Below are 115,343 nucleotides of genomic sequence, written 5' to 3' on the forward strand. Positions count from 1 at the left end.
TCCCTTATCGACACCGGCATATGGCGCAACATCGGCGAGCGTCTATGGGCGGTGCGCGATCACCTGAAGAACGAGGAGATCTTCCTTGCGAATTATAGCGACGGCCTGACGGACGTCGACCTCGACGACATGGTCGAACGCTTCGAAAAGAGCGGCAAGATCGCATGCTTCCTCGCCGTCCGACCGCCCCTCACCTACCATCTTGCGGATGTGGATGAAGATGGCAACGTCCTGGAATTTCGATCCTCGGAAACCTCCAACATGCTGATCAACGGCGGCTTCTTCATCATGCGTCGGGAGATTTTCGACTATATGCGAGAAGGAGAGGAGCTGGTGCTCGAACCCTTTACCAGGTTGATCGCCGAGAACAAGCTGCTGGCCTACAAGCATGATGGCTTCTGGCGCTCCATGGACACGTTGCGGGACTGGCAGACCCTGGAGGCCATGGTCGAACGGGGTGACATGCCCTGGGTGAACCAACGCGCACCAGTACACCAAAATGCTCCTGCCGCGGCGCAGCTGCCATGAGAAAACTGTCCTTGGCCGCACCGGGCGATCGTCTTTCACTGCTTTGCCTCGGGGCGCATTCCGACGACATCGAAATCGGCCTGGGGGGGACCATCCTGAGATGGATCGGCGAAGGCAAACAGCTGGACGTCTATTGGTGCGTGGCGAGCGCCGGCAATGAGCGGGCCGCCGAAGCCCGTGCGTCCGCCGAGGCCTTCTTGGAAAAGGCAGCATCCTATTCAATCGAGATCGGAGCTTTCCAGGACAGTTATTTTCCTGTTCAAAGCCGGGAGATCAAGGCCTGGTTGCTGGCATTGCGCGACAAGGTCGATCCGGACGTTATCTTTACGCACAGCCGCGAAGATGCTCATCAGGACCATCGCGAGCTGAGCAAGCTGACGTCCAACGTCTTCCGAAATCATCTGATCATGGAATACGAGATCCCGAAATGGGACGGGGATCTCGGCACCCGCAACACCTATGTGCCGCTCAGCGAAGAGGCGCTGGCCGCCAAGGTGGCGCTTCTTCTCAAGCACTTCGGTACGCAGAGATCGAAGGATTGGTTCGACAAGGACACGTTTCAGGGCCTGGCCCGTCTGCGTGGAATGGAATGCCGCGCCCCGGCACGCTTTGCCGAGGCCTTCACAGTTCGAAAATTTCTTCTGGCGTGATTGGGAAGGAAAACTGCAAGTCGGAATATATGACGTTTAGCTGAACTTCGTGTGTCATAGTTGAGGAGTTGTGCCGATGGTTGACGGCAACAGTGCATATAATCTCCACGAGATCGGCCCCTCGCTCCACGCGGACGGCGGCTATGTGGCTCTTATCGATCGCCGAATGCTGGAGCGGGAGTGCCTCGCCCACAGCCTTAATTACCATAAGATCAACAGGCGCGTTCTGACGTTTTCCGACCTGCGTGACTGGCAGGACGCAAGGGACGTCATCGGCATTCCTTCGGCAGTGCTTTTCAACACCGGAAGCTACGCGCCGGGTGAGATCAACGGCGAAATCGAACGCCTGATCACAGCGGTAGCGCCCGCCGCCGTGGTGGTTCTGTCCGACAATCAGGACCTCAACTCCATCCTCGATACGATCGCACTCGGAGTGCGGGGGTATATACCGAGCTCCGTGAACATCGACATCTGCATCCAGGCAATCAGCCTTGCTATCGCGGGGGGCAGGTTCATTCCGGCCAGCAGCGTCCTGGGAATAAGCGAGCTTCTCGGCCTGTCGTCGCACAGGTCTGCTCCCGCCGCCAAATTGACAAATCGGCAGTCTGCCATCGCTGAAGCATTGCGCAGGGGGAAGGCCAACAAGGATATCGCTTCGGAGCTCAATCTCTGCGAGAGCACGATCAAAGTTCACATTCGCAACATCATGCGAAAGCTGGGCGCTACCAACCGAACCGAGGTCGCCTGCAGGATGGGTGGCGGGATGTTCGAGCACTAGAGCGTGTGGCGCAAAACCGTGCAGCGGCTTGCGCCACCGACATCCACCAAAACAAAGACCTGAAGCGCGGCAAGCGAATCCGATTTACCTCGACGCGCTTAAAGCAGCCTCACCCCTTCAAAGTATCGCTGGCAGCAGGGACACCAATGATCCATTCTTCGTCACTTTCAGGCGAGCATGACGGCGTGCCCCGCATGTTGTCCATCATGTACGAGCGCCGACATGCAATCTTCCTTTGCACGGTCGCAAGCTGCGTCATCGCCGCCATAGGCTATGCGCAGAGCCCGACGCAGTACAAGTCTGAGGCTATCCTTGCGCTCGATGTCAGAAAGCTTCAGGCCTTGCCGACCGAATCCGTCGTTTCGCCTCTGCCGCAGGAAAGCCCGGTATTGCGGACCGAACTGGACATCATCGGCTCCAGGTCCATGGCCGAACGGGTGCTGATGAACATCCAGAAGGCGGCAAGGGTCAGCGGCCAGCAAGCCAAGTTCGACCGCTTCTACAGTGATACGAGCCCCAATCGGGTTGCCGAAACGTCCAAACTCGTCAGCGATCTCATGAAGAATGTGCGCGTGATGAATGATGGAAGGTCCTATACGATATACATCTCGTATTACGCCAGCGACCCGATATACGCGGCGACCGTCGCGAACGCGTTCGGGGAAGCCTATCTCGACTACCAGATCGACCTCCAGACGACAGCGACGCGCCGGGTTGCCGAATGGCTGGGGGATCGGCTTGGCGACCTGCGCGCCAAGCTCGAGGAATCCGAAAGACAGGTCAGCGAATTCCGCGAGAAGTCCGGTCTTATCGACTCCGGTGGGATGCCCTTGCAGGCACAACGGCTGTCGGGGCTGAATGTGGAACTGACCGCACTGCAGGCCAAACTGGCAGGCGCGAAGGCAAGGCTCGCCACCGCACTTGAAGTGCAGCAGAACGGCGACGAACTGGGGCTGACGGAGGTTCTGTCATCGCCCGCAATCCAGCTGCTACGGGCCGAACAGTCCCGGGTTCTTCGCGGCATCCAGGAGATGGACGGGAACGGCGCCCGCATGAACCCGCAACTTCCGCAGCTGATGTCGCAACTCGATTCCTTGAAAGTGCAAATTAAGCAGGAGATTTCGCAGGTAATCGCGAGCCTGCGCAACGAGATTGGCGTGACCGAGAAGCAACGGCTGGAAGTCGAGGCTGATCTCCAGCGCGTACAACAGGCGATATCATCGGCAAACATGGCCGTGGTCCAGTCCGCCCAACTGGACCGGGAAGCGGCAGCCAATCGCTCCATCTACGAAACATATCTGGCCCGCTACAAACAAACGATCGAACAGGATGGCATCGCTACCGCCGAGGCCCGCATCATCTCGCGCGCAATGCCCAGTTCCAAACCCACCAGCCCGGATAAACTCGTGTGGAGCCTTCTTGCTCTCGTCTTAAGCTGCTGCACCGGCTTTGCAGCCGCACTGATCCTGCATTACACCGATACGTCGATCGGTTCGATCACGACACTCCAGCGAAAGACCGGCCTGCCCGTCATCGCCCGCATACCACGGACACCTGTTACAGCACTGCGGAGCGGCACCGGAATCTTCAGTGGCGGTGCGGCGGCCATGTACGGCGCATTTGCCGACCTTCAGACCTATATCCAGATTGCGGAAAGCAAGGTCAAAGTCATCGCGTTTACCTCCTCGACTGACCGGGAGGGCACGACTTTCGTAGTCGCCAACCTCGCGCGCTCGCTCGCCTTGAGCGGCGTGAAGCTGGTTGTCATAGACGCCAATTTGAGAAACCCTGGCATTGGTTCCGAATTCGAGGTGCAGCCCACCCATCACCTCGTCAAAGCGGTCAATCGGGAAATCTCTTTCGATGATGTCATTCAGCACGACCGCGCCTCATCCGTGGACGTGGTCATTGCTGAAACGGACGACTCCCCGCCGAACCTGATATTGGGAAGCAAGCGCTTTGCCGCCTTAGTGTCGGAACTCAGGAACCGCTACGAGATCGTGTTGATTGATGCTCCTTCGCTTGGCTACGATCTCGATCTCATGCGGATTGCCAGTCTTGCCGACACGGTCGCGCTTGTGGTCAGGCAGGAGGTCGCCAAGGGGGCCGAAATCCAGAATGCTCTCGTCAAGCTTCGGCTGGCCGGCACGCATATCACGGGCATCATTCTGAACGGAGTCCGCCGTCAAGACCGCCGTCGGAACTCTCGCTGGCTGCCGGTCCTCAAGCGTGAGGCAAAACACCGTTCCCCAAAACCGTCACTCCATCCGGTTCAATCGGTGGTGACACAGAAGGGGGTTTAAGAATGCGCTCCTTCAATCTCCTTTCCATCCTGTTGATCCGATCGGCAGGGATCGCGCTGCTGATTCAGACAATGCTTCCGTTGACCCTCTCTGCGGCGGAGACAACCGCCTACAAGGTCGCGGCCGGGGACGTTCTGTCGGTGTCCGTCTATGGCGATGCAGGTTTGACGGGGCTGTTCACAGTCAGCACCGACGGAACAATTGGCTATCCCTTGTTGGGCAATGTCATTGTCGTTGACAAAACCGTCAATCAGATCGGCAGCGAGATAAGCCGTGACCTGGCCAACTACGTCGTCAACCGTTCAGTAGCTGTTGCCGTCAAGGAATATGCACCGATCTACATCGTGGGCGACGTTCAAAAACCGGGAAAGTACGAATTTCGGCCGGGTATGATCGTCCTAGAACTGTTTGCGCTCGCCGGCGGGCTGCGCGAGACAACCGTTCGGACGGATACATCCGGCATTCAGCTTGTCGCGGCGCAGCAGGAATATGAGGACCTGTCGTTGCAGCTGCTGTCGCAGGATGTCAAGCGCGTGCGCTTGGAGGCGGAGTTGCGAGATACGGCTTTCAACTACAGCAACAACGAGCCTGCTCTGTTGCGGGACCCAGGGACGATAGACAAGATCGTCGGCGCGGAAAGCACGCTTTACCGGCTGCGGCTGTCGGCCATGCAGAACGAAAAGTCGAACCTTGAAGCCCAGCGCCAAAATTTCGTGGAAGAAATCGAGACGCTGGAAAAGGGTAATGCGCTTCGTACCCAGCAGTTTCAGCTGCTCGGGATGGACGTGGACGCCTCAGAAGAGCTCGTCACACGAGGCGCCGCATCACAATCGGCTCTTCGCGAGCGCAAGCGCGAACTCCTGGCTATGAACCAGCAACTCCTGGAATCAAGCTCCTTCCTGGCCCGTGCCGAGCAGAACAAAAACGAGGTCGAACGACGCATTCTGGAGCTTGCGACAAAGCGGCATAACGATGCGGCGACAGAGCTGAGGGACATTGGGTTCGAGATGGCGCGCATCCGGAAGAAGATGTCCTTCAGCCTGCAGACAATGGCCGAAATCGGTGCAAGTGCGCGGCGGGTGAAGAGCCTCGACCAGATGATCCAGACTCGGTTTTCGGTCGTGCGTCAGAGCGGCACCGCCTATGGTGAGACAGATGTCGAGGAGCAGTCCGCGATCGCGGCAGGCGATGTCATTCGCGTCAGCCTCCTTGCCGCCGGTACCCCGGCTCCTCCCCGGTCTCTTTCGGGAGTGAACTAAACGCAACAGCTCCCCACAACAATGCGGGTTGGTTCCTTTGCCTCTCCTGCCGCAAAGAGAATTCCCGGCAGGCCGGGCCAACGGAGGACGAGATGGGATCGGCATTCGCTCCCGTACGCTACACCATGGTGGAAGGTAATCTTATCATCATCGTTGGCGGCAACGACGGTACGCATCCGGTACAGGTGACGCAGGATGCTCTCAGCAGCGTGCTGCCCACCCCAAGCCACGATCCGAACAGCTACGCGGCGAGTATCGACATAATGGTCCGGATCGCGGAGAAGAAGATCACCAACAGGGAAACAGCCTTCGACGGACGAGTTTGGATCACGGCCAACGACGTCAGGGCGTGGCGGGCGTGTGCAGCGAAATAAGGGACGGGTCCTAACGTGGGCCTGTATTGCCGCTGGAAAAGCCGCTCCAAGTCGAACCCAGATCAAGCCATGTGTTTTCCGGGTGTACCGTCACGAAGCCCTTGCTGCCGTCGAAGCTGGCATTGCCGCGGTTGAAGCGGTTACGGTAAAGAACGGTGTTGAAGCGCCTGGACCGTGAAGGCGGTCCCGCCTTGAACGCGCCGTCATACGTCCACATCAAATGATAGGCATCGACAAAGCCGTAGCGAAGGTTATCGAAGCTATTGCGATCGAACACCGTGCCGTTGTAGTCGGCGCCGTTGTTATCCCACGTCTCGTATTCCACACCGATATAGTCGATGTTCGAAAAGACGTTCTTGCGGTAGATATTTCCAAGCCCGCCCCATATGCCTTCGACGCCGGCATCCGCGAATGTCGTGCCGACATAAAGGCCGCTATTGCTGTCGCTCACGCGGTTGTTCGAATATTGAAGAAAATAGGGGCTGAGGCCGGATGCAGATTCGAGCGCTACAGTCATCATACCGTGCCGCATTCGGGAAATGCGGTTACTATCGACCACGACGTCATAGACATTGCCGTAGAGAAGAACGCCGGTGGAGTCGGAGTCGTGACGGTTGTAGCTGTCTCTGCCCTCGAATGTATTGTCATAGATTGCCGCGCGCGACGCGATGGCAGCCAACGCAAAGCGGCTCGTCTTGTCGGGTATGACGTTCCATTTCGCCTCCAGCTTGGCTGTCGTTCCATTGGTCGAGACGATGTGCCGCTGCTGTCCTGCGCCTCGTCCCCCGACGATGACCAGGTCCAGGCCACCCGAGACGGGTTTCAGGAAGCCGGCCGCGGAACGGAATACCACGGCATCTTCGGAGGCGGCAACGAAGTCGTTCTTCAACTGGCTGCCGACGATCTCGAAGCAAATCTGCTCGCCTTTGTTGCAATCGACCTTCCCGCAGTCGTGCGGGGCGGCGCTGCGCGAGACGTTCTTCTCCCAGTACAGATTGCGCATGCTGCCGAAGTGGGACTGACCCACGAAGAACCGCCCGATCCCGTGGCCGTCTTCGCGGCTTTGGTCGGCATCTGCCAGCTCATTGCCGACCATGGCAAAATCCCGGCCTCCCCAAAGGGCAACAACGGATTCACCGTATCCGGTCATGCGGAACTTGTTACCAGTCAGGAAGACCTGGCGGCTTGAGCCATAGAACGAGCCGTTCTCGATGAGTTCAGAGTTTTCGATGAAGAGGCCCGATACGGCCTGAGCATCGAGCGCCGGTGCGCCCCAGGCATCGAGCCTCACATCATCGAGACGGACATTTTTTGCCGAAGACAGATTGAGAAGCGGGGCCAACCCGGTTTTCCTGTCTCCCATCAACGTCATTTTTCGAAACTGAACATCATTGTCTGGACTGATGATCATGCTTTGGCCGATGGGGTGGCCAAGCCGGAGCGTCGTCATGTCCCGCCCCTCTCCTAGCCAGGTCACTCCCCCAGGAGAGTGGAGGGGAGCGGTAATTACATAGGTCCCCGCAGGAAAAAAGACCGTGGCCGGGGCGGATGCCGTGGCCGCATGGAGAGCCTGCATCACGGCCGAGGTGTCGTCTGCCATGCCATTTCCGGTCGCGCCGAAACTCTTCACGTCCAGCACCTTCGCGTCCCGCCCCGCCCATGGCGAATGAGCGAGCACTTCCAGGCTCAGCGGTCCGCTCCAGCCGAACCGTCCGCCATGGCCATTGTGCATCCAGATTTCGTATGAAGCCGGCGGCAAATCCGGAACCTGGAAGCTGACCCTGAACGGATTAACCGAAGCCGGCGTGACATACCAACCCGGCTTGCCCGTCGGCTTGATGTAGATGTGGGACTGGCCGGTGCCACCGGAACGGGAGAGGTTGCGCCCATAGACGGATACGAGCGCGCCCGCCTCAGCCTTGTCGGGGCCGATCCACCAGGCCTCCGTCCGGTTGATCGCCATGGCACGGCCTTGCAAGCCGTTTCGCGCCGGCCATACGAGATACATGGACCAGGGCGGCAAATCTTCCGGAATGAGCATGGTCGCCGCCGTGCCATCCGCCAGGAGCGGTTCCACGCTGCGGACCGAACCTTTTGGCGCATCCCGGCCTTGCGAGAAGATCTCGATCTGAGATGGACGCGTCAGATTGACACCCGTCATGGAGATGACATCGCCTCGATCCGCATTTCTCGAAATCTCCGCAATGGCGGGCGCTTTCGAGCTGACCTTGTAGGACATCGGATGGAAGGCATCCGCGTCAGGCGGCAGGGCAGGCTCTGGAGACGGCACCGAGAATCCAAGAGCGGCAGGATCGAGCTCCACGGATGAGCTCGCCTGACCGGAAGCCGTCCCATCCGATCGAGAAATGCCCAGCGCGACTGACACGAGCAGGGCGCACGGGATGAGATAGGACGATACCTTCATGCCAACGCCTCAAGCCGCGAGGATCTTGAACCAGACCGACAGGGCGGCGAGCCTCGCTCGGTCTTTATTCTTGCTCCACGTCGCCTACGAAACGTTGGCTCTTGGGCAGATCGGCATGCCCTTCAGGCAAGTGCGGAGTCCCTGCGGGATGTGGCTCCGCTGTGCCCGTATGGTCGGAATGTTTTTCCGGAAACACCGATCGCGAGATCCATCCGACGTGTGACGGCGAAGCGATACGGCTTCCTCTTCTCATTTCCCGCCATTCGGTCTCAAGACGAACATATGTTTCCCATGGCATGGTCATGCCTTCGCTCCCTCCCAGGACTGCACGGCCGTCTTTCTTTCAGGTTACGTCAGATCGACCAGCAGAAAATCGCCTCCCGTCCTTGTCACGACATGAGAACGGGATCCTCTTGGCGCTGGCGAGCGGGAGCCTGCCAGCGCTCGTACAGATCGCTTATGCCGCTCTTCAGATGGACGGATGGTCTCCAGCCTTCCGAGGTCAGGCGGGACGTGTTCAAGAGCTTCCTGGGCGCGCCGTCAGGCTTGCTGCTGTCGAATACGATCTCGCCTGCGTAACCCACAATGTTCGCAACAAGGTAGGCAAGATCCCGAATCGAGATTTCGTCGCCGGAGCCTATGTTGGTGACCGGAAGATGATCGTGCCTCTTCATCAAGAAGCAGCATGCATCGGCGAGATCGTCCACATGAAGGAATTCGCGTCTTGGCGTGCCTGTGCCCCACATCTCCACCTTTTCACGGCGCGCGGCTTTGGCTTCGTGGATCTTCCTCAGCATGGCCGGGATGACGTGGGAATTGAATTCATCGAAATTATCGTTCTGCCCGTAAAGATTGGTGGGCATGACCAAAATAGACCGCACTCCGTACTGCTTCGCATAGGCTTCAGCCAGTTTGAGCGCTGCGATCTTTGCGATTGCATAGGCCTCGTTTGTCGGTTCCAGAGGTCCTGTCAGCAATGCGTCCTCATCGATGGGCTGAGTGGCGAATTTCGGATAGATGCAGCTCGAGCCCAGCCACAGGAGCTTTTCAACGCCGATCTCCGCCGCTGTTTTCATGACATTCGTGGCGATCTGAAGATTGGTATAGAGGAAGTCTGCCGGATAGGCGGCGTTCGCGCCAATGCCGCCGACTTTGGCTGCCGCGACACATATGACGTCGGGCCGGGCCGCCTTCATCCACTTCTCGGTATCGGATTGCCGGGTGAGATCGAGTTCGCGGCGCGAGACTTTCAGGATCGTGCAGTCCTCGCGCTCCAACCGGCGGACAAGGGCAGATCCGACCATGCCATTATGGCCGGCGACCCAAACCCGCTTGCCTTTGAATTGGAAAATGTCCTTGTCCGGCCTGCCGTTACGCCCGGTCGCCTCGATGATCAACGTCGTCTTGTCTACCATCATCTCGCTCCAGGCAACTTTGGATCGACCACTTGGCGATCCCCCATGTCTGGAGACTATGAGCAGTTGGCATGAATCGGCAGCTTGCCAAAAAGGAGGGTAAGGAGGTAGCGCCGGCTGCCCCTGCACCACCTTTCGGATGAAACCATTCCAGGATCAATCGGGAGGCTGGTCCGCTTCCACCAGCCGGTAGCCGACGCCGGTTTCCGTCAGGATATAACGTGGCTGGTCAGGTATTGCCTCGATCTTCTGGCGAAGCTGCCGCACATAGACCCGCAGATACTGCACGTCGGTCAGCCCATCCCAGACATGTTCCAACAGGTAGCGGTGGGTCAGCACCTTGCCGGCATGCTGCACGAGAATCCGCAGGATCTCGTATTCCTTCGGCGACAACTTGATTTCCTTGCCGGCCACCTTGACGATCCGCTTGACCAGATCGACGGAAAGCTCGCCCGCATGGAATATCGGCTTCTCTCCCTGCGTCTGCAGACGATGGCGGAGCGCCACCCTTATGCGTGCGACCAGTTCGTTCATGCCGAATGGCTTGGTCAGGTAGTCGTCGGCACCCAGTTCCAGCGCCTTGACGATTCCCGCTTCGTCGGTGCGGCTGGACAGGATCACGATCGGCAGGTCCACCCCTTCCCCGCGCCACTTGGCAAGGAGATCATGCCCGGACATATCGGGCAGGCCGAGGTCGAGAACGACGAGATCCGGGCTGTCCGCGACAAGAAGCTCGATAGCCGTTCGGGCGTTCATCGCCTCGCTCACAGCGAAATCCTGCGCCGCAAGCCCGACACGCAAGAGCTTGCGGATCGGCGGCTCGTCGTCCACGATGAGAACCCGCACGGCGTGATTGGTCATTCTTCCTCTCCCAGTACAGCGGGCTCCGCTGCCTGCGGCAGACGGATCGTGAACACGGCGCCCGAGCGGTCCGACCTGTTTGCGGCACGGATGGTGCCGCCCATGGATTCGACGAAACCGCGGCAGATGGCAAGGCCGAGGCCCGTTCCGGCACGGACATGGTCGCCCTTCTGCACCCGGTAGAAGCTGTCGAAAATGCGCTCCAGATCATCCGGCGGGATGCCCGGCCCCTCGTCCATCACCGAAATGAAGATCGACGTGCCGTGATGCCACCCGCGGATATCGATCACCGTATCGTCCGGCGCATATTTGGCCGCATTGTCGATCAGGTTGAAAAGTACCTGTTCGAACAGAACCGGATCCACCCTTAGCATCGGCAGGTCCGCCGGGATGCTGACACCGAGGCGATGCCCGGCCGTAATCTTGGAGGCCCGACTCAAGGCCGTCCCGAGTACGTCGCTTGCGTAGAGAAATGCGAAATTGGGCCGCATGGCGCCGGAACCGATGCGGGTCATGTCGAGCAGGTTGACGATGAAACGATTGAGCCGCTCCGACTCGTCCACGACCGTCGCAAGCAGATCCTTTCGGGCCTCCTCGGGAAGCTGCGGACCGAGATCCTTCAGCATATCCGCCGAACCCATGATGGCGGCCAGAGGTGTCTTCAGGTCGTGCGAGATCGAGGTGAGCAGCGCTGTCCGCAGCCGGTCCGTCTCTGCGGCAAGCTTGGCCTTGTCCACGTGGGAAACGAGTTCCACCCGCTCGATAGCAAGTGCCGCCTGGTCCGCCAGCGCATCGAATAGCCTCTGCTGTTCCGGCGTCAGCAGAGGCCCCTGCTTGTCGTTGTCGAGACCGATGACGCCAACTGCCTCGCGCCCGGTGCGCAATGGCAGATAGAGGCGCTTTGCCCCCGGCAGAGTATCTGCCGCCCGGCCGGCCGGCCGGTTGTGCTCCCAGGCCCATTTGGCTGCAGCAATATCGGCATCTGCGAGCGTGTCGTCAGGGGGATAGCCCGCCTTGACCACGATCGAGCCATCCTCCGGCAGCAGGATGACCACCCTCACCTTCAGCATCGAGGCGATCTGGAACGCTGTCACCCACAAGACGTCGTCCAGCGTGCCCGTACCCGCCAGCTTCTTGGAGAAGAGGTAGAGATCTTCGGTCGTCCGTGCCCGCTGTCGAGCCGCTGCCGCCTGGCGCTGCACGGCAGCTGTCAGGTTGGAAGCAACGACTGCCACGCCGAGATAGAAGAACAGTGCAACCAGGCTTTCCGGATCCTGGACGGTAAACGTGTAGCGTGGTTCCAGGAAGAAGAAGTTGAAGGAAAGCGCGCCGAGCACGGAGGCAAACAATGCAGGTCCGAGCCCGCCACGCACGGCGGCGGTCAGAACCGCCATCAGGAAGACCAGCGCCAGATTGCGCACGTCCAGCGTCCGGTCAAGCACGGAGCCGAGCAGGACTGCCAGTGCGACGAAAACGGTGCTCTTGAGATAGGGCTTGATCCGAAAGGGCTCCGACTCTGAGGCCGGCTTCAGTCCCCGCCTTGGCTCGTCCTCTGCCGCCGCACCGGAAATCACATGCACGCTGATATCGCCGGCATGGCGGATCAACTCATGGGTGACGGATCCGCGCCACAGTTGCAGCCATCGCGGTTTGCTGGGTCGTCCCACCACGATATGGGTGAAGTTGTTGGCATTCGCGTAGGCGAGTATCTCCCGCGAGGGACGCAGGGCCGGCAACGTCACCGTCTCTGCGCCAAGCTGCTCGGCAAGCCGCATATTGGCCGCCAGCCTGTCCTTGTCCTCGTCCGGCAGGTTTGCCGATTGCGGCGTCTCCAGATGGAGAGCTGCCCAGGGCGCCCTCAACCGATCGGCCTGACGGCGTGCATAGCGAACCAGGCTCGCCCCGTTGCGACCATGATCGAGGCAGACGAGAAGCCTCTCACCTGCCGCCCATGGCCCCGAAATGGCGTGAAGCTGCATGTGGCTTAGCAACTGCTCGTCCACGCGCTGGGCGGTGCGGCGCAGCGCCAGCTCGCGCAAGGCCGTCAGATTGCCGGGCGAGAAATAGTTCTCGATCGCCCGCCGGGCGGTCTGGGGCATGTAGACCTTGCCGTCCTTCAGCCGCTTGATGAGATCGTCCGGCGTAATATCGATGATCTCGACGTCATCGGCACGGTCGATGATGGGGTCCGGCACGGTTTCGCGAACCCGGACCCGCGTTATCTGCGCGACGACGTCGTTGAGGCTCTCCACATGCTGGATGTTCAGCGTGGAATAGACATCGATACCGCGAGCGAGGATTTCCTCCACATCCATGTACCGCTTGGGATGTCGGCTGCCGGCCGCGTTGGTATGCGCCAACTCATCGACCAGCACGAGGGAAGGACGACGCTCAAGGATGCCGTCGATATCCATTTCCTCCAGCACCTGCCCGCGGTAGTCGATCTTGCGTCTGGGGATGATCTCGAAGCCCGCCACCAGCGCTTCCGTCTCCAGGCGCCCATGCGTTTCGACGACGCCGATCACCACGTCCAGGCCGTCGGCCCTGCGGGCGCGACCGGACATCAGCATTTCGTAGGTCTTTCCGACGCCGGGGGCCGCACCGAGAAATATCTTCAGCCGCCCGCGGCCCTCCCGTTCGGCATGCTCCAGAAGTGCATCCGGCGAGGGCCTGTTGTCGGTATCGCGGCTGTCTTCGGGCATGCCTGCTCTTTCATAACCGTAAGTGTTCCGCCCGCCTCACTCGCCTCCGCTTCGCTTGGCCACCCTCTGATCGAGGGGAGAAGGTGGCCCGAAGCGTTGGGCAGAGGGGCCGCTCGGCACTTCACTGCTTGATAGAGGTATCCAGTGCCATGTTCAACGCAAGCACGTTGACGACCGGCTCTCCGAGAAAGCCCAATTCACGGCCTTCGACATGATCATCCACCAAAGCGCGCACAGCATTTTCGTCCATGTTGCGCGCCTTGGCGATGCGCGGCACCTGGAAGAGAGCAGCTTCCGGCGAGATGTGCGGGTCGAGCCCGCTGCCGGAAGCGGTGACCAGATCGGCGGGCACCTCGGCGCCGGGATTGGTCGCCTTGGCCGCTTCATAATCGGACTTTACCCGGTCGATCAGCTTGCCGCTGGTCGGACCGAGATTGGAGCCTGAGGAGGCGGTTGCGTCATAGCCGTTTGCTCCGGCGGCCGAAGGCCTGCCGTGGAAGTATTGCTCACCGGCAAAGGCCTGGCCGATCAGGGATGATCCGACGACCTGTCCGTTCTTCTCGATGAGGCTGCCGTTCGCTTTGGCCGGGAATATGGCCTGTGCCACGCCGGTCATGGCAAACGGGTAGATCAGGCCGGTGATGACGGTTGTTGCGACGATCATGACGATCGCGGGACGAAGTTCTTTCAGCATGACGGGGCTCCTTAAACAAGACCGACGGCAGTGATGGCCATATCGATGGCCTTGATGCCGACAAAGGGAACGATGATGCCGCCGAGGCCGTAGACGAGCAGGTTGCGGGACAGGAGCGCACCGGCTCCGACCGCACGATACTTTACGCCTCTCAGCGAGAGCGGGATGAGCGCGATGATGATCAACGCATTGAAGATGATCGCCGAAAGGATGGCGCTCTGCGGCGTGGCGAGCCCCATGATGTTGAGGACGCCGAGCTGCGGGTAGAAGGCCAGGAACATCGCCGGGATGATGGCGAAATACTTGGCGATATCGTTGGCGATCGAAAATGTTGTGAGCGCGCCGCGGGTCATCAGCAACTGCTTGCCGATTTCGACGATCTCGATGAGTTTGGTCGGGTCGCTGTCCAGATCGACCATGTTGCCGGCCTCGCGGGCGGCCACCGTGCCCGTGTTCATGGCAACGCCCACATCCGCCTGCGCAAGGGCCGGAGCGTCGTTTGTGCCGTCGCCGCACATGGCCACCAGCTTGCCCTTGGCCTGTTCCTCGCGGATCAGCGACAGCTTCATTTCCGGCGTTGCCTGGGCCAGGAAATCGTCGACCCCGGCTTCCGCCGCAATTGCCGCTGCGGTCATCGGGTTGTCGCCGGTGATCATCACCGTGCGGATGCCCATGCGGCGGAGTTCGGAGAACCGCTCGCTGATGCCGCCCTTGACGATGTCCTTGAGCTGGATGATGCCAAGCAGCTTGCCGTCGCGAGCAACGGCGAGCGGGGTTGCTCCGGCCTTGGCGATCTCTTCCGAGATCGCACGCAGTTCACGTACAGTGTCGCTCTCCACGCCAGCAGCGATGGCCACATTTCCCGATACCGGCAGCGAGCCCGAGCTTACATAGGCAAGAACGGCATCAACGGCGCCTTTGCGGATCGAGGAACCTTCCAAATCGACGCCACTCATGCGGGTCTGTGCGGTAAAGGGAATGAAGGTCGCCTGTAGGCTGGCCATGTCGCGGGCGCGGATCGCATATTTTTCCTTGGCCAGCACGGTGATCGATCGGCCTTCCGGCGTCTCGTCAGCGAGCGAAGCAAGCTGTGCCGCGTCTGCGAGTTCCTGTTCCGTGACGCCACGAACAGGCAGGAACGCCGTTGCCTGGCGGTTGCCGAGCGTGATCGTCCCCGTCTTGTCGAGAAGCAGCGTATCGACGTCGCCGGCCGCCTCGACAGCGCGGCCTGACATGGCGAGCACGTTGAACCGCACCAGGCGGTCCATGCCTGCGATACCGATAGCCGACAAAAGCGCGCCGATCGTGGTCGGGATCAACGTCACGAACAGGGCCACCAGCACGATGATCGGGATCGATCCGCCCGCATAGGCGGCGAAGCTCGGAATGGTTGCCGTGGCAAGCACAAAGATCAGCGTCATGCCTGCAAGCAGGATGTTGAGCGCGATCTCGTTCGGTGTCTTCTGGCGTTCCGCGCCTTCGACCAGGGCAATCATCCGATCGATGAAGGTGGAGCCGGCAGCGGCGGTAATGCGCACCCGGATCCAGTCGGACAGAACCTGGGTGCCGCCCGTCACCGCTGAACGGTCGCCGCCCGATTCCCGGATGACCGGTGCCGATTCGCCTGTGATCGCCGCTTCGTTGACCGAAGCGACCCCTTCGATCACCTCGCCATCCGAGGGGATGATATCGCCGGCTTCGACGATGACGACGTCGTTGACCTTGAGGCTGGTGCCGGACACCATCGTATATTTCGCCCGGTCCGAACCGGACAGGAGCTTGGCCTGGGTTTCGGTGCGCGTCTTACGCAACGAGTCGGCCTGCGCCTTGCCGCGGCCTTCGGCAACGGCTTCCGCGAAATTGGCGAACAGCACAGTGAACCAGAGCCAGACATTGATCTGGAACGAGAAGCCGAGATCGCCGCCGCCAGTCAGAAGATCGCGGAGGAAAAGGACGGTGGTGAGGACCGACACTGTCGCCACCACAAACATGACCGGGTTGCGCGCAAGGGCGCGTGGATCGAGTTTGGTAAATGCACCGCCGATGGCGGGAATGAGAATGCGACTATCGAGGATACTCGCGGATTTGGACTGGCTCATGAGAGGCTCCAGTGTTGCCAAGAGGCGACCGACATGCCCTGAAGTCAGGGACACCGGGTCAGCCGTGCAGGATTTCGACGGCGCAGATGATGGCGAAGAAACCCGCCATCATTGCGAGAATTACGTTTGAAGCGCAGCACCACCGGTCTGGCTGGCCGCCTCGCGATCGCGAGGCGGAGCTGGATTGGGGCTGGCGCAGTTCCGGGCTTTTCATGGTGCGGCCCTCAGAAGGTCTGTCCGGCGATCATCACTAGGTGCTCTACCACCGGTCCGAGCGCGAGCGCCGGGAAGAAGGTGAGGCCGCCGACGATCAGGATTGTTCCGACCAGCAGACCGACGAACAGCGGACCGTCCGTCGGGAAAGTGCCGGCTGACGCGGGAACCTTCTTCTTGGTGACCAGCGAACCAGCAATCGCAAGTGCCGGGATGATGACCAGGAAGCGGCCTGCCAGCATGCCGATGCCGAGCGTGATGTTGTACCAGGGGGTATTGCCGGTCAGCCCGCCGAACGCTGAACCGTTATTGGCAGCCGCCGACGTATAGGCATAGAGGATTTCCGAGAAACCATGCGGGCCTGCCGTGCCGATGGAGGCAACGGCGGAGGGCAGCACGGAGGCGACGGCCGCGAAGACGAGCATGGCGAGCGGCAGGCACAATACGGCCAGCACTGCCATCTTCATTTCCTTGGCTTCGATCTTCTTGCCCAGGTATTCGGGTGTACGGCCGACCATCAGGCCCGCCACGAAGACTGCGACTACGATGAACAACACGATGCCGTAGAAGCCCGCACCGACGCCGCCGACGATGACCTCGCCGAGTTGCATGTTGATGAGCGGGATCAAGCCGCCGAGCGCCGTGAACGAGCCGTGCATGGCGTTGACCGCTCCGCAGGAGGCAGCGGTCGTGATGACCGCAAAGAGGGACGACATGGCCGTGCCGAAGCGGACTTCCTTGCCTTCCATATTGCCGCCCTGCAGCCCGAAGGCATGCATCAGCGGATTGCCGGCAGCTTCCGCCCAATATGTGACGGCAACGCCTGCAATAAAGAGAACGCCCATCGCGCCGAGAATGGCCCAGCCCTGGCGCTGGTTTCCGACCATCCGTCCGAAGACGTTGGTAAGCGCAGCACCGATCGCGAAGATGGAAACCATCTGGATGAGGTTCGAGATGGCGTCGGGGTTCTCGAATGGATGAGCCGAGTTGGCGTTGAAGAAGCCGCCGCCGTTCGTGCCGAGCATTTTCACGGCGAGCTGGGAGGCGACCGGGCCGAGCGCGATTGTCTGCTTGGCGCCTTCGAGCGTCGTTGCATCGACGTAGGGCCCGAAGGTCTGCGGCACGCCAAGCCCCACATAGACGAGCGTCAGGACAATGCAGATCGGCAGGAGGATGTAGAGGGTCGAACGGATCATATCGACCCAGAAATTGCCGATCGCCTTGCCCGAGGCGCGCGAAAACGCACGTATCAGCGCAACGGCGATAGCCATGCCGGTCGCCGCAGAGATGAAGTTCTGCACGCTGAGACCCATCATCTGGGTCAGATAGGACATGGTGCTTTCACCGCCGTAGTTCTGCCAGTTGGTATTGGTGACGAAACTGACGGCGGTATTGAAGGAAAGCTCCGGCGGGACGGCAGCCATGCCGGCCGGATTGAGAGGAAGCACTGCCTGCAGGCGCAGGATCGCGTACAGCAGAAGAACGCCGAGCAGGTTGAACATCAGCATGGAGAACGCGTATGCGCTCCAGTGCTGTTCTTCACGTTCGCTGGTTCCGGCAAGCGCGTAAAGTCCTCGTTCCACAGGAGCGAGGACGAAGGAAAGAAAGGTGCGCTCGCCTGAGAAGACTTTCGTCATATAGGCGCCGAGCGGTTTGACGAGCGCAAGCACGATCCCGCAGAAAACAAGGATCTGTAGCCATCCGTTAAGGGTCATGGGAGGAAACTTTCGGGCATCCGGCGGCTTCTGTCAGAAGCGCTCGGGACGGATGAGAGCATAGGTGAGGTAGACGGTCAGGAAGAGGGTGACCGCGCCGCCGAGAATGTAATCGAAGGTCATTGGCCTCTCCCTCACAGCCTGTTGCAGGCGCTGGTATAGGCAAAGCAAAGGCCGAAGAAGGCGACGGCCGCGCCGAGTAAGATGATATCCATCATTGATCAGGACTCCTGAGTTCGTGGAGTCAGGGAAGACGAAGGCGCCGATCAAAATGCGGGCCTTCATGCTTTCTGGCTTCGAGATGCGGGATCTGCATCTAACCAGGCATATGCGCCCGAACGGCATAGGGGATCGAGATTGAGGAAAAAGGAAAGATATAGGAATCCTATAGGAATTTCCTAAAATCGGGTCTTTGAAAGCATTATCAGGGCGTTTTCAATGGCAGCACCCGATGCCGTGTTGTCAAAGACGCACCAGCTGCCTTCAGTGAGCCTTTCGGCAAAAAAGTTGATCTCCTCGTCATCGTAGTTCGAATAATAGATCTTCGGCTTGCCGTGCAGACGGACATAGAGAGGCGGCTCCTGGAATTCCTCCGCTGGCCAAACCGGCGCTGGATCCGCCAGAACCCGCCCGATGCAAAACCGGTCGAGCAAGCCGACCGCGGAATCCGACGCCCAGCTTTTATGCCGGGCTTCCATGACGATCGGGCCGGAATCCACACTCCGCATCACGTCCAACGCGATCGAAATGCCATCCGGATCGAAGGCAAGCGACGGAGGAAGCTGACAAAGCAGGGGACCGCGTTTTCCATCGAGCGGCGCGATGTCCTGAAGGAAACTCTCGAACACGTCCTTGATGTCCACCAGCTTTCGAACGTGGGTGATCTCCTTGGGGATTTTGACGGAGAACCGGAAATCTTCAGGCACGGAGGCCGCCCAGCGGGCGAATGTCGATTGTTTGTGGCGACGATAGAAGGTCGAGTTGATTTCCACACCGTTGAAAATCGAAGCGTAGCGAGAGAGCCCGCTTCCTTCTTCCGGAAAGCTGGCAGCCACTGTTTTGGCAATCGACCAGCCGGCTGTGGTGATGATCGGCAAGGTACAAACTCCTCCGGCTCCCTTACGAAAAGCTACATCACCCGACTGACGAACACGAGAGCATATCTGTTCGGGCGCTGGTTACAGCGGCGAAATGCACGACTGGCGGATATGCAGACGTGTTTCCGTGACGATCCGTTGCGCCGGACTTGACGGATTTGCCAGCCGGTCGAGCAGAAGTCGCCCCGCATTCTCGCCGATGATCACTGGCGCCGTGGACACCGAACTCAAGCGCGGGCGCATGGTTTCAGCATCGGTGACGTCGTCGAAGCCGAGCAGCGAGAAATCCTGGCCCACCTTCAATCCCATGTCGTGCAGTCCGGCGGAAAGACCGAGCGCAAGCACGTCGTTGAAACAGATGACCGCGGTCGGTTTATGCTGTGCCTCGAACAGAAGCGGAGCTGCGGAGGGAATAAGAGAGGTTGCATCAGGAACACGCACGATCATGTTGGCCGCCAAACCTCGCGCATCCATTGCTGTGCGGAACCCATCGACGCGCTCGTGGTAGGCTGAATGGACCGGTCCATGGACGGCGAAAGCTATGGCCCTATGGCCGAGCGAGGCGAGATAATCCACCGCCTGCCGCATACCTCCCTCATAGTCTGCGCCGGCATAATCGGTTTGTGCCGATATGTGCCGCAGCGCCTGCACCACGGGCAACTGCCATTCGAACGCCTGTACCAGAAGATCCGGCTCCGTATCGGCGGCGGGGCAGAGTATTACCCCATCGACGCCGTGTTCGCGCATGCGGCGCATCAGCATGTCCTGGCGGTCCGGCTGATCTCCGCTATTGGCAAGCAAAACCACCATGCCCGCCGAATCGACAATCGCCTCGATGCCGGAAAGAAGCTCTGCAAAGAAGGGATTGGTCAGGTTCGGCACGATGACGCCCACAGTGTGGCTCCGCTCCGCCCGCAGGCGTGCCGCTCCCATATTGTAGACATAGCCGAGGTCGCGCATGACCTGCTCGACCCGCGCACGGGTTTCAGCCCCCACCAGCGCACTCTTGCGGATAACAAGCGATGCGGTTGCCCGCGAGACATTGGCGCTGCGTGCAACGTCAAGAAGCGTAACACGGCTCTTCTTTTTTGCTTCTGGCGGCATGGATTTCACTTGAGCGAAGGCCCCATACCTTCAAGAAAGACCCTATACATCCTCTGTCGTGACGCCGAGGTCAATCCGCGGCAATCCTCTATGGGCGACTACGCCTATCTTTGCAGGGCGACGGTCTTGATGATGGCGAAGACCGGCATGCCGAGTTGCAGCGCGAGCCGCTCCACGGATAGCGCGGTAATGCGGGCGAGGATGACATCTTCGCCGCATTGAACCCGGATGCGGACCGCGCCCTCTGCCTCTGGCTCGATGGCGACAATCCGGCCCTCCAGGATGTTGAGCGCACTGATGCCCAACGGGCGCTGCGTCGCCAGCAGTACATCCCGCTCCGGTACGTGCAGCCGCACTTCGCGGCCAAGCTCGACATTTGCATTCGGCACGATGATGTCACCGCGAGACAGACCGACAGTGACCAAGCGATGAGCGACGTCGATATTTGTCACGCGTCCCATCAGCACGGCTCCGGCGTCGCGCCGGTCGCTTGTATGGGAGAAGATATCTGCCGGCGTGCCGATAGCCTCGACCCGACCGTTGGTCAGAACGACAACGCGGTCCGCAAGACGCGCCACTTCGGCAACCGAATGGCTGACATAGACGATGGGAACAAGGCTCTCGTCCCGTAGCCGCTCCAGATAGGGGAGGATCTCCGCCTTGCGCTCCTCGTCCAATGCGGCCAGCGGTTCATCCATCAAAAGCAGCCTCGGCGCCGACAGAAGCGCACGGCCGATCGCCACCCGCTGCTTTTCGCCGCCCGAAAGCTTCTCCGGACGCCGATCCAGCAGACTGCCGATCCCCAGCATCTCGACCACTCGCTCGAATTCGTCCGCTGGCGCTGCCTGTCTTGCAAACCATCGGCCGTAGCGGAGGTTCTGGCGCACGGAAAGATGGGGAAGCAGTCGTGCTTCCTGGAAGACATAGCCGAAGCGACGCTTGTGCTTCGGAATGAAGACGCCACACTCCGTGTCAAGAAGAACGTCATCACCGATCGAGACGCGGCCCGCGGAGGGGCGGGCAAGGCCGGCGATGACGCGGATCAGGGATGTCTTGCCGGAGCCGGAGCGCCCGAACAGGGCGGTCACCCCGCTTTCCGCCGTAAAGGCTGCATCGAGCACGAAACTGCCAAGTCTCTGCCTTACCTCCACGACCAGCGCAGTCTCCTTCATGCGGGATGAACCTTCCTGCCTACCCGATAGGCGAGAAACTCCGAGGCGAGCAGTGCCGCGAAAGAGATGACCACGGCAACGATGGTCAGCCGCATGGCGCCCGCGTCTCCGCCAGGAACCTGGGTGAACGTGTAGATGGCGGCGGAAAGCGTCTGCGTCTCGCCGGGAATGTTGGAGACGAAGGTAATGGTGGCGCCGAATTCGCCCATGGCCTTGGCAAACGAAAGAATCATTCCTGCAATCACACCCGGCAGGATGAGTGGCAGCGTGACGGTGATGAACACCCATGCGGGGTTAGCCCCAAGCGTGCCGGCGGCTTCTTCCAGCTTGCGATCGACATTTTCAATCGACAGGCGGATTGAGCGGACCATCAAAGGGAACCCCATGACCGCGCAGGCAAGCGCCGCGCCCGTCCAGCGGAAGGAGAGCACGATGCCGAGATAATGATCGAGAAGGCCGCCGACTGCACCGCGACGGCCAAACACCACGAGCAGCAGAAAACCCGTGACCACAGGCGGCAGGATCAGAGGCAGGTGCACGAGCCCGTTCAGGAGCGACTTGCCCCAGAACCTTCCCCGCGCAAGGACATAGGCCATCAGAATACCGAAGGGCAGGCTTGCCAGCATGGCAACGCTGGAGACGCGCAGGCTGAGCCGGATCGCCGTCCATTCCTCGTCGCTCAGTGCCAGCCAGTCTGTCATACGTCACCAAGCTCCGGAGCCCTACCGCGCGAGGACGAGCTTGCCTGAGGCTTACTTCAGAACCGTAAAGCCTTCCTTCTCGAAGAAGGGGGCGGCCTCGGCAGATTTCAGGAAATCGAGATAGGCGGCAGCCTCCGCCGACTTGCTTTCGGTGAGGATGGCCACCGGATAGATGATCGGCGGATGGCTGTCCTGCGGGAACGTGCCGACCACCATGACGCCAGGGTCGGCTGCCGCATCCGTCTGGTAGACGATCCCGAAGGGCGCCTCGCCACGCGAAACCAGAGCCAGTGCCGCGCGGACGCTTTCGGCGCTTGCCACGTTTTTTTCAACCGAGGACCAGACACCCAGCTTCTCCAGGGCAGCTTTCCCATATTTGCCGGCAGGCACCGAATTTGGTTCGCCCATCGCAAGTTTCCCGCCCTTGAGCAGGCCCGCAAGGTCGAAGCCGGGCTTTATATCGAGCGGCTTGCCGGTGTCCTTCGGCGCGACGAGAACGATCCGGTTGCCGAGAAGGTTCGCCCTATTGTCCTCTTTAACCAAGTGTCTGTCAGTGAGATATTTCATCCAGTCGAGATCGGCGGAGATGAAGATGTCGGCAGGCGCCCCGCCTTCGATCTGTTTGGCGAGCGCCGAGCTTGCCGCATAGGACACCGTCACCTCGTGGCCCCATGCCTTGTTGGCGTTGTCGAGAGCGTTCTTCATGCTGGCTGCAGCAAAGACCGTGACTTTCTCTTCGGCTGAGGCGGGCAAGATCGACGCCACAACAGAGAGGATCACGGCGACCGAGGCAGCAGCAAGGCGAAGGAGGTTTGAGCGATTGGGAAGCATGAATTCTCCGGGATTCGAGATATCCTACTGAATATATCGAAGTCTGGCAGCTTGGCTAGCGTTATATCCGAAAGGATATTTCGGCGCTTCAGTCTGCTAACCAGACTGCCGCGACACGAGAATAAGCCGGAGCAACCTCAATGAAGCCCGCCGACGCCAAGGAAGCGGTCGATTGCGGCGTGATCGGCGGTGAGTGCTGACGGCGTGCCCTGCCAGGCAATGCGTCCTCGCTCCAGGATTATCACGGAGTCGGCAAAATCGAGCGCATTCTGAATGCGCTGCTCCACGAGCAGGATCGTCATTTGGCCGCTCTGGGCAAGCTCTGAAAAGACTGCCATCAATTCCTCGCAGATCACGGGAGCAAGCCCTTCAAGCGGCTCGTCGAGCAGCAGCACGCTCGGCTGGCCAAGAATGGTCCGCGCGGTCGATAGCATCTGCTGCTCCCCGCCCGACAACTGACCGCCAAGGTTCCGGCGCCGTTCCTTGAGGCGGGGGAACATGTCGTAGGCTTCTTCGATGGCCGTCTTCGGCCGCCGTTTCAGGCCGACGAGCAAATTTTCTTCGACACTCAGTGTCGGAAATACGTCGCGCGTCTGCGGCACATATCCAAGGCCAGCCAGAGCTCGTGCAGCACTCGGCTCACGGGCCAGATCACGCCCGCCGAGCCGGATCTCCCCGCCGAACCGCCGCGTCTGACCGGCTAAAGTTGCAAAGAGACTCGTCTTGCCCATGCCATTGCGTCCGAGCACCGCCAGCCGATGGCCGGCAGCGACGGAAAAGGACATATCGTCGATGACCCGTGTCGGCCCGTAACCGGCCGAAAGGTTGCGGATCTCAAGCGGTGCTGCCGGCATCGGCATAACTCCCCAGATAGGCTTCCCTCACCCGGCTGTCCTTCGTTACATCCTCGGGCAGGCCGTCGAAGATCACCGTTCCCGCTGCCAGCACGACGACACGTTTGGCAAAGCGGAATACCAGATCCATGTCGTGATCGATCATCAGGATGGCGAGGTCGGAGGGCAGGCTGTCCAGCGCCGCTTCGACAAGCGCTGTCTCCGATTGCGGCACGCCTGCGGCAGGCTCATCGAGCAGGAGCACTTTTGGCTTCAGTGCCATGGCCATGGCAATTTCCAGAAGGCGCTGCTGACCATAAGCAATCTCGCGAACCTTCAGATGGCGCAGGTCGAACAGACCAAGCTGGTCGAGCAATGCCGCCGTCTCATCCATGACGCGAACACGCCCGGAATAGTGACCGAACATCTGTCCAGAGCGGCCCTCGCGCTGGAGGATGGCCAGCGCCAGATGCTCTTCGGGGGTCATGTCGTGGAAGAGGCGCGTCACCTGAAAGGAGCGGACCAGTCCGCGCCGCACCCGCTGCGCCGGCCTCATGCGCGTCACATCTTCACCCGAAAGCTGCACATGTCCTGCATCCGGGGCAAGATTGCCGGTGACGAGATTGATGAAGGTCGTCTTACCAGCACCGTTTGGTCCGATCAACGCCAGGCGGTCTCCCGGCGCCATCGACAGCGAGACGTCATTGGTGACGACGAGCCCGCCGAATTTCTTGTTGAGATTCTGCACCTCGAACACGGGGGTCATGCGGGCCTCCGCCTAAACCGATCAGCCAGCGCCACGGCCGTTCCATAGAGACCTTTCGGCGCAAAGAGCACCACCGCGATCAAAAGTGCGCCGACGACCGTCAGCCAGTGGAACGGGTTTGCAGCTGACAGCGTGTCCTCGAACAGCATGAACACCACCGTGCCGATCATTGCCCCGTAGAGCGAGCCGGTGCCGCCGAGTACGAGCATGACCAGCGCCTCGGCCGAAAGTGTGAACGACAGGCTGTCGAGCCCGACCACCTGCGTGGAAATGGCAGACAGCGCTCCTCCGATGCCGGCGACGGCGCCCGAGATGACATACATGCGCAGCAGAACCGCATGAGACGATGCCCCCATGGCGGCAATGCGGATCTGATCCTGCCTGACGCCCCGCGCCAGCATGCCGAAGGGCGAGCGAACAAGTATCTGAAGCAGAATAAACACCAGTCCAAGCAGAACGACACCGTAGACATAGGCTGTCCTGCCCCACAGGTCGAACTCGAACAAGCCGAAGAAGGCGTTCGGCATGATGGCCGAAAGACCGTCGCTGCCGCCGGTCCAACCGGACGCCTTGTTGGCGGCTTCGTGGAAGAGATGGATGACGGCGATGGAAAGGACCAGTTGGGCAAGCCCATGCGCGCGCAGTATGACGAGTCCGGAAACAAGGCCGGCAAGCGCTCCGGCGAGAAGGCCGACCGCGGTCATCGCGACCGGATCGGTGATGCCAAAATGCACAGCGGCAATGCCTGCACCATAGGCACCGGCGCCGAAGAGGGCCGCGTGACCGAGCGTTGCGACGCCGCAATAGCCGGTGACGAGATCAATGGAAAGAACCAGCAGCGCCACCGCGACGATCTGCGTCAGCAGCGCCAGATTGTTGGGCATGAGGAGGTAACCCATTGCGCCGGCGAGGACGATGGCGAATACGCCGATCAGGCCGCTATCGGCAAGGCGCTTGACCAATGACGGTGCGGTAAGACTTTGATCCATGGAAACAGCCATTATTTCATCCGCCCGACGAGACCGCGGGGAAAGAGCGTCACGATCAGGATGACGGCAAGGTAGAAGAAGAACTCGCCGTATTCGGGCGCTAGGTATCGGCCCGTGGTATCGATGGCTCCAAGGAGAAGGCAGGCGATCAGCGCGCCGGGTATGGAGCCGGCACCGCCGACCGAGACGACAACCAGGAAGGTCACCATGTAGCGCAGCGCGTAATAGGGTTCGAGCGGCAGAAGCTCAGCGCCGATCACACCGCCGAACGCCGCAAGCGCAATCGCGACTGCAAAACTCACCGCATAAACGAGTTCGGTGCGCACGCCCAGCGCTGCGGTCATCGCCGCATTGTCGATAGTCGCCCGCAGCTTGATGCCGAAATTCGTCCGCTCGATCAGGAACCAGAGCCCGGCCGCGACCGCAAACCCGCAGATGATCACGAAGATGCGGTGAGTGGCGATGGAGCGGAAGCCGAGATCGACCGAGCCCTGCAGCATTGCCGGAAGGGGCACCGTCTTCAGCGTGGGGCCGAATGTAAAGTTGGTGATGCCGATGACACAGAAGGTAATGCCGATCGTCATCAGCACCTGGGTAAGCTGCGGAGCGCCGTAGATGCGGCGATAAAGAAAACGCTCCACGGGAATGGCGATGATCACCGTCCCGACGATCGCGATCAGGATGCCGGCCGCATACCCGAGCCCCAGATCCCGCACCGCATAGGACGCAAAATAGCCTCCGATCATGGCGAAGGCCCCGTGCGCGAGGTTTACCACGCGCATTAGGCCCATGGTGACGGAAAGCCCGATCGAAATGACGAACAGCACCATTCCGTAAGCCAGGGCGTCAACGGCAATGCTGAGCACGGTCTGCATGCTGAGGTGCTGCCTCTCAAGGTTCAGGTGAAGCTGCTGCCGTGGCTAGCGGGGGAACAGGCAGGAGGACGAAGCCTCCCGCCATCACTTATTTCTTTACAAATCCCAGACCGGGATCGCCCTGCTTTTCGAAGGTGCGGACTTCTTTGTTGTAATATTTGCCGTTCGCGTCCTTGGACACTTCGCGCAGATAGATATTCTCCGTGATGTGACGGCTGTCGGGGTCGATGGAAACCGGCCCCCGCGGGCTCGTCCAGGACAAGCCCTTCACAGCCTCGACGGCCTTTTTGGCGTCTTGCTTGCCGCCGGTCGCCTCGATCATCTTGGAGATGACGTACATGCCGTCGAAGGCGCCGACCGCGGGGAAGGAGAGCTCCGTCGGATTGCCGATCGCCTTTTCCGCTGCGGCGACGAAAGTCTTGTTCTCCGGTGAGTCGTGGGACACGGCGTAATGATAGGTCGTCTGCAAACCAAGGGCCGCATCGCCCAGCGCCGGGAGGTCGGATTCCTGGGTCAGGTCGCCCGTGGCGTAGAACTTGACGCCACGGGTCTTAAGACCGTTGTCGTTATAGGCCTTGACGAAGGCGAGCGTCGGCGGACCGGACGGCAGGAAGGTGAACAGGCCTTCCGCGCCGGAATCCTTGACGCGCTGCATCAATGGCGCAAAGTCGTTGGTGGAAAGCGGCATGCGGATCGTCTCGACAACCTTCCCGCCTTCCTTTTCGAAAGCGGCCTTAAAGGCGTTCTCTGCATCGATACCTGGGCCATAATCGCTGACGAGGGTTATCGCCTTTGTCACACCCTGTTCCTTGGCAACCTTTGCGATCGGCGTGGTGGTCTGCCAAGTGGTGAATGATGTCCGCACGACCAGCGGGCTCGACGTTATGATTGCCGAAGTCGCGGCGTTCATCACCACCATAGGGACGTTCCCCTGCTGGAGAAGTGCAGTCGCCGCCATGGCATCCGGCGTGAAGTAGAAGCCGGCCAGATACTGCACGCCTTCGCGCACCACCAATTCCTGGGCGAGCGCCTTTGAGCGGGCCGGATCTGCCTGGGGCACGTCGCGATAGACGATCTGGATTTCGTCGCTGCCGACCTTGTTGCCGTTGAGCGCGAACCAGGCATCGATGCCAGCCTTGAAATTCTTGCCTTGAAGAGCGAACGGCCCGGAAAACGGCCCAATAACCCCGATCTTGATCGTATCGGCGTAGGCTGCGCCAGACAATGCAACCAAAGCGACTGCAGCCGCAAACAGCTTCTTCATGAACCCCTCCCTTAACCCAATCGCCCCGTTGGGCGCTCCATCACTCAACGTTCTCTACATGCTGCAAGGTAATGTAAAATGAAATCTCCGCCGCCAACAATTTCCGGGCGGTTATGTATTACGTGGATCGTCTGTCCCCCGCGCAGCATCCTCGCCGAGCGAAATGATGTTGGCGGCAAGCTCGACGCCAAGCCGCGACGAGGCTCCTGTGGCCTGCACCATGGGCGGCAGGATCAGCCATTCCAGCGTCCAGGCCGCACCAGAGCGCTCCTGTTCATGCACCACGGCCTGCTGCATGCCTGAGAGCTGGACTGCATTATATCGCGCCAGGGCCACCAGGACTTCAGCTGCTACAGGGTTCTGCTTATGCGCCATAGCCGAGGAACCGCCGCCGCCGGCGAGTTTGATCTCACTACCCGCCTGCGCGAGCAGGGCAATGTCTTGGCCGAACTTGCCCAGCGAACCGGTGATCAGGGAAAGAATGCCGGCGAATTCTGCAAGGCGATCCCGCTGGCTCTGCCATTGCGGCGCGTCGGAAAGGTCAAGCGCCCAGGCCAGCGCCGCGCGAACCGATGCCGCTTTGTCGCCCAACTTGTCGAGGGTCCCTGCTGCACCGCCGAACTGGAGAACGAAGCCATGCCGCTCGAAGGCTTCGAGCCGCTGCCGGTGGCGCGCAAGCGGCTCCTGCCATGCCCGGATGCGATCGGAAACGGTGACGGGAATCGCCGCCTGCATCCGTGTGTAACCCATCAGTCTCCGTGAGCCGAACAGCCGATCAAGCTCCGCCAGCCGCGATTCGAGTTGTGCCAACCGCCTTTGCAAGAGACTGCTCACCGTCTTCAGCCGAAGCATGAGGGCCGTATCGATAACATCTTGGCTGGTCACACCAAAATGCAGATGTAGAGCCGCTCCGCCACCGACAGCCGTTCGCAACTGCCTGACCAGGTCGGGAACGACGACACCATCGCGGCCGGTTGCCTCGCGCAGCGCCTCGATGTCCGGCGTGAACGAAGTGACCGAATTCACGATCTGGTCGGCGGCTTCCGCGGGAATCAGCCCTTCATCGGCCTGCGCCTTTGCAAGTGCAGCCTCGAAAGCGAGCATGGCATCGATCTCGGCTTGCGGCGACATCAGCTTTGTCACCTCCTCATCACCCAGAAGGCCGGACAGAAATGGATGTTCGAAAGCCGAAACGATCATGCTGGTTCTTTCGTCACGGTCTCAGACGTCGAAAAAGACCGTTTCTTTTTCGCCCTGAAGATGGATGTCGAAGGTTACCGTATCACCTTCCCGCTGCCCGACCAGCGTGGGCACGCGGACACGGTGCTCTATCCGCGACAGGATTGGATCTTCTGCATTCGCCTGTTCCTCGTCGGAGAAGTACATGCGCGTGTTGAGACCGATATTGATGCCGCGGGCGACGATCCAGAAGCTGATATGCGGCGCCATCAGCCGTCCGTCCTTAAACGGCACGCGGCCGGGCTTGATGGTCTCGAACACGAATTCACCCGTCGCCATGTCGCCCGGACAGCGAGCCCAGCCAAAGAAGTTCGGATCTGCTGTCCCCCGCGTTTCCGACGGACTGTTGTAGAAGCCATCCGCATCTGCCTGCCAGATCTCCACCAGCGCGTCCTTCAGCGGGTTCCCCGCCCCGTCATAGACGAAGCCGCGAATGGTGATCCGCTCGCCGCGGGTCTTGTCGTTCACCATCGAGCCCGAGCCGAGATCGGTCTCGTAGACGCCGTGAATGCCAACGAAATTCGGCGTACAGCCGATATGCACATAGGGGCCGGCGGTCTGAGACGGGGATTCCTTCAGGTAGTTGAGCAGTTGAACCATGATCAGTTCCCCTCCAGCCGATTTTCGAACAGCGTCGAGCGGCGACCGCGCAGGATGATGTCGAACTTGTAGGCGCGCAGATCATGCGGAATGGTGGCGTTCATGTCGAGCGCGGCGATCAGGCTCTTGATCGCCTCCTGATCCGGGACAGTCTTGACGATAGGGCAGATCCAGATCATCGGATCGCCCTCGAAATACATCTGGGTGATCAGACGCTGCGAAAAGCCGTGGCCGAAGACCGAAAAATGGATATGGGCGGGACGCCAGTCGTTGACGCCGTTCGGCCAGGGATAAGGTCCCGGCTTGACGGTGCGGAAGAAGTAGCCGCCTTCCTCATCGGTGATCGTGCGTCCGAATCCGCCAAAATTTGGGTCGAGTGGCGCAAGATAGGTTTCTTTCTTGTGGCGGTAGCGCCCGCCGGCATTAGCCTGCCAGAATTCCACCAGCGCGCCCGGCACGCCGCGCCCCCGTTCGTCCAGCACGCGGCCATAGACCATGATGCGTTCGCCGATCGCAGACTCGCCGGGCTGGGCGTAGTTGATGAGCAGATCGTTGTCGAACTCGCCGATGATATTATGTCCGAAGACGGGGCCAGTGATCTCGCTCTTGGTGCCCTCCAGGGAAATCAATGCACGCTGAGGCGATCGCAGTACGGAAGTCTTGTACCCAGGCGTGAAGGCCGGCGGATGCCAGGCCCGGTCCCGCGCAAAGAAGGGCGTCGTTTCAGGAAGGGTGTTCTTCATTGTCCTCTCCCGCGGCCTTTGCCGCCTCCATCTCCGCATAGGTCGCCTTGGCAATCTTGAAGGCGTGATTGGCTGCTGGAACGCCGGCATAGATAGCTACGTGCATGAGCGCTTCCCTAATGTCCTCCCGGGTTGCGCCGGTATTGACGGTAGCGCGAATGTGCATCGCCACCTCATCGTCATGACCGAGCGCGGCCAGAAGCGCGATGGTGACCATCGAGCGCTCGCGCTTGCTCCATTCCTGCCCGGCCCAGACCGTGCCCCAGGCACTCTCGGTAATCAATTGCTGAAAGGGCCGGTCGAAATCTGTCTGGCTTGCCTGGGCGCGATCCACATGAGCATCCCCCAGCACCGCGCGGCGGGTGTCTATTCCCTCGGTGTAGCGTGCCGAAGCGGGCGGCGTGTCTGCCATGGTCATTCCTTGTCCAGTTGTTCCACAAAGCCGCGGACCAGCGCGGCATGAACGGCGGGGGCCTCGACGCAAGGGATATGCGCCACATTCTCGATGATCTCATAGCGGGCGCCCGGTATGAGATCGGCCGTGGACTTTACCAATTCGGGCGGGGTCGAGCCGTCCTGCTCTCCTGCAATACAGAGAACCGGCACTGCGATCCGTGTCGCAGCCTGGGTGAAATCCGCGTCGCGAATGGCAGCACAGGTGCCCGTATACCCCGACGCCGACTGACGCACGAGCATGTTGCAGTAGCCTTGATAGGCGGCGTTCTCCGGCACCCGGAAGGGCGGCGTGAACCAACGTTCCATAACCGAATCGAGAATACTGGCGATCCCGCCTTGCTCTACAGCGGCAATACGCTTCTGCCATGACTCGGCCGTGCCGATCTTGTGGGCCGTGTTAGACAAAACCATTGCCTTCACCAGGTCGGGACGCGCGTCATAAAGCCCTTGCGCAATCAACCCGCCGACCGACAAACCGACAAGCACCACCTGCGACAATTCGAGGTGATCGATCAGTGCCGCCAGATCCTGCGCCAGAAGCTCTATGGAATAGGGTGGCTGCCCAAGATCGGAGAGGCCATGTCCGCGCTTGTCATAGGTTACCAACGTAAAGTCACCCGCAAGCTTTGGCAGAACATGATGCCAGATTCGCCTGTCCGTTCCGAGCGAATTGATGAAGACGATGGCCGGCCTGCCGCTCTCCGCATAGGAGGCATCATAATGAATGGCAACGCCGTTGATGTGTACAAACTGCATCTTCGCCTCCTCCTGACTACTAGATGCCACTGGCTTCCGGTTAGGTAAATTGATATTTTGTACGGATCACTTAACCAACAGGTTATAGATTTTGATCGACTCGCGCGTCAAGTTTCGACACCTGCATACATTTGTCGAAGTCGCCCGCCAGAAAAGCATTGGGCGAGCGGCCGAGGCGCTGCGAGTGAGCCAACCTGCCGTCACCAAGACGATCCGGGAACTTGAGGAGGCGCTTGGCGTCGCGGTATTCGAACGCGACGGGCGCGGTATTCGGATCACGCGCTATGGCGAAGTCTTCCTACGCCATGCGGGCGCTGCGCTCACCGCTTTGCGGCAAGGTATCGACTCCGTCTCGCAGGAACTGTTCGACGCCGGTCCGCCGATCAGGATCGGCGCACTTCCAACCGTCTCGACGCGGATCATGCCGAAGGCGATGACGGCCTTTCTCGCAGCCGGCACTGGCAGCCGTGTCAAGATCGTGACCGGCGAAAACGCCGTGCTGATGGAGCAATTGAGGCTGGGCGAACTCGATCTGGTGGTGGGTCGCCTGGCGGCGCCGGAAAAGATGACAGCCCTCTCCTTCGAGCATCTCTATTCGGAACAGGTGGTCTGCGTGGTGCGTTCAGGCCATCCGCTGACGACGCTTGGGCATTCTGTTTTCGAAAGCTTCGGCAGCTATCCTGTGCTGATGCCATCGCGCGGATCGATCATCCGTCCTACCGTAGAACAGTTCCTGATCACCAACGGCATTAGCAGCCTGCCCACGCAGATCGAAACCGTATCCGATGCTTTCGGACGTGCCTTCGTGCGCAGCAGTGACGCCATATGGATCATCTCGGCGGGCGTCGTCGCGGCGGATATCGAAGATGGCCTGCTGGCAACCCTGCCGATAGACACCAGCGAAACGCGAGGGCCGGTGGGCCTGACGATCCGCGCCGATGCTGTTTCGTCCAGGCCGTTGTCGATCCTGATGCACACGATCCGCGAGGCCGCTGCGGATATCATGCCGCCTAGATGACGCCGGAAAGCCTGCTGTTAAGCGACACGTTCCTCGCTCGAATCGAACAGGTGCAGATACTGCGACGGGAAGCGAACGCTGATCTGGCTGCCATAATTCAGCGCTCCGCGGTCCAGCGTGAACACTTTGAACGGTAAGCCGTGGAGCGACAGATGCAGGATGATACCGAACCCGGTCGGCTCCACCAATTCCACCGTCGCCTGCATTCCGCTGCCGTCGTTCACGACGACAACATGCTCGGGCCTGATGCCCAACGTCACGCTTTCCCCTGGCGCAAGGGCAGGAACCGTTTCCAGCGCGATCCGTGTCCCATTGGCCAGGATGACGGAGCCCGCGGAATAGGTTGCCGCCAGAAAGTTCATGCCGGGCGAACCGATGAAGCCCGCAACGAAGAGGTTGGCGGGGCGGTCATACAGCTCCAGTGGTGATCCCACCTGCTGAACCACCCCGCCATGCATGGCGACGATCCGGTCCGCCAGGGTCATAGCCTCGATCTGGTCATGGGTGACGTAGATTGAGGTTGCCTTGAGGTCGCCGTGCATTTTCTTGATTTCGGCACGCATCTGCTCGCGCAGGCGGGCGTCAAGGTTGGACAAGGGCTCGTCGAACAGAAATGCCTTCGGCTGGCGCACGATGGCCCGGCCCATTGCCACGCGCTGCCGCTGTCCACCCGAAAGCGCCTTCGGCCGCCTTTCCAAAAGCGGATCGAGCCCGAGCTTGGACGCCGCGGCCGAGACTGCCGCGGCGATCTTCTCCTTGGCGATCTTGCGTAGGCGCAGGCTGTAGCTCATGTTCTGCGCCACCGTCATATGCGGATAAAGCGCATAGGATTGGAACACCATTGCGATGTCGCGATCCTTCGGATGCAAGTCGTTGACCCGGTTTCCGGCGATGCGGATCTCGCCGCGGCTGACATCCTCGAGCCCGGCGATCATGCGCAGCAGGGTTGACTTGCCGCATCCGGAAGGCCCAACCAGCACGATGAATTCGCCGTCCTCGATATTGAGATCGACACCGTGAAGCACCGACACATGGCCATAGGATTTTTCGAGCTTTTCGATCTGGATGGAGGCCATGTGACTATCCCTTGACCGCGCCGGCCGTCAGGCCCTGCACGAGATAACGCTGGATGAGGAGGAAGAAGAGCGCCGCCGGAATGAGAGCCATGATGCCGGCTGCCATCATCTGCCCGAAATCGACGGAGAACTTCGACACGAAGGTGAGAAGCCCGACCGGGAAGGTAGCGGCAGCGTTACCGTTGATCAGCATCAGGGCAAACAGCAGCTCGCTCCAGGCGGCGGTAAAGACGAAACCGAGCGTCGCGGCAATCCCCGGCAGCGTCAGCGGCAGGATGATCTGCCGGAACGCGATGAATTTCGTTGCGCCGTCGATCATTGCCGCCTCTTCCAGGTCCTTCGGGATGCCATCGAAGAAGGACTGCATGAGGAAGGTCGCAAAGGGCACGTTGAAGGCGGTGTAGACGATCACCAGTCCCGTCAGGCTGTTGGTGAGCCCGAGCGGCGACAGGATCTTGAAGATCGGCGCGACCAGCATGACCAGCGGAAACATCTGGGTCAGCAGCATGAGCGCAATGATCACGTACTTGGCCCGGAAGCTGAAGCGCGAGAGGGCATAGCCGGACAGGGACGCGCAGACCGTGACGACCACGGCGGTCGATGTCGCGACGATGACGCTGTTCTTGAAGAAGGTCGGGAAGGCGCTGTGCTGCAGCACAAAGGCGTAGTGATCCCATGTGGTGCGGGAGGGCCAGAGCCTGACGCCCTCCGAGTAAAGCAGATCGTTCGGCGTGACGGAGACCTTCAGCAGCCAGAACAGCGGGAACAGCGCGAACGCAACATAGCAAAGGATAGCGAGACGATGCGCAATAGTGGGAAGGATAGATCGCTTCATGGCATCAGTCCTTGTTCAGCAGGGTCTGCCGCAGCAGGACGATAAGCATCGAATAGGCGAGCAACAGGACCAGCAGCACCAGGGCGATTGCGGAGGCATAGCCGAAGTCGAGCCGCTTGAAGGCCTGGGTGAAGATGTAGCTCGCCACGATCTGCGTGCGGTCAGCCGGACCGCCGCCGGTCATGACGACAATGAGGTCGGCGAAATTGGAGATCCAGACGGTGCGCAGCAGAACCGTAATGGCGATGGTCGGCGCAAGAAAAGGAAGCGTGATCGACCAGAACCGCTGGAACCAGTTGGCGCCATCGATGGAGGCAGCTTCATAAAGATCGCGCGGGATGGCCTGCAGTGCGGCGAGCAGGGTAATCGCGAAAAACGGGATGCCCCACCAGACATTGGCGACAATAGGTCCCCACATTGCATAATGAGGATCGGACAGGATGTTGTCCGGCTGGTCCATCAGCCCCAGCGCAAACAGCCAGTGCGGAATGGGGCCGATCACCGGATTGAACAGCCACGCCCAGTTGAGGCCGGCGAGGAAGGACGGAACTGCCCACGGAAGGAATACAAGCGCCTGCACGATGCCCCTGCCCCAGAACGGCTTGTCGAGCAGCAGCGCCAAGACCAGGCCGAAGAAGAATTGCAGCACCACCGACGCCCCGGTCCACCACAGCGTATTCTTCAGCGCCGTATAGAAGGCGGCGTCCTTGGCAAGGTCGCGAAAATGCTGCAGGCCGATAAAGCCGCCCGAGAACGGGTTGAGCAGCTGGATATCCCGGAAGGCGTAGGAGATCCCCACAACCAGCGGCACCAGCATGACCGCGACGATCAGGATCAACGATGGCGCGCTGTAGAGCCAGGGCTCCGAAGCACTCGCCAGGCGCTTGAGCCAGGGTTTCCTAGACTGGTGGCCCCTCATGGTGCCGACAGCATTGGTCATGGATCGATTATTCCCCACCTTTGCGGCTTTGCGCCGTCTTGGTCATCCGGAGCGGCAGCTCTCGAGTGCAGCCGCTCCGTCAGAGCTTACTTCTTCAAGTGCTTCTGCTGTGCTTTCGTCAGATAGTCCGCCCACTGATCCGCAAGTTCCTTGGGTGAAAGATCCCCGAGAAGCGCCTGCTGCGAGGTCTTGATGGCGAGCGAATCCTTGAAGAAGGCAAACTCTTCAAGATAGGTCGGCATCACGGTCGGCACGGTGTTCGGGTCCGCCAGCTCCTCGAACCAGCCCTTGAACTGGTCGCCAGCATAGAAGGGGTCCTTCTCGGCGGAGGTGTAGGCCGGCAGGGCGCCGATCTTCTTGTTCCATTCGAGATTGCCTTCCTTGCCTTCCAGGGTGGCAATCAGCTTCCAGGAGAGGTCCTTGCTCTTGCTGGTCGCAAACATCGACCAGCCGGCATAGCCGATCGTCGGATAAGACTTGCCATCCGGACCCTTCGGAAGCGGCATGACGCCGAAGTCTTCCTTCTTCATCCGCTCGGCAATGGCGATCAGGGCATCCGGGTCCTGGTCCAGAAAAGCGCAGGTGCCGGAGTAGAAGCCGGCCACGACTTCGTTGAAGCCCCAGTTGACGCTGTCCTTCGGCGCATAGCCCTTCTTGTAGAGATCGACCATCCACTCGATGCCCTTTTGCCAGCCGGGACTGTTCATGGTCGAGGTGCCGTCTTCCGTGAAGTATGTGTTGTTGCCGGCCATTGAGGCCGCAAAGATCATCCAGCCGTTCAAGCCGCCCGGGCCGCCGCGCATGCAGTAGCCATATTTGCCTGGAAGCTTGGAGACAGCCGCAGATGCCTTGGTGAATTCGTCCATGGTCTTGGGCGGCGCCGAAACGCCGGCCTCGGCCAAGAGCTTCTTGTTGTAGAACATGGCTCGCAAATAGAAGCCGTAGGGCAGCATATAAGCCGTCTTCTTGACGTCGCGCCCAAGTTCCAGCGCACGCGGCGTCAGTTCCTTGGTCTGGACCCATTTGGCCAGATAAGGTTCAAGGCTCTCCAGCATGTTGTTGTTGGCGTAGAGCGAGAGCCAGGTATCCGGCATTTCCATCACGTCGGGCGTATCGCCGGCCGACACCATTGTGGCGAACTTCTGGAAGGCCTCGTTCCAAGGCAGCGAGATGATCTCCACCTTGGTACCGGGATTGGCGGCTTCGAACGTGGCGACAATCGATTTCAGCGTTTCCGTCCGCTCCGGGCTGGTGATGACCTCTACCAACTTCAGTGTCGTATCGGCCAGCGCACTGCTGGCCATCAGCGCCGTAAACACGGCTGATGCGATTATTGTTTTCATGCCCTCTGTCTCCCAGTTGTTATTGGTTGCACCTAAATGGCGACGGCGATCGCCTCCTGAAGATCGCTCCACAGGGCCTCTGTTCCCTCAAGGCCGACGTGGAGACGTACTGACCGCGCATGAATGCCGAAGGTGTGCGCGGAATTGGGCTGCGCTTTTTGTTGCAGCACCACTTCGCCCGGTACGATCAGGCTTTCGTGGCCGCCCCAGCTGACGCCCAGCTTGAAAAGCTTGAGATGATCGGCAAAGGCGCGAATATCGACGCCCTCGCGGAAGATGAACGAGAACAGCCCGGACGTGCCGTTGAGGCCCGGCGGGAGCTGATTGGCAAGGCCGGGGTGGCAGACCTGCTCCACGATATCGAGTGCCTGCAAACGGCGGGCAATCGTCAGCGCGGCCGCCTCATGGGCCTTCATGCGCAGCGGCAGCGTGCGCAGGCCGCGGATCAACAGCCAGGCGTCGAAAGGCGACAGCTTGCCGCCGAGATAAGGGTACGCCTCCGCCTTCAACCGCGCGATCAGCTCTTTGGAACCGGCGACGACACCCGCCACCACATCGCTATGGCCGCCAAGATATTTCGACGCCGAGTGGATGACGAGATCGACGCCGAGCGTGATCGGCCGCTGAAAGAAGGGGCTCGCCCAGCTGTTGTCGATCATCGATACCGCGCCGTGTTTGCGTGCGAGTGCCGCAAGAGCCCCGACATCATGAGCTTCCATGACCCAGCTCGTCGGGCTTTCCATGTAGAACACCTTGGCACCCGGCAGTGCCCTGTCGATCGCCTCTTCGTCGCGCCCATCGACATAGGTGACTTCTACCTTCATGCGCTTCAGAATGGTGCCGAACAGACGGAAGGCATCCGGATAGACGTGGCGGACCGCGACGATGCGGTCGCCCGGCTCCACGAAGCTGAGAACGGCGGACGAGATGGCCGACATGCCGCTCGCAAAGCCGAGCGCGTCTTCTGCGCCTTCCAGTCTCGCCAGCATCTCCTCGAACATGCGCACGGTCGGGTTGAGGCCGCGGGTATAGATCGGCCGCACCTTCTCGCCGCGATAGGATGCGATCATGTCGTCGTAGTCGGCGAAGGTGAAAAGCGAGGTCTGGAAAATCGGTGGCACCACCGCGTCCGCGTAATTTCCCGCGTCGTGGGCGGTTATCAGCGAGGCGAAATCGAATGGATCGGCACCGTCGGTCATCGGGACATTTCCTTGATATCTTCCTCGACGATGGCGAGGATCTTCAGTGTTTCGAGCCGAGCGGCCTCCGCGTCCTGCGCCGCGATGGCGTCGAACAGCGTGCGGTGAAACGGAAAGGAGCGGCGGGCAAAGTCGAACCGCTCGAAGGGGTGACTCCAGAAGCGTTCGAAGGTCTCCCGCATCTGCTCCAGAAGCTGTCCGAACAGCGGATTGTGCGTCGCGTCGTAGACGGCAAGGTGAAACGCAAGATCTTCCGGACCGGACGCCCCCTTGGCGAGATGCACACGCTCCATCTCTTCCAGCCGTGCCTCGATGATCGCGAGATCCTCGGAGGTCCGCATTTGCGCCGCCACCATCCCGGCTTCGCATTCCAGTCCGCGCCGCACCTGCAGCGTCAGCAGAAGCGCATCGCGCAGGTTCGCTGTCTCCAGTGAAAGAGGCATATGCAGCGTCCGCTTGGAGATCGGCTTCAGCAGATAGGTGCCGCTTCCCTTGCGGGTCTCGATCACGCCGAGTGCCTGGAAATGCCGGATGGCTTCGCGGATCGTGGAACGCCCCACACCCAATGCCGTCGTCAGCTCACGCTCAGTCGGAAGCTGATCTCCCGCCTGCAGCCCCGCAGCCTCGACGTAATCGGCCATGGCATCAGTAACCTGACGTGCCCGGTTCATCGGCGGCAGGGGAGCAATGGCAACCATTGTCGAGGTAGAGAATTGGTCTGACATCTGATTAATACAGCGGTTAAAGACACGCCTGTCAATGCCAATTTACATGTTCGCCTCTGCAACAACCGCTGGTCGCGACCCGACAAAAAGGCGCGTACCGACTGCGGCGTAGCATGGTGATCAGTGGGGTACGACCATGGGACGGCCAGTCACCGGATCAGGCACCACCAGCGCTTTCAAACCAAAAGCGGACTGTAGATTGCTTTCCGTCATCACGTCGTCAGGTGTACCCTCGGAGACGAGGCCTGCCGGTCCCAGCAGAATAAGGTGATCGGAGAAGCGGGCAGCCAGATTGAGGTCGTGAAGAACGGTAACAACTGTAGTGCCGTGATCGCGATTGCGTTTCTGCAACAGCGACAGCACCTCCAACTGGTGGGAAAGATCGAGCCAGGTCGTCGGCTCGTCCAGAAGAAGATAGGGGGTGTCCTGCGCTAGCACGAGGGCAATCCAGGCCCTCTGCCGCTGCCCGCCGGAAAGCTCGTCGATCGAGCGACCCGCCATATCTCCGAGCCCGACCTGTTCCAGTGCCAGTTGGCAGACCCGCGCATCCTCGTCGCTCCATGGCGCCAGAAAGCCGCGCCAGGGTGTGCGGCCGCGCCGCACGAGATCGGCGACGGTGATGCCTTCCGGTCCCTTGGGCGATTGCGGCAGGATAGCCAGCCGGCGGGCCAGTGCACGCGTGTCTATGCGGCTCAGTTCCTCGCCCGCCAGGCGGACCTGGCCGCCGTTTGGAGGGATCAGCCGCGCCAGCGCCTTCAGAAGCGTCGATTTCCCGCAGCCGTTCGGACCCAGGATGGAGGTGACGCAGCGGTCAGGTATTCGGAGCGTAAGATCGCGGATGACGGTGCGGTCTCGATAGGCCAGAGTGAGGCTTTGCGTCTCCAGTCCGGTATGGGTCACAGTTCGCCCGCCTCCGCTTCCTTCATAAGCAGCCACAAGAGATAGGGCGCGCCCAGGATGCCGGTCATGACGCCGACGGGCAGTTGCAGGCCCGGCACGACGGATCGCGCCACGACATCGGCCAGAATGGTAACTATGGCGCCGGTCACAGCGGCAACCGCCAGCCGGGAGCCCGGTTGCGTGACGCCGGCAACACGCATGCCGAGAGGACCTGCCATCATCGCGACGAACGGGATAGGGCCGGCCACCGCCACGCCCGTCGCTGCGAGTAGAACGCCCGTGCCGATGAGGCCATAACGCGCCCGGCCGACCCTTGCGCCGAGGCCGGCCGCAAGTTCATCCCCCAGTTCAAGAAGCGCCATAGTCCGAACCTGCAGCGCCAGGACCAGGAAAAGCAGAGATCCGAGACCCCATACCTGTAGCACATGCCACCAGGAGCGGGCCGCCAGCGAGCCGGAAAGCCATCGCTGTGCATCGGCGGCCTCCTGCGGCGGCATGCGCGTGATCAGGAAACTGCTGGCGGCGACAGCGAAAAAGCCGACGCCGATCCCGACCAGGATCAAAGTCAGCGAGGACTGGACGCCTGCACCGCGAAAGGACAGGAGGGCAACAACGACAGCGGCAAGAAGTCCGCCGGCGGCAGCCAAAAGTGGTAACGGCAGCAGGATACCGAATGCGACGGCTGTCACGACGGCGAGCCCCGCGCCCGACATGAAGCCCATCACGTCAGGCGCTGCCAGCGGATTGCGAAGGAGGACCTGGAAAACCGTACCGGAGGCGCCAAGCACGGCCCCTGCCCCTGCCGCAGTAAAGGCAGCCGGCCCGCGCAGCACGCGCAGGGTCAATGCTCCGGAGCCCGTGCCCTTCCATAGCCCGGTCCACAGGTCTGCCGGCGTGACAAACACCTGGCCCACCATCAAGGACAGAAGAATGGCGGTGACCAGCATGACCGGCAGTAGAAGCCTACCCCTCATGTCAGGGCTCCGGGTTTCAGGCGTCGCACCACGAGAATGAAGGCGGGTGCTCCGATGAGCGCGGTCATGATCCCTACCCGGATTTCGGCGGGTGCAACGACCAGCCTGCCAACCGTATCCGCCAGCAGGATGATGGTGGCGCCGAGCACGGCGGAGACGAAGATCTCCCTGCGAAGATGGTGACGGGACAGGCGGCGCGACAACGGCGGCACGATCAGCCCGAGAAAGGCAATCGGGCCCGCAACGGCTACGGCGGAGCCGGTCATCAATGTGATGGCAGCAAGTGCCACCAGCTGCACCCGAGCAGGCCGGGTTCCGAGCCCGCGCGCCAGCGCCGAACCAAGTGCCAAGGCTTCGATGCGTGGCGCAGCCAGAAGCGCAAGGCCTGTACCAATGACCAGTGTGCCGGTCATGGCAAGGAGCGGCCGTGTATTGGCTTGCGCCAGTGATCCGGTCACCCAGAAACGGAACACCTCCAGGACCTCGCTGCGGGCCAGAATGACCGCCGAGATCAGCGACAGCAGAAGCGCGTTGAGCGCAACGCCAGCAAGCGTCAACCGCACTGGACCTGCCGCCCCGGTCCGCGCCCCGCCGAGGAGGAAGACAGCTACCGAGGCCAGCGCAGCGCCAGGAAACGTAAGGGCGGCTATCATGCCATTGTCCGGGGAACCCAACAAAAGCGCGCCGACGACGACCGCGAAGGCGGCGCCGGCATTTACGCCGAGCAGGCCGGGATCGGCCAGCGGATTGCGCGTCACCGCCTGCATGATCGTTCCGGCCATGCCGAGACCGGCGCCGGCAATACACCCGGCGACGAGGCGCGGCAGCCGTACCGAATGGATGACCACCTGGGCGGGATCTGCGGGATCGAACACAAACAGCGCGTTCCATAGATTACCGAGGCCCGCATCCTGCACTCCTACAAGCAGGGTCAGCGCCATGGCGAGAACCAGCGGCAGAACAAGGCCGAGGATGAGCTTCAAGGTGCCAGCCCCGCGGCAATGCTGGAGGGAACGGGGGTCGTGGGATCGCCGTCCATGGCGAGCGCGATCTCCTTTTCCAATCGCTGCAGGGTAAAGGGGAGCGACAGCACACTGCCGAAGGTCAGGGCTGCCGTCATGAGTTCTCCCGCTGCCACCTCCCGGCCTTCCCGGTGGGCGCGCAGCGTCTTGCGGAGCGGCAGGGCGACCACGTCCGGTACGGCATCGGAAGAGGAAAGCCAGATCAGCACGTCGGCATCCAGCGGCGATAGATCCTCCGGCGACAGCCGCGCGTAGAAGCCTTGCGTCACGCCAAGCTCCTTCACCTTCTCCGTCGGCTGCAATCCAAGCTCCGTCAGGAAGGTGGCGCGGGTGTCGGTGCCGATATAGGCGCCGGTTTCGCCGCCGAAATTATAGGCGCATATGGCGGTGCGTCCCGACCAGTCGGGATGACGCGCGCGGGCGGTGGCAAACACGCTCTTCACTTCGGCGACCCTTTGCTCGGCAAGCTCCGCTTTGCCGACGGCGCGGCCGATCATCCGGGTGAGTGAGTCCCAGCGCATGCCAAATGCAGTTTCTCCCGGCGGCTGCATCAAGACCGGCGCGATCTGCGACAGAACCTCATATTCTTCCCTGGAGATACCAGAGCCGACGCCGACAATAAGGTCGGGCTGGAGGCCGGCGACAATTTCCATCGACACCTCTCCAGAGATCATCTGCGGCTTGGCGTCGCCGAGGAGAGGCTGGCCCCAGGGCCACACGCCGTAAGTCTGATTGCCGAACCATTGCCGCACGGCGAGAGGGGCAACACCCAGTGCCAGCAGCGCATCCTGCGTCGTGTAGCCGAGAGACACGACGCGGCTAGCCGGTTGGCGCAGAACCGTCTCGCCATAGACATGCTCGAACCGCAGATCCCCTTCCGCCGCTTGCGCATCGGAGACGGTACTGAAGGGATTGGGCAGAAGACAACCAGCGAAAAAGCCGGACATCATCTGCCGTCGGCTCATACCCTGCCTGCCTTTCTTTACGCCCCCAACTTCGATACTCATGCGGCTCTCATTCCTGCGACACTTCTTGCAGCCGAATTTTTTCGACACTGAACATGACAAGCGTAATCAGGAATTAGCGAGCAGGTGAAGGCGAGTCAATCGCAAGTGGCGCTCCCCAAACGCACTTCACAACGAAGGACAAGTACGGCCAATAAATCCGCCCGATCGACCAAACCGTTTGCAGGCTGACGCGCAATGGACGATGGGTAAGCCAGTGCTGCCTGAGCAAAAGAGGGACAGAATGACCGACATCGACCCGAGCCAAATGGCGGAGCGCAGGCGCGGCTCAGGCGTCAAGCTGGTCTACGACCTCTTGCGCGACGAGATCCTGGACCTGAAGCTTGCACCGGGCAGTGCCATCGACGAGGTGCAACTGGCCAGCCGATTCGGCATGTCCCGGACACCGATCCGCGAAGCGCTGGTTCGGCTGGCGAGTGACGGCCTGATCGAGACGCTGCCCAATCGCTCGACCATGGTCTCGAACATCGATTTTCTCAACATGCCCGCCTATTTCGACGCGCTTGTGCTGATGTACCGCGTCACGACGCGGCTGGCGGCGCAGCATCACAAAACGGAGGATCTGGAGACCATTCGCCAGCTGCAGGTCGCATTCAGCGCAGCCGTGGAAAGCCAGGATGCGTTGGCGATGATTGCAACCAACGCTGCCTTCCATTCCGCCATCGCGGCGGCAGGGCGCAACTCCTATTACGGCGCCTTCTTCGAAAGGCTGCTGAACGATGGTCGCCGCATGCTTCGGCTTTACTACCAGTCCTACGAGGACCGCCTGCCTGCACGCTTCGTGGAAGAACACGAGGAGATCATTGCTGCCATCACGGCACGCGACGTGGCAGCGGCCGACCGGCTGGGCAAGGTTCACGGAGAGCAGATCGTGGAGCAGATCGGTCGCCTGCTGACCCGGCACGAAGACATCGACATCGACCTCTAGAGGTCTTGTATTTTTTTTGTCGACAAGAAATTCGAAAGCTGTATTGTCGTTGCAGAAGCGAACGGCAGCCGGGTGTTGCTGCCATCAAGGAGCATTGAGATGAAGGCGACAATTTTCTCCGGCGTGGTGCCAGCGCTGATGACCCCCTGCAAGCCGGACCGCAGCCCGGATTTTGATGGCCTTGTGCGCAAGGGCAAGGAACTGATCGCGGCTGGCATGTCGGCCGTCGTCTATTGCGGCTCGATGGGCGACTGGCCGCTGCTGACCGACGCACAGCGCATGGAAGGCGTGGAACGACTGGTCGCGGCCGGCGTGCCGGTGATCGTCGGCACAGGAGCCATCAACACGGCCTCCGCCGTCGCACTTGCCGCCCACGCCCAGAAGTTTGGTGCTCAAGGCCTGATGGTCATTCCGCGGGTTCTCTCGCGTGGTTCGGTGATTGCAGCCCAGAAGGCCCATTTCAAGGCCATTCTCTCGGCCGCGCCGGATCTTCCGGCTGTCATCTACAACAGTCCATATTATGGTTTTGCGACCCGCGCCGACCTCTTCTTCGCGCTGCGCGCTGAGCATGCGAACCTGGTCGGGTTCAAGGAATTCGGCGGCCCGGACGATCTCCGCTATGCGGCCGAAAACATCACCAGCCGTGACGACGACGTGACGCTGATGATCGGCGTCGATACCGCCGTCTATCATGGCTTTGTCAATTGCGGTGCGACCGGCGCCATCACCGGCATCGGCAATGTGCTTCCCAAGGAAGTGCTGCACCTGTGCAATCTCGCCCAGGCTGCCGCAACCGGCGATGCCGACGCGCGCGTCCGCGCCAAGGAACTGGAAGAGGCGCTCGGCGTCCTGTCGTCCTTCGACGAGGGGCCGGATCTGGTGCTCTATTTCAAGCACATGATGGTGCTGAAGGGTGATCAGGAATACGCACTGCACTTCAACAAAACCGATGCGCTTTCCGACAGCCAGCGCGGCTATGTGGAAGCGCAATTCAAGCTGTTCAACGGCTGGTATGCCGACTGGAGCAAGCTTCCAGGCGCCGTGCAGACCTGCAAGGCTTAGGACCATAACGAGGCGCTTCCTCGCGAGGGGCCTCCGTGCCAGGAGGTATGGCCAGATGAGCCGTCCGGATGTGATCGTGGTCGGCGCCGGCGTGATCGGTCTTTCTGCCGCCATCGTCGCGCAAATGCGCGGATTGAAGGTTCTGGTCCTTGACCGGGAAGGGCCGGCCGCAGGCGCTTCGGCCGGCAATGCAGGTGCCTTCGCCTTTACGGATATCCTGCCCCTTGCTTCGCCCGGCATCCTCAGGAAAGCGCCGAGATGGCTGCTCGACCCGCTGGGGCCTTTGTCAGTTCCTCCACGCTACGCCCTGCAGATCGCGCCCTGGATGTACCGGTTCTGGCGAGCCTGCTCGCCAGCGCGTGTCGCTCACTCCACTGCCGCTCAGACTTCCCTGATGGATCTGTCCCGCAAGGCACTCGAAACCTTCCTTGCCGAGACAGGCACGCTCAGCATGCTGCGCAGGGAGGGAAACCTGCAGGTTTACGAGAGCGACACTGAATTTGACGCATCTCTGCCCGGATGGCAGGCGCGCGATCGGCATGGCGTCGCTTTCCGCCACATGGACGCCGCCGAAATGGCAGAGATCCAGCCGGGACTGGCATCCCGCTTCATCCGCGGCACATTCACGCCCGGATGGTATTCGATTGCCGACCCAAAGCTCTACGTGCTGGCACTTGCGGAGCATTTCAAAGCACAGGGCGGAACGATCGGGATCGGCGAAGTCAAGGCGATACAGCCTGTGGCGGATGGCGTGGACGTGATCCTTGACAATGGCCAGTCTCATTATGCGGGCCAGGCGGTACTGGCGGCAGGTGCCTTCTCCCATCGGATCGCCCGCAGCCTTGGAGAGGCGATCCCTCTTGAGACCGAACGCGGCTACAACACGACGCTGCCGTCGGGCGCCTTCGATTTGCGGACGCAGGTGACCTTCGGCGGCCACGGTTTCGTCGTCACCCGTCTTTCCACCGGCATCCGCGTCGGCGGCGCCGTCGAACTGGGCGGGCTTGACCTGCCGCCGAATTATGCGCGATCCGACGCGATGCTGAAAAAGGCAAAAGCCTTCCTCCCTGGATTGCAAACGGAAGGCGGGCGCCAATGGATGGGCTTCCGCCCTTCCCTGCCGGACAGCCTGCCCGCGATCGGCCGAGCCCGTTCCAGCCCCAATGTCATCTACGCCTTCGGCCACGGACATCTGGGGCTGACCCAGTCGTTCGGAACCGCACAGCTGGTGGCAGACCTTCTGTGCCGCGCACAGCCGGCAATCGACATCACGCCATTTTCGCCGCAACGCTTCTAAAGCGCTTCAACCTACCGGCTGCGTTGGGCTCTTCGCAGGCTCGGTAAACCACTTCGGGCCGGTCTCGGTCATGTGGATATGGTCTTCAAGACGAATTCCGAAACGGCCTGGAAAGACGATCATCGGCTCATTGGAGAAGCACATGCCGGGTTCCAGCACAGTGGTGTTTCCGCGCACGATATAGGGCTCTTCGTGAATTTCGAGACCAAGGCCATGGCCGGCTCTGTGCGGCAGCCCTGGCAGGCGATAATCCGGCCCAAGCCCGTGCTTTTCAAGAACCCGCCGGGCCGCATCGTCGAGACCGCCGCAGGCGGTACCCAGCCGGGCCGCATCGAAGACGGCCTGCTGCGCTTCGCGCTCGATCGCCCAGGTAGCGGCAAACTCGGCGTCCGGCTCCTCCATCACATAGGTGCGGGTGAGATCCGAATGATAACCATCGAGACGGCAACCGGTATCCACCAGAACCACGTCGCCGGGCTGGTAGACCTGGTCTCCATCCGCGCCGTGCGGAAGCGATGTGGCCGCGCCGAAGGAGACGATGCAGAAGCTCGATCCTTCCGGTGCACCGAGCGCCCGATGCTGCTCGTCGATGAAGCGCACAACCTCGGAAGATCTGACGCCCGGCTTGATGATGCCATGCGCGCGCCGATGAACCTCAAGCGTCAGGCTCATGGCGTATTCTATCAGCGCGATCTCGGCCGGCGACTTGCGAAGCCGCAGGTCCCTGATCAGCCGGCCGCCATCGAAAAGGCGGTCGGGCCCGAAGACCTGAGCAAGTTCATGGTAAACAAACAGCGGAAGCGCGTCGTCAAGTGCGAGCTTGCCGACGGGACCAGCGAGAGACGCAATGAGAGCAGCGCTCGCCTCATCCTCCTGCCATACCGCAATCTCTCCCGTCAGATGCGGAAGGCTTTCGATGCGGCTCTCTTCGAAACCCGGCGCGATGTAATAAACTTGAGAAGGCGTTACCAGCGCGCCGATCAGCCGCTCGCTCTGGTGCCAGACCAACCCTGTGAAATAGCGCAGGCTTTCGGTCGAACCCAGCAACAGGCCCGCCAGTCCCCGCTCCTCAAGCCTGGCCTGCAACTGCGCAAGGCGCCCACGGCGCTCCTCGTCGGTGATCTGCGGTACGGGGTGAGACCAGGCCATCTGCCGCTCCATGAGTTTGCTTCGGCGCCAGCTTGTATAAAACTTGTCTACTGAAGGGAAGACTGGTCGGGCTGAAGCTGCGTACCTATGCCAGGTCCGGCAGTTCTATCCGCGCCTCGAACCCATCGTTCCGGCCCGCTGCCGGCGACAGAAGCACTAGCTTTCCGTTCATCTGTCCCATCAGACGATCGACGATCGAGAGGCCAAGGCCGGAACCGGTTGCCGTCGTCGCGCCGCGGCTGAACCTCTTGCGGATGGACGCCAATTCATCCGGTGCCAGGACCGGAGCACTATTGACGACACGCACCGCGCCATCGTCGTCGAAATGGACCTCCACCGGCTCCTGTTGAGAACCGTGGATCAGCGCATTCTCGATAAGGTTGCGCATGACGATGGCAAAAGCATCTTCGCTGAAGGGGCCGATCAATCGGGCATTCGGCGACCGGATCAACAAGAGCCTCCCGGGCTCGGCCATGCTGCGCCGGAAATCGGTGACCACCATGTCGAGGACCCGGCCGAGATCGGAGGGCTTGTCGTTGAAGCCGATACCCGCCTCGGCGCGCGACAACTGCAGAAGCTTCTCCGAAAGATGGCTAAGCCGCATCAGGGATGCTTCGATCTGCATCGCGCGGTGACGGTTGGAGCTCTCCTTAAGCTCGGCGATCAGCATCTGCGTCTGAGCCAGTGCTCCGGCGATCGGGGTGCGCAACTCGTGTGCGCTGTTGGAGGTAAATTCCCGTTCGGCTTCGAGCGCGGTCCGGAGCCGCATCATCAGCCGATTGACGGAAAAGGCGATCGGCTGGAGTTCGCGTGGGAACATGGCGGCGTCGATCGCTTCCATATTACCGCCATCCTTGGTTTCAATCTCGCCGCGCAGTTGATCCACGGGCCTCACCGCGCGACGAGCTATAACCCAGATGGCAACGCCGCTGGCAGGAACAAGCAGGATCAGCGGCAGGAAAAGCGCCATGGCGCCCTCGTGGAGAGCCTCCACTCGGTTTGCGAAAGCGTCCGCGACCTGCACGAAGACGGTGTGATCTTCGCTATCGGCCGTGTAGAACTGATAGGTATCGTTCTTCCAGAAGCCGGCCTTCAGAGGAGCTTGAAAAGCCTGTTCGGGCGCATCATGCGAGCGGATCAGCACCCTGCCTGAACTGTCGCGTACCTGGTAGATGAGGTATTCCGCATCGCCGATCGAACTGCCGGTCTCCAACTGTTGCGCCGAGGTGGCCGGTTGGTCCCGCTGCTGCAGATCGTCCACCACAAGCGGCACCAGCCGCTCTGCCGTATCCTGTAGCGAGCCATCGAAGATTTCGGCGAACTCTTCCTCCATCACCACAACGCCGAGGCCGACGGCAAGCAACCAGAAGACCGTCACGACAAAGGTCAGCGACAGGATCAGCCGACGCGTCATAGACGGACCATTTGCCGGACAGAGAGCCATTAGGACCAATCGACATTCAGGTTTCGGGCGTGGCGCGAGCGGATTTTGTTGCTGAACAGGAGGGAAGTCCGTAGTGGAGCCTTCCCTCCACAAGGCCTTTCCGACGTCTTCGGGGACAAAATCCGCCGCGTCCTAAAGGGATATGGTGAAAATCGCCCATTTCTACGTCGCGAACCCTCGATGGATATAAGATCCACCTTCGGTTTCACTCCTCGAACTGAACGATTTTCCCTCATACCACGCTCCAAATCCTGAATGTCGATTGGTCCTAGGCCTCACTAACCAGCTGGTAGCCTACCCCGCGCAGGGTAACGATCCTGTCGTGCCCGAGCTTCTTGCGCAGCCGGCTCACATAGACCTCCACCGTATTGCTTTCGATTTCGGAGCCGAAGGCATAAAGCGCTTCTTCGATCTGCGCCTTGGAGACGACCGCGCCGGGTCGGCCTGCCAGAACATCAAGCACAGCCCATTCGCGGCCCGACAGCGAAATCACTTCCCCATCGGCGGTCACGCGCCGCTCGGTGGCATTGATCTCCAACCCGCCGATCCTCACGATGGATACCGGCCGGCCGCTATAGCGGCGACTGACCGCCAGAATGCGGGCAGTCAGTTCGCCCAGATTGAAGGGCTTGACCAGGTAATCATCGGCACCGCAATTCAGTCCCTCGATGCGGTCCGAGATCTGGTCATGGGCAGTGAGGATGATCACCGGTGCTGTGATCCCCTTTGCCCGCAAATCCTTGAGCAACGTGATCCCGCTCCCGTCGGGCAGGCGCAGGTCGAGCAGGATCAGGCCGTAAACGGTGGTGGAGAGAGCGCTTGCGGCGCTATCGAGGTTCGTCATCCAGTCGACTGCGTTGCCGCCGCTGGTCACGTGGTCACGCACCGCCTCGCCCAGCGTCACGTCGTCCTCGATCAGAAGAACCCTCAAGCCGCCTGCTCCATGCCAGCTCATGTTCACCTTGTAGATCCCGTCAGGGCGAGAGCCCCGACGGGATGTGCTGTCGTTGCACAGGTGAGATCCAGCCGCAAGCGGCGTCATGGCTATCCGTGGAGCAAGGGGAATAGAACGAAAAGGGCGTGGAGTGCGTTTGCCGCCAGCATACAAAGCACCGCAAACGAGCCGAGATCCTTGGCATGGCGCCCCGTTTTCGACCATTCGGGGGAAACACGATCGACGATTTCCTCGATTGCCGTGTTGATGGCCTCGAAGGAGAAAAGCGCGAGGATCAGGACGATTTGCACCATGCAGGCAGCCATGGATGCACCGGCATAAGCGAACGATCCCAATACAACAAGCGCCAGCAGGAGCTCGTGGCGGAAAGCCGTTTCCTGCAGCAGTCGCATCGCACCAGCAAGCGAATAGCCGAAGGCGGCAAACAAGTGGCGGATACCCACCACCTTGGCAGGAGCTTCTTCAGCCACAGCGTGAACAGTGGGAACGGTCTCGACCGTAACGCGCTTCTCTTCCAGCGGAAGGACGCTGTTCATCGTCATGAGCCCGCTCCCTTTCGGCACGTCGCCAGCACGTCGAGCTTCGGTTGATATGCCGAGCTGCGAACCGCCATGAAACCAAGCGTCGTGTGGAAGAGATTGTCGTGCGAGGCCGGCTGCAAGGCGCGGCCCGACACGCAAGCAGGCTCGATGTCCGCCTTCATCTCGTAGCCCTGCCAGAGAACGAAGGGCACATGCGTCTGCTGGGATGGCGCCACGATATAGGGTGCGCCGTGCAAGTAAAGCCCATGCTCGCCGAGCGACTCGCCGTGGTCCGACATGTAGATCATCGCTGGCTCAAGACCGCTCTCATGCGCCTTCAGGATGTTGATCACCGAAGCCAGGATGTGATCCGTGTAGAGGATCGTGTTGTCATATGTGTTGACGATGTCGTTACGATTGCAGGACCCCAGTTCACTCGTGCTGCAAATCGGTGTGAACCGCTGGAACTCGGCAGGATAACGCTGGTAGTAGGCCGGGCCGTGGCTGCCCAGCTGGTGCAGAACCAGCACGCTGTCCTGCTTGACGTTGGAAAGCCAGTCGTCGAGCTGCGCGATCATGACATCGTCCAGGCATTCGTTCTGCTTGCAGTAGCGCGGATCGTTCTCATCGGAGAATGACTTGTAGACCGTGCGCTCTGCCACACCCTTACTGCCCGTATTGTTGTCCCACCACTCCGTCTTGATGCCTGCATGGCCGAGAACGTCAAGCAGGTTTTCGTTGGCAAGACCTGCTCGATGCGAATAGTTGCTGCGGGTGAGATTGGAGAACATGCAGGGCACGGAAACTGCTGTTGACGTGCCGCAGCTCGATGTCTGCGGGTAGTAGGTGATGTCCAGTTTTGCCAGCTCTGGATTGGTCTGTCTTTCATAGCCGCCGAGCGAGAAGTTTTCGGCCCGCGCCGTCTCGCCGGTGACGATCACCAGCACGCGCGGCTTGCCCGACCGACTTGTCGCCACCACACGGGCATCTGTTCCAAGTGGCTGCACCACGATGTTCTTGTCAGCTTCGCTCGCCAATGCGAACATCGCGGCGCTGCCGATCGGAAGAAGCGGATTGAGCGTCAGGATCAGGTCCTTGTGCATTCGCGTGACGGAGGCGATGCTACGGGAGGCGCTGACGCTGCTGGCGAGGCCGACCAGGAGCAGGAGCGCGATCGTCAGCAGGTTCCACCTCAGCTTTGCCCAGAACTTCCGGTGTTCGACGCGAAACCAGCACACCACGAGCGAAGGAACAAGCCCAAAGATAAACATGTGCAGAATGAACGGCGGCGTTACCAGATGCCCAGCTTCGGATGTCGTCGTCTGTGCTGCGTTGCGAATCATGTCCACGTCGAGGATCGTCCCGAACCCGTCCATGAACCACGAGGCCGCAGCCGCACTGAAGAACAGGAAGATAAGAAACGGCTTCAGCACGTACTTGACGGACAGGGTGACGGTCAGGGCGCAAAAAATGCAGGTGAGCCCCAGCCCAAAAGCCGCCAGCGCCAGATGACTGTCGAAATAAGTATAAGCACGCGTCCAAAAAGTGCGGTTGGTAAACGCGACGAGGAAGAGAGCGCCGAGGATGGCGAGCGTGACGCTGCCTATCTGCGGCCGATAAAGTTGCCGAGCCGACAGGCGAAGGCTTTCGATGGACAAAGGTGAGCTCCAGGCGTTTCCGTTTTTGGCGGGATGGCACTAGATGCTGACAATGACCTGAATGAGACCGTGAGCTTCTGTTCCGTCAGGCTCTTCAGCTGAGCGTCAGCTAGCCGCTGCACCCTCTGCGAATCGCACAAAGAGGCAGATGTCTATAATGAGATTGAAAAACCATCCGGGCCTTCTTTACGCTGCGACCCTCGTTGTGGTGGTGTGCTCGATCCCGCTGCTTCACGCGGCTAAGCGTACCCACAGCCTCGAACACTCGTTTTTCGGCCAGCAAGTCCGAAACTTGAAGGGCTGACATGTGCCTTTGCATCGTGGAAGTTTCAGATTCCGCGATCACCGGCTGAAAGCATTGCTGCCTTGCTTAGCCAACAGCCCAGTCACGACAGGAGACCGGAACACTTTGGTTATTTCGCCATTGTTCTGGTGCCGGTCGCCTCTGGCCGGCTCCCGCCCTTCAGGAATGCCTCATGAAAATTTCCGTACTGCCTGCCGATCGGATGAAGTTTCTTATTGCCGATCGTAACCGAAAAATGGCCGCTTCTGCACATGCCTATGTTCGTGGAAGCACCTCGCGCTTCTATCAATGGCTTGAAAATTCGGAACGCAGTTCTTTGCCTGAAGGCCCGGAGCTTTGGATCTGCGGCGATTGCCATGTCGGCAATCTAGGGCCGGTTGCGAGCAGATCCGGCGCGCTTGCGGTGCAGATCCGCGACCTTGACCAGACAGTAATCGGCAACCCCGCCCATGATCTGGTGCGGCTGGCGCTATCACTCGCGACCGCCGCCCGCAGTTCGGATCTGCCGGGCGTGACCACAGCGCTGATGCTGGAACGCATGATGGACGGCTATGGCGCCGCCTTTGCGCCGGAGGCCGAACACGAGACTGCGGACGAGGCGATGGCCGTCCCCAAGACCGTCAAGCTCGTCATGCGGCAGGCCTCCCGCCGCTCCTGGAAGCATCTGGCTGACGAGCGCATAGAAGGGATGGACCCTGTGATACCGTTAGGGTCGAGGTTCTGGCCGCTGACGAACGAGGAACATGAGGCGGTACGCGCCCTGTTCGACACCGACAGGCTGCGCGCTCTGGTGACCATCCTGCGTAATCCGGGCGAGGACGACCACGTCAAAGTGGTCGATGCAGCCTACTGGCGGAAGGGCTGCAGTTCGCTTGGGCGTCTGCGCATGGCAGCCTTGGTGAAGGTCGGCCGCGGCCGATCGGCGCGTCACTGCCTGATGGATATCAAGGAGGCCGTCCAGGCTTCGGCTCCGCATGCTCCCGATGCGAATATGCCGGCCGATCAGGGCGAGCGTGTGGTGATGGGCGCGCGGCACCTTTCACCGTTTCTCGGAACCCGGATGGCAAGCGCTCCGCTGCTGGGCAAGTCCGTCTTCGTCCGCGAACTTCTGCCGCAAGACCTGAAGCTTGAAATCGAGACCCTGACAAGGGACGAGGCGCTGAATGTTGCAGAATTCCTTGCGCATGTGGTCGGCATCGCGCATGCACGGCAGCTGAGCGTATCGGACAGGTCTGCATGGCTTGCCGAATTGCAGCGGAACCGGTCCCGCGCCCTGGATGCACCCTCCTGGCTCTGGAACAGCACAGTGGACCTGGTCGCCCTGCACGAGGCAGCCTATCTCCAGCATTGTCGGCGATATGCCTTCGAAGAAAAGGCTGCTTAAGCGCAGATGTGGACATTGGTAGGCGCCGGCGCCTAAAGCGGGCGTCCTAAACATTCGTTGAAGCAACTTTCAGCCCATTGCATTTCAGACCCCACACCTCCGTCCACAGGATGGTCGCTCGTCTGAAAGTAGCATTTTTTGCCGATTCTGAAGTTAGGAAAGCGGCATATGCTGCATCTTGCATCGGGCCTTACTCTTCGCTGGCAATCTTATCCAAACAATACCGGTTCCCATACTTTGTACATGTTACGTAAGGTGCGGCGTCTCCGACCGATCCTTGCGCAGCGTGCCTGATGGCGTGATTTCACCGTCGCCGGACACACTAGCATTAAGAAGGAGGGCCACGCAACCAGAGCGGTTATTTCATGACGTGATGTGCTTCAGGCAATGAGCAGCGATTTTCGTCCAGCCTTGCATTTGCAGGTTTTCTGGCATTCACTCTGCAGCTTGATTGGATTACAACCGGGAGAAAGATCCAAATGTCATCTCGCGTCCTCAACCTGCGCACAGCCGTTCTGTTTGGTGCCGTGCTGCTGGGAAGTGCTCCAGCCTTCGCAGAAGCAGTGCTTCACCGCGGTAATTCCGGCGAGCCCCAGACGCTCGATCAGGCTCATACATCCATCAATATCGAGGCGTTCATCCTCAAGGACCTGTATGAAGGCCTGACGATCTATGACGCCGCCGGCAAGATAGTGCCCGGGACGGCCGAGTCCTGGACCGTATCGGACGATAGCGCGAAGTACACGTTCAAGCTGCGCGAAAATGCCAAGTGGTCGGATGGTACGGCGGTGACGGCTGGAGATTTCGTCTTCTCCTTTGCTCGCGTGGAAGATCCCAAGATCGCAGCCGGTTACGCCAACATCCTCTACCCGATCAAGAACGCGGAAAAGGTCAACAAGGGCGAACTGCCACTGACCGATCTCGGTATCAAGGCCGTAGACGACCGGACACTGGAAATCACTCTCGAACGTCCGACGCCCTTCTTCCTCGAACTCCTGGCCCACCAGACCGCTCTGCCCATTTCCAAGGCGAGCTTCGAAAAGAACGGCGCCGACTTCGTCAAGCCCGGCGTGATGGTGTCCAACGGCGCCTTCAAGCTCGCAAGCCATGTTCCGAACGACCAGCTCGTCGTGACCAAGAACCCGAGCTATTGGGATGCAGCCAACGTCAAGCTGGACAAGGTCATCTTCTACCCGATCGACGACCAGGCCGCCTCGGTCCGTCGTTTCGAGGCCAAGGAAATGGACCTCGCCTACAATTTCTCGGCCGACCAGATCGAGCGCCTGCGCACCAGCTACAAGGATCAGGTGCACGTCTCCCCGACGCTTGCCACCTATTACTACGCCTTCGACTCCCGCCAGGAGCCCTATAGCGACGTGCGCGTCCGCCGCGCTCTCTCCATGGCCGTCGATCGCGACTTCCTGGCCAAGGAAATCTACAGAGGCTCGCAGATTCCGGCCTATTCCATGGTTCCGCCCGGTATGGCGAGCTATGGCGAGCCGTCCAAGGCCGATTTCGCCGGTCTCTCCCAGCTTGACAGGGAAGACAAGGCAATCGAGCTGATGAAGGAAGCGGGCTACGGCGAGGGCGGCAAGCCGCTCAACATCGAGATCCGCTACAACACGAACCCGAACCACGAGCGCGTTGCGACCGCGGTCGCCGATATGTGGAAGAACACGTTCGGCGCCAAGGTGTCGCTGGTAAACCTCGACGTCTCCTCGCACTACGCCTATCTCCAGGAAGGCGGCAAGTTCAACGTGGCGCGCGCCGGCTGGGTCGCCGACTACGCGGATGCGGAAAACTTCCTCGCGCTCAACGTGAGCACAAACAAGACCTTTAACTACGGCAAGTATTCGAGCCCGGAATTCGACGCGCTGATGCAGAAATCCTACGCGGAGACAAATCCCGAAGCCCGTTCCAAGCTGCTTCACGATGCAGAGACCCTGCTGATGCGCGATCAGCCGGTTGCTCCCTTCCTCACGCAGGCGGATCTCTGGCTGGTCTCCAACCGGGTTCAGGGCTGGCAGGACAATGCTGCCAACGAGCACCTCAGCCGCTTCCTGAGCGTCTCGCAGTAACTCAACGGAATAAGGCGGCGTGGGTCCTCCTGCGCCGTCTTCCAGGAGAACAGGCATGATCGCCTTCGTTTTGCGCCGCCTTGGCAGCGCCGTCCCGACGCTTTTCATCGTCGTGACCATTTCCTTCTTCTTGATGCGCTTCGCCCCGGGTGGGCCATTCAATCTCGAGCGGCCACTGCCACCCGCGACGATGGAAAATCTGATGCGGACCTACCAGCTCGATCAGCCGCTCTGGCGTCAGTACATCACCTACCTGTCCAATGCAGTGACCGGCGATTTCGGCCCCAGCTACATCTACAAGGACAACACGGTCGCCGAACTCATCGGCAAGGGCCTCCCCTACTCGATCGAGCTCGGCTTCTATGCGCTGCTGCTGGCGTTGGTCGGAGGCGTGACCATGGGAACGATTGCGGCGCTGCGCCAGAACAGCGTGCTCGACTTCTCGATCATGTCGCTTGCGACCGTCGGCACGACCATTCCCAATTTCGTCGTGGGGCCGGTGCTGACGCTGATTTTTGCGATCATGCTGTCGCTGCTTCCGGCCGGCGGCTGGGGTGACGGATCGCTGTCCTTCCTCATCCTGCCGATGATCGCGCTCGCCCTGCCCCAGCTTGCAGTGTTCGCCCGGCTGACGCGCGGCTCGATGATCGAGGCGCTTCACGCGGACCATATCCGCACCGCCCGCGCTTATGGCCTGCCCGCCCGCGTGGTCGTGGTAACCCATGCTATGCGCGGCGCCATGCTGCCGGTCGTATCCTATCTTGCGCCCTGCGCGGCCGCGCTGATGACCGGTTCGGCCGTGGTCGAGACCATCTTCACCATTCCCGGCGTCGGCAGATATTTCGTGCTCGGAGCGCTCAACCGCGATTACACGCTGGTAATGGGCACGGTCGTGCTGATCGCCATCTTCGTGATCGTCTTCAACCTTGTGGTCGATATCCTTTACGGCCTTCTCGATCCGAGGGTTCGCCATGACTGATCTTTCCAGCACATCCCTTCCAGACGAGAACATGACGACAGGCCGCAGCCTGTTCCAGCTCGCTTTCATCCGCTTCCGCCGCAACACGGCCGCCATGGCCGGCTGTGTCATGATGCTGTTGATCGCGCTGTTTTCCTACATCGGCCCGCTGTTTTCGCCACATGCCTATGATCAGGTCTTCTCCTCCTATGTGACCATTCCGCCGAGCCTCGAAGCGCGGCCGGACGAATCTGCGCTGAGAGGCGCCATCGAAGGCGTGGCCGGCCGGGCGAAGGTGAAGCTCGACAGCTTCGAGGTAAGCGGCCGGTCTTTTACCGCCACCATCAGCGCAGACGCCCCGATCGATCCGCGTGCGACACGCTATTTCGACCGCGCCAACGAGTTTCGCGACACCAAGGTGGTGACTGCCGAAAACGAGGGCCGCATCCTCAAGGTGGCAGGCCAGCTTAACCGGGAGTATTTCCCCTTCGGCACAGATCCGAATGGCCGCGACCTTCTGGCCCGCGTCATGCTCGGCGGTCAGATCTCGATTGCCGTCGGAGTGCTTGCAAGCCTCGTATCGCTTGGCATCGGCGTCGTCTATGGGGCGACCTCGGGCTATCTCGGCGGCCGCGTGGATAATATTATGATGCGGCTTGTCGAGATCCTCTATTCGCTGCCCTTCGTCTTCCTGGTCGTGGTGCTGGTCGTCTTCTTCGGGCGCAGCTTCATCCTGATCTTCCTGGTGATCGGCGCGGTGGAGTGGCTGGATATGGCGCGTATCGTTCGCGGTCAGACGCTTGCCCTGAAGCGGCGCGAATTCGTCGGCGCCGCCCAGGCGCTCGGCCTCAGCGACTGGCAGATCATCCGGCGGCACATCATTCCCAATACGATCGGCCCGGTCATCGTCTTCGTCACGGTCGTCGTGCCGAAGGTTATCCTGCTGGAAAGCTTCCTGTCCTTCCTCGGCCTCGGCGTCCAGGCGCCGCTGACGAGCTGGGGCGCGCTGATCTCCGAAGGGGCGAACAACATTCAGTCCGCACCCTGGCTCCTAATCTTCCCCTCCATCTTCTTCGTCGCGACCCTGTTTTCGCTGAATTTCATCGGCGACGGGCTGCGGGACGCTCTCGACCCGAGGGACCGATAAGCATGACAGACAACAAGCAGACCATTCTGGCCGTTCGAGATCTGAAGGTGGACTTCACGACGCCCGACGGAACGGTGAATGCCGTGAAGGGCATCGATCTCGACATCCGCACGGGTGAAACATTGGCTGTCGTCGGTGAATCCGGCTCTGGCAAGAGCCAGACCATGATGGCGATCATGGGCCTTCTCGCCAAAAATGGCGGGGTGCGCGGTTCTGCCACTTATCGCGGGCAGGAACTCGTCGGCTTGGCCCCGGACCAGCTCAACAAGGTGCGTGGCGCCAAGGTCACCATGATCTTTCAGGAGCCGATGACGTCGCTCGATCCGCTCTACAAGATCGGGCGGCAGATCGCCGAGCCCATCCTCTATCACCGCGGCGGCTCCCGGGCCGAGGCGAGGGCTCGGGTGCTGGAACTGCTGGAGCTGGTCGGCATCCCCGAACCGGAGCGGCGGATCGACAGCTATCCGCACGAACTGTCCGGCGGTCAGCGCCAGCGGGTGATGATCGCCATGGCGCTCGCCAACGAGCCTGACATCCTGATCGCGGACGAGCCTACCACGGCACTCGACGTCACCATCCAAGCGCAGATCCTGGCACTGCTGCGTTCGCTTCAGCGGCGGTTTGGCATGGCGATCGTGCTGATCACCCACGACCTTGGCATCGTGCGGCATTTTGCCGAACGTGTCGTCGTCATGCGGCGCGGCGAACTGGTGGAACAGGGCGCAACGCAGGAGATCTTCGAGCGCCCGCAATCCGACTATACCAAGATGTTACTGGCGGCCGAGCCGCACGGCCGCAAGGCGCCACCGCCGGAGACGGCCCCGGTCATCCTCGAAGGCCGAAATGTCGTCGTCGATTTCCAGATCGGCGGCGGGCTCTTTTCGGGCGGCAAGCGCTACTTCCGTGGGGTGGACGGCGTGACCTTGAGGCTGCACGAGGGCCAGACGATCGGCGTCGTCGGCGAATCCGGTTCCGGCAAGTCAACGCTCGGGCGGGCGCTGTTGCGGCTCATCCACAGCGAGGGCATCTACCGTTTTGGCAGCACCGACATATCCCGCCTCGACCGCAAGCAGATGCGGCCGCTGCGCAAGGAAATGCAGCTGGTCTTCCAGGACCCCTACGGCTCTCTGTCGCCGCGCCAGACAGTAGGAGAGGTCATCACGGAAGGCCTTATGGTGCACGAGCCGGGCCTCAGCCGAGCGGATCGCGATCGTCGGGCCATGGCGGCACTGGAGGAAGTCGGTCTCGACCCTGCCGCGCGCAACCGTTACCCGCACGAGTTCTCGGGCGGTCAGCGGCAGCGTATCGCCATTGCCCGTGCAATCATCCTGAAGCCTCGGGTGGTTATCCTCGACGAGCCTACATCGGCGCTCGACCGTTCGGTGCAGGGCCAGGTCATCGACCTCCTGCGCACGCTGCAGCAGAGCCACAAGCTCTCCTATATCTTCATCAGCCACGACCTTTCGGTGGTCAGGGCAATCTCCGATTATCTGGTGGTGATGAAGGACGGCAAGATCGTCGAACAGGGCGACACGCAGGATATCTTCGATGCCCCGCAGGACGCCTATACCAAGGCCCTGATCGGCGCCGCCTTCAGCATTTGAGCCACGCCTGCTCGATGCGGAACGCTCTCACGCCAGCGGGGGTGGGTCTTCGTGTGCCAGCAGATTGCGGAGCGACTCCATGTCCGCATGAAGCGGCCGGTCGTCGTCGTAACGGGCAATCCAACCCCGCACCAGATCGCGGATCTCCCTGGTGGCGGGAGCCGCGGTCGCGCCGGACGCCAGCAGATCCTGGGCCTGCACCGCGGCCATCAGCTCGATGGCGAGGATGTATTCGGCATTATCCAGGATGCCTAGAAGCTTGTTGGCCGCCGCTGTCGGATGCGCCAGAAAGTCCTCCTGCAGTCCAGAGGTGATGCCGCCATCGGTCGCTGCAGGCGTGGCAAGCCGTCGGTTGTCGTTGACGAGCGCTGCTGCCGTGTACTGGGCGATCATGAAGCCCGAATGGCTGCCGGCATCCGTTGCCAGGAAGGGCGGCAACCCGCTGACCAGAGGATTGACGAGCCGGTCGAGTCGGCGCTCGCTCATTGCCGAAATCTGTGCAATCGCAATCGCCAGACTGTCGGCCGCTTGCCCCAATGCCGGCGCCACCGCATGCGCCTCCGACCAGACAAGAGGATTGTCTGGCGTGCCGGCGACCGCCGGATTGTCCGTGACCGAGGCAAGCTCCTGATCCACGACGCGCCCGGTCTCCGCAAACACGTCCCAGGCTGCGCCATGGGCATGCGGTACCGAGCGCAGGCTCAGCGCGTCCTGCGTGCGCCGGCCCGCCGCAGCGGCAACAATGCCGCTGCCGGCCAGTCGTCCGCGCAGCCGGGCACCGACCTTGGCAATGCCCGCAGAAGGGCGAAGCGCGAGCACCCGTTCGTCGAAAGCTGGCATCTGGCAGCCGGCCGCTTCCAGCGTGACGGCCGCGATGGCATCCGCCCAATCGAGCAAGCGCTCTGCCCGGTGCAGCGCCACGGCGGAAAGCCCGGTCGCGCAGGCCGTGCCGTTGACGAGACTCAATCCCTCCTTGGCCGCCAGCACCAGCGGCTCCAGGCCGATTGCGGCCAAAGCCTCTCTCCCGCTCATCCGGACGCCCTTCAACCGGGCACTGCCCTCACCGATCAGCACGAGCGCGGTATGGGCATTGTGGGTGAGATAGCCGGCAGAGCCTTTGGACGGGACATCCGGAATGCAGTCCTGCTCCAGAAACCGTGTCAGGTGCTGGATGATCTGCGGCCGCACGCCCGAATGGCCATGCGCGAAATTGGCGATCTGCGCGGCGATCACCGCCCTCACCTCCCGCGCATCGAGCAGAGGCCCGACGCCGCAGGCATGGCTGAGCACGATGTTACGCGACAGCCGGCTCTGGGCGCTTCGATCCACCACCGTATCCGACAGGGCGCCGACGCCGGTGGTAATGCCGTAGGCGCGCGTACCGTTTTCGACCAGCGCCTCGACAATCTGCCGGGCCTGCTCCACGCGTTCCCAGGCGGCCGCAGACAGGCCGAGATCTTCTCCCATGGCGGCGCGCGCGACCTCGCGCCACCGCAATACGTCATCAATTGTGATTGTCACTGCTGATTTCCGAAATGGCCGATGAACTGGCGAAAGGCCGGAGAGGCGCCTACCCCGAACATATCATCCGGCGAACCGCTGCTATCGATGACGCCCTCCCGCATGAAGACGACGCGGTTGGAAACATTGCGGGCAAAGCTCATTTCGTGCGTGACGACCAGCATGGTCATGCCTTCTTCGGCCAGCGCCCGCATCACCCGCAGGACCTCGCCCACAAGTTCCGGATCGAGCGCGGAGGTCGGCTCGTCGAACAGCATGACCTTCGGCTTCATCGCCAGTGCCCGGGCGATCGCCGCCCTTTGCTGCTGCCCCCCGGACAGATGAGCGGGATAGGCGTGGCGCTTGTCGGCAATCCCCACTTTTGCCAGCAGTTCCTCCGCATCGGCAATGCAATCCGCCTTCGGCCGCTTCAGGACATGCAGCGGCCCCTCGATGACATTCTGCAGGATGGTCATATGAGACCATAGATTGAAGCCCTGGAACACCATGCCGAGTTCCGAGCGGATGTGATCGACCTGACGGCGGCTTGCCGGCTTGCTGCCTGTCTTCGAATGGATCATGCGAATCTGTTCGCTATCCACCCAGACCTCGCCATCGCTCGGCGTTTCCAGAAGGTTGATGCAGCGCAAGAAGGTAGATTTGCCCGATCCCGAAGCGCCGAGCAGGGAGATGACGTCGCCATCCTGCGCATCGAGCGAGATGCCTTTGAGGACTTCATGCGTACCGAAGCTCTTGCGCAGGTTGCGAACGGAAAGACGAGTGACGCCTGGCATGGTGGCAAGCTCCTGTCAGGCGCGCAAGGGCGCCGCATAGGGGCGCCGGTGTCGCGAAAGGGAATATTCGAGCAGGCTCATCGCCTGCAGGATGATGAAGTTCAGCACGAGATAGATCAGTGCCGCGCACAGGAAGACCTCCATGGTGCGGTAGGTCTGCGAAATCAGCCGCTGGGCGACACCCGTCACCTCCCAGACCGTCACGAGGCTCGCAAGGGCAGTCGATTTCATCATCAGCACGATCTCGGTGGAATAGGCCGGCAGCGCATGACGGAAGGCGATGGGCGCGATGATCCGGCGCACCAGCAGAAAGCCGGACATGCCGACGGAACGCGCCGCCTCGATCTCCTTGGTCGAAACGGCACGAATACCGCCGCGGAAGATCTCCGCCGAATATCCAGCCGTACAAAGCGCAAGCGACAGCACCGCGCAGACCATGGGCTCACGCAGGAAAGGCCAGAGGAACGAGTACCGGATCACCCCGAACTGTCCGAGACCGTAGAAGACCAGGAACATCTGGATGAGCAGCGGAGAGCCGCGAAAGACGAAGATATAGGCCTTGGCAAAGCCGGTGAGAAACCAGTTACCGCTGACCCGCATGGCGGTGATGACAAGAGCGAGCAGGGCGCCGGACAGGATCGACAACGAAAACAGGATGAGGGTCGTCGGGACGGCCTTGATCAGCGTTACCATGGTGGAGGATAGGAAGGCGAAATCCATGGTCGTCCTCAAGCCCGGCCGATAGTGGCGCCGGACATGCTGCGGTTTGCCCGCCGCTCCGCACCGTTGAAGACCCGGTCCGACAGGCTGGTCAGAACCAGGTAAAGCGCGCCGCCCACGATGTAGAACAGGAAATACTGGCGCGTGGAACCGGAGGCGATTTGGCTGGCACGCATCAGTTCCACGAGGCCGGTCACAGAGACGAGCGCCGAATCCTTGAGGCTGAGCTGCCAGACATTGCCGAGGCCGGGAATGGCGAAGCGCAGAACTTGCGGCATGATGATCCGGCGGAACCGTAAGCCGCGGTTCATGCCGATGGCAAGCGCCGCCTCGATCTCGCCGCGCGGGATGGCATGATAGGCGCCGCGGAAGACCTCTGCCTGATAGGCACCGGAAATGATTCCGACTGCCAACGCGCCGGCTGCAAAGGACGGCAGTCCCAGGAACCCGTCATAGCCCAGCCACTGGCCGATTGCCGTAATGCCGGAGGATCCGCCGAAATAGATGAGATAGATGATCAGCAGTTCCGGCACGCCCCGGAACACCGTGGTGTAGACATGCCCCACAAATCGCAGGCTGCGGCTGTGCGAAAGCTTGGCGGCAGCAATGGCCGTTCCAAGCACCGCGCCGATGGCGAGCGCGGTTGCCGTGACGGCAAGCGTCGTCACGGTTGCGAGGAGCAGATATGCCCCCCAGCCTTTCTGGCCCATGCCCAGCAGTTCCAGCAATGCCATTACAACTGTTCCAGTCCCGCCGACAGCATGCCGGCATTGGCCGCCTGAGGATCAGCCGGCGGAGCCGGCCTCCTCATCGGGGCGCCGCATCTCACTTGGGGCTGACGTCGACCTTGAACCACTTCATGGAGAGGTTCTTGACGGTGCCATCGGCAAGCGCAGACTTGATGGCGGCACTGAACTTGTCACGCAGATCCGTATCCGCCTTGCGAATGCCAAGGCCTTCGCCCTCGCCCCAGATGGAACCAACGACTTCCGGCCCGGTGAAGACAAGTGCGCCGCCGGCCGCCTCGAAGGCATTATTGAAATAGACGGCGTCGTCGAATCCGAGATCGATGCGCCCGTTCTGGAGATCGAGATCACGGTCGGCGCCGGTCTTGTATTCACGGACTTCGGCAATGCTGCCAAAATTGTCATAGACGAACTTGGCATAGACGGTGGCGGCCTGGATGCCGATCGTCTTGCCCTTGAAGGCCGCCTTCAGCGCCTCGATCTCCTTGACGCCCGTCTGCCCGGGCTTCATTTCCACGGTCGCCCCTGTGCCGGCTGCATCGGCAAGCGGGCTCCCCTTGGCCGTGGCGAAGGCGGCGGGCGTGGCGGCGTAGGGCACCGTGAAATCTATGACCTGCTTGCGTTCGTCCGTGATCGACAGGGCATCCATGATGACGTCGAACTTGCCGGCATTCAGCGCGGGGATCATGCCGTCCCAGTCAGAGGCGACCAGCTTGCACTCGATCTTGGCGCGTTCGCACAAGATCTTGGCCAGCTCCGGTTCGAAGCCGCCAAGTGTACCGTCGGCATTGGTGAGGTTCCAGGGCGCGTAGGCGCCTTCGAGCGTGATGGTGGCGCTCTTCCAGTCCTTGGCGGAGGCGGGTGCCACGGCCAGCACTGCGAGCAGGCCCGAGAACGCGATCTTCTTGAAATCCATGTCTGAAATCCCCTTTGAAACTGGCTGACCCGCCATTGCCGATCTTCGCTGGCTCGGTAGCGTCCCCTGCCCTGCGACAGGATTGGAGTGGCAACAATAGGAGACATTATGGGATATGCAAGCGCTCCTGTCACTTTTGAAGGCGTCTTGTCTTGGCGCAAAAAGAATAGGCAGATCGGGAAAAGCCGCATCAGGCGATCTGCGGGTAGCCAAACCTTTCAGCCTCGGTTTCAAACGAAAGCAGCACGTCGTAATCGCTATCAATAAGGTGCGCGAAACCTTCAAGCGCCAGGATGTCGCGCGTTGCCGCCAAGCTCGACTCGAGAATGGCGGCATCGAGGGCTGCGCGCAGCACATGTACGTCCTGATCGGACGCCGTGCCACGCGTGATGAACGGAAGACCGGGTCCTTCAGCCGTCTGCGCGATCACTACAATATTCCTTAGCCTCTCCGGCGCGAAGCGCTGCATGTGGCCATAGGTGATGCAGTCGATGGCGGCGCAGTCGGCGCGGCCGTCTGCCACTGCGGCAATGCTCTCGACGTGGCCGCCTGTCTGGACGACACGACCGAAGAAACGGGAGCCGCCGGCAATGGGGGCAATGGCGGCGCGGAACAGGTTCATACCGGAATTGCTGTCGGGGGTATTGACCGCTGCGGTCAGTCCACGCAGGTCTTCGAGGGAAGAGATGGCTGCCGCCTTCCTGGTTATGATGAAACTGCGCATAGAGGGACTGGCGCATCCGGGATAGCTGTAGCAGGGCGTCGCCACCAGCCGCACCCGGTTGCGCAGGCTCTTCACATAGGGAAAGCCGCAGGTCTGGGCGAGCAGGAGGTTCGGTTGCATCCAGGCGTCATTATAGCCGAACTGCCGGTCCAGTTCGTCCGGAACATCCCTGCTCCCCTCGCGGCGCAGGAAATCCCGCAGGAAGCACCAGAGCTTAGTCGTCGCCTCCGCAACCGGTTCCGGCGTCACATACATGGCAAGGTTTGCGATCTGCACCTGCGGCCCTTCATTCGCGTCGTATCCCTCCTTAAATCTTCTGCGCCATTCCGCAACCGGGACCTATCGTCCATATCTCCGGGCACCGACGACGCAGAGGATGACGGCCGCGGTCGCCGCCAGCATGATCGGCGTCACCGGCTCGTGCAACAGGGTCGCCGCCAGTGCAAGCCCGAAGAAAGGCTGCAGCAATTGCAGTTGGCCGACCGTGGCGATGCCACCAAGTGCAAGGCCGCGATACCAGAAGATGAAGCCGATCAGCATGCTGAAGACGGAGACATAGCCAAGGCCCAACCAGGCCGGAGCTTCCACGCCGGAAAAGCTGGCAGGCATAGTAAAAAGCGATGCGACAAGCGTCGCCGGCAGCGCCAGCACCAGCGCCCAGGAGATGACCTGCCAGCCGCCGAGCCTGCGTGACAGCTGGGCGCCTTCCGCATAGCCAAGGCCACAAACGACGACCGCTGCCAGCATCAGTCCGTCGCCGATCGGCGATGCCCGAAGGTCTTGAAGCGCCGCAAAGCCCACGACCAGCAGGCTGCCTAGCAAAGAGAACAGCCAGAACGCGCGTTTGGGCCGCTCGCCGCCGCGCAAGACGCCGAAAATGGCGGTCGCCAGCGGCAGGAGCCCGATGAAGACCATGGAGTGAGCGGAGCTTACCTGCTTCAGCGCCAAGGCAGTCAGCAGCGGAAAGCCGATGACCACGCCCATCGCGACCACGGCGAGCGAGATCATATCTTGCCAGGCTGGGCGCTTTTCTCTGAAAGCCAGGAGCAGGACAACAGCCAACAGCCCCGCAATGGCCGCCCGTGCCACTGTCAGGAATACCGGATCGAACTGCATGACGGCCACCCGCGTCGCCGGCAGCGATCCGCTGAAGATCAGAACTCCGATGAAACCGCTGATCCATCCCGCCGTCCGGTCCATGATGCAATTCCCTTGATGCTGTCTGCCTTATGAAGCCAGAGCCATGGCGTCGCCAGCCACGGTCTGGTACGGTTTCGATAAACTGTTATGATAGAGGGACCAGTACGGATGGACCAAGACATCGGGGCAAAGCCCTCCCGCGTCGCCACAGTGATGACAACCATCCGGCAGCGCATTGCCGCCCGCAATCTGACGCCGGGCGCCAAGCTGCCATCCGTTCGGGCGCTGGCGGCCAGCCTGAAAGTGTCCACCTCGACCGTGGTGGATGCCTATGAACGACTCGTCGCGGAGGGCATCATCCTCTCGCGGCCCGGTTCCGGTTTCTATGTCGCAAGTCAGGCTGCCCCGTTTACGCTTGCGGAAGTGGGGCCACGGCTCGACCGCGAAATCGATCCGTTCTGGATCTCCCGCCAATCTCTGGAAGCAGACGACGAAGGCTTGAAGCCAGGTTGCGGTTGGCTGCCGCCATCCTGGCTTCCGGAAGAGAGCCTGCGGCGCGGCATGCGGGCGCTGTCTCGTACGGACGGTGCGGTCCTGGCAGGCTATGGTTCGCCGCTCGGTTTTCCGCCGCTCCGGCAACTCGTGGCGCGACGGATGGCGGAACATGGCATAGAGGCCTTGCCCAACCAGATCGTGCTGACCGAATCCGGTATCCAGGCGATCGACCTTCTCTGCCGCTTCCTGCTGGAGCCGGGCGACACGGTGCTGGTCGACGATCCCTGCTACTTCAATTTTCACGCACTGCTGAAGGCCCATAGGGCAAAGGTGGTGGGCGTGCCCTATACGCCGTCAGGCCCGGACATGGCGGTATTTGCTCAAGTGCTGACCGAGCATCGACCCCGCCTCTATGTCACCAATTCCGGCATTCACAACCCGACCGGTGCAGTCCTCTCGCCCGTTGTGGCCCACAGGGTGCTGAAGCTCGCCGAGGCACACGACCTGACCATCATCGAAGACGATATCTTTGCGGACTTCGAACATGCAGCCGCCCCGCGTCTCGCCGCCTATGACGGGCTGGACAGGGTCATCCATATCGGCAGCTTCTCGAAGACGCTGTCTGCCTCGGCCCGTTGCGGCTTCATAGCCGTGCGGCCCGATTGGATCGGCGGCCTGACGGACCTGAAGATCGCGACCAGCTTTGGCGGCGGGCGCCTCGCAGCTCAATTGGTGTTCAACGTTCTGAGCGAGGGCAGTTACCGGAAATATCTGGAGGCGCTGCGCGCACGCCTCGCCCGCGCAATGGCGGAAGTCTCGGCCCAACTGAAGGATCTCGGGATCACGCCTTGGCTGGAGCCGCAGGCGGGCATGTTTCTCTGGTGCCAGCTGCCCGATGGGGTGGACGCAGCGGATATGGCCCGCTTCGCGCTGGAACGAGGGATCGTGCTCGCTCCTGGAAACGCGTTCAGCCTGTCACAAACGGCGACTGGCTTCATGCGCTTCAACGTGGCGCAAACGCTTGCGCCACCCATATTCGATGTGCTCCGCGAAGCGCTGAAACAAAGCGCCAGGCAGCCGTAAACCTCAAGGTTGGTCGGCCGGTTGCGCGAGGCAAACCCGCCAGCCTGCCCACAACTTAAGGATTGGCAACGAAGCGTTCCGGCCGGAACGGCGCCAGCATGGGATGCCGTTGGCCACTTGCGATTTCATAAGCCAGTAACTCCCCAGCGATGAGGCCGAGCGTTGCGCCGGAATGACTGAAAGCAACAAAATAGCCGGAAATCGCCTGCAATTCGCCGAAAACCGGATCGCCGTCGCCCGGGATTGGCTTTCGCCCGACACCATAGCTCGCCAGCTCCAGCTTCGGGTTTCCTTCCAGCACCTTGGACGCTTCGATCAACAGCCCTTCCACTGTTTCTGGCTTGACCCCATAACTGCCATCGGCTCGATGTTCGACTTCCTCCTCCGACCAGGCTGCATCCAATGCCAGCGTGTTTCCAGGGCCAGGCCGCACCGCAACACGCGGCGTATTCAGCACAGCCTTGAGCGGCAGCTCGATCGGCTTTGTCGTAACCAGCAGCGACACCGGCGTACCGTCGTCGATCGTTTGACCCGCCTCCGCAGCCATCTTTGGAACTGAGGGGCCGGTTGCAAGAAGAACCGCGTCGGCAAGCAAGCGGGAGCCATTTGCCGTTTCCGCGCCTGTGGCTCGCCCTGCCTCAACTATAACCCTTGCAGCGCCTGCGTCTGTCACCAGGACACCGCCAAGAGCCAGGAATTCACTCAGCAGAACCTTGATGAGGGAAGGAAGATCAACCCAACCTTCTCCCGGATTGAAGATCGCGCCCTGCGGCGTGATGGTGCTCGCGTCGATCCCGGGTGTTGCGGCGGGAACCTTGTCTGCCGGCAGATGAAGCGCGTCGTAGGCCAGGGAGACTTCATGCTCGTAGGCGGCCTCAATTTCGTTGGAAGCATCGTCCGCGTCCCAGGTCAGTCCGCCTTTGAAGGAAAGCCAATCTACCTGCCCAATCCGCGCGGCCAGGCTGCGATACCGATCGATCCCGGCCATGCGCAGACGATGGTAGGCGTCCGAGCGCATGCGGGAAGAATTGAGCCAGGAGAGAGAACGTCCAGAGGCGCCGTTTGCTACTGGTCCGTCGTTCAGGAGCGTCACCTTCACGCCTTTACGCGCCAGCTGGACGGCCGTAGAGACGCCAAAAATTCCGGCGCCGATGATGACGACGGTGTTCACCTTATTCTCGTTCATGTGACTTTCTTTCATGATCGTAATTTGCTGTCAGATAGTAGGAGGCAACGTTCGGCGGGGATGTGGTGAGTGGCTGCTTGGTAACAGAACCGTCCGCAGGCTAGGGAGATCTGCCAACCTGCCGCCTGGCGAACGTCCCTATTTCCTCGCTACAGCACCTCCGCAAGGAACCGCTTGAGCCGGGGACTCTGTGGCGCGTCGAAGATTGCGTCCGGCGGCCCGGCTTCCACCACCCTGCCCTCATCCATGAAAACCACCTGATCTGCGACCCGACGCGCAAACCCCATCTCATGGGTGACGATAACCATTGTCATGCCTCGGCGGCCCAAATCGGCCATGAGGTTCAGCACGCCCTTGACAAGCTCCGGATCGAGAGCGCTCGTCACTTCGTCGAACAGGATGACTTCCGGCTCCATTGCCAAGGCTCGGGCAATGGCCACCCGCTGCTGCTGTCCGCCTGAGAGCCGGCTGGGCCGATAATGCGCACGCGATGCAAGTCCGACATCGTCAAGACGCGCCGATGCGAGCTTTTCTGCCACGTCTCGAGCCAAGCCTTTGATCTTCGTGAGCGACAGCATGACGTTTTCAAGTGCGGTATGGTCGGGGAACAGATTGAAATGCTGGAAAACCATGCCGACACGGCGACGCAGCGTTTCCGGCTTCATTGCCAAAATGCTTGCTCCATCGAGCAGAATATCGCCGCCCTTCGGTTCAACCAGTCGGTTCAGGCACCGCAGCAGCGTGGACTTCCCGGAACCGGATGGCCCGATGATGCAAGTCACCGTGGCAGGCGCCACCCGAAGATCGATGCCTTTAAGGACATCCAGCGGACCGTAGGCCATGTTCAGGCCCGTGACCTCGATGCTACCGCCTTTGAAGCTTGCTTCATCTACCTTGGCGTTGGAGGCTTTTTCCAGTTCGCTGACTTCGGCAAGTCCGGATGTTACCGCAGCAGCAGAACCAGGCTTGCCCGTCCGCAGCCTGTTATCAATCGTATTGACCGCATGAGTCAGCGGCACCGTGATGAGGAGATAAAAAACCCCGGCAAGAAGAAGAGGCGAGAGGTTTCCGGTCACCACCGCCTGATCCTGACCGACCCGGAAAATCTCCCTCTCGGATGCAAGCAGGCCAAGAAAATAGACCAGGCTCGAATCCTTGACGTTGCCGATAAACTGGTTGACCAGGGCAGGCAGAACCCGGCGCACGCCCTGCGGCACCACGATAAGCCGCATACCTTGGCCGTAGCTCATGCTGAGCGCCCGGCAGGCTTCCATCTGCCCGCGCTCGACAGCCTGAATGCCAGCCCTGAAGATTTCGCCGATATAGGCACTCGCTATCAGGCTGAGCGCAAGGATACCCAGCGGATAGGGAGATGGGCCGAACAATTCGCGTCCGATTCGGGCAAATCCCTGTCCGATCAACAGGATCGTGACGATCGCCGGCAATCCGCGAAATATATCCGTATAGATCCGTGCCGGTATCCGGACCCAGGCCGACCTGGATATCCCCATGATCGCCAGGATCATGCCGATGACAACGCCGAGCACTGTCGAAGCGGCAGCGAGAACAAGGGTATTCTTCAGACCGACAGCTATCATAGTCGGCAGCACTTCCCGCATCGCTTCCCAGTCGAGGAAGCTGCGGCGCAGATTTTCAAGCCATTCCATACATCACCCTTCCCGGAATATCGACCGGCGGGCCGAACGAGGCTCCGCCGGTCTGTTCAGGACCGCGCCTTGAGTGTTGTGATCACTTCTTCGGAAGGTATGCCTCGGGCATTGGCGAGAAGGGGAACCACTTCTCGTAGAGAGTTTTCCAGGTTCCATCCTGCATCGCCTCATGCAACGCTTTGTTCAGCGCCTGCTTGAACGCGTCATTGCCCTTGCGGATGACAAAACCGGCAGGAGCATCGAAACTTGGGATGTTCACGGTGATCTTGAGCTTGGGATAGCGTGTGGAATAGTCCTTTGCCGCCTCGTAGTCGAGGAAGTGGGCATCGACCGTGCCATTGTTGACTGCTGCCACTGCCGAATTGTTGTCAGGAAATTTGACCAAGTCGGCACCGGTGAAATTTTTCGTCGCGTAGATCTCCTGCAGGGTCCCTTGCACGACGCCCAGACGTTTGCCCTTGAGCGAGGCAGCGTCAGTGATGGCTGCATCCGAAGTCAGGACCGAAAGGTATCCCGCCAGATAGCCATCCGAGAAATCGATCGTCTTCTTGCGGGCGTCCGTCGTGCCGATCGCGGCAACCGCTACGTCAAACCGGCCGTTGGCGACGGATGGCATGAGGGCGGAAAACTCCTGCCCCGTGAAGATCACATGCTCCTTGTCAAAACCGATGCGTCCAGCGACGTTCAGGAACAGTTCGATATCGAAGCCGGTGAACTGGCCGTCTGCAGTGGTGAAGGTATAGGGCTTGGCATCGCCCATCGTGCCGACACTGACTGTTGCCGGATCGATGAGATTGTAGGGATTATCCGCGGCGACCACGGCTCCGGCCGCAGAACCCGCTATTGTCAGAGCCAATGTCAGCGCCTGTGCGCGGACCCGGCTGAAGAGGAAGGAGGCGATTGCTGATGTCATTGTCCATGTTCTCCGCTCTGTTGATTTTTGGCAGTGCTGATCCCGCCTTCCATGTGGCAGCGAACAGTCAGGACACGATGCAACTTCCATCCAGCCGAGAACTGCAAGACCACAGCGAAGGTTCTTATTGAGACCGGTCTCTTTTGCAATGAGACCGGTCTCTTGTTGACAATTGTTAGCTAGTGGTAGAGTGGACGTCAATAGGCTTGCAGCTAAATGACACTGGCTTGTCATGCCATGCTTCCAGCCTTGACTGCTTGACGCTTCGTGGAATTGTCTCCAACGGTCCCTCATGGAACATATTCAGCCCAAAAAAGACTCTGTTACCGTGACGGATGTGGCGCGGGAGGCTGGCGTCGCCAAAGCAACAGCAGCGCGAGTCCTCGGCGGCTACGGCATTGTCAGCGATCGTATCCGCACGAAGGTATTGGCGGCCGCGGAAAAACTTGACTACCGGCCAAACGAACTGGCGCGCAGCATGACCACCGGACGCTCCGGAACCATCGGAGTGATCGTAGGCGACATCGAAAATCCTTTCTTCAGTTCGGCTGTCCGGGGCATTACCGATGCGGCGCGGGCCAGCGGCTTCACGGTCATCCTGATGAACTCCAGCGAGGATGTGGAGGCCGAGAAATCCGCCATCAAGACTCTGATGGCAAAGCGGGTCGATGGCCTGATCGTCACACCTGCCCAGGCGAGCGAATACCTGCACCTCGAAGAGGTGAGGCGCACCGGCCGGCCGATCGTGCTTCTTGATCGAGCCGTCCCCGAACTTAATGTGGACAGCGTCACTACCGACGATCGTGATGCTGCATGTGCTGCAACCAGGCTCCTGATCGACAATGGGCATAGGGCGCTCGCTTTCGTGACTGCCTGCGACACACCGGATCATCGGTTTCAAAGCCTTCAAGACATCCATACCAGCTCGGTCAAAGAACGAATTCAGGGGTTCTTCGACGCCTGCCGAGCAACGGATATCCAAGATCCGGAGCGGTTGATCCAAGTCGGCGCTCTTGGCGCTTCACGCACTCGCGCTCTTGCCCGCGAGCTTCTTTCGACAAGCGCCCACCCAAGCGCCATCCTGGCATCTGACAGCATGATTGCGCTGGAGATCTTCAAGGTCGCTCGTGAACTTGCCCTCCGTATCCCTGAGGATCTGTCGCTCATTACCTTCCACGATGCGGATTGGACAAGCGTGACAGCGCCTCCGCTGACCGTTATCGATCAGCCCGTCTACAAGCTTGGTGAGACGGTGACAAAGCTACTTCTTGAAAGATTGGGGGGCCTTGTTTCAGACCCGAGGCGCGTCATCCTGCCGACGTCGATAATCGAACGGCAATCGGTATATCAGCGAGAGCTATAACAGCTGCAACCACATAAACTGGCGGTGAAAATGCCCAAGACGGCAGAGCCGAACCCTCCAGCATCGTCACAGACTCATCAGAATCGGGGGAAGAGTGCAAGAATGTTCGCTAAACAAGGCAAACACCTGCATCCTTACGGTTGATAAAGATGCGCTGCCGCTATAGTTTCTCCTTCCCAACGACGACAAACGACATAGGGAAAAGGGATCTCATGCCTACCGGTACGGTTAAATTCTTCAACGACGACAAGGGCTTCGGCTTCATCACGCCAGAAAACGGCGGACAAGACGTTTTTGTTCACGTGTCTGCTTTGCAGCGCGGCGGTTCGCTCCGCGAAGGCGATAAGGTCAGCTTCGAAGTCGGGCAGGACCGCAAGACGGGGAAATCGAAGGCTGAGAACGTCTCGGTTCTCTAGTAACGATTGACGATTTCCCAGCCTGCTCTTGGGTGGGCTGGGATCGTAACCACAAATACGCGCCCGCTAAGGGCAACATTATCGAGTTTGTTGCAGCCGTTTGAGATCTGCCGCTGATTGTGTAGCTTTGACTCCGGCCGGCTGTATGCCAACACCGGGCCTCCTATGCGGAGCCGCCCCACCCAACTCCCCAATATGTGCTGCAGCTTTTCTGTCTTCGGCGGAACGCTTTAGCAAATTGTGCCGCGTTGCGACCCTTATTCGGAGCTTTGTTTCTTCTGCCCGGCGTTCCCCTGTGGCTCAATAGGGTCTTTGGGAGAAGCCACAATGAGCAGGGTCGTCCGTTTGGCAGGAAGCATCAAGCCGGTCGCAGCTTATTTGGCGACCGAAGACGAAGCGTTGAGTGCGGCCAAGGCGCTCTCGATGCAGATTGCCGAAGGCGCTAGCCTGCGTGACCGCGAGCGCATCCTGCCTCATCATGAGATGGAGCTAGTGGCGCAGTCAGGATTGCTTGGCATCACCGTGCCTTCCGACTATGGGGGCACGGATATTTCCAACCCCTTTCTCGCCGAAGTGATTGCCATCCTGTCCGAGGGGGACAGTTCGATCGGCCAGATCCCTCAGAACCACTTCTACATCCTCGAAGTCTTGCGGCTTGGAGGCACGGAAGAGCAGAAGCGGTATTTCTTTTCGCGAGCGCTTGCCGGCGAACACTTCGCCAATGCCCTTGCTGAAACCGGCACCAAGGCTGCAGGCGAAATCGAGACACGTCTCGTACCGGATGGCGCCGGCTACCGCATCACCGGCCGGAAATATTATTCGACCGGCGCATTGTTCTGCGACTGGGTCGCCATCTTCGCCCTCGACCCGCAGAACCGCATGGTCATGGCGATCGTGCCGCGCAACTCCCAGGGCATGACGATCGTCGACGACTGGGCGGGCTTCGGGCAGCGCACCACGGCCAGCGGCACCGTAACGATCGACAACATCTATGTGACTGCCGATTGCGTCATCGGTCATGACCAGGTTTTCGAACGGCCGGCCACCCTCGGCTCGCTCGGGCAGCTTCTGCACGCGGCCGTCGATCTCGGCATCGCACGCGCTGCCTTTGCCGACATGGTGCAATTCGTCCGCACTCGATCGCGTGGTCACCGCCACCTCGGCATAGAGAATGCCAGCGACGACCCCTTGACCATTGCCCGCACCGGGTCACTCGCCGTCAAGATCGAGGCCGCCAGCGCTATGCTGGAACGGGCAGGCCGCAAGATCGACATGGCCCAGGTAAGTCCGTCTATGGAAGCGGCTGCGGAAGCCTCGCTCGCCGTTGCTGCCACGAAGGTGCTGACGACGGAAGCAGCGATCGAGACAACCAACGCGCTATTCGAGCTTGCAGGAACCTCATCGACCGATGAAAAACTGAACCTTGACCGCCATTGGCGCAATGCCAGGACGCATACAGTCCATGATCCGGTCCGCTGGAAGCATTATGCGCTCGGCGACTTCTACCTCAACGGTAAGATGCCGCCGCCGAGCGGAATCTTCTAGAACGAGCGCATTTCCATGATCGTTCAGCGATCTTATTCCGCCGGCACGGAACCGACGATCTGCCCGCTCGGTTCGGTGCTGAGCCACCGGTAGGCCACCCCGCCGAGGATCCCGCCAGCGATGGGCGCCAGCCAGAAAAGCCAGAGCTGCTGTAAGGCCCATCCTCCAGCAAACACAGCCACGCCAGTGCTGCGTGCCGGGTTGACCGAGGTGTTCGTCACATCGATGCTGATCAGGTGGATGAGGGTCAGTCCAAGGCCGATGGCCAGCGGCGCGAAGCCTGCAGGCGCCTTGCCGTGTGTGGCGCCCATGATGATGAACAGGAAGATGGCTGTCAGCACGAATTCGGCCAACAGGCATGCAAACATCGAATACTGGCCCGGCGAATGTTCACCATAGCCGTTCGACGCAAAACCTCCGGCAACATCAAAACCTGCTTTGCCGCTGGCGATAGCGTACAGGACGGCTCCGCCGATTAATCCACCGACGACCTGCGCAACGACATAAGGAACGATCTGATTGCTTGGAAAACGTCCTCCCGCTGCCAGACCTACCGTAACGGCAGGATTGAGATGGCAGCCCGAAATATGACCGATAGCATAAGCCATGGTGACAACCGTCAAGCCGAAGGCAAGTGAAACACCAAGGTAGCCGATACCCACGTTCGGCAAACCAGCCGCGATGACTGCGCTGCCGCAGCCGCCGAAGGTAAGCCAAAATGTGCCTATCGCCTCTGCCGAATATTTCTTTATGCTCATAGATATAGCCCCTTTTAAAACGTCGGTCCCCAATGACGGACGTTCCGTTTCATACCTTCCAAAGATTGCCTGAAGCATATCGCAGGCGCTCGACTTGAGACGCTTGCGCTAATCCATTTTGCACATCGATAAAATGCGTGGGAAAAAATTCAACGCATGCTTAGTGCCGTACTTTTACCTCCTGCTGCGCCATCGAGGATCAATGCAGCATGCCTGACTTTTACACGCTCTATCTGGTTATCCTACTCTTCGGCCTTTCCAACTGCGTCATTTGGGGCGCCATCGTCCATCGCTACCGTGAGCTTTACGCAGCGCATTACTGGCTTGCCGGCAGCACGGCGGTCGTCATGGGTGGACTGATTCTTTCTATCCAAGGAAATTCCGGCCAGTTTCTGGCAACAGTTGGAGGGAATACGGTTACTACGCTCGGCTTCTGGCTGAACTACATGGGGGTTCGGCGCCTTCACGGAGAGGCTATCCACCCGCTTCGGACGGGTTTGCTACTATCTCTCAGCATGTTTGCGATGCTTGCGACTTTCCATATCTGGTACGGTCGCAACCCCGTCTACACATTAGCGCAGTCAGTACCGCTACTCGTCACCTCGGCTTATCTGCTGAGGAGGCGCGATCTGGAACTGGGGGCAGGTATCACCAGCGTGGCAATGGGATTTGCATGTCTTTCGCACGGGGTTATCGCGACAGGGAATATTCTGATCGTCGCTGACATCATGCCTGATCTGGATTTGAGGACTGCTGCGGCATTCGATCTCCTCGTTTTTCTGTTTTCGGCAATCACCTGGAATTTTGGCTTCCTGATTTCCGTCATCGGACATTTGCGCCGAGAAGTGGAACGGCTAGCCAACGAAGACGATTTGACCGGCCTGGCAAATCGCCGACAATTCATGAAGCAGCTCGATATCGCCTGCAGTCAAGAGCACCACGAATTGCTCTTCAGCGTGATTCTATTCGATCTCGACCGCTTCAAGACGATCAACGATACATATGGCCATGCGGCAGGAGACGCGGCCTTGAAGCATGCAGCACATGTCTTCCGCAGGCATTTGCGGCCGGGCGATCTGTTTGCGCGCCTGGGCGGGGATGAATTCTGCGTGCTGCTTCTTGATCTCGGCGAGAACGAAGCTTCAGCGATCGCCGAGCGTGCACTCGATGCCTTGAACGCATCTTCCTTCAAATGGCACGAGACCCGTCTCGATGTCACAGCAAGCATCGGCATAGCATCCTATGAAGCCACAATGTGGTCGCGACCGGACCTCCTCATGGAGGAGGCCGACCGTGCGCTGTACGAAACCAAGCGCCTTGGAAGGAATGGCATTACGGTCTCCAACAGGAGCAGGGAGCGCAAACTCTCTCCCAACGTGCTCAGCTTCGATATGAGCTCGAAAACCCGACATCGTTCCTAGGATCAAGACATATTGGGTAAGCCGGCGGCAGGCGACTTTGTCCGGTGTCACGGCTTGTGCTCCAATCGGTTCGGATTCGATCTCCTAACCAGATTCAAACGTTCTAATAGAACGGATGCCTCCAACAGGCTGTGACTGTTACGGAATGTTCGCGAAACTGTCGTCCGCCTGTCACACACAGCCCGCATACGCGCCGTCGAAAAGGAGCGCCGTATGCAGCCTCAATCACTCCAGCTTTCCGGCATCCGCAAGGGCTTCGGCGCTGACGATGTCCTGAAGGAAATCGATCTTTCCGTGCGACCGGGGGAGTTCCTGTCTCTGGTCGGCATGTCTGGATGCGGCAAGTCCACACTGCTCCGGATCATGGCCGGCCTCGAAACACCGGACAGCGGCACGGTCTCCATCGGCAGCCGGGACGTCACGAATGTCGATCCGAGCGACCGCGATCTCGCAATGGTGTTCCAGTCCTATGCGCTCTACCCGCATATGAGCGTGCGCCAGAACATCGCTACACCGCTTCGCATGCGCAACCTCTCCTTGGGCGCTAGGCTTCCGCTCATCGGCCGGATGACGGCCAAAGCTTCTGTGCTCAGCAAGATCGATGCTGCCGTCAACGAGGCGGCTGACGTCCTGCAGATCGGCCACCTGCTCGATCGCAAGCCGGCCCAGCTTTCCGGCGGTCAGCGTCAGCGCGTTGCCCTTGCCCGCGCTCTGGTCCGTTCGCCCGCAGCCTTCCTGATGGACGAGCCACTTTCCAATCTCGACGCCAAGCTGCGCGCCCACATGCGCGAGGAGTTGAGCGGTCTGCACCGTCGGCTGGGAGCTACCTTCATCTACGTCACGCATGATCAGATCGAGGCGATGACCATGTCGGACCGTATCGCCCTGATGTCGTCGGGCCGGATCGAGCAGCTCGGCACGCCGGATGAACTTTACCAGCAGCCGGCAACGGTTACCGTCGCGCGCTTCATCGGTACGCCGTCGATCAACCTTCTGCCGGTGGAAATCGATGCGTCCGGGAGGGTCATGGCTTTAGGCCGTCCGTTGGGCGTCAGTGTTCCGGCCCGGTACGCCGGACCCGCCATGCTGGGTATCCGCGCCGAAGATTTGCGGCCGGCGGCCGGCGGTTTTGCGGTCAAGGTTCTGCGCAGCGAAACATACGGCGCCGATCGCTATGTCACCGGCCACCTTGCTGACGACCAGGCTGTCTGTATCGTGATGCGCCAGGCGGCCGGCGACCCGATCGCTGTGAACGGCGAAGGGCTGTCGCATCTGGTGTTCCCAGAGCAGCGTGCGCATCTCTTCGGTGCCGACGGCAACAGGATCGAGACCACCGTCCCAGCGCGGATCGCCATATGAGCGCGATCGAACTCCCCCTCGCCCAGCCTGTCAAGGCAAGACCCAGGCGTTCGGCGGCAGACCGGCGCATGGCAAGGCTGGGCCTGATGTTTGCGGCACCCTCGGCCCTCCTGCTTCTCGGGTTCTACATCGTCCCGATGATCGTGCTCGCGGTCTTTTCGGTCACCGATTACCAGCTCGGGGCACTATCGACGCGCTTTACGGGCTTCGACAATTTCACCAAGGCATTTCACGATCCGGTCTTCCTGCGGGCGCTAAAGAACACGGTGATCTACGCAGCGATCGTCATCCCTTTGGGGGTGTGCCTGGCTCTTGGCATTGCGCTTCTCGTCTATGGCCGCAAGAAAAGCCGTGCTTTCTGGGAGGTCGCCTATTTCCTTCCGGTCACAGCGACCCTTGTCGCCATGGCAACCGTCTGGCAATTTTTGCTCCACCCCTCGCTTGGCCCGGTCAATGCCGCCATCAAGGCTATGGGTTACGAACCTGTCTCGTTTCTGTCGAATCCGACACTGCTGATCCCGACCATGGCGATGATCGGTGTCTGGCAGGTTCTGGGGTTCAACATGGTCCTGTTCCTTGCCGGGCTTACCGCAATTCCAAAGGATCTCTACGAAGCGGCGCGGCTTGACGGTGCGAAAAGCGCGGTGGACCGGTTCTTCATCGTGACGTGGCCCATGCTCGGGCCGACCACTGTATTCGTCGTCGTCACCACGTCGATCTCCGCCTTCAAGGTCTTCGAGACGGTGGCCGTGCTAACCCGAGGCCGGTTCGGATCAGAAACGCTGCTGTTCGACCTTTATCTGGAAGGATTCGAATATTCGAACACGGGTTACGCCGCGGCCCTGACCCTGCTTTTCCTCCTCATCGTGCTGGTGCTGTCGATCGGCCAGATGTGGCACATGGACCGGAAGGTGCATTACTGATGGTCCTGCTGCGCAAATACCTGCCGCATCTGGTTCTGGCGCTGGGCGCCATCCCCATGCTCCTGCCCTTCTACTGGATGCTGCTGACCTCTTTCCGGTCTCCGGCCGAAATCTTCGACGTCTCGCTCTGGCCGATCCCGAAGAACTTCGATGCCGTGGAGAACTACGCGCGCGCCGCCGGACAAGTGCCCATGGCGCGCTTCATGCTCAACGGCGTCATCGTCTGCCTGGGTATCCTGATCGCTCAGGTCCTGACCGCTGTTCCAGCCGCCTATGCGCTTGCAAAGCTCCGCTTCCCGGCCCGCAAGCTGATGCTGTCTCTGGTGATCGCTGCACTCTGCATTCCCATGCAGGCACTGGCGCTTCCGCTCTATGTCGGTCTGGCCAAGACGGATCTCCTCAACACCTATTTCGCGATGATGTCACCCTTCTTTCTGTCGGTCTTTGCGATCTTCCTGTTCCACCAGTCCTTCCGCAGCTACCCCGACGAGATCATCGAAGCGGCACGCATCGACGGTTTTTCCGAGATGGAAATCTGCTGGGGGTTGGTGCTGCGGGGTTCTCTCCCCTCGCTTGCCGCCTTTGCAGTCTTCTCGCTGGTTGCGCATTGGAACGATCTGTACTGGCCGATGATCGTCGTGACCGACACCAATCTGGCGCCGCCGCCGCTCGGCATGTTGTTCTTCTCGGATGTGGAATCCGGGGCCAACTACGGTGCCTTGATGGCCGGCGCCACGATCATCACGGCGCCCATGGTCGTCTGCTTCCTCTTCGCGCGCAAACACTTCATCGCCGGCCTCACTATGACCGGCGTGAAGTAAAGCCTGATCCCCACCCACGGTTACCACCTTCCCTCAACCTACGTCTGGAGACTTCCATGAACCTGACCCGACGCACCGCGCTCAGCGGTCTCGCCCTCAGCCTTGCCATGAGCAGCCTTGCCACGCCGAGCTTTGCGGCCGATGTGACGCTCAACGTGCTCTACAACCTGCCGGGATTCACCAAATTCCACCAGCCGCTCGCGGATCAGTTCATGAAGGACAATCCGGACATCAAAATCAACTTCCTTGCGCCGGCACCCGGCTACAACGAAGGTCAGCAGCAGGTTCTGCGCGCGGCCGTGACCGGCAATCTGCCAGACGTCTATTTCTCGGGCTACAACCTGACGGGCGAACTGGTGCACACGCTTCTGCCGCGCAAGCAGATTACCGAACTGACGCCGTTCATCGAAGCCGAAGGCGGCCAGGCCTTCCTCGACAAGAACTACAGCCCGAAAATGTCGGCGCTCGGCCAGGTCGATGGCAAGCAGTACGGCCTGCCGGTCAACGCCTCCTCGCCAATCATCTACATCAATGCCGACCTGGTGAAGAAGGCCGGCGGCGATCCCGACAACATGCCGAAGACCTTCGCCGGACTGATCGAACTCGCCAAGAAGATCCATGCTCTGGACGCCAAGACGGCCGGCATGGGCTATGACATCAATGGCTGGCCGGACGATTGGCTGTGGCAGTCGCTGATCTTCCAGCAGGGCGGCAAGCTCGTCGACACAGCCACCAAGAAGGTTGCCTTCGATAACGAGATCGGCCTGAACGCCTTGAAGCTCACCCGCCAGTTCGTGACGGAAGGCGGCCAGACCCTTCTCGATTGGGATCAGTCGCGCCAGCAGTTCGGTGCAGGCCTGACCGGCTTCATCTTCTCGACCCCCGCCCATGTGCAGACGATCGAAGGCCTGGTCGGAACGCGCTTCCAGCTGAAGACCGCGACCTTCCCGCTCGACAACCCCAAGGACGGTGGTGTGCCGACCGGCGGCAACTCGGCCGTCATCCTGACGCAGGACAAGACCAAGCAGGACGCAGCCTGGAAATACCTGAAGTGGATCACCGGTCCGGAAGCCCAGAACGTGATCGTTCGCATCACCGGCTACCTGCCGACCAACAAGCTCGCCACCGGCCCTGACTTCTTGGCGCCCTATTATGCCGAGCATCCGAACGTCAAGACCGCCTCGCTCCAGGCCGAGCGTTCGCTGCCCTGGGCTGGCTATCCGGGCGGCGATTCCGTTCGCATCTGGCGCACCCAGCGCGACATCATCGGCGCCGTCATGCGCGGTGACGTCACGCCGGAAGACGGTCTGAAGCAGATCGTCGAGCAGACCAATGCACTGATGTCGAAGTAAGAGACGACTCACATCGAGAAGGCTGCGGGGAATCTCTTCTCCGCAGCCGTTTTCGTTCTGGCAGGAAGAAAAAGATGAAGATCATCCAGATCACAGACACGCACCTCATGCCCTCTGGCGTCGTGGTGAACGGGGTCGATCCCGAAACCCAGCTGCGTGCCGCCGCGGCCGATATCATCGAGAAGCACGCCGACGCCGATCTTCTCGTGATGACCGGCGACCTCTGCAACTATGGCGATCCAGAAGCCTATGACATGCTGCGCGACATCCTGGCGCCTATGCCCTTCGAAGTCAGGTTGATGCTGGGCAACCATGACGACCGGGGCAATTTCATCCGCGCCTTTCCCGAGCAGCCGCAGGATGCAAACGGCTACATCCAGTCGTTCAAGGATACGGAGTTTGGCCGGCTGCTATTTCTGGACAGCCACGAACCGCACGTCATCGGCGGCATATATGGAGAAGACAGATTGGAATGGCTGCGCACCGCCTTGGCCGGCGCGGGCGACCTGCCGGTGACGGTATTCATCCATCATCCTCCGATGGATATCGGCATTGCCCATTTCGAACATATCGGTATGCACGACGATGGTGCCCTGATGCGGGCGCTCGCGGCTCATCCAGCCGGCATCCGACACATCGTTTTCGGGCATATCCATGTACCCATGGCAGGCACCAGCGCCGAAGGCATCGCCTTCAGCTCCGGTCAGGCCTGCGCCCACCGCTTCATTACCGATATAGACATTCCCGATCCGCTTTGGACCGGCGGTCTCCCTTGCTACCGGATCATCAAGCTCGATGCCCTGGGCTTGCGGGCTTATGATGTGGAAGTGGGTCAGGTGGCAACGGATCGCGCACCCGTCTGCGAAGGTCCGTGACACTTCGCGCTTATAATATGCGCAGTCTGTCAGCTACGAAGAGCCTTCGCTGGCGACTGGCGATAAGCCAGCACAGCGGGCACGGCCGACAGCAAGGCTGCGGTCGATAGCAACAGCAGGAGGGTGCGCAGATCCTCCTTGCCAAACCCGACCGGCAAAACGATTCCACTTTGGACGGTAAAGATATCGGCTATCCACCGCGCGGCCACCAGGCCGATCAGGAAGCCAAAGAGGACCCCGACCGCCACCATCAGGAAAAGCTCGAACCAGGCGATAGCGAAGACGGCAAACCTCGGCGCTCCGAAGGCACGTAGCGCGCCGATCTGGCGTCGCCGTTGGCCCACATGCGTTACCGTGACCAGAATGAGGGCTGCCGCGACGAGCGCCTGCGAACCGGCAGCGACGGCGCTCAGCACTAGCTTGGCGTCACCGAGCGTCGCGTAGAGATTGGTCAGCACTTCTGCTGGAAACACGGCAACGGTATTGCCGCCCCGATAAGCCTGCCGGAGCCGATAAGCATCGGCGATCGATTTGGGTTTGACCAGGATGGCCGGAATTCCCGGCGCGTTGGCAGCAAAATCTTCGACAATGGGTGCGTCGATGTCGATGCCGTGGTGCTCATGGTCTGAGTCTGTGTGGTGCTCGTCATGGTGATCTTCATCGTCATGGTCCTCGTGATGACCGAGGCCATGAATATGCCAGACAGCCTGGATCGGCACCAGGATAGCGCGGTCCCAGGGCGTTCCGGTCGGCTTCAGGCGGCCGGTAACACGGTAGACGACACCGGCATGGGTCTCTCCGCCCGTTTCGGCGGTGCCGTGCATGGGCTTGATTTCGGCCCCGAGCGGCAATCGTACCGCCGCTCCCAGCACCGCCTCGCCTTCCTTTTCAAATATGCGGCCTTCCGCAAAGCCGTCGACCATGCTCGCAATCAGGGTTCGCGTCGTGCCGACAAGTGGATATCCGGAGAAGGAATCACCGAATCCGATGGGCGCGGCCCAGGCGACGCGTGGGTCGGCGGACAGCTTTGCCAGCACATCACCAGAGGCAAGCGGCAGTGGTGCCGGCTGCAAAAACACAGAGGACAGGACGAGTTGGGTCTCGCTGCCGGCGGCTCCTACCACCAGATCGAACTTGTCTGCGGCGCGTGCGCTGCCGAGGCGAAGCGCACGCTCCTGCAGCGTTACCGTCACCCCGAGCGCAGTCGCAAGCGCGACCAGCAATATGACGACCGCCGCGCCGGCCCATAGGCGCCTCAGATCCGCCAGAATGAAGCCGATCATCGGGTCTGTTCCTTTGCGGCTGTGTCCGCCGTGATACGGCCGGCAGACAGCGTCAGGCGTCGGTCGAGCCTGCCGATCAAGCTGGGATCATGCGAGACGACGATGAGCGTACTTTTTGCTGCGGCTGCCATGTCGAGCAACAAGGTTGCTACCGCCTCGCCCGAGCTACTGTCTAGACTGGCCGTCGGTTCATCCGCGATGATCACGCCCGGCTGGCGCAGTAGCGCGCGGGCAATAGCAACACGCTGCATTTCGCCCCGCGACATGGTTTCGATTTTTTGTCCCGGCCGGACAAGTCCAACCGAGGAAAGCAGCTGATGCGCCCGGTCGATCATGGCGCTATCCGCAACACGCGCCAACCGGGCAGGCAGCAGTACGTTATCGACAGCCGAAAGGCCTGGAAAAAGGTGAAAATCCTGCATGACCAGTCCGACATGCCCGGCGCGCCAGCGGTCTCGCGCCGTTTCTGAAAGACGCGTGATATCGCTTCCGTTCCAGCGGATGCTGCCCGTACCGGCGCGATCGAGCCCCGTGATCATGTTGATAAAGGTGCTCTTGCCTGAGCCGGAACCGCCAGTGACGGCGACACGCTCTCCAGCGGCGATAGTCAGATGGCCGATCGCCAATACGGGCGATGTAAGCCCAGCAAATGAGACACTCAGGTCGCTGACTTCGAGCGACAGCATGGTCTCAGGCAGCGTCATATTCAGCCTGACGCAGCCGCAAACGGCTCAGGAAGCCGGTTTCGGGATCCGTCCACGAGCCAAACTCCAGAACGCCCCGAACTTTGATCTGTTCGTTTGGCTGGGTGAATGTCTGGCGGCTGTCGAGGTAAACGACGGCTATATTGTCCGGCCAGTCAGAATCGCTCGAGCAAAAGGGGCAGATGGACATGGGGATCTCGGTCAGTACGAAAAACTGTGCCTCGGCCTTCAGCGGCGGCGCCATAAAGCCGCGCATCTCCACCGGTTTGCCGGCCAAGGCTTTGACCTTGTCCGAAAATTCAAGTCCGAGCACGCTGACCTTGCCGTAGAGATCGTCGAACGACAGAGAGGAGTAGGACGCTGCGGCCACCAGCTTAGGCACGACCAGCGTAATGGCGCTTAGAGCGGCCAGAGCGGTCCGGCGCGTCATGACTAGGGAAGATCGTTTTTCCATCCGCTGCTCCAGATGTGCCCCCGGCCGTTGGCCGGAGGCGATTTTATACCAGACCGTATCGCACTATGGGTACGACGGCAGCTTCAATTTGCCTGCTTCACGCCAAGAGCGAAGGTATCGGCCAGCACCTTGTAAACATCGCTTTGCTCCATATAGCCACGGAAGCCATCGGAGCCCGGCCCGACCGACTGCAGGACGACGTCATCGACTGCATGCACGCCACTGTCGCCGCTCTTCGGGATATTGCCCTGCACGAACACGGCGCCGGGAACATCCTTATACTGCTCGTTGGCGACATATTCCTTCTTCTCGTTCTGAACGGCCGGAACGAAAGGTCCGTCAAGCTTCGGGCGGAAGGTCTCATAATGGTCAGGACCATTATTGGCGCTCAGGAAAAGCCGGCGGCTGACATCGACATTGTCCGGGAAGCCATCGCCGTTCTCGTCCTTGTAATTCGGGAAGCCGGCGTCTGCATAAGTACCGACCTTCTCGCGCATCTCGGTGCCCGGCTTGTCGTCATCGACGGTGCCTATGATGGATACACCATGCGTATGGTCGCCGGTTACGACTATCAGCGTGTCCGGGTGCGTCTTCTGGAACTCGCGAGCGACACCGATCGCCTGGTCGAACTCAATGGTTTCGAAGACCGCACGGTCCCAGTCGAGCGGGTGGGACATCTTGTCGATGGAGGAGCCTTCGACCATCAGGAAAAAGCCTTCCGGGTTTTTCGAGAGGCGGTCTAGAGCGACCTTGGTCATATCAACTAGGCCCGGCTGGTTCGGATATTTCGCGACAGTGCCCTTCTTCAGGAATTCGCGGTCAAGCGTAACGTCCATGTTTCCGGTATGGAACAGGCCGAGCAGCTTCCCATCGGCATTGGCGTCAGCGGCAAGCTCGTCCTTGCTGGTTGCAAGCTTGTAGCCGGCTTCCTGGAAGAGCTTTATGTAGTCCTGATTATCTTTGCGCTTGGAGCCTGCCACCTCCTTGCCCAGGAAGTAGGCAGAGCCGCCGCCGAGGAGAACTTCCGGCTTGATGTCGTAGAGCATGCCGACGATCTCGGCCTTGTCGCCGCGGTTGCGCGTGTGAGAAACGACGGCGGCTGGCGTTGCGTCTTCCACTTCGGCCGTAACCACGATGCCGATCGACTTCTTGGTCTGCCGACGAACGGCTTCCGCCATCGTCTCGACCTTCGGATCATCCAACGAGTCCGGCGTGCGGTCGGCATAGACGCCGATGGCGTTAACGGCAGTCTTATGGCCGGTCATATAAGCGGACATCGTGTTCGCGCTATCCGTGGAAACTGCATTGGTTGCAGAGGTGCCGATGAAGGCTGTAGGCGGAACGTCATCCATGTTGAGGCGACCATTGGCCTTGCCCTCGGTCATTCCCTTGGACATGATGCGAGCCGCGGTGCGGTGTGCGACCGAAAGCCCGTCGCCGAGCAGGAAGATGATGTTCTTCGCCTTCGGCGCCGTGCCGGTGCCATAGACGTTCCATGTCACGGACTTCGTCTCGGAACCAGCCGTGACTTCGACCTTGTAGTCGCCGGCATTGGCGATCGTCACGCCGCGTAGGATAATCGAAGAACCGAGGACCTTGTCCTTGTTCTTCTCTTCAGCGACAAACTGGGCTTCCTTGCCGAGCGCCCCCTTATAGTCCTGACCATTGACGGTCACCTTGATATCTTCGGGCTTTACGACGCTGCTGAACTCAACCTTGAAGTCGAAGGGAGAGCCGGCGAGAATCGTGGCACGATCCAGTGGGTAGACGGTGGCGGCCTGGGCGGCGCCGGCGAGAGCGGTCGATATAATCAGGGTGGCGAAAAGCTTGCGCATGAAAACCTCACGAAGTTCGAAGGGAAGCGGGCTTCGTATATCGAGAGCGCATGACACTCGCGTGACACGCGCTTACATCAATGAAGCAAGGTGAAGTGGTGCCGACCATGGCATGCCGTCAGCGCAAAATACTATCCATATTGCACCGAATACTAGCCAAGATTCCAGGCGCGTATAACTGGTTCCTCAAGGTTGTGCTCATAACCAAGGATGCTGATGCTGGCAGTGCCGAGAATGAAACTTTCCCCGTGCTCCGGCGGCAAGTCCAGCCATCTAGCGGCCAGCACTCGCAGGAAGTGCGAGCTTGAGAAGATCAATGCCGACGATCCGAGCAACCTAAGCTCCGCAATGACCCTGTCCGCTCTTGCACCCACATCGACTGCACTTTCACCGCCCGGTGCGCCGTCGTGGAATAGCTGCCAGCCTGGCCTTGATTGTAGGATCTCCTTCGTCGTGACGCCTTCGTAATCGCCATAGTCCCACTCGTGAAGATCCGGCTTGACGACGACACCCGAGGAAAAGCCCGCTAGCTCGCAAGTTCTGAGGGCACGGAGAGAAGGGCTTGACCAGACTATTGGAGGTTCTGTTCCCCGCAGACGATCTGCAAGACCCCGAGCCGCCTCCTCTCCCTTTGCCGTCAGGTCGATATCTGTCCTTCCGGTGTGGCGGCCTGAGACTGTCCATTCCGTTTCGCCATGGCGGACCAAATGGATCTCAGGGAACGAGTTCGTCATGAAAGGCTCTTCCTTCGTTGGTGCTGTTATTACGTCAGACAGATCTAATCTGCACTGCAAAAAGCGTGTCCAGTCATACAATTGCTGCACTACGCTCGAAACACATATATTTCTTTCGCGACATTCCTTCGAAGGAGCTACGCCAGATGGTATCCAAGCCTGCCCCACCCGTCACCCTTGTTATTTTCGGTGCCACCGGCGACCTGACGCGACGGCTTCTCATCCCGGCGATCATCAATCTGACGCGCAGTGGTCTTGTCGGTAAGGACCTTGAAATCCTTGGCGTAGGCATCGAAGAAGGGAATGACGAGTTTCTGCGCACGCGCCTCGATGAGTTCCTGAGCCATCTGAACTCGGGCGGAGAAGAAGAAACACCGAAAGATGAGGCATGGTTCAGCCTGCGGTCGCGCATATCCTACCTCAGTGGCGACTTCACAAAGAACCAGATATTCGAGGAGATTGGAAGGCGGATCGATCCAGCCGGAAATGCAGCCTTCTACCTTGCTGTCCCGCCAAGCTTCTTCGGCCCGATCGTGGAAAAGCTCGCAGAGCATGGCCTGATGACTGAGAGTGATAACTGCTTCCGACGCGTCGCGATCGAAAAGCCTTTCGGCACCGACCTCGCCTCGGCTCGCGCCCTGAACGCGCAGATCCTTGCTCGCATAGCGGAAAGCCAAGTCTACCGGCTGGACCACTTCCTTGGAAAGGAGACCGTGCAAAATCTGATGACGGCGCGCTTCGCCAACATGATGATAGAGGCGTTGTGGAACAGCAATTACATAGACCACGTGCAGATCACCGCAGCCGAGATCGTGGACGTCGGCAGTCGAGGGAAATTCTACGATGCCACAGGCGCGTTGCGTGACATGGTGCCCAACCACCTGTTCCAATTGCTCGCCATGATCGCAATGGAGCCGCCGAACAGCTTTGACGCGGAAGCAATCCGCAACGAGAAGAGCAAAGTTTTAAAGGCGCTCCGTATCTACACAGTCGAGGAGGCCGAGGCACACGGCGTGCGCGGTGCATATGGAGCCGGCACCTTGAACGGCAATCAACTGCCGGCCTATCGTGAAACCAAGGATATTTCATCCGAAAGCCGCACTGAAACCTTCGTTGCATTGAAGCTCTATGCCGACACTTGGCGCTGGGCAGGCGTGCCATTCTATCTGAGGACAGGAAAGGCTTTGACTGCCAGGGATACCGAGATCGTCATCACGTTCAAGAAGGTGCCGTTCGCGCAGTTCCGGGAAACCGACGTGACGCGCAGGCTGCCGCCGAACCGGTTGGTGATCCAGGTGCAGCCCGACGAAGGTATGAGCATGGAGATCTCAATCAAGACCCCTGGGCAGTCGGTCGAAACCGTGCCAGTCTCTCTCGATTTTCGATATGCGGACAAGTTCGATATCGGGCATACGACAGGTTATGAATCCCTCATTTACGACCTCTTCATAGGCGATCAGACGCTGTTTCAGCGCGCGGACAGCATCGAAGCCGGGTGGGCTGCGGTTCAACCTTTCCTCGACGCATGGGCTCAGAACATGTCGGTCCCGGACGTATATGCGCCCGGAAGCATGGGACCTGCCTCGGCTGACGAACTGATCAGGCGCGATGGGCGAGAATGGCATGAACTCGGTGTGCTGCTTCACGCGCAGCGAACCTGACCAAAGGCAATCCGCGAGCTTCTCCTGGCTTTGAAGAGCTGTCGCACCGAGCCGACGGCCAAACCAGTCTAGGGTTCGATTGCTCTAGATGCGCGGGGCCTGATCCCCGCGCATCCTTCGTCATTTGAGTCTCGCGAAATAGCGCCAAGGCCATCCATCACCCGGGAGTTAACGTCAACCGCGAAACGCCTCGACCGCCTTCCCGACCGAATGCACCGCAGGAACAGTATCCGGCATCGGGTACGTTCGTTGCAGCCCTATCGCTGGGTTAGCTCAATCCTTCTTCTGCGAGTGCCTGAATGACAGGAGGCCTCGCCTTCATGCGCTCCAGGCAGTTCAGCAGGTTATCCGGTAGACCGACGCCGCTTTTCGGCGCGACCATGAGGATCCAGGAAACGGGACTGACGTTCGGTCGATGGTGGCGGCGGCAGCTGCACCTGATCATCGCGCTGCGCGAACTGGCCAGTGGCGCGACGGTGCAACGGGTGTCCAGCGACTTTGGCTACGAGTCTGTCACCGCCTTCATCGTGATGTTCAAGAAGGCACTCGGGACAACGCCGAGGCGGTATTTCGCAAGCTGATCGGCATGTCGCGACCTGGACGAAGCACCTCGTCTTCTGCGAAGCTATCCAGCAATATTAGTTTCAGATGTTCGCGAAGATATCCGCGATATGGGCCGCCAGCTAAAATATTGCCCGTTGCAACCGCTAAGACAGTCATAATTAATTCTTCTTCAAATATTGATCATCAGTGTGCTGTCAAAGTGCAATGTCAGCACGTGATCGGTGCAGGATGCGCCTTCCCTAAAGCGATACAATCGTGCCCGGCTGCCTTTTGGAGGCCTCGCCTGCGTGAAAGCAAGTCAAAGATGAAGAACCTAAGAATTTCCCAGCAGCTTCTCTTGCTCATCAGCGCGATGATGATTGCTTTCGCAGGGGTCTCATATTACCAGATCCGCGCCTCGGTCACCGCGATCTATGACGAGCGCTTTGATATGCTGCGCACGCAGGTAGAAAGCGGCATCTCTGTTCTTGATTATTACTACAAGCGGGAACAGGCGGGCGAAATGACCCGCGAGGCAGCTCAGGCCGAGGCTTTCAAGCTTCTGTCGCGCGTGAGATTCGAGCCATCCGGTTATCTGTTCGGTTTCGACTATAACGTCGTGCAGCTATTTCATCCGAGCCCCACCAATATTGGCAAGGATATGTCCGGCCAGCTCGACAAAACCGGCAGCCGGTTCAGCCAAGAGATCGTAGACAAAGGCAAGGCAGGCGGTGGGCGCACCATCTACTACTGGACAAAACCCGGCCAACCCGAGACGGCAGTATTCGAAAAAGGCGGCTACTCCAAGGCCTTCGACCCGTGGAAAGTCGTCATCGGCACCGGCGTCTACATGGATGATCTGAATGCGACGATTGCGGCGACGGTCTGGAAGGTATTGACCTTGGGTCTCGCCGTCGCAGCCTTTGCAATCATTGGTTCCCTCTTCGTCATTCGCAGCATTGCCGGGCCGCTGAGCGCTGTTCACAAGTCGCTGGAGGCGGTTGCCAACGAGGATGTCTCGGCGACGATCCCGTACAGCGAAATGTCGAACGAGGTCGGCATGATGGCGAAGGCCACATATTCGCTGCAGGAAAAGATCCGAGAACGCCATGCCATGGCGGCCCGCGAAGAACTGCAGAAGCAGGAACTCGACCGTGAGCGCCAACAGAACCTCAGCATGCAGGAGCAAGATGCAGCCACCCAGGCGCGCGTCGTCTCCATCATCGGCAACGCTCTCGAGGCGCTCGCGAAGGGCGACCTTACCGTCCGCTGTGCCGATCTTGGCCCGCGCTACGAAGGCCTGCACTACAACTTCAATGAAGCCCTAACGCAGCTTGAAGCGGCCATGGCCGATGTCAATGCCAAAGGCATCGACATCGGCGCGTCCAAAGAAGAAATTCGCCGCGCCTCCAATGAACTATCGCAGCGCACCGAACGGCAGGCAGCTAACTTGGAGGAGACCTCGGCCGCACTCGACGAGCTCACAGTCGCAGTTCGCCAGACCGCCGAAGGTGCTCATGAAGCCGCCCACCGTGTCACCTCGGTCAGCACCGAAGCCAGCCGGTCCGACCAGATCGTGTCGCAGGCCATCGGCGCCATGGGCGGCATCTCGCAATCGTCGGAAGAGATCTCCAAGATCATCGGCGTGATTGATGAAATCGCTTTTCAGACCAATCTGTTGGCACTGAATGCCGGGGTGGAAGCAGCACGCGCCGGCGAATCCGGCAAGGGCTTTGCTGTTGTCGCTCAGGAAGTTCGCGAGCTTGCCCAGCGCTCCGCTGCAGCCGCCAAGGAGATCAAGGACCAGATCGCCCGGTCCGCAGGGCAGGTGCAGAATGGCGTCCGCCTCGTCGGCGAGGCCGGGGAAGCATTGAAGCGCATTTCCGACCAGATCAAATCTGCAAACGACATCGTCAGCAAGATCTCTCATTCCGCATCCGAACAGGACACGACGCTTCGGTCGATATCGTCTTCGCTCAACCAGCTCGATGCAGCTACTCAGCACAATGCTGCAATGGCGGAAGAGACGACCGCATCTGCCGAGGCACTGGCAGTCGATACGGAAGAATTGCTAGCCCTTATTGGCACCTTCCGCATCAGCAATAGCGGGTCGGAGGCATCCAGCCTCAACCGCATGGCGCAGAAGATGCGCAAGGCGAGCTGAGCCTGGCAAACGGTAGAATGGAACCCGGCGGGAGAGTCCGGCAGTTTTCACCTCCGTGATGTTGTGCCGCATCCGTGCCCAAGGTGAAGGCGTCGAGGGCGCGGGCGAACAGCATACAGCATACAGAGCAGGAAACCGCGATCGCTACGGGACCTGCCAGATAGACATTCGGCCAGCGCACGCCGGACAAGCTACCGATTAGCCAGGTCCGAAACTCTGCTCGATGATCCGCAGCTTTTGCTCCGCCGTCCACCGCCTTCGGAGGACATCGCACGTGATCACTTCAATGCGTCGATAGCCGTTAAAAATAAGCCTGGCCTCAAGCCTGTGCTTGAGCCTTCCTGCTTATGCCGGCTGTCCGGTCGAAATGGGGGGCAGTTCAAGGACGCAGGATTGCGACGTCAAGAATTCGTTTGTTTCATAATGTAATTCTTAAAAGGGCTTTGTCCGATCGGTGGCCGGTGGAAAAGGATAGCGGAATCGTGGCACAAACCGGTTTCCATGAGGAAGCTTTGACCCAGTGATACATGGATAAGGTTCTAAGATGCGAGACGATGCCAGAACTTCGGTCGGAGCTGCTTCAGATGAGGCAGCAAACCCAAGTGGACCATCGGAAATCCTTGCACCCGGTCTATCCGTGGTCTTTTGTGGGTTGAACCCTGCACTTTCCGCTGCGCGGGACGGCCACAATTTCTCAAACCGAAGTAATCGTTTCTGGCGTGTCCTTCATCTGGCTGGATTTACGCCCCGGCAACTTGAAGCCGAAGAAGAGCGGGAGATATTAGCGTATGGGCTCGGCCTGACCTCTGCCGTTGCGCGCCCGACGAAAAGCGCAAGCGAACTCAAACGCCACGATTATCTAACCGCCGCCCCTGTCCTTGAAAGCAATATAAGACACTTCGCGCCTGCCAACCTCGCCTTTTTGGGAAAGGCGGCCTACGCAGCTATAGGTCTCAACGCGCACATCGAATGGGGAAAGCAAGCTGACGATTTTGCTGGGGCTTCAGTTTGGGTGCTTCCAAATCCCAGCGGGCTGAACCGGGCTTTTAACCTGGAGAGGCTGACGAGGCACTATCGCGAGCTACATCTGACACTTGAATTGAAGCGTGAAGCCACTGCATTGAGCATGGGCGTGGAAAAACCAAAAACGCGAGTAGCGAGGAGAGGCGTATGATATGGAAGAGCAATCCGTAAGAAAGGCACTGGACCACCACTGGAAGGCGTCAGACGCAAGCGATTTCGTTGTTGAACATGAGATTTATGACGAAGATGCCATCCTCGATTATCCGCAATCGGGTGAGCGTATCCGTGGTCGATCAAACATCCTGTCCAGCCGAGCTGCCCAACCGAATACGAAACGTTTCATTGTTCGACGAGTAATAGGTGACGGTAACCTTTGGGTTACAGAACTCATTCTCACCTATGACGGAATACCGTCTTACGTCGTCAGCATCATGGAATTTAGGCGGGAACTTGTCGTTCACGAGACGCAATATTTCTCGGACGGTTTTGAGCCTTCTCCATCGCGCGCCCATCTCGTCGAGAAGCTACTTGCCGACTGACGATGGCACTACAGCGATATGATAATGTCGTTCCTGAGCATCATTTTTCATCGATTGTATAGCGGTAAGCTTCTTGCTGATTTTAAAGACAAAAAGAGACCCGGGCCTTAGCATCTTCCAGACTTAGAGTCTCGCACAGCGACATGGACGAGAACGGCAGTCGATAACAGGATGGTGGAAACAAGCACGGCAACCGACAACAGGCCACCATTGGTTATATCCGCTCGAGCTTTAAAATGGGCCGCGCCTCTGCCAAACCTAAGGGAAACTTCTGCATGATGCCTTTCGGCCAAGGATGATAATCTCGTCTCGAAAGCGGTAGCGCCTTCGGATACTATAACCGGGCGTGGCCACTCATCGTGGTTTTTTCGGTGGTGGCTCATCTGCGCTCCCCAAGATCTGCTTCAACCTTTTTGCGGCTGTTGCCGGCGCTCTTAATCGCCACTTTGACCACGTGCTTCGAGACACCCTTCTTGTCTGCCGGGTATCGAACTTCGACCTGGCCTACTGCAGGCTTCCAATCCTGAGCGCCACCCTTTCTGGTTGTGGCCATAGCGAAACCTCCTCTTGCATATCCGCCTAAACTACTGACAAGTCGCGAAGTTCCGATAAACAGATGCAGGTATTCTCTTTGAAATTAAGGCTTATTTCGCGGCTAAGCAACTCCTTGCCTTATCAGCATGCTTTGGGCCAGTAACGGCTTGAAAACAACTGTGGCGATCGTGCAGATTCGCTCAAAATGTGTTGGGTAAATCAGACTGCTTGACCGAGGCGCAAGTCTGCTAATATTGAGGCTCTACGTCACCCATAGCGGGCAAGCCTTTTATCTTTTAAGGCAAAGGAGGGGTATCATCCATGTCGGTCGTCCACCGCAATAACATAAAATCCACTGGCAAGGGTGGCCGGACGATGCTTTTCGCGCATGGTTTCGGTTGCGATCAGAATATGTGGCGTTATGTGGCACCGCAGTTCGAAGATGATTTCCGCGTCGTGACCTTCGACCATGTCGGGGCTGGCGGCTCCGATCTTGCTGCCTATGATTTTCAGAAGTATGCGACACTCGATGGATATGCGTCTGATATTGTCGAGATCGGACAGGAGCTTGGGATCGAGGGCGGCATCTTCGTCGGCCATTCCGTCAGCGCCATGATGGGCGTGCTGGCGTCGTTGAAGGCTCCGGGCATGTTCTCCAAGCTTGTGCTTGTCGGGCCATCTCCACGCTATATCAACGATGGCGACTATCAGGGCGGCTTCACCCAGGAGCAAGTGGATGAACTGCTAGAGTTCCTGGACAGCAATCATATGGGCTGGTCGCAGGCCATGGCGCCTGTGATCATGGGCAACCCTGAACAGCCCGAGCTTTCCGAGGAACTGACCAACAGTTTCTGCAAGACCGACCCGGAAATCGCCAAACATTTCGCGCGGGCGACGTTTACGGCCGACAATCGCGCCGACCTCGCCAAAGTAACGGTTCCGTCCCTGATCCTCCAATGCGCTGAGGATGTGATCGCGCCGGTTTGGGTCGGGCACTATCTGCATGCGAATATTCCAGACAGTAAGCTTGTCCTCATGAAGGCCACCGGTCACTGCCCGAACCTCAGCCATCCCCTGGAGACCACTGACGCAATCCGGTCGTTTGTGACTGCCTGATGAGATCAAGATCGGATATCGGCCAGGATGTAGACGATCTCGTGGATCTCTTCGAGAACGCACCTTGCGGCTATATCTCGGCGGCTCCTGACGGGCGCATCATGCTTGCCAACCGAACATTGTCTTCCTGGCTTGGCATAGCCAGCGAGAAGATTGTCGGCCGCAAGTTCATTGATTTTCTCACCATGCCCGGGAAGATTTACTTCGAGACGCATTTCGCGCCGTTGGTGACGATGCAGGGCGCATTCAACGAAGTCGCTCTTGATATGGTGAAGGCGGATGGGAGCCGCCTGCCCGTGCTGGTGAACGCCGTTGCACGAGTTGCCGAAGGGGGAGGTGTCAGGTTTATCCGCATCACCATCTTCAACGCGACCGATCGGCGGCGCTACGAGAAGGAACTGGTGGAAGCGCGAGCGGCTGCGGAGCGCTCGACTGCGGCTTTGAAAGAATTGAACTCTCACCTGGAAGAGCGCGTCTCAGCGGTCGTGCAGGAGAAACTGGCGGCCGAGAGCGCGCTTCACCAAGCGCAGAAAATCGAGGCGCTCGGCCACCTCACAGGTGGAGTTGCCCACGACTTCAATAACATGCTCGCAGTCGTGATCGGCGGCTTGAACATGGCACAGCGCCGGATCGAGAGAGGTACGCTTGACGACGTTCCCAAGTTGCTGGCTGCCGCCTTGGATGGAGCCAACCGCGCCGCTACACTGACTCAGCGGTTGTTGGCCTTTGCTCGACAGCAACCGCTGTCCCCCGGTTCGGTGGATGCCAACAAGCTGGTTGCAAACATGGCGGAGATCCTTGCCTCTACCCTCGGCGAGGTCATCCAGAAGGAAACGGTGCTGGCGTCGGGACTGTGGCGGACGAAGGCAGATGCCAATCAACTCGAAAATGTGGTGCTGAATCTTGCGGTTAATGCCCGAGATGCCATGCCTGAAGGAGGCAAGCTCACTATCGAAACAGCGAATACCCGTATCGATGAGGCTTACGCGGCAGATCATGACATCGCGCCCGGTCAATATGTGATGATTGCCGTTACCGACACAGGCTGCGGAATGCCGCCCGAGGTCATCGAGAAGGCAATCGATCCGTTCTTTACGACCAAGCCGGTTGGCAAAGGAACCGGCCTAGGCCTCAGCCAGGTTTTCGGTTTCGCCAAGCAATCCGGCGGACACCTGAAGATCTACTCCGAGGTCGGCACCGGCACGACTATGAAAATCTACCTTCCGCGCGACTATGATGGCGATGGTTCGGGAGACCTGTATAAGGATGAGGCTGTTCCGCGCGGCTCGCCTGATGAGGTCATCCTCTTGGTAGAAGATGATGCCAGCGTCCGAGAGGTTCATACCCGGATGCTGGAGGAACTCGGCTACTCTGTTGTTGCAGCAGACGGGCCGCTCGCTGCGCTACAGATCATTGCGGCAAGGTCAGACGTAGCGTTGCTGTTCACGGACGTCGTGATGGCGCCGATGAACGGACGCAAACTTGCCGACGAGGCCAGGATCAAGCGTCCCGGATTGCCCGTGGTATTTACGACCGGATATAGCCGCAACGCTGTCGTTCATAATGGTGTGCTGGATCCGGGCGTCATCTTTCTACAAAAACCGGCCACGCTCGGCGACCTGGCCCGGAAGGTCCGCGCGGCGTTAGACACATAGAACGCTAAAATCATTATACGCGTTCAGCTCGCAACCCGGGCGTCAACCGGCAAGGTCTGCAGCCTGCCGTCAAATTGAACCTGGGGTTGACCGCCTGCTCTGAAGAAGCTGACTAAGAAACAGAGTGGCACGATCGCTCAGGGAAGATGTGCCGTCCTGGTGAGCTCTGCTTTCAGCCTTGCCGTCTCCAAGCCGATCTCGATGAATTTGCGGGCGTGGCGAGCAAGCGCGACATTGTCGGTCCACAAGTCGCGCCAGATGCCTGTCTTGAGCGACAGGTCGCGATCGACGATTGCCGAGGAGAAGGATTCGAAGGTCACGTAATCCTGCCAGTCGATCGCGACCAGCGCATCGAATATGGCAGCAAAGTCGATATTACCGGTCCCGAGATAGCCGCGATGGCTCTCGCCTATATGGACATAGCCGATCTTTTCGGCGGCATGGCGGATGGCAAGGCCGATATCGGCTTCCTCGATATTCATATGGAAAGTGTCGAGATGCAGGAAGACATTGGACACGCCGACATCGGCGATATAGGCCAAGCCCTGAGCCGCCGTGTTGAGCATGTTGCTCTCGAAACGGTTGACCACTTCCAGGTTGAGCGTCACCCCTGCCGTCTTTGCCGTCTCGGCAACCTTGGTGAAGGCGGCCACACTCGTGTCCCATGCCTTGCGGGTAAGCGCGCTCTCGGCCTTGCCATGCGCCGCATTCAAAATGCCGCCGAGCTTCGTACCGCCGAGATCCCGGGTGAGTGCGACCGCCGTGTGGAGGATTTCGGTTCCCCGCGCTACGACGGAGGCGTCACTGCTGGAAATGTCGCCGCTCGCCGGGAGCCCCATGCTGATCGCCACATCCAGCTTGAGTTCGCGCAGCCGGCTAGCCAGCCAGCCGACATCCACCTGGCCCGGATCGATATAGGAGAACTCGATGAGGTCGAAGCCGAGCTCGTGCGTGTTGACGAGCGCTTTTTCAAGCTCGTCCTTGGACGAGCCGGCGCTCCAGACAAAGGAGTGAACACCAATTTTCGACATGTCTGCTACCGCCTGATGGGACAAAGTGTCCTGATAAAGAATGGCCCCGGGAAAAGAGGAGCAAGTCCCGGGGCCGAATGGACAGGATCAGCGTGCCGCTGTCCAGCCCTTGTAATCCTTGATGTTATCGGCCGTGATCAGCTGCGGATCGAGAAGCACGACGGGCTCGCTCGGCTTCTTCCCGTTCAGGACATCAACGCCGAGCTGCAGAGCCTGGCCCGCCATCGTGTAAGGGTCCTGCGATGCCGAAGCCTTGATCAGCGACTTGCCACCCGAGAGGGCTTTTTCGATATCCGGAGCGCCGTCCACCGCCGTGATGATGAACTCGTTGCGGTTCAGCTGCTTGGCCGCAAGCTCGGCGCCGATGCCGGTCGGATCGTTGATGGCAAATACGCCGTCGATCTTGGGGAAGCGAGTGAGCAAGCCCTGCATCACCGCAAGCCCGCCATCGCGCGATCCCTGGCCGTTCTGGTCGTCCGACAGGATCTTGATGCCCGAGGCCTTGCCAAGCACATCCTTGCAGCCCTTGACACGGTCGAGGATGGAGGACGAGGACGGCCCGTTAATGATGACGACATCGCCCTTGCCACCAAGCTTGTCGACCAGATACTGGCATGCTTCCGCGCCAGCCTTGACATTGTTGGTCATGACCGTGACGTCGGCACCGGGCGCAGACACATCGAATGCGGCCACGACGACGCCGGCTGCGGTCGCTTTCTTGACCGCCGGTGCAATCGCCTTGGCGTCCACGGCGTTAAGCATGATGATATCGACGCCGGCAGCGACGAAGCTGTCGATCTGCGAGACCTGCTTGTTGAGGTCATAGTCGGCCGAGACGGACGTCACCTGGACCTTCGGGTTGATCTTCTTTGCTGCGTCCTCGATCCCCTTGATGGTTGCCACGAAGAACGGATTGCCCAGAAGACCGACCGAAATGCCGATCTTGTTCAGGTCTTTGGCCGAGGCCGGCATGGCAAGGGCCGTTGCAAGGGCCGTGCCGAGCAAGAATTTCGAAAGCATGCGCATGTATTTTCCTCCTTGGTGATGACGCTCCCCGCGCCATTGTTGCTGAAATTCCAAAGCGAAGCTCCGGATTTGATCGCCGCTCACGTGCGGCTCAGCCCCTTCAGCCGGTAGCGGTCTAGCCCGACCGCTACGATGATGACGAGGCCTTTGATGATGTATTGCCAGATGTCCGAGACCCCGACCAGAATGAGGCCGTTGGAGAGAACCGCGATGATCAATGCTCCGATCAGCGTTCCCCAGATCGAGCCGACGCCGCCGACGAAGCTGGTGCCGCCCAGAATGACGGCCGCAATCGCGTCGAGTTCATAAGCCTGCCCAAGCTGCAGACCATTGGCGGCATAAAGCCGTGCGGCAGACATTGCACCGCCAAGCCCGGACAGAAGGCCCGACATGGCGTAGACGAACAGAAGCACGAATGGAACCTTGATGCCGGTCAGCCGTGCTGCTTCGATATTGCCCCCAACCGCATAGATCCAGGTGCCAAGCACAGTGCGCTTCAAGATGAACCAGGAAACGAAGATGGTGACGAGCGCTATGATTGCCAGCCAGGGAATGCCGAACAGCGTACCGTTGCCGAGGAAATCGAAGGGCAGATCGGGATTGAAAACGGTTGTATCATGACCGAGCAGGCGGGCAATGCCGCGCATGGCGGTCAAGGAGCCGAGCGTCACGATGAAAGGCGGCAGTTTTAGGAAAGCGATCACCACGCCGTTCGCCAATCCGCACAGCAGCCCGACGCCGATTGCCGCCGGCACGCCCAGCATGCCGATATCCGGATAAAGCGACACGATGACGCCGACCATGGCCGCGGCGGCAAGGATGGAGCCGACCGAAAGGTCAATGCCACCTGTGAGGATGACGAAGGTCATGCCGGCTGCCAGGACGGTGTTGATCGACGCCTGCTGCATGACGATCGACAGGTTGTTGACCGACAGGAAGCGCCCGCTGAGGAAATGGAAGCCGAGCGCCAGGATCACCAGCACAGGCAGCATGCCAAGCGCGGTGATCGTTGACCGCAGCCTTGCCCGGTCGGTCGCCGTGTTGTCCGTCTGGGTTGTCGCCATGATCTCAGACCTCCTGCTGCACTGGTTCGGTGACGGCGCCCGTCGATAGTGTCATGATTGCTTCCTGGGCGATCGGTGCGCCCGCAGATGCCTCGACCTCGCCGGCGATATGCCCTTCGCGCATGACAAGCACGCGATCCGCGATGCCGATGATCTCCGGCAAGTCGCTTGAGATCACCACGATGGCGATGCCGGCACGGGCAAGTTCATCGATGATTCTGTAGATTTCCGATTTTGCGCCGACATCGACCCCGCGAGTGGGTTCGTCCAGGATGATGACCTTGGGCGTAGTTTCCAAAAGCCGCGCGATCAGCGCCTTCTGCTGGTTGCCGCCCGACAGCGCGCCGACATTGACGCTGGTGGACTTGGTACGGATCGACAGGTTGGCGACCGCCTTGTCTGACCGCTTGCGCGCCTTAGCGAAATCGAGCACGCCGCCGGAACGGGCATCTTCACCGATCACGGCGACATTGATGTTCTCGCTGATGGACATGTCGAGGAAGAGGCCGAGGCCTTTTCGGTCTTCGGTCAGGTAGGCAATGCCCGCATCCATTGCGTCGCGCGGGCTGCGGATGGCAAGCTGGCGGCCTTGCAGGAGGACGCTGCCGGTCGTTTTCAGGTCAGCGCCGAAGATCAGGCGTGCAAGTTCGGTGCGGCCTGAACCGACAAGGCCGGCGATACCCAAGACCTCGCCCGCATGCGCATCGAAGGAACAGCCATGCACCCGCCGGTCGTCCCCCATATCGCGCACCGAAAGGACGGTCGTTCGCGTGCCGTCGGCAAGGCTGTGCTGCTTCTTGTAGAAGGACGACAGATCGCGGCCGACCATCATCGAGACAAGCTTGGAAGCCGAGAGTTCGGCCCGGTCAAGCGTCCCAACATAGGCGCTATCGCGCAGAACGCTGACACGGTCGGCCAGCTGATAGATCTCTTCCATACGATGGCTGATATAGATAACCGCGATGCCCTGGCTCTTCAGGCTCGCGATCACGGCGAACAGACGATCCGTCTCCCGGGTCGTCAAAGACGTCGTCGGCTCGTCCATGACGATGATGCGCGCATTCGTCGTCAGCGCCCGGGCGATCTCGACCATCTGTCGTTCGCCGAGCGACAATGCACCGACCCTCTGATCGACATCAAAAGTCAGGCCCAGGCGCTTGAGAATGGGTTCGGCGCGCTTGCGGGTGCCGGAACGGTCCACAATGCCAAACCGCGATGGCTCAGTGCCGAGGAACATGTTCTGCCCCACAGTCAGGTTCGGGGCGAGCGACAATTCCTGATAGATGACGGCAATGCCGTTCTCCCTCGCCTTGATCGGATCGCCCATGACGGCTGGCCGCCCGTCTATCAGGACCTGCCCACCGGCATCAGGGCGGTATGCGCCCGAGAGAACCTTCATCAACGTCGATTTGCCCGCGCCGTTTTCCCCCATCAGTGCATGCACTTCACCCGCTTTCACAGTCAGGGAGACGTTGGAGAGAGCACGCGTGCTGCCGAACGTCTTCGAGATATTGCGCATCTCGAGCACAGGTGCACCGGCTGCGCCCGCCTCTTGCTGTTGCATCATCCCGTCACCTCACGGTCTGCATCTTCTAGAAACTGGCTGCGACGGGCCCTGGCAAGATCCTGCCATTCATGGCGATAGGCTTGAAGTCCGGCGAAGTTCAGCGCCTCTGCGGCACGGCATTCATTGGTAAATGGCGACAGCCCCATGTGCTCGAAGGCAAGAGCCGCCGCACCGAATGCGCTTCCCTCGGCCAGAGCACTGGTCAGCACGGCTTGGCCGGGCCTTAGTGCTGCAATCAGCCCAGCGTAAAGTCCGGTCTTCATCAGTCCGCCATCGATGATAAGATCGTTTTCAGAGCGGATCAGGTCGAGCGACAGATCCGTCATCAACGCCACGTAAAGAAGGGCGGCGGCAGCACGTTCCTCTTCCGTCGGATCGGGACCGACAAACGCACCTGCGTTACCGGGCATCGGACCGCCCGGCGCGAAGGACGGCAGTGCATAAATCCCCTTGGCAATTACAGAAGTGACGGCCTCGACCGGAACGGGCCGCGTCCAACCGCCGCTGGCGATCTCATATTCGCGGCCACCCATGAACCGGATCGTTGCAACCGGCAAGTGATCTACTGTCACATTGGCAAGCATATCGCGTTCGGGATGGAGCACATCGAGCGGACAGGCGGGGTTGAAGACAATGACCCATGTACCGGTGGAGACCAATGTGAAATCGGAAAACCCGATGGAGCGATAATAATAGAGAGCGGAATTGCTATCGTGCACGCCGTTATAGACGGTCACATCTTTCTGGCTCTTCGTCCGCCAGGTGCCGAGCGCTGCACCGGCACGTTCCATGGACGGCATCTTCTTCCGCCACCCCTGGTGCATGACGAGACCACTGTAATCATCGACCAGCGGCGCCCAGAGATGCGAGTGACACCCGAGATAGGACACTTCCGAAACGCCGACACCTGAGAAACGCCAGGACCAGAACTGCGGATAGGCGAGGATGGTCTCGACGCGGCCGAACAGCTCCGGGTCGCGATCTTGAAGCCAGAGAATATGCCGACCGTAGTTGAGGCCGAGCGGCAGGCGCGGCGAAAATGTTTCGGCGAAATCAGGTAGGAGAGCATCGACCCGTGCCGCGACGTCGGCTGGCGGCTCCTGCTCATAGTCTAGAATGGGCATGGCCAGTTCGCCATCTTCGATTAGCGCAAACGTGCAGCCATGGCCGGAAAACATCACACCGGTCACGCCATGCCGTTCAACCGCCGCCTCAAGCTGTTCCTGCATCCAGCCCAGGAGATGCTGGTCGTCGAGTACCCGAAGCCCGCCCTCGTCCCGCCAGACGGGCCGGGTGCGGCTTTCGGCAACGACACTGCCGTCCGGAAAGAAGACATGCAGCTTGGAATTCGTCTTGCCGAGATCGAAAACGGCAATTGCGGCGGAGTGTGCGGTCAACGGGCATCTCCATGGTTTGCAGCACTCGTTCCGGCAATCATGATCGCGATCCCCGCATCTTCCAGCATTTTGGCACCGGCATCCGACAATCCGTCATCTATGACGATCGTACTGATCCTGGACAGCGGCAGAACCAGATTGCGCGGCTGGATCGACATTTTGCGGCTGTCGGCCAGTAGCACGATCTCGTCGGCGCAGGCGGCAAGCTCGGAAATCACCTTGGCCAGCAGCGGATGCGACTCAAACAGGCCCTCGGGCGCAATGCCCTGAGTGCCGACAAAAAAGCGCGAAGCAAAGAAGCTGGGCGGGCCTGTATTCGGATCATGGATGATCCGCGGCTCCCGATACAGGTCGCCGCCGGCAATCGTCAGCTGACACGTGCCGTTTTCGCCGAGATAGGCAGCAAGCGGCATAGAATTGGTGTAGATTCGCACGTTGCGACGCGCCAGAAGCAAGCCGAGCTGGTAGCAGGTTGAACCCGCATGCACGATGATGGAATCTCCATCTCGCACAAGACCTGCCGCGGTTTCTGCGATCGCGCGCTTGGCTTCCACGGCCATGTCGCGATTTTCGTCATAGGAGCGAGCGGCGATCCGGTGGGCGCCTGCGCCTTCGCTGGCGGAAATTCCACCATAGACCTTGCGCGCCTTGCCAATCTCGTCGAGCTTGTCGATATCGCGCCTGATCGTCGCCGCCGAAACACCAAGGCATTCCTGCAGATCGCGCACCGACGCAAACGGGCGCTCCCTCAGCATATCCATGATGATCTTGTGCCTGTCGGCGTCACTCACTCGGAAACCTCCCCAATGCTCCTCAGGCATTGATGATCGACTATAATCATATGAAACGCGCCATCGCAAGTGCGCCAATGATAAAACATCATTGTTGACGCATTACGCTCATGAAGATAGTTTTCTTGAGCAAACTACATCATGCACTGCAACATATCATAGGAATGCGCTGCAGCGCAGTCGGATAAAAACGGGAGGGTGACGTGCCAGGAGAAATCTCTAGGCCGGAAGGCTTTGAGCGCTTTCTGGAGTTGTCGCGCCGGATCGGCAGCGATCTTTCCAAGACGCAAGGCGCTGGCGGCAATACCTCTATCAAAAATGATGGCGTGATGTGGGTGAAGGCATCCGGGACTTGGCTTTCCGATGCGGGATTGAAAGAGATCATGGTTCCCGTTGAGACGGCACCGCTTGTGGAGGCGCTGCGTGCCGGCGACCCCCGGGCGGAAAAGGCAACCGACTTCGTGATCGCTTCGCTGAATACGGACAAGCTGAGACCCTCGATCGAAGCCAGCTTTCACGCCGTTCTGCAGAGTCCGGTGGTCGCGCATTATCATTGCGTCAATACGCTTGCGCACGCCGTTCTGGAGGATCGAGTAGATCGCCTGACCGCACGAATGGCTGTCCTTGAAGACCTCACCTGGGCGACTATTCCCTATCGGCGGCCGGGCGTTCCGCTTGCCCGGGAGATCGCCAAGGCCGCCCAGCGGCGCCCCGATGTGCTGATCTTGTTCAATCACGGCATCATCGTGTGCGGAAATACCGTTGACGAGGTGGCGGAGCGCATCCAGCGTGTAACGTCAGCACTCGAAATCCCACCCCGTGAGGGCGCATTGCCGGATATGGAGAGTCTTGACGCCATTGCGGCAGACTCGGGGTTCAAACCTGCCGGCGATCCGATCAGCCACCGCACAGCGCTGGACCCGACCTCCATGCGGATCGCGACAGGAGGATCGCTTTATCCGGACCATGTCATCTTCCTTGGAACCGAGATCGGCATCCTCCCGCCCGACCAACCTATGTCGGACGTGTTCCGGTATTATGAACAGCGTAAATCGGCTCAGCCTAAAATGGTGCTCGTGCCCGGCAAGGGCGTGCTGATTTCGGAAACGCTGACGCCTGGCGGGGAGGCAATGGCCCGCTGCCTTGCCGATGTGGTCACTCGGATCCCCGATGATGCCGAGATTGCCTATCTCGGCGCTGAGGCAGAGTATGAGCTGACCCATTGGGAAGCGGAACAATATCGGCAGGCGCTGGACCGCAAGGCTGCGGGGCCATGACAAGCTCGGAGTCGGCGGTGGCGGTCGGCATCGACCTGGGTACATCGGGAGCGCGCGCTGCAGCCGTATCGGCGAAGGGAGATGTCGTCGGCTTTGCGGCCGCACCATTCGCCTCCCCATCCGAGATGGCCAATCCCGCTGCATGGTGGCACCGCGTCAGCGAATGCCTCACTGCACTTGGCGCAGCAACCTCTCTTTCGGGCGTCGAAGGCTTGGCCGTGGACGCAACTTCAGGCACCGTCCTTGCGGTCGATGAACGGGGCGAACCGCAGGGTGGCGTGCTGATGTATAACGACCCCTGCCCCGATGCCGGCATCATCGATCGGATCGCTTCTGTTTCCCCTCCGGACAGCCCGGCACGCGGCGCAAATTCCGGACTGGCACGCGCCATCCATCTGTCTGGCCTAGCGCCAGGCTTGACGCTTCTTCATCAGGCGGACTGGATCGCCCTGAAGCTCGGGCTGGAAACGCCAATGACCGATGAGAATAACGCCCTCAAAACCGGCTATGACCTTGCTACGGAGCGCTGGCCTGATTGGATTTTCGATGCAGGCATGCCGGTGGGGCATTTGCCACAGGTTCGGCGTGCCGGTGACCCCTTGGGGAAAATAGGTGCATTCGGCGTCCCCTTTGGTCTTCCCGAGACCTGCCGCATTCATGCCGGCACCACGGACGGCTGCGCCTCTTTCCTTGCAACCGGCGCCGGTCGGATCGGGGACGCTGTAACGGCTCTTGGATCGACCATGGTGCTGAAGCTCGCCTCCAACCACCCCGTCAATGCCGCCGAATACGGCATCTATGCCCATCGCGTTCTCGGCTTTTGGCTGGTCGGCGGCGCGTCCAACACGGGCGGAGCGGTTCTTCGCGCCCTGATCGGCGATGAACGGCTGCAGGAACTGACGGCCCAGCTCGACCCTGATCGTCCGACCGGGCTTGATTACTATCCTTTGCTGAAGCCTGGCGAACGCTTCCCGGTCAATGACCCAGCCCATCAGCCGCGTCTTACCCCGCGCCCCGCAGACGACGCTGTATTTTTCCAAGCTATGCTGGAAGGTATGACAGCCATAGAAAGCTTGGGGTACGAGCGGCTACGATCGCTGGGCGCGCCGACGCTGCAATCGGTAAGGACGGTCGGCGGCGGCGCGCGAAACCCGATCTGGTCGCGCATGCGGCAGCGGGCGCTGGGCGTCGATTTCCTACCAGCGCGTTCCGTCGAAGCCGCTGTCGGCACCGCATCGCTGGTTCTGGCAAGGAGGTCCGCATGAGGGAAATCGCAGAGGTCAGCCTCTCCGAGCTGATCGACCGTTATCAGGTCTTCTTCCTCGACCAGTTCGGCGTTTTGCGCGACGATCAGGGCGCCTATCCCGGCGCCGCCGAAGCGCTGCAACAGCTGAAAGCGATAGGAAAAACGGTTGTCATTCTTTCTAATTCGGGCCGGAGCGGCGACTTCAATGCGGCACGTTTTGTGAAACTGGGCTTTCCACGCGAGAGTTTCGATTACTTCGTTACTTCAGGCGATGCCGCCTATGCGGTCCTGTCCAAGGAGGGTTCGCCCCTCTCCAGAGACGCCCGATGCCTGACCATCTCCAGCGGGGGAGATCGGAACCTCGCCGAGCGAATGGGGATGATCAACGTCGATGATGCCGCAGAGGCCAACCTGGTGATAATCTCGGGGAGTGAAGCCGAACGCATCCCCATGGAGAGCTATGCCAACCTGCTACGTCCCGCTGCAATGCGCGGCATTCCGGCGATCTGTACCAATCCCGATATTCAGAAACTGGCGGATGGGGCAGTCGCACCGGGTGCAGGCGCTATTGCCGAGCTTTATGAGCAGTTGGGCGGAACCGTCCGCTGGTTCGGAAAACCGTACCAGGACATTTACGAACTGGCCATGCGTCTCTGCGGCGATGTGTCTCCGCAGAGCGTGATCTGTGTCGGTGACAGCCTCGACCACGATATCCTGGGAGCAAGCCGCTTCGGCCTCGACTCGGTCCTGGTTCGGACGGGCCTTGCGGGACAATCAACAGCAACCGGGCATGATGATATGAAAACGGCGGATGTGCAGCCAACCTACATGATGAGCCAGTTCCGCTAAAGCGTGTCGCAAACTTTCAGAGCGGCAGCCTGATGGCAGCCTATTTCAGGCCAGCGTATTGCTCATAAGAATCTTCGACCGTCGGGATATGGTGCCGCATCGACGCCGCAGCAAGTTCCCGATTGCCTTGCAGGATGGCGACGAGGATCGCATCCTGTTCCTTGTAAGATTTTGCGAGACGCCCGCAGTCAGGAACTGCGCACGGCGGAACGGCGACAGACGACGGCACCTCGCGAGCGTGTAATGAATCTGCTGGGTGATAAAGCGGGGAAGGTGTCACTGCTCGGCCACGGCAAGCGCCTTCATCAGATGCCAGCCGGAATAGTTCGAGCAACCGATATAGCGGATCTTACCTGACTGAATGAGGCTATCGAGCGTCGACAACATCTCTTCCAGCGGCGTCACGCCGTCCCGTTCGTGCATATGATAGATATCGATATGGTCCATCTGCAGGCGCTTCAGGCTTTGCTCACATTCGCGAACCAGATTAAATCGAGATACACCCTCATCGTTCGGGCCGTCCCCGATGCGCATGCGCGCCTTGGACGAAATCAGCACTTGGTCGCGTCTACCCTTTAGCGCTTCACCGAGAATTTCCTCGGAGCGGCCTAGCGAATACATGTTCGCCGTATCGAAGAGGTTTACACCGCGTCGATGCAGACATCGATGAACCGTCTTGCATCATCGACACCGTGATTGGCAACTCTGGCAAACGCCCCTACCCCTCCGAAGGAAAAGGTCCCCATGGAGATAACCGAGACCTTCAACCCGGACTTTCCCAAAACGCGATATTCCATTGTCCCCTCCCAAAAAAGTTGTTTCAGCAATCGCCCTCGCGAACCTCCACCACAGGACGAAAGGGCGTCACTCCGCCGGCTGCTTTTTCATCACACGCGCCCTCTGCGGCGCCGGCCGTGGAACATCCCGCCCGTCACTGGCGCGCAAAACGAGATCAGCTCCCACCAGCATCTTCACCGAAGGCTGGTTTTCCGCAGCATTGATGATATCGTCTAGGATCGTGACCGCGAGGTAACCGATCTTGCGCTTGGAGACCTCTATCGTTGTCAGGGAAGGCTCGGTCGTTGCACTTTGCGGCAGGTTGTCGAATCCAATGATCGAAACATCGTCAGGAATCCGGATCCCGAACTCCTTCAGCGCCTTCATGAAACCGTAGGCGATGATATCATTGGTGCAGAAATAACAATCGGCGAGATCGAGCCCGCCTTCCATCAGCTTGCGCGTATCTTCATAAGCGCCATCATGGGTCGACTCGATCGAAAGAACGTCGCTTTCACGCACCTTCAGGCCGAGCCGCACCATGTTCTTGAAAAATGCGTCCTGCCTCAGACGAAAGTTGGTCGTGTCGACGTGACTTGCCACGAACCCGATCCGTTCGAAGCCGTGGCTACGGAAGCGCGAAAGCACCTTGTAGACAGCATCCTCATTGTTCATATCGACAAAATTGGCATCGACAACATCGTAGAAGGTGTCGATGAACACCGTCGGGAAACCGACGCCCTGGATCAGCCGTATATCGTCTTCCGTCAGTTCGGTCCCGAGCGCGATCACACCGCTGATCGGCGCTCCAGTCAGCGATTCCGCCACGGCGCTAATTGGCTGGCCCTCGGAACTCACCACCTCCAGCGTATAATTCCGCCGGGTCGCTTCGGCCGACATGCCATCGATGTAATCGGAAATGAACACGCTATGGTCGCGGTTCACCGTGTGGCCGTGCTTGGAAATCTTCAGGAAACGCAGTGTCTCGCTGGAGCCTTCACTGCCGCCCCTAAGATTGCGCGGTACATAATTTAGCTTCGCGACCGACTCCAGCACTCGGGCTCGAGTTACGCCTGAGATCTCGCCCTTGCCATTAAGCACCAGTGAGACGGTGGCCGGCGAAACACCCGTGGCTTCAGCAATATCCCGGATCGTCAGTTTCTTGGTCGGCTTCATGCGTCTCCCGGACCTCAAATCAGTTCAAACGCATAATTTGTTTAGTAAACATCCAGCCCTATTTCGAGGGTTAGGCCAATTTGTAAGTCGGTGCAACCGAGAAAATCGCCAAGAAACCGCTTGCGTATGGGAAATTGCTTTGATAGCCATTTAGTAAAGCTCGCGCTTGTTTACTAAACATGGGGAGGAGACCATGCACAAAACCGGCGAACAGCTGGTCATGCTTGTCGTGATCAACTGCGTTCTGCTCGCAATCGGCGCGGCAATTTCCGGCGGCGCCTTCCTCTCCTTGTTCAACCTTCAGTCCATGTCCACCCAGGTGCCGGAAATCGGTCTTCTGGCCATCGGCGTGATGCTGGCCATGTGCGCCGGCAATGGCGGCATCGACCTGTCGGGCATTGCGCTTGCCAACCTCTCCAGCGTGCTGTCGGCCGTGGTCCTCTCGTCCTTTTTGTCTAGCACCGACAGCGAGACGACATTCAGCCTTGCCTTCATGGTCATGACCATCGGGATCGGCCTGACCGGCGGGATCATTAACGGACTGTTGATTTCCAAACTCAACATCACGCCGATCCTCTGCACGCTCGGCACGCAGATGGCATTCATGGGGCTTGCAGTCGTTGTTTCCGGCGGCAAGGCTACGACGGTCGGCAGCCCCGATCTGCTGTCACGCATCGGCAACGACATGTTTCTTGGAGTGCCTATCAGCTTTCTGATCTTCGCAGTCTGCGCGGCACTGATTGCCGCCGCCTTGAAATTCACGCCCTACGGCCTCTGGTTGATGTTGATGGGCACGAACCCGAAGGCGGCAGTCTATGCCGGCTTTCCTCGAACCGGCATCATCGTCGGCACCTACGCGATAAGCGGCACGCTATCGGGCATTGCCGGGATGATCATCGCCGCCCGCAACGTCAACGTGAAGTTCGATTACGGCAGCTCCTACCTACTGATCGCGATCCTGATCGTCGTTATGGCCGGCGTGAAGCCGGAAGGCGGATATGGCCGCGTCGTCTGCGTCGTTATGAGTGCGATAGCGCTGCAGCTGATGTCGAGCCTTCTCAATTTTGGAGGCCTGTCCAATTTCGTACGTGATTTTGCCTGGGGGTTGCTGCTCCTAACCTTCCTTGCCGTTGGTCGCTACGACGTCGTCGGCTTCCTGATGCCTTTCAAGGGACAGAACAATTCTTCGGCGCCTAGCCCTCAGGCACCGAAGCCAAACAACTGAGGGATCTCGTGGAGGAGAAAATGAAAGCAATGTCGAAACGTATTTTGATCGGCGGCGTCGCAGTCGCTGCCCTTCTTTCCGGCACCGTCGGAACCCTGATGGCCCAACAGAAGCCGGTCATCGCAACTGTCGTCAAGATCAGCGGCATTCCGTGGTTCGACCGCATGAACACCGGCGTTGAGGCCTACCAGAAGGCCAATCCGGATGTCGTCGCCACCCAGAGCGGCCCGGCAACCGCCGATGCCGCCCAGCAGTTGCAGATCATCCAGGACCTCATTGCCAAGGGCGTAAATGCCCTCGCCGTCGTTCCGATGGATCCGGCCGTTATCGAAGGCACGCTGAAGCGTGCCATGGACCGCGGCATCGTCGTCGTCACCCATGAGGCTGACAACCAGAAGAACACCCAGGCCGACGTCGAAGCCTTCGACAACAGCGATTACGGCGCGGCTCTGAACGTACGCCTCGCCGAATGCATGGGTAACAAGGGTAAGTGGACGACCTTCGTCGGCTCGCTTGGCAGCCGCACCCATATTCAGTGGGTAACGGCCGGCGAAGCAAATGCCAAGAAGCACCCGGACATGCAGCTTGTCGATCCCAACAACGAGTCTTTCGACGATGCCAACAGCACCTACGAGAAAGCCAAGGAAATCCTGCGTAAACACCCGGATATCAAGGGTTTCCAGACTTCTGCCGGCAATGACGTTCTCGGTGTCGGTCGTGCGATCGACGAAGCAGGTCTCTCCGGCAAGGTATGCCTCGTCGGCACCGGTCTGCCCAACCCGTCCGCTGACCTTCTGGAATCCGGCGCCATTACCGCAATCGGCTTCTGGGATCCGCAGAAGGCCGGTATGGCGATGAATGCCGTTGCCCGGCTTCTTCTTGAAAAGAAAGAAGTCAAGGACGGCACAAATCTCGGCGTACCAGGGTACGAGAAAGTGACTGTCAAGAAGGGTGCTGGCGACGGCCTGCTGATCATCGGCAACGGCATGGTACTGGCCGACAAGGCGACCTACAAGGAACACATGTTCTAATCCTCCCCAAGAACCCGACCGGCGCATCATGCGTCGGTCGGCGCAGCGCGCCTTTCGTGGCGATGCGCAATGAAAGAGGACTTTCCATTGTCGGCGACTTCCAACACCCAAGAGGCATCGAGCCGGTTTCTGGAACTTTGCAATATCCAGAAATGGTTCGGCGGCGTGCATGCGTTGCGCGGCATCGACCTGACGATCAATCTTGGCCAGGCCTATCACCTGCTTGGTGAAAACGGCTGCGGCAAAAGCACCGTGATCAAGATCATGTCAGGCGCGATCTCGCCGAGTGCCGGCGAAATCATCCTGGAAAGCAAAATATATTCGGCTATGACGCCGATCCAGTCGCTGAGCGCCGGCATCGAAACCGTCTACCAAGACCTATCGCTGCTGCCGAACCTGACAGTGGCGGAAAACGTCGCGCTGAACGAGCAACTGGTTTCCGGTCAGGGCCGGCTTGGCCGCCTCTTTGATCGTAAACGCTTGAAGGAAACGTCTGAAAAAGCGCTAGCAACCGTCGGCCTGCCGAGCGATGGCGCCTTTCTAAATACCATCGTGTCCGATCTGCCGCTGGCCGCGCGTCAATTGGTCGCGATTGCCCGTGCCATCGCCACGCGCGCCAAGCTGGTGATCATGGACGAACCGACAACGTCGCTCACCCGCCGCGAGGTCGACAATCTCATTCGTGTGGTCGAAAGGCTTCGACAGGAAAACGTCGCCGTTCTGTTTGTTACCCACAAGCTGGACGAATGTTACCGGATTGGCGGAAATGTGGTCGTATTCCGTGATGGACAATGCGTCGCTCAGGGACCGATCGAGGATTACACCAAGACGCAGATCGCCGAGCTGATGACCGGCCGCGCGATTGACTCCGCCCGTTACCGCACTGCCAAGCCACTGGACGGCGAACTGTTCTCCGTGAAAGGCTTGAGCGCCGCAGGCGTCGAGACGATGGATCTCAGTCTGCGCAAGGGCGAAATCCTCGGCATTACCGGGCTGGCGGATTCTGGCCGCAACGAATTTGCAATGGCGATTACCGGTGTGGCGCCGGCCCGCGCCGGTACAATCACGCTCGATGGCCGGCAGGTAACGATCCGCCGTCCAGCGGACGCGATCGACCACGGGATAGGCTACGTGCCTGAGGACCGTCTTGCCGAAGGCCTTTTTCTCGACAAGTCGATTTTTGAGAACGAGATCGCGCTGATCCTCACACGGCTGAGCAACCGCTTCGGTATCATCGATAAGCAGGCTGGCCGCGAAACGGCCGCAAGGCTTTCCGAGGAAATGCGCCTCAACACCAAGAACCTCGATCTGCCGGTCGGTGCGCTTTCGGGCGGCAACCAGCAGCGCGTGCTGATCGGCCGCTGGCTTAGCATAGCACCGAAGCTGCTGGTGCTGCACGGCCCAACCGTAGGCGTCGATGTCGGCTCGAAGGATACGATCTATCGGGCCATTCAGGCGCTTGCCGAAAGGGGCATCGGACTGATCATTGTCAGCGACGATCTTCCCGAACTGCTCCAGAACGCCGACCGCATCCTGGTCATGAATGGCGGCAAGGTGGTTGCCGAATTCGACGCAGAACAGGCCACGGAAGACCAGCTTTACCGAGCCATGCTGACATCCAAGCTGGAGACAGCCCAATGAACACTTCACGACTGGAAGAGCTCAAGCAGGGGACGGCGGAACGGCGGGTCTTCAGTCTTGCCGATCTGGTGCGCCGGCGGCCGGAAACCATCACGGCCATACTGCTCGTTGCGATCTGCATCATTGTGGCGATTGCCAACCCGGCCTTCCTGCAACCCTCGACCCTGGTCGATATCGGACGCGCCAGCGTGGTGATGGGCCTGTTTGCGCTTGGCGTCTTCATCATTCTCGCCGCCGGCGGCATTGACGTATCGTTCACGGCAATCGCAGCGTTTACAATGTATTCGCTGACGGTACTGGTCCAGAACCACCTGCCGGGACTGCCGATCGCCGTGATCCTGCTGGTTGCAACCGTCGGCGGAGCTCTGCTAGGCGTCATCAACGGATTGCTAGTGCACCACCTCAAGGTGCCGTCGCTGATCGTCACGATCGGCACGCAATACCTGTTCCGCGGTTTCCTTCTGTCCTTCATCGGCACGGTCTGGATCATGTCGCTGCCGCCGCAGATGGGCGCCTTTGGCCGCCTTCCGCTTCTCCAGTTCGAATCCGCCAACGGCGCGACGATTACCCTGCCATTCTATTTCCTCGTGCTGCCGATCGCTGCCTTCATCACCTGGTGGATCTTGAACCGCACACTGATGGGCCGCGCGATCTTCGCCATGGGTGGTAATGCCAATATTGCGAGCCGTCTCGGTTACGACCTGAAAAAGCTGCATATCTTTATCTTTGGATATGCAGGCGCGCTTGCCGGTCTGGCCGGCATCATCCATGTCTGCGCCAACCGTCAAGCCAATCCTTTCGATTTAGTTGGCACCGAGATCAACGTTATCGCGGCAGTCGTGCTCGGCGGCGCCAAGATAACCGGTGGCACGGGCACGGTGCTCGGCACCATTCTCGGCGTACTTCTGATCGTTGTCATTAACAGCGTGCTCGTGCTGGTCGGCATACCGAGCACCTGGCAGCGGCTCGTGGTCGGCGTCTTCATCCTGCTGGCAGCAGCATTCTTCGTCACGCGCCAGCGCAAGAAATAAGCTTATCCGGAGAAAAGCCATGAAAAAATTCCTGAACGATCCTGTAAACTTCGTGGACGAGATGTTGGAAGGCATCTACCGCGCTCACCCACAAGTCACCTTTGTGGCCGAAGACAAGCGCTGCATGGTCACCGCGAACCCGAAGACCGGCAAGGTCGGGATAGCGACCGGCGGCGGTTCCGGCCATCTACCACTCTTCCTCGGCTATGTCGGCGATGGCATGCTGGATGGTGCAGCTGTCGGCGGCGTCTTCCAGTCGCCGAGCTCCGAGCAAATGTATCAGGTCACCAAGGCGATCGATCAGGGCGCCGGCGTTCTCTACATCTACGGCAATTACAGCGGCGACATCATCAACTTCGACATGGCCGCCGAACTGGCGGATCTCGACGGCATCGAGGTCAAACAATGTGTCGGCAATGATGACGTCGCCTCGTCGAAGGTCGGTGAAGAGCATAAGCGCCGAGGCGTCGCGGGCATCTATTTCGTTTACAAGACCGCCGGTGCCGCCGCAGCCGAAGGGCTGTCACTCGACGAGGTGCACCGGGTGGCCGAGAAGGCGCGCCTGCGCACCCGCACCATGGGCGTCGCGCTTTCGAGTTGCGTCGTGCCGGAAATCGGCCACGCAACCTTCTCGATCGGTGAGGACGAAATGGAAATCGGCATGGGCATTCATGGCGAACCGGGTATCAGCCGCAAGAAGCTCGGCACCGCCGATGCTGTCATCGACGAGATGATGGAACGCATATTCGTGGAGCAGGATTATAAATCCGGCGACGAGGTTGCCGTTCTGATAAACGGTCTCGGAGGTACACCCCTGGAAGAACTCTACATCCTCTTCCGCCGAGTCGCACAGCTGCTTGAAGGCCGTGGTATCATCGCCAAGCATGTCTGGGTCGGCGAATTCGCCACCTCCATGGAAATGGCCGGCGCATCCGTTTCGATCCTGCACCTCGACGCGGAGCTCGACCGTCTGGTTGCGGCACCAGCCAACACACCGTTCTTCAAGCATTTTTCTGCGTGAGGACGAAGCCATGGACGCCATTAAAGCTTCTGATCTGATCGACCTGTTCGATGCCTGGAGACAGCTTTTTGCCGAACAGCGAGAATTTCTGATCGCTCTCGACGGAAAGGTTGGCGACAGCGATCTCGGCATCACCATGAGTAAGTCCTTTGCTGCAGCCGCCGAAGCCGTTGCGGCCGAGGGCGAGGCCGCTGGCATTGCCAAGCTGTTGCGCACCGCCGGTGCCACCATGGCCCGGACAGCCCCGTCAACCATGGGCACGCTGACGGCAACGGGTTTCCTTCGCGCCAGCAAGGCTGTCGACACGGCAACCTCCCTTGGCACGGCCGAGATGGCGGCATTCTGGGCTGCTTACCGCAATGGCATCGCCGAGCGCGGCAAGGCGAAGGTCGGCGACAAGACGATTGTCGATGTTCTCGATCCCGCCGCCCGCATGCTCGAAGAGCAGGCCGCCGCCGGCGCCTCTCTTCCTGTTGCCCTTGCGGCAGCGGCAGCGACGGCGGAAGAGGCGCTGGAAAAAACCAAGACCATGGTCGCCCAGCACGGCAAGGCCGCAGCCTTCCAGGAAAAGACTATCGGTCTTCAAGATGCGGGCGCTACGGTCGGCGTGCTTTTGTTGAAAAAGCTCAGCGATTTTGCTTCTGCCTGACACAGCGAGAAAAAGGCAATGGCAGTCTATGCAGGGATTGACGTTGGCACGGGCAGCGCCCGCGCTGGCCTCTTCAACGATGATGGCTCGCTACTTGCAAGCGCCGCCCATCCGATAAGGATGTGGTCGGGGCCCGGCGAGATCTTCGAACAGTCGTCGGAAGACATATGGCAAGCAATCTGCCTCGCGCTTCGACAGGCGATGCGTGAGGCAAACGTCGGTCCGGCTTTGGTCAAGGGGATTGGTTTCGACGCCACCTGCTCTATGGTCATCGTCGGTAAGGATGCAACCTCTCTGCCTACTCTGCCGGGAGGAGATCCGAGCCGAGACGTCATTGTCTGGATGGACCATCGTGCGACCGAGCAGGCGGAGCGGATCAACAGTCGGCCACATCACGTCCTTTCCTATGTTGGAGGCCGCATTTCGCCGGAAATGCAGATGCCTAAACTATTGTGGCTGAAGGAGAACAACCGTCCCAGCTTCGATCAGGCAGAGCATTTTTTCGACCTTGCGGACTATCTCACATTCCGCGCGACAGGAGATGCGACGCGATCACTCTGCACCGTCACTTGCAAATGGACCTATCTCGCC

103 protein-coding genes and 3 pseudogenes (2 of these 106 running past the window's edge) are annotated in these 115,343 nt (G+C 60.1%); 42 read left to right on the forward strand and 64 right to left on the reverse strand.

Annotated features, from left to right (window positions below):
• The 6 genes from EPK99_RS00775 to EPK99_RS00800 all read left to right on the forward strand — a co-directional run.
• On the forward strand, positions 1-528 hold the 3' portion of the coding sequence (locus EPK99_RS00775; protein WP_128440736.1) for a glucose-1-phosphate cytidylyltransferase. The gene continues 285 nt to the left of window position 1, outside the view; only the last 528 of its 813 coding nucleotides appear in the window; its start codon lies beyond the left edge, outside the window; its stop codon occupies positions 526-528.
• On the forward strand, positions 525-1,178 hold the full coding sequence (locus tag EPK99_RS00780) for a PIG-L deacetylase family protein (protein ID WP_164901658.1): 654 nt from the start codon (positions 525-527) through the stop codon (positions 1,176-1,178). Before EPK99_RS00775 ends, EPK99_RS00780 begins: the two co-directional genes overlap by 4 nt.
• A 76-nt stretch (positions 1,179-1,254) precedes the next feature.
• Positions 1,255-1,956 carry a response regulator transcription factor gene (locus EPK99_RS00785; RefSeq protein WP_128440737.1) on the forward strand — a complete coding sequence of 234 codons (702 nt, stop codon included), beginning with the start codon at positions 1,255-1,257 and terminating at the stop codon, positions 1,954-1,956.
• 146 nt (positions 1,957-2,102) lie between these two features.
• Positions 2,103-4,259, forward strand: a complete 2,157-nt coding sequence (locus tag EPK99_RS00790) for a GumC family protein (protein WP_128440738.1) — start codon at positions 2,103-2,105, stop codon at positions 4,257-4,259.
• 2 nt (positions 4,260-4,261) lie between these two features.
• Positions 4,262-5,518 (forward strand): polysaccharide biosynthesis/export family protein, encoded by a 1,257-nt coding sequence (locus tag EPK99_RS00795; protein WP_128440739.1) that lies wholly within the window; start codon positions 4,262-4,264, stop codon positions 5,516-5,518.
• Positions 5,519-5,610: 92 nt separating this feature from the next.
• Entirely contained in the window at positions 5,611-5,892 is a 282-nt protein-coding gene (locus EPK99_RS00800) for a hypothetical protein (RefSeq protein ID WP_128440740.1), read from the forward strand.
• 10 nt (positions 5,893-5,902) lie between these two features.
• Here the strand turns inward: EPK99_RS00800 and EPK99_RS00805 are convergent, their stop codons facing one another.
• From EPK99_RS00805 to pcaD, 23 genes are all read right to left on the reverse strand, one after another.
• Entirely contained in the window at positions 5,903-8,317 is a 2,415-nt protein-coding gene (locus tag EPK99_RS00805; RefSeq protein WP_128440741.1) for a glycosyl hydrolase family 28-related protein, read from the reverse strand.
• A 389-nt stretch (positions 8,318-8,706) separates the two neighbouring features.
• On the reverse strand, positions 8,707-9,708 hold the full coding sequence (locus tag EPK99_RS00810) for a GDP-L-fucose synthase family protein (RefSeq protein ID WP_425374172.1): 1,002 nt from the start codon (positions 9,706-9,708) through the stop codon (positions 8,707-8,709).
• 180 nt (positions 9,709-9,888) lie between these two features.
• Positions 9,889-10,593 (reverse strand): response regulator transcription factor, encoded by a 705-nt coding sequence (locus EPK99_RS00815; RefSeq protein WP_128440743.1) that lies wholly within the window; start codon positions 10,591-10,593, stop codon positions 9,889-9,891.
• Entirely contained in the window at positions 10,590-13,295 is a 2,706-nt protein-coding gene (locus EPK99_RS00820; protein WP_128440744.1) for a sensor histidine kinase, read from the reverse strand. Before EPK99_RS00820 ends, EPK99_RS00815 begins: the two co-directional genes overlap by 4 nt.
• Positions 13,296-13,416: 121 nt before the next feature.
• The gene (kdpC, locus tag EPK99_RS00825; RefSeq protein ID WP_128440745.1) at positions 13,417-13,989 is read right to left on the reverse strand and encodes a potassium-transporting ATPase subunit KdpC; all 573 of its coding nucleotides are present in this window, start codon (positions 13,987-13,989) and stop codon (positions 13,417-13,419) included.
• Positions 13,990-14,000: 11 nt separating this feature from the next.
• On the reverse strand, positions 14,001-16,088 hold the full coding sequence (gene kdpB / locus EPK99_RS00830) for a potassium-transporting ATPase subunit KdpB (protein WP_128440746.1): 2,088 nt from the start codon (positions 16,086-16,088) through the stop codon (positions 14,001-14,003).
• A 224-nt stretch (positions 16,089-16,312) separates the two neighbouring features.
• Positions 16,313-18,016: a potassium-transporting ATPase subunit KdpA gene (kdpA, locus tag EPK99_RS00835; RefSeq protein WP_128440747.1), complete on the reverse strand. Its 1,704-nt coding sequence runs from the start codon at positions 18,014-18,016 to the stop codon at positions 16,313-16,315.
• Positions 18,017-18,049: 33 nt separating this feature from the next.
• Complete coding sequence (locus tag EPK99_RS00840; protein WP_128440748.1) at positions 18,050-18,139, reverse strand: K(+)-transporting ATPase subunit F; 90 nt, start codon at positions 18,137-18,139, stop codon at positions 18,050-18,052.
• Between the two features lie 275 nt (positions 18,140-18,414).
• Entirely contained in the window at positions 18,415-19,113 is a 699-nt protein-coding gene (locus EPK99_RS00845) for a DUF72 domain-containing protein (RefSeq protein ID WP_128440749.1), read from the reverse strand.
• Between the two features lie 81 nt (positions 19,114-19,194).
• A complete protein-coding gene (locus tag EPK99_RS00850) occupies positions 19,195-20,217 on the reverse strand; it encodes a LacI family DNA-binding transcriptional regulator (RefSeq protein WP_128440750.1) in 1,023 nt (340 codons plus the stop codon).
• 104 nt (positions 20,218-20,321) lie between these two features.
• Complete coding sequence (modC, locus tag EPK99_RS00855) at positions 20,322-21,389, reverse strand: molybdenum ABC transporter ATP-binding protein (protein ID WP_128440751.1); 1,068 nt, start codon at positions 21,387-21,389, stop codon at positions 20,322-20,324.
• On the reverse strand, positions 21,386-22,090 hold the full coding sequence (modB, locus tag EPK99_RS00860) for a molybdate ABC transporter permease subunit (protein WP_128440752.1): 705 nt from the start codon (positions 22,088-22,090) through the stop codon (positions 21,386-21,388). The genes modC and modB overlap by 4 nt, the downstream gene beginning before the upstream one ends.
• A 51-nt stretch (positions 22,091-22,141) precedes the next feature.
• The gene (gene modA, locus EPK99_RS00865; protein WP_128440753.1) at positions 22,142-22,921 is read right to left on the reverse strand and encodes a molybdate ABC transporter substrate-binding protein; all 780 of its coding nucleotides are present in this window, start codon (positions 22,919-22,921) and stop codon (positions 22,142-22,144) included.
• Between the two features lie 137 nt (positions 22,922-23,058).
• A complete protein-coding gene (locus tag EPK99_RS00870) occupies positions 23,059-23,775 on the reverse strand; it encodes an ABC transporter ATP-binding protein (RefSeq protein ID WP_128440754.1) in 717 nt (238 codons plus the stop codon).
• The gene (locus EPK99_RS00875) at positions 23,756-24,520 is read right to left on the reverse strand and encodes an ABC transporter ATP-binding protein (protein ID WP_128440755.1); all 765 of its coding nucleotides are present in this window, start codon (positions 24,518-24,520) and stop codon (positions 23,756-23,758) included. Before EPK99_RS00875 ends, EPK99_RS00870 begins: the two co-directional genes overlap by 20 nt.
• Entirely contained in the window at positions 24,517-25,521 is a 1,005-nt protein-coding gene (locus EPK99_RS00880) for a branched-chain amino acid ABC transporter permease (protein WP_164901659.1), read from the reverse strand. Before EPK99_RS00880 ends, EPK99_RS00875 begins: the two co-directional genes overlap by 4 nt.
• The gene (locus tag EPK99_RS00885) at positions 25,521-26,384 is read right to left on the reverse strand and encodes a branched-chain amino acid ABC transporter permease (protein WP_128440756.1); all 864 of its coding nucleotides are present in this window, start codon (positions 26,382-26,384) and stop codon (positions 25,521-25,523) included. Before EPK99_RS00885 ends, EPK99_RS00880 begins: the two co-directional genes overlap by 1 nt.
• A gap of 88 nt (positions 26,385-26,472) precedes the next feature.
• A complete protein-coding gene (locus EPK99_RS00890; RefSeq protein WP_128440757.1) occupies positions 26,473-27,648 on the reverse strand; it encodes an ABC transporter substrate-binding protein in 1,176 nt (391 codons plus the stop codon).
• 111 nt (positions 27,649-27,759) lie between these two features.
• Positions 27,760-28,848, reverse strand: coding sequence for a 3-carboxy-cis,cis-muconate cycloisomerase (locus EPK99_RS00895; RefSeq protein ID WP_128440758.1), 1,089 nt, complete (start codon positions 28,846-28,848; stop codon positions 27,760-27,762).
• Between the two features lie 21 nt (positions 28,849-28,869).
• Positions 28,870-29,487, reverse strand: coding sequence for a protocatechuate 3,4-dioxygenase subunit alpha (gene pcaG / locus EPK99_RS00900; RefSeq protein ID WP_128440759.1), 618 nt, complete (start codon positions 29,485-29,487; stop codon positions 28,870-28,872).
• 2 nt (positions 29,488-29,489) lie between these two features.
• Positions 29,490-30,230 carry a protocatechuate 3,4-dioxygenase subunit beta gene (gene pcaH, locus EPK99_RS00905; RefSeq protein ID WP_128440760.1) on the reverse strand — a complete coding sequence of 247 codons (741 nt, stop codon included), beginning with the start codon at positions 30,228-30,230 and terminating at the stop codon, positions 29,490-29,492.
• Positions 30,211-30,642, reverse strand: a complete 432-nt coding sequence (gene pcaC, locus EPK99_RS00910) for a 4-carboxymuconolactone decarboxylase (RefSeq protein WP_128440761.1) — start codon at positions 30,640-30,642, stop codon at positions 30,211-30,213. The genes pcaH and pcaC overlap by 20 nt, the downstream gene beginning before the upstream one ends.
• A 2-nt stretch (positions 30,643-30,644) precedes the next feature.
• Complete coding sequence (gene pcaD / locus EPK99_RS00915) at positions 30,645-31,442, reverse strand: 3-oxoadipate enol-lactonase (RefSeq protein WP_128440762.1); 798 nt, start codon at positions 31,440-31,442, stop codon at positions 30,645-30,647.
• 91 nt (positions 31,443-31,533) lie between these two features.
• Between pcaD and pcaQ the strand changes: the two genes are divergently transcribed.
• Entirely contained in the window at positions 31,534-32,460 is a 927-nt protein-coding gene (gene pcaQ, locus EPK99_RS00920; RefSeq protein WP_128440763.1) for a pca operon transcription factor PcaQ, read from the forward strand.
• Between the two features lie 17 nt (positions 32,461-32,477).
• On the opposite strand, the gene EPK99_RS00925 is transcribed toward pcaQ, so the two are convergent.
• The 10 genes from EPK99_RS00925 to EPK99_RS00970 all read right to left on the reverse strand — a co-directional run bounded on the left by EPK99_RS00925 (position 32,478) and on the right by EPK99_RS00970 (position 42,481).
• Positions 32,478-33,536: an ABC transporter ATP-binding protein gene (locus EPK99_RS00925; protein ID WP_128440764.1), complete on the reverse strand. Its 1,059-nt coding sequence runs from the start codon at positions 33,534-33,536 to the stop codon at positions 32,478-32,480.
• Positions 33,537-33,540: 4 nt separating this feature from the next.
• The gene (locus EPK99_RS00930) at positions 33,541-34,371 is read right to left on the reverse strand and encodes a carbohydrate ABC transporter permease (protein ID WP_128440765.1); all 831 of its coding nucleotides are present in this window, start codon (positions 34,369-34,371) and stop codon (positions 33,541-33,543) included.
• Positions 34,372-34,375: 4 nt separating this feature from the next.
• A complete protein-coding gene (locus tag EPK99_RS00935; RefSeq protein ID WP_128440766.1) occupies positions 34,376-35,311 on the reverse strand; it encodes a carbohydrate ABC transporter permease in 936 nt (311 codons plus the stop codon).
• Positions 35,312-35,397: 86 nt separating this feature from the next.
• Positions 35,398-36,654 carry an ABC transporter substrate-binding protein gene (locus EPK99_RS00940; RefSeq protein WP_128440767.1) on the reverse strand — a complete coding sequence of 419 codons (1,257 nt, stop codon included), beginning with the start codon at positions 36,652-36,654 and terminating at the stop codon, positions 35,398-35,400.
• A 32-nt stretch (positions 36,655-36,686) separates the two neighbouring features.
• Positions 36,687-37,853: a PLP-dependent transferase gene (locus EPK99_RS00945; RefSeq protein ID WP_128440768.1), complete on the reverse strand. Its 1,167-nt coding sequence runs from the start codon at positions 37,851-37,853 to the stop codon at positions 36,687-36,689.
• Complete coding sequence (locus EPK99_RS00950; protein WP_245455576.1) at positions 37,850-38,578, reverse strand: FadR/GntR family transcriptional regulator; 729 nt, start codon at positions 38,576-38,578, stop codon at positions 37,850-37,852. Before EPK99_RS00950 ends, EPK99_RS00945 begins: the two co-directional genes overlap by 4 nt.
• Before the next feature lie 120 nt (positions 38,579-38,698).
• Positions 38,699-39,478, reverse strand: a complete 780-nt coding sequence (locus EPK99_RS00955; protein ID WP_128440769.1) for an ABC transporter ATP-binding protein — start codon at positions 39,476-39,478, stop codon at positions 38,699-38,701.
• Positions 39,475-40,452 carry a FecCD family ABC transporter permease gene (locus EPK99_RS00960; RefSeq protein ID WP_128440770.1) on the reverse strand — a complete coding sequence of 326 codons (978 nt, stop codon included), beginning with the start codon at positions 40,450-40,452 and terminating at the stop codon, positions 39,475-39,477. Before EPK99_RS00960 ends, EPK99_RS00955 begins: the two co-directional genes overlap by 4 nt.
• Positions 40,449-41,435: a FecCD family ABC transporter permease gene (locus EPK99_RS00965; protein ID WP_128440771.1), complete on the reverse strand. Its 987-nt coding sequence runs from the start codon at positions 41,433-41,435 to the stop codon at positions 40,449-40,451. The genes EPK99_RS00960 and EPK99_RS00965 overlap by 4 nt, the downstream gene beginning before the upstream one ends.
• Positions 41,432-42,481, reverse strand: a complete 1,050-nt coding sequence (locus EPK99_RS00970; protein ID WP_205909027.1) for an ABC transporter substrate-binding protein — start codon at positions 42,479-42,481, stop codon at positions 41,432-41,434. Before EPK99_RS00970 ends, EPK99_RS00965 begins: the two co-directional genes overlap by 4 nt.
• Before the next feature lie 241 nt (positions 42,482-42,722).
• Between EPK99_RS00970 and EPK99_RS00975 the strand changes: the two genes are divergently transcribed.
• From EPK99_RS00975 to EPK99_RS00985, 3 genes are all read left to right on the forward strand, one after another.
• Positions 42,723-43,427, forward strand: coding sequence for a GntR family transcriptional regulator (locus EPK99_RS00975; RefSeq protein WP_128440772.1), 705 nt, complete (start codon positions 42,723-42,725; stop codon positions 43,425-43,427).
• 99 nt (positions 43,428-43,526) lie between these two features.
• Complete coding sequence (locus EPK99_RS00980) at positions 43,527-44,489, forward strand: dihydrodipicolinate synthase family protein (protein WP_128440773.1); 963 nt, start codon at positions 43,527-43,529, stop codon at positions 44,487-44,489.
• A gap of 55 nt (positions 44,490-44,544) precedes the next feature.
• Complete coding sequence (locus EPK99_RS00985) at positions 44,545-45,786, forward strand: NAD(P)/FAD-dependent oxidoreductase (RefSeq protein ID WP_128440774.1); 1,242 nt, start codon at positions 44,545-44,547, stop codon at positions 45,784-45,786.
• 6 nt (positions 45,787-45,792) lie between these two features.
• On the opposite strand, the gene EPK99_RS00990 is transcribed toward EPK99_RS00985, so the two are convergent.
• From EPK99_RS00990 to EPK99_RS01010, 5 genes are all read right to left on the reverse strand, one after another.
• On the reverse strand, positions 45,793-46,935 hold the full coding sequence (locus EPK99_RS00990) for a M24 family metallopeptidase (RefSeq protein WP_128440775.1): 1,143 nt from the start codon (positions 46,933-46,935) through the stop codon (positions 45,793-45,795).
• A gap of 85 nt (positions 46,936-47,020) precedes the next feature.
• Positions 47,021-48,349 (reverse strand): sensor histidine kinase, encoded by a 1,329-nt coding sequence (locus EPK99_RS00995; protein WP_128440776.1) that lies wholly within the window; start codon positions 48,347-48,349, stop codon positions 47,021-47,023.
• A gap of 298 nt (positions 48,350-48,647) precedes the next feature.
• Positions 48,648-49,310 carry a response regulator gene (locus EPK99_RS01000; RefSeq protein ID WP_128442100.1) on the reverse strand — a complete coding sequence of 221 codons (663 nt, stop codon included), beginning with the start codon at positions 49,308-49,310 and terminating at the stop codon, positions 48,648-48,650.
• 113 nt (positions 49,311-49,423) lie between these two features.
• Positions 49,424-49,876 (reverse strand): diacylglycerol kinase, encoded by a 453-nt coding sequence (locus tag EPK99_RS01005; RefSeq protein ID WP_245455578.1) that lies wholly within the window; start codon positions 49,874-49,876, stop codon positions 49,424-49,426.
• Positions 49,873-51,513, reverse strand: coding sequence for a phosphoethanolamine transferase (locus EPK99_RS01010; protein WP_245455580.1), 1,641 nt, complete (start codon positions 51,511-51,513; stop codon positions 49,873-49,875). Before EPK99_RS01010 ends, EPK99_RS01005 begins: the two co-directional genes overlap by 4 nt.
• 476 nt (positions 51,514-51,989) lie before the next feature.
• Here EPK99_RS01010 and EPK99_RS01015 point away from each other — a divergent pair, with 476 nt between their 5' ends.
• The 5 genes from EPK99_RS01015 to EPK99_RS01035 all read left to right on the forward strand — a co-directional run bounded on the left by EPK99_RS01015 (position 51,990) and on the right by EPK99_RS01035 (position 58,988).
• Positions 51,990-53,201, forward strand: coding sequence for a DUF2252 family protein (locus EPK99_RS01015; RefSeq protein WP_128440777.1), 1,212 nt, complete (start codon positions 51,990-51,992; stop codon positions 53,199-53,201).
• 479 nt (positions 53,202-53,680) lie between these two features.
• A complete protein-coding gene (locus tag EPK99_RS01020; protein WP_128440778.1) occupies positions 53,681-55,279 on the forward strand; it encodes a peptide ABC transporter substrate-binding protein in 1,599 nt (532 codons plus the stop codon).
• A 55-nt stretch (positions 55,280-55,334) separates the two neighbouring features.
• Entirely contained in the window at positions 55,335-56,258 is a 924-nt protein-coding gene (oppB, locus tag EPK99_RS01025) for an oligopeptide ABC transporter permease OppB (RefSeq protein WP_128440779.1), read from the forward strand.
• The gene (locus tag EPK99_RS01030; protein WP_128440780.1) at positions 56,251-57,384 is read left to right on the forward strand and encodes an ABC transporter permease; all 1,134 of its coding nucleotides are present in this window, start codon (positions 56,251-56,253) and stop codon (positions 57,382-57,384) included. Before oppB ends, EPK99_RS01030 begins: the two co-directional genes overlap by 8 nt.
• Positions 57,385-57,386: 2 nt before the next feature.
• Complete coding sequence (locus tag EPK99_RS01035) at positions 57,387-58,988, forward strand: ABC transporter ATP-binding protein (protein WP_128440781.1); 1,602 nt, start codon at positions 57,387-57,389, stop codon at positions 58,986-58,988.
• Positions 58,989-59,015: 27 nt separating this feature from the next.
• On the opposite strand, the gene EPK99_RS01040 is transcribed toward EPK99_RS01035, so the two are convergent.
• From EPK99_RS01040 to EPK99_RS01070, 7 genes are all read right to left on the reverse strand, one after another.
• Positions 59,016-60,509: an HAL/PAL/TAL family ammonia-lyase gene (locus EPK99_RS01040; RefSeq protein ID WP_128440782.1), complete on the reverse strand. Its 1,494-nt coding sequence runs from the start codon at positions 60,507-60,509 to the stop codon at positions 59,016-59,018.
• Complete coding sequence (locus EPK99_RS01045) at positions 60,506-61,282, reverse strand: ABC transporter ATP-binding protein (RefSeq protein WP_128440783.1); 777 nt, start codon at positions 61,280-61,282, stop codon at positions 60,506-60,508. The genes EPK99_RS01040 and EPK99_RS01045 overlap by 4 nt, the downstream gene beginning before the upstream one ends.
• Before the next feature lie 15 nt (positions 61,283-61,297).
• Positions 61,298-62,002: an ABC transporter permease gene (locus EPK99_RS01050; RefSeq protein WP_128440784.1), complete on the reverse strand. Its 705-nt coding sequence runs from the start codon at positions 62,000-62,002 to the stop codon at positions 61,298-61,300.
• 8 nt (positions 62,003-62,010) lie between these two features.
• Entirely contained in the window at positions 62,011-62,736 is a 726-nt protein-coding gene (locus EPK99_RS01055; RefSeq protein ID WP_128440785.1) for an ABC transporter permease, read from the reverse strand.
• Positions 62,737-62,827: 91 nt separating this feature from the next.
• Positions 62,828-63,664 (reverse strand): transporter substrate-binding domain-containing protein, encoded by an 837-nt coding sequence (locus tag EPK99_RS01060; RefSeq protein ID WP_128440786.1) that lies wholly within the window; start codon positions 63,662-63,664, stop codon positions 62,828-62,830.
• A gap of 190 nt (positions 63,665-63,854) precedes the next feature.
• Entirely contained in the window at positions 63,855-64,664 is an 810-nt protein-coding gene (locus tag EPK99_RS01065) for a phosphate/phosphite/phosphonate ABC transporter substrate-binding protein (RefSeq protein WP_128440787.1), read from the reverse strand.
• Positions 64,665-64,727: 63 nt separating this feature from the next.
• Positions 64,728-65,588: a DMT family transporter gene (locus EPK99_RS01070; RefSeq protein ID WP_128440788.1), complete on the reverse strand. Its 861-nt coding sequence runs from the start codon at positions 65,586-65,588 to the stop codon at positions 64,728-64,730.
• A gap of 108 nt (positions 65,589-65,696) precedes the next feature.
• On the opposite strand from EPK99_RS01070, the gene EPK99_RS01075 reads away from it, so the two are divergent.
• On the forward strand, positions 65,697-67,106 hold the full coding sequence (locus EPK99_RS01075) for an aminotransferase-like domain-containing protein (protein ID WP_425374158.1): 1,410 nt from the start codon (positions 65,697-65,699) through the stop codon (positions 67,104-67,106).
• Positions 67,107-67,161: 55 nt separating this feature from the next.
• Here EPK99_RS01075 and EPK99_RS01080 read toward each other — a convergent pair whose 3' ends face one another.
• From EPK99_RS01080 to EPK99_RS01090, 3 genes are all read right to left on the reverse strand, one after another.
• Positions 67,162-68,292: an NAD(P)/FAD-dependent oxidoreductase gene (locus EPK99_RS01080; RefSeq protein WP_128440790.1), complete on the reverse strand. Its 1,131-nt coding sequence runs from the start codon at positions 68,290-68,292 to the stop codon at positions 67,162-67,164.
• 149 nt (positions 68,293-68,441) lie between these two features.
• The gene (locus EPK99_RS25865) at positions 68,442-69,959 is read right to left on the reverse strand and encodes an amino acid ABC transporter permease/ATP-binding protein (protein ID WP_128440791.1); all 1,518 of its coding nucleotides are present in this window, start codon (positions 69,957-69,959) and stop codon (positions 68,442-68,444) included.
• Between the two features lie 82 nt (positions 69,960-70,041).
• Complete coding sequence (locus EPK99_RS01090) at positions 70,042-70,875, reverse strand: ABC transporter substrate-binding protein (RefSeq protein WP_128440792.1); 834 nt, start codon at positions 70,873-70,875, stop codon at positions 70,042-70,044.
• A gap of 292 nt (positions 70,876-71,167) precedes the next feature.
• Between EPK99_RS01090 and EPK99_RS01095 the strand changes: the two genes are divergently transcribed.
• The 3 genes from EPK99_RS01095 (at position 71,168) to EPK99_RS01105 (ending at position 74,199) form a co-directional block, all read left to right on the forward strand.
• Entirely contained in the window at positions 71,168-72,238 is a 1,071-nt protein-coding gene (locus EPK99_RS01095; protein ID WP_128440793.1) for a LacI family DNA-binding transcriptional regulator, read from the forward strand.
• A gap of 212 nt (positions 72,239-72,450) precedes the next feature.
• Positions 72,451-72,654, forward strand: a complete 204-nt coding sequence (locus EPK99_RS01100) for a cold-shock protein (protein ID WP_007826019.1) — start codon at positions 72,451-72,453, stop codon at positions 72,652-72,654.
• 327 nt (positions 72,655-72,981) lie between these two features.
• Complete coding sequence (locus EPK99_RS01105) at positions 72,982-74,199, forward strand: SfnB family sulfur acquisition oxidoreductase (protein ID WP_128440794.1); 1,218 nt, start codon at positions 72,982-72,984, stop codon at positions 74,197-74,199.
• A gap of 32 nt (positions 74,200-74,231) precedes the next feature.
• On the opposite strand, the gene aqpZ is transcribed toward EPK99_RS01105, so the two are convergent.
• A complete protein-coding gene (gene aqpZ, locus EPK99_RS01110; protein ID WP_128440795.1) occupies positions 74,232-74,957 on the reverse strand; it encodes an aquaporin Z in 726 nt (241 codons plus the stop codon).
• A 209-nt stretch (positions 74,958-75,166) separates the two neighbouring features.
• On the opposite strand from aqpZ, the gene EPK99_RS01115 reads away from it, so the two are divergent.
• From EPK99_RS01115 to EPK99_RS01140, 6 genes are all read left to right on the forward strand, one after another.
• Positions 75,167-76,378 carry a GGDEF domain-containing protein gene (locus EPK99_RS01115; RefSeq protein WP_128440796.1) on the forward strand — a complete coding sequence of 404 codons (1,212 nt, stop codon included), beginning with the start codon at positions 75,167-75,169 and terminating at the stop codon, positions 76,376-76,378.
• 213 nt (positions 76,379-76,591) lie between these two features.
• Positions 76,592-77,737 (forward strand): ABC transporter ATP-binding protein, encoded by a 1,146-nt coding sequence (locus EPK99_RS01120; protein ID WP_128440797.1) that lies wholly within the window; start codon positions 76,592-76,594, stop codon positions 77,735-77,737.
• Complete coding sequence (locus EPK99_RS01125) at positions 77,734-78,660, forward strand: carbohydrate ABC transporter permease (protein WP_128440798.1); 927 nt, start codon at positions 77,734-77,736, stop codon at positions 78,658-78,660. The genes EPK99_RS01120 and EPK99_RS01125 overlap by 4 nt, the downstream gene beginning before the upstream one ends.
• On the forward strand, positions 78,660-79,481 hold the full coding sequence (locus EPK99_RS01130; RefSeq protein ID WP_128440799.1) for a carbohydrate ABC transporter permease: 822 nt from the start codon (positions 78,660-78,662) through the stop codon (positions 79,479-79,481). The genes EPK99_RS01125 and EPK99_RS01130 overlap by 1 nt, the downstream gene beginning before the upstream one ends.
• A 56-nt stretch (positions 79,482-79,537) precedes the next feature.
• A complete protein-coding gene (locus EPK99_RS01135; protein ID WP_128440800.1) occupies positions 79,538-80,833 on the forward strand; it encodes an ABC transporter substrate-binding protein in 1,296 nt (431 codons plus the stop codon).
• Between the two features lie 74 nt (positions 80,834-80,907).
• Positions 80,908-81,708, forward strand: coding sequence for a phosphodiesterase (locus EPK99_RS01140; protein WP_128440801.1), 801 nt, complete (start codon positions 80,908-80,910; stop codon positions 81,706-81,708).
• A gap of 29 nt (positions 81,709-81,737) precedes the next feature.
• Here EPK99_RS01140 and EPK99_RS01145 read toward each other — a convergent pair whose 3' ends face one another.
• From EPK99_RS01145 to EPK99_RS01165, 5 genes are all read right to left on the reverse strand, one after another.
• On the reverse strand, positions 81,738-82,991 hold the full coding sequence (locus tag EPK99_RS01145) for an FtsX-like permease family protein (RefSeq protein WP_128440802.1): 1,254 nt from the start codon (positions 82,989-82,991) through the stop codon (positions 81,738-81,740).
• Positions 82,988-83,677, reverse strand: coding sequence for an ABC transporter ATP-binding protein (locus EPK99_RS01150; protein WP_128442106.1), 690 nt, complete (start codon positions 83,675-83,677; stop codon positions 82,988-82,990). Before EPK99_RS01150 ends, EPK99_RS01145 begins: the two co-directional genes overlap by 4 nt.
• 4 nt (positions 83,678-83,681) lie before the next feature.
• The gene (locus tag EPK99_RS01155) at positions 83,682-84,149 is read right to left on the reverse strand and encodes a hypothetical protein (RefSeq protein WP_128440803.1); all 468 of its coding nucleotides are present in this window, start codon (positions 84,147-84,149) and stop codon (positions 83,682-83,684) included.
• Positions 84,150-84,232: 83 nt separating this feature from the next.
• On the reverse strand, positions 84,233-85,984 hold the full coding sequence (locus EPK99_RS01160) for an alkaline phosphatase (RefSeq protein WP_128440804.1): 1,752 nt from the start codon (positions 85,982-85,984) through the stop codon (positions 84,233-84,235).
• Between the two features lie 152 nt (positions 85,985-86,136).
• The gene (locus tag EPK99_RS01165) at positions 86,137-86,718 is read right to left on the reverse strand and encodes a histidine phosphatase family protein (RefSeq protein WP_128440805.1); all 582 of its coding nucleotides are present in this window, start codon (positions 86,716-86,718) and stop codon (positions 86,137-86,139) included.
• A gap of 146 nt (positions 86,719-86,864) precedes the next feature.
• Between EPK99_RS01165 and zwf the strand changes: the two genes are divergently transcribed.
• The 3 genes and pseudogenes from zwf to EPK99_RS01185 all read left to right on the forward strand — a co-directional run bounded on the left by zwf (position 86,865) and on the right by EPK99_RS01185 (position 91,086).
• Positions 86,865-88,379, forward strand: coding sequence for a glucose-6-phosphate dehydrogenase (gene zwf / locus EPK99_RS01170; protein ID WP_128440806.1), 1,515 nt, complete (start codon positions 86,865-86,867; stop codon positions 88,377-88,379).
• Between the two features lie 380 nt (positions 88,380-88,759).
• Positions 88,760-88,960: pseudogene (locus tag EPK99_RS01180) on the forward strand (helix-turn-helix domain-containing protein); the annotation flags it as partial.
• Positions 88,961-89,247: 287 nt separating this feature from the next.
• A complete protein-coding gene (locus EPK99_RS01185; RefSeq protein ID WP_128440807.1) occupies positions 89,248-91,086 on the forward strand; it encodes a methyl-accepting chemotaxis protein in 1,839 nt (612 codons plus the stop codon).
• A gap of 52 nt (positions 91,087-91,138) precedes the next feature.
• Here the strand turns inward: EPK99_RS01185 and EPK99_RS25565 are convergent.
• Positions 91,139-91,339 (reverse strand): annotated as a pseudogene (locus EPK99_RS25565) (iron chelate uptake ABC transporter family permease subunit); the annotation flags it as partial.
• A 291-nt stretch (positions 91,340-91,630) separates the two neighbouring features.
• Here EPK99_RS25565 and mug point away from each other — a divergent pair.
• The gene (gene mug / locus EPK99_RS01195) at positions 91,631-92,260 is read left to right on the forward strand and encodes a G/U mismatch-specific DNA glycosylase (RefSeq protein ID WP_128440809.1); all 630 of its coding nucleotides are present in this window, start codon (positions 91,631-91,633) and stop codon (positions 92,258-92,260) included.
• A gap of 1 nt (position 92,261) precedes the next feature.
• Positions 92,262-92,648: a nuclear transport factor 2-like protein gene (locus tag EPK99_RS01200; RefSeq protein ID WP_128440810.1), complete on the forward strand. Its 387-nt coding sequence runs from the start codon at positions 92,262-92,264 to the stop codon at positions 92,646-92,648.
• 379 nt (positions 92,649-93,027) lie between these two features.
• On the opposite strand, the gene EPK99_RS01205 is transcribed toward EPK99_RS01200, so the two are convergent.
• The gene (locus EPK99_RS01205) at positions 93,028-93,201 is read right to left on the reverse strand and encodes a DUF3606 domain-containing protein (protein ID WP_128440811.1); all 174 of its coding nucleotides are present in this window, start codon (positions 93,199-93,201) and stop codon (positions 93,028-93,030) included.
• 302 nt (positions 93,202-93,503) lie between these two features.
• Between EPK99_RS01205 and EPK99_RS01210 the strand changes: the two genes are divergently transcribed.
• Positions 93,504-94,298, forward strand: coding sequence for an alpha/beta fold hydrolase (locus EPK99_RS01210; RefSeq protein ID WP_128440812.1), 795 nt, complete (start codon positions 93,504-93,506; stop codon positions 94,296-94,298).
• A 41-nt stretch (positions 94,299-94,339) separates the two neighbouring features.
• The gene (locus tag EPK99_RS01215) at positions 94,340-95,953 is read left to right on the forward strand and encodes an ATP-binding protein (protein WP_342633724.1); all 1,614 of its coding nucleotides are present in this window, start codon (positions 94,340-94,342) and stop codon (positions 95,951-95,953) included.
• Between the two features lie 137 nt (positions 95,954-96,090).
• On the opposite strand, the gene EPK99_RS01220 is transcribed toward EPK99_RS01215, so the two are convergent.
• The 6 genes from EPK99_RS01220 to EPK99_RS01245 all read right to left on the reverse strand — a co-directional run bounded on the left by EPK99_RS01220 (position 96,091) and on the right by EPK99_RS01245 (position 102,829).
• Positions 96,091-96,984: a sugar phosphate isomerase/epimerase family protein gene (locus EPK99_RS01220; protein ID WP_128440814.1), complete on the reverse strand. Its 894-nt coding sequence runs from the start codon at positions 96,982-96,984 to the stop codon at positions 96,091-96,093.
• A gap of 87 nt (positions 96,985-97,071) precedes the next feature.
• Positions 97,072-98,010 (reverse strand): ABC transporter substrate-binding protein, encoded by a 939-nt coding sequence (locus EPK99_RS01225; protein ID WP_128440815.1) that lies wholly within the window; start codon positions 98,008-98,010, stop codon positions 97,072-97,074.
• Between the two features lie 80 nt (positions 98,011-98,090).
• Positions 98,091-99,074, reverse strand: coding sequence for an ABC transporter permease subunit (locus tag EPK99_RS01230; protein ID WP_128440816.1), 984 nt, complete (start codon positions 99,072-99,074; stop codon positions 98,091-98,093).
• 4 nt (positions 99,075-99,078) lie between these two features.
• The gene (locus EPK99_RS01235; RefSeq protein WP_128440817.1) at positions 99,079-100,641 is read right to left on the reverse strand and encodes a sugar ABC transporter ATP-binding protein; all 1,563 of its coding nucleotides are present in this window, start codon (positions 100,639-100,641) and stop codon (positions 99,079-99,081) included.
• Positions 100,638-102,038, reverse strand: a complete 1,401-nt coding sequence (locus EPK99_RS01240; protein WP_245455582.1) for an FGGY-family carbohydrate kinase — start codon at positions 102,036-102,038, stop codon at positions 100,638-100,640. The genes EPK99_RS01235 and EPK99_RS01240 overlap by 4 nt, the downstream gene beginning before the upstream one ends.
• Entirely contained in the window at positions 102,035-102,829 is a 795-nt protein-coding gene (locus EPK99_RS01245) for a DeoR/GlpR family DNA-binding transcription regulator (protein WP_128440818.1), read from the reverse strand. The genes EPK99_RS01240 and EPK99_RS01245 overlap by 4 nt, the downstream gene beginning before the upstream one ends.
• A gap of 203 nt (positions 102,830-103,032) precedes the next feature.
• On the opposite strand from EPK99_RS01245, the gene EPK99_RS01250 reads away from it, so the two are divergent.
• The 3 genes from EPK99_RS01250 to EPK99_RS01260 are packed head-to-tail and all read left to right on the forward strand — an operon-like array spanning position 103,033 to position 106,201.
• On the forward strand, positions 103,033-104,106 hold the full coding sequence (locus EPK99_RS01250; protein ID WP_245455584.1) for a class II aldolase/adducin family protein: 1,074 nt from the start codon (positions 103,033-103,035) through the stop codon (positions 104,104-104,106).
• On the forward strand, positions 104,103-105,371 hold the full coding sequence (locus EPK99_RS01255) for an FGGY-family carbohydrate kinase (RefSeq protein ID WP_128440819.1): 1,269 nt from the start codon (positions 104,103-104,105) through the stop codon (positions 105,369-105,371). The genes EPK99_RS01250 and EPK99_RS01255 overlap by 4 nt, the downstream gene beginning before the upstream one ends.
• Positions 105,263-106,201 carry a TIGR01459 family HAD-type hydrolase gene (locus EPK99_RS01260; protein ID WP_342633731.1) on the forward strand — a complete coding sequence of 313 codons (939 nt, stop codon included), beginning with the start codon at positions 105,263-105,265 and terminating at the stop codon, positions 106,199-106,201. The genes EPK99_RS01255 and EPK99_RS01260 overlap by 109 nt, the downstream gene beginning before the upstream one ends.
• Positions 106,202-106,480: 279 nt before the next feature.
• Here the strand turns inward: EPK99_RS01260 and EPK99_RS01270 are convergent.
• Positions 106,481-106,998, reverse strand: a pseudogene (locus EPK99_RS01270) (aldo/keto reductase); the annotation flags it as partial.
• Between the two features lie 67 nt (positions 106,999-107,065).
• The gene (locus EPK99_RS01275; protein ID WP_128440821.1) at positions 107,066-108,154 is read right to left on the reverse strand and encodes a LacI family DNA-binding transcriptional regulator; all 1,089 of its coding nucleotides are present in this window, start codon (positions 108,152-108,154) and stop codon (positions 107,066-107,068) included.
• Positions 108,155-108,347: 193 nt separating this feature from the next.
• Here EPK99_RS01275 and EPK99_RS01280 point away from each other — a divergent pair, with 193 nt between their 5' ends.
• From EPK99_RS01280 to EPK99_RS01310, 7 genes are all read left to right on the forward strand, one after another.
• Positions 108,348-109,379, forward strand: coding sequence for an ABC transporter permease (locus EPK99_RS01280; RefSeq protein WP_128440822.1), 1,032 nt, complete (start codon positions 108,348-108,350; stop codon positions 109,377-109,379).
• 20 nt (positions 109,380-109,399) lie between these two features.
• Positions 109,400-110,410, forward strand: coding sequence for a substrate-binding domain-containing protein (locus EPK99_RS01285; RefSeq protein ID WP_128440823.1), 1,011 nt, complete (start codon positions 109,400-109,402; stop codon positions 110,408-110,410).
• A gap of 69 nt (positions 110,411-110,479) precedes the next feature.
• Positions 110,480-112,051 (forward strand): sugar ABC transporter ATP-binding protein, encoded by a 1,572-nt coding sequence (locus EPK99_RS01290; protein WP_128440824.1) that lies wholly within the window; start codon positions 110,480-110,482, stop codon positions 112,049-112,051.
• The gene (locus EPK99_RS01295) at positions 112,048-113,082 is read left to right on the forward strand and encodes an ABC transporter permease (RefSeq protein ID WP_128440825.1); all 1,035 of its coding nucleotides are present in this window, start codon (positions 112,048-112,050) and stop codon (positions 113,080-113,082) included. The genes EPK99_RS01290 and EPK99_RS01295 overlap by 4 nt, the downstream gene beginning before the upstream one ends.
• A gap of 19 nt (positions 113,083-113,101) precedes the next feature.
• Complete coding sequence (locus tag EPK99_RS01300) at positions 113,102-114,103, forward strand: dihydroxyacetone kinase subunit DhaK (protein WP_128440826.1); 1,002 nt, start codon at positions 113,102-113,104, stop codon at positions 114,101-114,103.
• Positions 114,104-114,113: 10 nt separating this feature from the next.
• Positions 114,114-114,752 carry a dihydroxyacetone kinase family protein gene (locus tag EPK99_RS01305; RefSeq protein WP_128440827.1) on the forward strand — a complete coding sequence of 213 codons (639 nt, stop codon included), beginning with the start codon at positions 114,114-114,116 and terminating at the stop codon, positions 114,750-114,752.
• Between the two features lie 18 nt (positions 114,753-114,770).
• A protein-coding gene (locus EPK99_RS01310; RefSeq protein ID WP_128440828.1) for an FGGY-family carbohydrate kinase crosses the window boundary here: on the forward strand, positions 114,771-115,343 show its beginning. 1,059 nt of this gene lie beyond the right edge of the window; the window shows 573 of its 1,632 coding nt (coding positions 1-573); its start codon is at positions 114,771-114,773; its stop codon lies off the right edge, out of view.

The organism is Neorhizobium lilium (assembly GCF_004053875.1).
Lineage (GTDB): Bacteria > Pseudomonadota > Alphaproteobacteria > Rhizobiales > Rhizobiaceae > Neorhizobium > Neorhizobium lilii.

What these genes read in the sequence shown, in the direction of transcription:
- EPK99_RS00780 (WP_164901658.1), top strand. Translation starts at nt 525, where the DNA reads ATGAGAAAACTGTCCTTGGCCGCACCGGGCGATCGTCTTTCACTGCTT.
- EPK99_RS00785 (WP_128440737.1), top strand. Translation starts at nt 1,255, where the DNA reads ATGGTTGACGGCAACAGTGCATATAATCTCCACGAGATCGGCCCCTCG.
- EPK99_RS00790 (WP_128440738.1), top strand. Translation starts at nt 2,103, where the DNA reads ATGATCCATTCTTCGTCACTTTCAGGCGAGCATGACGGCGTGCCCCGC.
- EPK99_RS00795 (WP_128440739.1), top strand. Translation starts at nt 4,262, where the DNA reads ATGCGCTCCTTCAATCTCCTTTCCATCCTGTTGATCCGATCGGCAGGG.
- EPK99_RS00800 (WP_128440740.1), top strand. Translation starts at nt 5,611, where the DNA reads ATGGGATCGGCATTCGCTCCCGTACGCTACACCATGGTGGAAGGTAAT.
- EPK99_RS00805 (WP_128440741.1), bottom strand. Translation starts at nt 8,317, where the DNA reads ATGAAGGTATCGTCCTATCTCATCCCGTGCGCCCTGCTCGTGTCAGTC.
- EPK99_RS00815 (WP_128440743.1), bottom strand. Translation starts at nt 10,593, where the DNA reads ATGACCAATCACGCCGTGCGGGTTCTCATCGTGGACGACGAGCCGCCG.
- EPK99_RS00820 (WP_128440744.1), bottom strand. Translation starts at nt 13,295, where the DNA reads ATGCCCGAAGACAGCCGCGATACCGACAACAGGCCCTCGCCGGATGCA.
- kdpC (WP_128440745.1), bottom strand. Translation starts at nt 13,989, where the DNA reads ATGCTGAAAGAACTTCGTCCCGCGATCGTCATGATCGTCGCAACAACC.
- kdpB (WP_128440746.1), bottom strand. Translation starts at nt 16,088, where the DNA reads ATGAGCCAGTCCAAATCCGCGAGTATCCTCGATAGTCGCATTCTCATT.
- kdpA (WP_128440747.1), bottom strand. Translation starts at nt 18,016, where the DNA reads ATGACCCTTAACGGATGGCTACAGATCCTTGTTTTCTGCGGGATCGTG.
- EPK99_RS00840 (WP_128440748.1), bottom strand. Translation starts at nt 18,139, where the DNA reads ATGACCTTCGATTACATTCTCGGCGGCGCGGTCACCCTCTTCCTGACC.
- EPK99_RS00850 (WP_128440750.1), bottom strand. Translation starts at nt 20,217, where the DNA reads ATGCCGCCAGAAGCAAAAAAGAAGAGCCGTGTTACGCTTCTTGACGTT.
- modC (WP_128440751.1), bottom strand. Translation starts at nt 21,389, where the DNA reads ATGAAGGAGACTGCGCTGGTCGTGGAGGTAAGGCAGAGACTTGGCAGT.
- modB (WP_128440752.1), bottom strand. Translation starts at nt 22,090, where the DNA reads ATGACAGACTGGCTGGCACTGAGCGACGAGGAATGGACGGCGATCCGG.
- modA (WP_128440753.1), bottom strand. Translation starts at nt 22,921, where the DNA reads ATGCTTCCCAATCGCTCAAACCTCCTTCGCCTTGCTGCTGCCTCGGTC.
- EPK99_RS00870 (WP_128440754.1), bottom strand. Translation starts at nt 23,775, where the DNA reads ATGCCGGCAGCACCGCTTGAGATCCGCAACCTTTCGGCCGGTTACGGG.
- EPK99_RS00875 (WP_128440755.1), bottom strand. Translation starts at nt 24,520, where the DNA reads ATGACCCCCGTGTTCGAGGTGCAGAATCTCAACAAGAAATTCGGCGGG.
- EPK99_RS00880 (WP_164901659.1), bottom strand. Translation starts at nt 25,521, where the DNA reads ATGGCTGTTTCCATGGATCAAAGTCTTACCGCACCGTCATTGGTCAAG.
- EPK99_RS00885 (WP_128440756.1), bottom strand. Translation starts at nt 26,384, where the DNA reads ATGCAGACCGTGCTCAGCATTGCCGTTGACGCCCTGGCTTACGGAATG.
- EPK99_RS00890 (WP_128440757.1), bottom strand. Translation starts at nt 27,648, where the DNA reads ATGAAGAAGCTGTTTGCGGCTGCAGTCGCTTTGGTTGCATTGTCTGGC.
- EPK99_RS00895 (WP_128440758.1), bottom strand. Translation starts at nt 28,848, where the DNA reads ATGATCGTTTCGGCTTTCGAACATCCATTTCTGTCCGGCCTTCTGGGT.
- pcaG (WP_128440759.1), bottom strand. Translation starts at nt 29,487, where the DNA reads ATGGTTCAACTGCTCAACTACCTGAAGGAATCCCCGTCTCAGACCGCC.
- pcaH (WP_128440760.1), bottom strand. Translation starts at nt 30,230, where the DNA reads ATGAAGAACACCCTTCCTGAAACGACGCCCTTCTTTGCGCGGGACCGG.
- pcaC (WP_128440761.1), bottom strand. Translation starts at nt 30,642, where the DNA reads ATGGCAGACACGCCGCCCGCTTCGGCACGCTACACCGAGGGAATAGAC.
- pcaD (WP_128440762.1), bottom strand. Translation starts at nt 31,442, where the DNA reads ATGCAGTTTGTACACATCAACGGCGTTGCCATTCATTATGATGCCTCC.
- EPK99_RS00925 (WP_128440764.1), bottom strand. Translation starts at nt 33,536, where the DNA reads ATGGCCTCCATCCAGATCGAAAAGCTCGAAAAATCCTATGGCCATGTG.
- EPK99_RS00930 (WP_128440765.1), bottom strand. Translation starts at nt 34,371, where the DNA reads ATGAAGCGATCTATCCTTCCCACTATTGCGCATCGTCTCGCTATCCTT.
- EPK99_RS00935 (WP_128440766.1), bottom strand. Translation starts at nt 35,311, where the DNA reads ATGACCAATGCTGTCGGCACCATGAGGGGCCACCAGTCTAGGAAACCC.
- EPK99_RS00940 (WP_128440767.1), bottom strand. Translation starts at nt 36,654, where the DNA reads ATGAAAACAATAATCGCATCAGCCGTGTTTACGGCGCTGATGGCCAGC.
- EPK99_RS00945 (WP_128440768.1), bottom strand. Translation starts at nt 37,853, where the DNA reads ATGACCGACGGTGCCGATCCATTCGATTTCGCCTCGCTGATAACCGCC.
- EPK99_RS00950 (WP_245455576.1), bottom strand. Translation starts at nt 38,578, where the DNA reads ATGTCAGACCAATTCTCTACCTCGACAATGGTTGCCATTGCTCCCCTG.
- EPK99_RS00960 (WP_128440770.1), bottom strand. Translation starts at nt 40,452, where the DNA reads ATGAGGGGTAGGCTTCTACTGCCGGTCATGCTGGTCACCGCCATTCTT.
- EPK99_RS00970 (WP_205909027.1), bottom strand. Translation starts at nt 42,481, where the DNA reads ATGAGTATCGAAGTTGGGGGCGTAAAGAAAGGCAGGCAGGGTATGAGC.
- EPK99_RS00975 (WP_128440772.1), top strand. Translation starts at nt 42,723, where the DNA reads ATGACCGACATCGACCCGAGCCAAATGGCGGAGCGCAGGCGCGGCTCA.
- EPK99_RS00980 (WP_128440773.1), top strand. Translation starts at nt 43,527, where the DNA reads ATGAAGGCGACAATTTTCTCCGGCGTGGTGCCAGCGCTGATGACCCCC.
- EPK99_RS00985 (WP_128440774.1), top strand. Translation starts at nt 44,545, where the DNA reads ATGAGCCGTCCGGATGTGATCGTGGTCGGCGCCGGCGTGATCGGTCTT.
- EPK99_RS00990 (WP_128440775.1), bottom strand. Translation starts at nt 46,935, where the DNA reads ATGGCCTGGTCTCACCCCGTACCGCAGATCACCGACGAGGAGCGCCGT.
- EPK99_RS00995 (WP_128440776.1), bottom strand. Translation starts at nt 48,349, where the DNA reads ATGACGCGTCGGCTGATCCTGTCGCTGACCTTTGTCGTGACGGTCTTC.
- EPK99_RS01005 (WP_245455578.1), bottom strand. Translation starts at nt 49,876, where the DNA reads ATGACGATGAACAGCGTCCTTCCGCTGGAAGAGAAGCGCGTTACGGTC.
- EPK99_RS01015 (WP_128440777.1), top strand. Translation starts at nt 51,990, where the DNA reads ATGAAAATTTCCGTACTGCCTGCCGATCGGATGAAGTTTCTTATTGCC.
- EPK99_RS01020 (WP_128440778.1), top strand. Translation starts at nt 53,681, where the DNA reads ATGTCATCTCGCGTCCTCAACCTGCGCACAGCCGTTCTGTTTGGTGCC.
- oppB (WP_128440779.1), top strand. Translation starts at nt 55,335, where the DNA reads ATGATCGCCTTCGTTTTGCGCCGCCTTGGCAGCGCCGTCCCGACGCTT.
- EPK99_RS01030 (WP_128440780.1), top strand. Translation starts at nt 56,251, where the DNA reads ATGACTGATCTTTCCAGCACATCCCTTCCAGACGAGAACATGACGACA.
- EPK99_RS01035 (WP_128440781.1), top strand. Translation starts at nt 57,387, where the DNA reads ATGACAGACAACAAGCAGACCATTCTGGCCGTTCGAGATCTGAAGGTG.
- EPK99_RS01045 (WP_128440783.1), bottom strand. Translation starts at nt 61,282, where the DNA reads ATGCCAGGCGTCACTCGTCTTTCCGTTCGCAACCTGCGCAAGAGCTTC.
- EPK99_RS01050 (WP_128440784.1), bottom strand. Translation starts at nt 62,002, where the DNA reads ATGGATTTCGCCTTCCTATCCTCCACCATGGTAACGCTGATCAAGGCC.
- EPK99_RS01055 (WP_128440785.1), bottom strand. Translation starts at nt 62,736, where the DNA reads ATGGCATTGCTGGAACTGCTGGGCATGGGCCAGAAAGGCTGGGGGGCA.
- EPK99_RS01060 (WP_128440786.1), bottom strand. Translation starts at nt 63,664, where the DNA reads ATGGATTTCAAGAAGATCGCGTTCTCGGGCCTGCTCGCAGTGCTGGCC.
- EPK99_RS01070 (WP_128440788.1), bottom strand. Translation starts at nt 65,588, where the DNA reads ATGGACCGGACGGCGGGATGGATCAGCGGTTTCATCGGAGTTCTGATC.
- EPK99_RS01075 (WP_425374158.1), top strand. Translation starts at nt 65,697, where the DNA reads ATGGACCAAGACATCGGGGCAAAGCCCTCCCGCGTCGCCACAGTGATG.
- EPK99_RS01080 (WP_128440790.1), bottom strand. Translation starts at nt 68,292, where the DNA reads ATGAACGAGAATAAGGTGAACACCGTCGTCATCATCGGCGCCGGAATT.
- EPK99_RS25865 (WP_128440791.1), bottom strand. Translation starts at nt 69,959, where the DNA reads ATGGAATGGCTTGAAAATCTGCGCCGCAGCTTCCTCGACTGGGAAGCG.
- EPK99_RS01090 (WP_128440792.1), bottom strand. Translation starts at nt 70,875, where the DNA reads ATGACATCAGCAATCGCCTCCTTCCTCTTCAGCCGGGTCCGCGCACAG.
- EPK99_RS01095 (WP_128440793.1), top strand. Translation starts at nt 71,168, where the DNA reads ATGGAACATATTCAGCCCAAAAAAGACTCTGTTACCGTGACGGATGTG.
- EPK99_RS01100 (WP_007826019.1), top strand. Translation starts at nt 72,451, where the DNA reads ATGCCTACCGGTACGGTTAAATTCTTCAACGACGACAAGGGCTTCGGC.
- EPK99_RS01105 (WP_128440794.1), top strand. Translation starts at nt 72,982, where the DNA reads ATGAGCAGGGTCGTCCGTTTGGCAGGAAGCATCAAGCCGGTCGCAGCT.
- aqpZ (WP_128440795.1), bottom strand. Translation starts at nt 74,957, where the DNA reads ATGAGCATAAAGAAATATTCGGCAGAGGCGATAGGCACATTTTGGCTT.
- EPK99_RS01115 (WP_128440796.1), top strand. Translation starts at nt 75,167, where the DNA reads ATGCCTGACTTTTACACGCTCTATCTGGTTATCCTACTCTTCGGCCTT.
- EPK99_RS01120 (WP_128440797.1), top strand. Translation starts at nt 76,592, where the DNA reads ATGCAGCCTCAATCACTCCAGCTTTCCGGCATCCGCAAGGGCTTCGGC.
- EPK99_RS01125 (WP_128440798.1), top strand. Translation starts at nt 77,734, where the DNA reads ATGAGCGCGATCGAACTCCCCCTCGCCCAGCCTGTCAAGGCAAGACCC.
- EPK99_RS01130 (WP_128440799.1), top strand. Translation starts at nt 78,660, where the DNA reads ATGGTCCTGCTGCGCAAATACCTGCCGCATCTGGTTCTGGCGCTGGGC.
- EPK99_RS01135 (WP_128440800.1), top strand. Translation starts at nt 79,538, where the DNA reads ATGAACCTGACCCGACGCACCGCGCTCAGCGGTCTCGCCCTCAGCCTT.
- EPK99_RS01140 (WP_128440801.1), top strand. Translation starts at nt 80,908, where the DNA reads ATGAAGATCATCCAGATCACAGACACGCACCTCATGCCCTCTGGCGTC.
- EPK99_RS01145 (WP_128440802.1), bottom strand. Translation starts at nt 82,991, where the DNA reads ATGATCGGCTTCATTCTGGCGGATCTGAGGCGCCTATGGGCCGGCGCG.
- EPK99_RS01150 (WP_128442106.1), bottom strand. Translation starts at nt 83,677, where the DNA reads ATGCTGTCGCTCGAAGTCAGCGACCTGAGTGTCTCATTTGCTGGGCTT.
- EPK99_RS01155 (WP_128440803.1), bottom strand. Translation starts at nt 84,149, where the DNA reads ATGGAAAAACGATCTTCCCTAGTCATGACGCGCCGGACCGCTCTGGCC.
- EPK99_RS01160 (WP_128440804.1), bottom strand. Translation starts at nt 85,984, where the DNA reads ATGCGCAAGCTTTTCGCCACCCTGATTATATCGACCGCTCTCGCCGGC.
- EPK99_RS01165 (WP_128440805.1), bottom strand. Translation starts at nt 86,718, where the DNA reads ATGACGAACTCGTTCCCTGAGATCCATTTGGTCCGCCATGGCGAAACG.
- zwf (WP_128440806.1), top strand. Translation starts at nt 86,865, where the DNA reads ATGGTATCCAAGCCTGCCCCACCCGTCACCCTTGTTATTTTCGGTGCC.
- EPK99_RS01185 (WP_128440807.1), top strand. Translation starts at nt 89,248, where the DNA reads ATGAAGAACCTAAGAATTTCCCAGCAGCTTCTCTTGCTCATCAGCGCG.
- mug (WP_128440809.1), top strand. Translation starts at nt 91,631, where the DNA reads ATGCGAGACGATGCCAGAACTTCGGTCGGAGCTGCTTCAGATGAGGCA.
- EPK99_RS01200 (WP_128440810.1), top strand. Translation starts at nt 92,262, where the DNA reads ATGGAAGAGCAATCCGTAAGAAAGGCACTGGACCACCACTGGAAGGCG.
- EPK99_RS01205 (WP_128440811.1), bottom strand. Translation starts at nt 93,201, where the DNA reads ATGGCCACAACCAGAAAGGGTGGCGCTCAGGATTGGAAGCCTGCAGTA.
- EPK99_RS01210 (WP_128440812.1), top strand. Translation starts at nt 93,504, where the DNA reads ATGTCGGTCGTCCACCGCAATAACATAAAATCCACTGGCAAGGGTGGC.
- EPK99_RS01220 (WP_128440814.1), bottom strand. Translation starts at nt 96,984, where the DNA reads ATGTCGAAAATTGGTGTTCACTCCTTTGTCTGGAGCGCCGGCTCGTCC.
- EPK99_RS01225 (WP_128440815.1), bottom strand. Translation starts at nt 98,010, where the DNA reads ATGCGCATGCTTTCGAAATTCTTGCTCGGCACGGCCCTTGCAACGGCC.
- EPK99_RS01230 (WP_128440816.1), bottom strand. Translation starts at nt 99,074, where the DNA reads ATGGCGACAACCCAGACGGACAACACGGCGACCGACCGGGCAAGGCTG.
- EPK99_RS01235 (WP_128440817.1), bottom strand. Translation starts at nt 100,641, where the DNA reads ATGATGCAACAGCAAGAGGCGGGCGCAGCCGGTGCACCTGTGCTCGAG.
- EPK99_RS01255 (WP_128440819.1), top strand. Translation starts at nt 104,103, where the DNA reads ATGACAAGCTCGGAGTCGGCGGTGGCGGTCGGCATCGACCTGGGTACA.
- EPK99_RS01275 (WP_128440821.1), bottom strand. Translation starts at nt 108,154, where the DNA reads ATGAAGCCGACCAAGAAACTGACGATCCGGGATATTGCTGAAGCCACG.
- EPK99_RS01280 (WP_128440822.1), top strand. Translation starts at nt 108,348, where the DNA reads ATGCACAAAACCGGCGAACAGCTGGTCATGCTTGTCGTGATCAACTGC.
- EPK99_RS01285 (WP_128440823.1), top strand. Translation starts at nt 109,400, where the DNA reads ATGAAAGCAATGTCGAAACGTATTTTGATCGGCGGCGTCGCAGTCGCT.
- EPK99_RS01290 (WP_128440824.1), top strand. Translation starts at nt 110,480, where the DNA reads ATGAAAGAGGACTTTCCATTGTCGGCGACTTCCAACACCCAAGAGGCA.
- EPK99_RS01295 (WP_128440825.1), top strand. Translation starts at nt 112,048, where the DNA reads ATGAACACTTCACGACTGGAAGAGCTCAAGCAGGGGACGGCGGAACGG.
- EPK99_RS01300 (WP_128440826.1), top strand. Translation starts at nt 113,102, where the DNA reads ATGAAAAAATTCCTGAACGATCCTGTAAACTTCGTGGACGAGATGTTG.
- EPK99_RS01305 (WP_128440827.1), top strand. Translation starts at nt 114,114, where the DNA reads ATGGACGCCATTAAAGCTTCTGATCTGATCGACCTGTTCGATGCCTGG.